The organism is Bacillus sp. EKM202B, from assembly GCF_011066025.1.
In the GTDB taxonomy this organism is placed as follows: domain Bacteria; phylum Bacillota; class Bacilli; order Bacillales; family Bacillaceae_G; genus Bacillus_A; species Bacillus_A toyonensis.
This window is the reverse complement of record NZ_JAAMNK010000010.1, coordinates 57,672-173,014: the sequence shown is the minus strand read 5'-3', so window position 1 is coordinate 173,014 and position 115,343 is coordinate 57,672. Positions and strand designations below refer to the sequence as shown.

99 protein-coding genes, 2 pseudogenes, 1 riboswitch and 2 other annotated features (2 of these 104 cut by a window edge) are annotated in these 115,343 nt (G+C 33.6%); of the genes and pseudogenes, 75 read left to right on the top strand and 26 right to left on the bottom strand.

Translation table 11 applies throughout. From position 1 onward, the window contains the following. The 4 genes from G9F74_RS14900 to G9F74_RS14885 form a co-directional block, all read left to right on the top strand. Positions 1-856: the 3' portion of a glycoside hydrolase family 25 protein gene (locus tag G9F74_RS14900; RefSeq protein WP_016108329.1), read on the top strand. Its footprint begins 143 nt before the window's first position; 856 of the gene's 999 nt are visible here — the last part of the coding sequence; its start codon lies off the left edge, out of view; its stop codon occupies positions 854-856. A gap of 198 nt (positions 857-1,054) precedes the next feature. After that, entirely contained in the window at positions 1,055-1,906 is an 852-nt protein-coding gene (locus G9F74_RS14895; RefSeq protein ID WP_016108330.1) for a peptidylprolyl isomerase PrsA, read from the top strand. A gap of 598 nt (positions 1,907-2,504) precedes the next feature. Further along, complete coding sequence (locus tag G9F74_RS14890) at positions 2,505-2,723, top strand: hypothetical protein (protein WP_000864289.1); 219 nt, start codon at positions 2,505-2,507, stop codon at positions 2,721-2,723. Positions 2,724-3,246: 523 nt separating this feature from the next. Further along, complete coding sequence (locus tag G9F74_RS14885; protein WP_033661286.1) at positions 3,247-3,594, top strand: YolD-like family protein; 348 nt, start codon at positions 3,247-3,249, stop codon at positions 3,592-3,594. A 191-nt stretch (positions 3,595-3,785) separates the two neighbouring features. On the opposite strand, the gene gerPF is transcribed toward G9F74_RS14885, so the two are convergent. Then, entirely contained in the window at positions 3,786-4,001 is a 216-nt protein-coding gene (gerPF, locus tag G9F74_RS14880) for a spore germination protein GerPF (protein ID WP_001141565.1), read from the bottom strand. Positions 4,002-4,205: 204 nt separating this feature from the next. Here gerPF and G9F74_RS14875 point away from each other — a divergent pair, with 204 nt between their 5' ends. The 4 genes from G9F74_RS14875 to G9F74_RS14860 all read left to right on the top strand — a co-directional run bounded on the left by G9F74_RS14875 (position 4,206) and on the right by G9F74_RS14860 (position 6,918). Further along, a complete protein-coding gene (locus tag G9F74_RS14875) occupies positions 4,206-4,541 on the top strand; it encodes a hypothetical protein (RefSeq protein ID WP_001066863.1) in 336 nt (111 codons plus the stop codon). Between the two features lie 361 nt (positions 4,542-4,902). Further along, entirely contained in the window at positions 4,903-5,631 is a 729-nt protein-coding gene (locus G9F74_RS14870) for an SDR family oxidoreductase (RefSeq protein WP_016108331.1), read from the top strand. A gap of 191 nt (positions 5,632-5,822) precedes the next feature. Continuing rightward, the gene (locus G9F74_RS14865; RefSeq protein WP_016108332.1) at positions 5,823-6,533 is read left to right on the top strand and encodes a DUF6944 family repetitive protein; all 711 of its coding nucleotides are present in this window, start codon (positions 5,823-5,825) and stop codon (positions 6,531-6,533) included. A 172-nt stretch (positions 6,534-6,705) separates the two neighbouring features. Further along, on the top strand, positions 6,706-6,918 hold the full coding sequence (locus G9F74_RS14860; RefSeq protein WP_000990220.1) for a YqaE/Pmp3 family membrane protein: 213 nt from the start codon (positions 6,706-6,708) through the stop codon (positions 6,916-6,918). 68 nt (positions 6,919-6,986) lie between these two features. On the opposite strand, the gene G9F74_RS14855 is transcribed toward G9F74_RS14860, so the two are convergent. Beyond that, positions 6,987-7,193, bottom strand: a complete 207-nt coding sequence (locus G9F74_RS14855; protein ID WP_000777817.1) for a KTSC domain-containing protein — start codon at positions 7,191-7,193, stop codon at positions 6,987-6,989. Between the two features lie 467 nt (positions 7,194-7,660). Between G9F74_RS14855 and G9F74_RS14850 the strand changes: the two genes are divergently transcribed. Beyond that, a complete protein-coding gene (locus G9F74_RS14850; RefSeq protein WP_016108334.1) occupies positions 7,661-10,144 on the top strand; it encodes a transglycosylase domain-containing protein in 2,484 nt (827 codons plus the stop codon). Between the two features lie 112 nt (positions 10,145-10,256). Here G9F74_RS14850 and G9F74_RS14845 read toward each other — a convergent pair whose 3' ends face one another. Next, positions 10,257-10,538, bottom strand: a complete 282-nt coding sequence (locus tag G9F74_RS14845) for a hypothetical protein (protein WP_000270098.1) — start codon at positions 10,536-10,538, stop codon at positions 10,257-10,259. A gap of 238 nt (positions 10,539-10,776) precedes the next feature. On the opposite strand from G9F74_RS14845, the gene G9F74_RS14840 reads away from it, so the two are divergent. From G9F74_RS14840 to G9F74_RS14805, 8 genes are all read left to right on the top strand, one after another. After that, a complete protein-coding gene (locus G9F74_RS14840; protein WP_016108335.1) occupies positions 10,777-11,916 on the top strand; it encodes an MFS transporter in 1,140 nt (379 codons plus the stop codon). A gap of 17 nt (positions 11,917-11,933) precedes the next feature. Beyond that, on the top strand, positions 11,934-12,224 hold the full coding sequence (locus tag G9F74_RS14835) for a HesB/YadR/YfhF family protein (RefSeq protein WP_016108336.1): 291 nt from the start codon (positions 11,934-11,936) through the stop codon (positions 12,222-12,224). Between the two features lie 390 nt (positions 12,225-12,614). Further along, on the top strand, positions 12,615-13,733 hold the full coding sequence (gene mmgD, locus G9F74_RS14830) for a citrate synthase (protein ID WP_000642649.1): 1,119 nt from the start codon (positions 12,615-12,617) through the stop codon (positions 13,731-13,733). A 98-nt stretch (positions 13,734-13,831) separates the two neighbouring features. After that, entirely contained in the window at positions 13,832-15,268 is a 1,437-nt protein-coding gene (gene prpD, locus G9F74_RS14825) for a 2-methylcitrate dehydratase (protein ID WP_016108337.1), read from the top strand. Between the two features lie 18 nt (positions 15,269-15,286). Further along, positions 15,287-16,195, top strand: a complete 909-nt coding sequence (prpB, locus tag G9F74_RS14820; protein WP_000312644.1) for a methylisocitrate lyase — start codon at positions 15,287-15,289, stop codon at positions 16,193-16,195. A gap of 155 nt (positions 16,196-16,350) precedes the next feature. Continuing rightward, on the top strand, positions 16,351-18,060 hold the full coding sequence (locus tag G9F74_RS14815; RefSeq protein WP_000415983.1) for an acyl-CoA dehydrogenase family protein: 1,710 nt from the start codon (positions 16,351-16,353) through the stop codon (positions 18,058-18,060). A gap of 16 nt (positions 18,061-18,076) precedes the next feature. Then, positions 18,077-18,967, top strand: coding sequence for an NAD(P)-dependent oxidoreductase (locus G9F74_RS14810; protein ID WP_016108338.1), 891 nt, complete (start codon positions 18,077-18,079; stop codon positions 18,965-18,967). A 22-nt stretch (positions 18,968-18,989) separates the two neighbouring features. Further along, positions 18,990-20,450: a CoA-acylating methylmalonate-semialdehyde dehydrogenase gene (locus G9F74_RS14805; RefSeq protein ID WP_016108339.1), complete on the top strand. Its 1,461-nt coding sequence runs from the start codon at positions 18,990-18,992 to the stop codon at positions 20,448-20,450. Positions 20,451-20,675: 225 nt separating this feature from the next. On the opposite strand, the gene G9F74_RS14800 is transcribed toward G9F74_RS14805, so the two are convergent. Both G9F74_RS14800 and G9F74_RS14795 read right to left on the bottom strand, forming a co-directional pair. After that, entirely contained in the window at positions 20,676-21,308 is a 633-nt protein-coding gene (locus G9F74_RS14800) for a LysE family translocator (RefSeq protein WP_016108340.1), read from the bottom strand. A gap of 149 nt (positions 21,309-21,457) precedes the next feature. Continuing rightward, a complete protein-coding gene (locus G9F74_RS14795) occupies positions 21,458-22,510 on the bottom strand; it encodes an enoyl-CoA hydratase/isomerase family protein (RefSeq protein WP_016108341.1) in 1,053 nt (350 codons plus the stop codon). 460 nt (positions 22,511-22,970) lie between these two features. Here G9F74_RS14795 and G9F74_RS14790 point away from each other — a divergent pair, with 460 nt between their 5' ends. The 4 genes from G9F74_RS14790 (at position 22,971) to G9F74_RS14775 (ending at position 27,909) form a co-directional block, all read left to right on the top strand. Continuing rightward, entirely contained in the window at positions 22,971-23,228 is a 258-nt protein-coding gene (locus G9F74_RS14790; RefSeq protein WP_002093761.1) for a hypothetical protein, read from the top strand. 182 nt (positions 23,229-23,410) lie between these two features. Beyond that, entirely contained in the window at positions 23,411-23,650 is a 240-nt protein-coding gene (locus tag G9F74_RS14785) for a DUF2584 domain-containing protein (protein WP_000667358.1), read from the top strand. 15 nt (positions 23,651-23,665) lie between these two features. After that, positions 23,666-24,823 (top strand): exonuclease SbcCD subunit D, encoded by a 1,158-nt coding sequence (locus G9F74_RS14780; RefSeq protein WP_000765125.1) that lies wholly within the window; start codon positions 23,666-23,668, stop codon positions 24,821-24,823. Further along, complete coding sequence (locus G9F74_RS14775) at positions 24,820-27,909, top strand: AAA family ATPase (protein ID WP_016108342.1); 3,090 nt, start codon at positions 24,820-24,822, stop codon at positions 27,907-27,909. The genes G9F74_RS14780 and G9F74_RS14775 overlap by 4 nt, the downstream gene beginning before the upstream one ends. A 236-nt stretch (positions 27,910-28,145) precedes the next feature. Here G9F74_RS14775 and G9F74_RS14770 read toward each other — a convergent pair whose 3' ends face one another. Further along, positions 28,146-28,319, bottom strand: a complete 174-nt coding sequence (locus G9F74_RS14770; protein WP_001142745.1) for a hypothetical protein — start codon at positions 28,317-28,319, stop codon at positions 28,146-28,148. 371 nt (positions 28,320-28,690) lie between these two features. Here G9F74_RS14770 and G9F74_RS14765 point away from each other — a divergent pair, with 371 nt between their 5' ends. Next, complete coding sequence (locus tag G9F74_RS14765; RefSeq protein WP_000214792.1) at positions 28,691-28,990, top strand: ArsR/SmtB family transcription factor; 300 nt, start codon at positions 28,691-28,693, stop codon at positions 28,988-28,990. 179 nt (positions 28,991-29,169) lie between these two features. Here the strand turns inward: G9F74_RS14765 and G9F74_RS14760 are convergent, their stop codons facing one another. Beyond that, positions 29,170-29,355, bottom strand: coding sequence for a YkvS family protein (locus tag G9F74_RS14760; protein ID WP_000646787.1), 186 nt, complete (start codon positions 29,353-29,355; stop codon positions 29,170-29,172). A 649-nt stretch (positions 29,356-30,004) separates the two neighbouring features. Between G9F74_RS14760 and G9F74_RS14755 the strand changes: the two genes are divergently transcribed. From G9F74_RS14755 to G9F74_RS14705, 11 genes are all read left to right on the top strand, one after another. Beyond that, positions 30,005-30,322: a hypothetical protein gene (locus G9F74_RS14755; protein WP_000627296.1), complete on the top strand. Its 318-nt coding sequence runs from the start codon at positions 30,005-30,007 to the stop codon at positions 30,320-30,322. Positions 30,323-31,118: 796 nt separating this feature from the next. Next, on the top strand, positions 31,119-32,321 hold the full coding sequence (locus tag G9F74_RS14750) for an L-lactate MFS transporter (protein WP_000750116.1): 1,203 nt from the start codon (positions 31,119-31,121) through the stop codon (positions 32,319-32,321). A 716-nt stretch (positions 32,322-33,037) separates the two neighbouring features. Beyond that, complete coding sequence (gene dhbA / locus G9F74_RS14745; protein WP_000991102.1) at positions 33,038-33,823, top strand: 2,3-dihydro-2,3-dihydroxybenzoate dehydrogenase; 786 nt, start codon at positions 33,038-33,040, stop codon at positions 33,821-33,823. A 26-nt stretch (positions 33,824-33,849) separates the two neighbouring features. Continuing rightward, positions 33,850-35,049, top strand: a complete 1,200-nt coding sequence (gene dhbC / locus G9F74_RS14740) for an isochorismate synthase DhbC (RefSeq protein ID WP_016108343.1) — start codon at positions 33,850-33,852, stop codon at positions 35,047-35,049. A gap of 12 nt (positions 35,050-35,061) precedes the next feature. After that, positions 35,062-36,678, top strand: coding sequence for a (2,3-dihydroxybenzoyl)adenylate synthase (locus tag G9F74_RS14735; RefSeq protein WP_000955332.1), 1,617 nt, complete (start codon positions 35,062-35,064; stop codon positions 36,676-36,678). 24 nt (positions 36,679-36,702) lie between these two features. Next, positions 36,703-37,596, top strand: coding sequence for an isochorismatase family protein (locus G9F74_RS14730; RefSeq protein WP_016108344.1), 894 nt, complete (start codon positions 36,703-36,705; stop codon positions 37,594-37,596). 33 nt (positions 37,597-37,629) lie between these two features. Next, entirely contained in the window at positions 37,630-44,787 is a 7,158-nt protein-coding gene (locus G9F74_RS14725; protein WP_016108345.1) for an amino acid adenylation domain-containing protein, read from the top strand. Then, positions 44,784-45,008: an MbtH family protein gene (locus G9F74_RS14720; protein ID WP_000184075.1), complete on the top strand. Its 225-nt coding sequence runs from the start codon at positions 44,784-44,786 to the stop codon at positions 45,006-45,008. Before G9F74_RS14725 ends, G9F74_RS14720 begins: the two co-directional genes overlap by 4 nt. Beyond that, positions 45,008-46,438 carry an MDR family MFS transporter gene (locus G9F74_RS14715; protein WP_016108347.1) on the top strand — a complete coding sequence of 477 codons (1,431 nt, stop codon included), beginning with the start codon at positions 45,008-45,010 and terminating at the stop codon, positions 46,436-46,438. Before G9F74_RS14720 ends, G9F74_RS14715 begins: the two co-directional genes overlap by 1 nt. 58 nt (positions 46,439-46,496) lie before the next feature. Beyond that, a complete protein-coding gene (gene sfp, locus G9F74_RS14710; RefSeq protein WP_000573008.1) occupies positions 46,497-47,246 on the top strand; it encodes a 4'-phosphopantetheinyl transferase Sfp in 750 nt (249 codons plus the stop codon). A 35-nt stretch (positions 47,247-47,281) separates the two neighbouring features. Continuing rightward, the gene (locus G9F74_RS14705) at positions 47,282-47,824 is read left to right on the top strand and encodes a hypothetical protein (RefSeq protein WP_000959149.1); all 543 of its coding nucleotides are present in this window, start codon (positions 47,282-47,284) and stop codon (positions 47,822-47,824) included. A 43-nt stretch (positions 47,825-47,867) separates the two neighbouring features. On the opposite strand, the gene G9F74_RS14700 is transcribed toward G9F74_RS14705, so the two are convergent. Next, positions 47,868-48,140, bottom strand: coding sequence for an HU family DNA-binding protein (locus G9F74_RS14700; RefSeq protein ID WP_001043908.1), 273 nt, complete (start codon positions 48,138-48,140; stop codon positions 47,868-47,870). Between the two features lie 204 nt (positions 48,141-48,344). Here G9F74_RS14700 and G9F74_RS14695 point away from each other — a divergent pair, with 204 nt between their 5' ends. Both G9F74_RS14695 and G9F74_RS14690 read left to right on the top strand, forming a co-directional pair. Beyond that, a complete protein-coding gene (locus tag G9F74_RS14695; RefSeq protein WP_000577310.1) occupies positions 48,345-49,112 on the top strand; it encodes a DUF3891 family protein in 768 nt (255 codons plus the stop codon). A 14-nt stretch (positions 49,113-49,126) separates the two neighbouring features. Then, positions 49,127-49,651, top strand: coding sequence for a DinB family protein (locus G9F74_RS14690; RefSeq protein ID WP_000656264.1), 525 nt, complete (start codon positions 49,127-49,129; stop codon positions 49,649-49,651). Positions 49,652-49,800: 149 nt separating this feature from the next. Here G9F74_RS14690 and G9F74_RS14685 read toward each other — a convergent pair whose 3' ends face one another. From G9F74_RS14685 to G9F74_RS14665, 5 genes are all read right to left on the bottom strand, one after another. After that, complete coding sequence (locus G9F74_RS14685) at positions 49,801-50,994, bottom strand: S8 family peptidase (protein WP_000790784.1); 1,194 nt, start codon at positions 50,992-50,994, stop codon at positions 49,801-49,803. A gap of 341 nt (positions 50,995-51,335) precedes the next feature. Then, entirely contained in the window at positions 51,336-52,346 is a 1,011-nt protein-coding gene (locus tag G9F74_RS14680) for a DUF3994 domain-containing protein (RefSeq protein WP_016108348.1), read from the bottom strand. 62 nt (positions 52,347-52,408) lie between these two features. Then, on the bottom strand, positions 52,409-53,062 hold the full coding sequence (locus G9F74_RS14675; protein ID WP_033668504.1) for a DUF7018 domain-containing (lipo)protein: 654 nt from the start codon (positions 53,060-53,062) through the stop codon (positions 52,409-52,411). 531 nt (positions 53,063-53,593) lie between these two features. Further along, the gene (locus tag G9F74_RS14670) at positions 53,594-54,961 is read right to left on the bottom strand and encodes an alanine/glycine:cation symporter family protein (RefSeq protein WP_016108350.1); all 1,368 of its coding nucleotides are present in this window, start codon (positions 54,959-54,961) and stop codon (positions 53,594-53,596) included. 107 nt (positions 54,962-55,068) lie between these two features. Beyond that, positions 55,069-55,189, bottom strand: a riboswitch (glycine riboswitch). A gap of 209 nt (positions 55,190-55,398) precedes the next feature. Beyond that, positions 55,399-55,980, bottom strand: a complete 582-nt coding sequence (locus G9F74_RS14665) for a hypothetical protein (RefSeq protein WP_000721819.1) — start codon at positions 55,978-55,980, stop codon at positions 55,399-55,401. Positions 55,981-56,322: 342 nt separating this feature from the next. Here G9F74_RS14665 and G9F74_RS14660 point away from each other — a divergent pair. The 8 genes and pseudogenes from G9F74_RS14660 (at position 56,323) to G9F74_RS14625 (ending at position 65,842) form a co-directional block, all read left to right on the top strand. Beyond that, positions 56,323-56,543, top strand: a pseudogene (locus G9F74_RS14660) (hypothetical protein). Positions 56,544-56,755: 212 nt separating this feature from the next. Next, the gene (locus G9F74_RS14655; protein WP_000925134.1) at positions 56,756-57,376 is read left to right on the top strand and encodes a DUF4937 domain-containing protein; all 621 of its coding nucleotides are present in this window, start codon (positions 56,756-56,758) and stop codon (positions 57,374-57,376) included. A 185-nt stretch (positions 57,377-57,561) separates the two neighbouring features. Continuing rightward, the gene (rluF, locus tag G9F74_RS14650) at positions 57,562-58,269 is read left to right on the top strand and encodes a 23S rRNA pseudouridine(2604) synthase RluF (protein WP_001222161.1); all 708 of its coding nucleotides are present in this window, start codon (positions 57,562-57,564) and stop codon (positions 58,267-58,269) included. Between the two features lie 121 nt (positions 58,270-58,390). Then, positions 58,391-58,614, top strand: a binding site (T-box leader). Positions 58,615-58,649: 35 nt separating this feature from the next. After that, positions 58,650-58,872 (top strand) — a binding site (T-box leader). 44 nt (positions 58,873-58,916) lie between these two features. Next, the gene (gene thrS, locus G9F74_RS14645; RefSeq protein WP_000663078.1) at positions 58,917-60,839 is read left to right on the top strand and encodes a threonine--tRNA ligase; all 1,923 of its coding nucleotides are present in this window, start codon (positions 58,917-58,919) and stop codon (positions 60,837-60,839) included. A 249-nt stretch (positions 60,840-61,088) separates the two neighbouring features. Next, positions 61,089-61,856 carry an ABC transporter ATP-binding protein gene (locus G9F74_RS14640; protein ID WP_000106414.1) on the top strand — a complete coding sequence of 256 codons (768 nt, stop codon included), beginning with the start codon at positions 61,089-61,091 and terminating at the stop codon, positions 61,854-61,856. A gap of 11 nt (positions 61,857-61,867) precedes the next feature. After that, on the top strand, positions 61,868-63,751 hold the full coding sequence (locus G9F74_RS14635; RefSeq protein WP_016108351.1) for an FtsX-like permease family protein: 1,884 nt from the start codon (positions 61,868-61,870) through the stop codon (positions 63,749-63,751). Between the two features lie 221 nt (positions 63,752-63,972). Then, positions 63,973-64,839, top strand: a complete 867-nt coding sequence (locus G9F74_RS14630; protein WP_000495108.1) for an ABC transporter permease subunit — start codon at positions 63,973-63,975, stop codon at positions 64,837-64,839. Position 64,840: 1 nt separating this feature from the next. Further along, on the top strand, positions 64,841-65,842 hold the full coding sequence (locus G9F74_RS14625) for an ABC transporter permease (RefSeq protein WP_016108352.1): 1,002 nt from the start codon (positions 64,841-64,843) through the stop codon (positions 65,840-65,842). Between the two features lie 45 nt (positions 65,843-65,887). Here G9F74_RS14625 and G9F74_RS14620 read toward each other — a convergent pair whose 3' ends face one another. Together G9F74_RS14620 and G9F74_RS14615 are read right to left on the bottom strand one after the other, a co-directional pair. Then, positions 65,888-67,588 carry a pyruvate oxidase gene (locus G9F74_RS14620; protein WP_016108353.1) on the bottom strand — a complete coding sequence of 567 codons (1,701 nt, stop codon included), beginning with the start codon at positions 67,586-67,588 and terminating at the stop codon, positions 65,888-65,890. An 81-nt stretch (positions 67,589-67,669) separates the two neighbouring features. Next, a complete protein-coding gene (locus G9F74_RS14615) occupies positions 67,670-68,407 on the bottom strand; it encodes a ZIP family metal transporter (protein WP_016108354.1) in 738 nt (245 codons plus the stop codon). 155 nt (positions 68,408-68,562) lie between these two features. Here G9F74_RS14615 and G9F74_RS14610 point away from each other — a divergent pair, with 155 nt between their 5' ends. Further along, a complete protein-coding gene (locus tag G9F74_RS14610; protein WP_016108355.1) occupies positions 68,563-69,429 on the top strand; it encodes an MBL fold metallo-hydrolase in 867 nt (288 codons plus the stop codon). Positions 69,430-69,595: 166 nt separating this feature from the next. Here G9F74_RS14610 and G9F74_RS14605 read toward each other — a convergent pair whose 3' ends face one another. Both G9F74_RS14605 and G9F74_RS14600 read right to left on the bottom strand, forming a co-directional pair. After that, entirely contained in the window at positions 69,596-70,537 is a 942-nt protein-coding gene (locus G9F74_RS14605) for a nucleoside hydrolase (protein WP_016108356.1), read from the bottom strand. Positions 70,538-70,570: 33 nt separating this feature from the next. After that, positions 70,571-71,173, bottom strand: a complete 603-nt coding sequence (locus tag G9F74_RS14600; RefSeq protein WP_016108357.1) for a DUF2441 domain-containing protein — start codon at positions 71,171-71,173, stop codon at positions 70,571-70,573. Positions 71,174-71,396: 223 nt separating this feature from the next. Here G9F74_RS14600 and G9F74_RS14595 point away from each other — a divergent pair, with 223 nt between their 5' ends. From G9F74_RS14595 to G9F74_RS14520, 16 genes and pseudogenes are all read left to right on the top strand, one after another. Further along, positions 71,397-71,879 carry a DUF2798 domain-containing protein gene (locus tag G9F74_RS14595; RefSeq protein WP_001143433.1) on the top strand — a complete coding sequence of 161 codons (483 nt, stop codon included), beginning with the start codon at positions 71,397-71,399 and terminating at the stop codon, positions 71,877-71,879. A 175-nt stretch (positions 71,880-72,054) separates the two neighbouring features. Next, entirely contained in the window at positions 72,055-72,480 is a 426-nt protein-coding gene (locus G9F74_RS14590) for a DMT family transporter (protein ID WP_165406231.1), read from the top strand. A gap of 19 nt (positions 72,481-72,499) precedes the next feature. Then, entirely contained in the window at positions 72,500-73,195 is a 696-nt protein-coding gene (locus G9F74_RS14585; protein ID WP_000431587.1) for a Crp/Fnr family transcriptional regulator, read from the top strand. A gap of 16 nt (positions 73,196-73,211) precedes the next feature. Beyond that, positions 73,212-73,699: pseudogene (locus G9F74_RS14580) on the top strand (DMT family transporter). A gap of 1,294 nt (positions 73,700-74,993) precedes the next feature. Continuing rightward, the gene (locus G9F74_RS14575; RefSeq protein WP_001097922.1) at positions 74,994-76,223 is read left to right on the top strand and encodes a helix-turn-helix domain-containing protein; all 1,230 of its coding nucleotides are present in this window, start codon (positions 74,994-74,996) and stop codon (positions 76,221-76,223) included. A 1,508-nt stretch (positions 76,224-77,731) separates the two neighbouring features. Further along, positions 77,732-79,051, top strand: a complete 1,320-nt coding sequence (gene hblC / locus G9F74_RS14570) for a hemolytic enterotoxin HBL lytic component L2 (protein ID WP_016108361.1) — start codon at positions 77,732-77,734, stop codon at positions 79,049-79,051. A gap of 61 nt (positions 79,052-79,112) precedes the next feature. After that, positions 79,113-80,333 (top strand): hemolytic enterotoxin HBL lytic component L1, encoded by a 1,221-nt coding sequence (gene hblD, locus G9F74_RS14565; protein WP_000714431.1) that lies wholly within the window; start codon positions 79,113-79,115, stop codon positions 80,331-80,333. A 36-nt stretch (positions 80,334-80,369) separates the two neighbouring features. Further along, on the top strand, positions 80,370-81,497 hold the full coding sequence (hblA, locus tag G9F74_RS14560; protein WP_016108362.1) for a hemolysin BL binding component B: 1,128 nt from the start codon (positions 80,370-80,372) through the stop codon (positions 81,495-81,497). Positions 81,498-81,822: 325 nt separating this feature from the next. Further along, positions 81,823-83,220 carry a hemolysin BL regulatory component HblB gene (hblB, locus tag G9F74_RS14555; RefSeq protein ID WP_016108363.1) on the top strand — a complete coding sequence of 466 codons (1,398 nt, stop codon included), beginning with the start codon at positions 81,823-81,825 and terminating at the stop codon, positions 83,218-83,220. A gap of 831 nt (positions 83,221-84,051) precedes the next feature. Then, entirely contained in the window at positions 84,052-85,866 is a 1,815-nt protein-coding gene (locus G9F74_RS14550; protein WP_016108364.1) for an acyltransferase family protein, read from the top strand. Positions 85,867-86,343: 477 nt separating this feature from the next. Further along, the gene (locus G9F74_RS14545; protein ID WP_016108365.1) at positions 86,344-86,751 is read left to right on the top strand and encodes a hypothetical protein; all 408 of its coding nucleotides are present in this window, start codon (positions 86,344-86,346) and stop codon (positions 86,749-86,751) included. Between the two features lie 269 nt (positions 86,752-87,020). After that, a complete protein-coding gene (locus G9F74_RS14540; RefSeq protein WP_016108366.1) occupies positions 87,021-89,426 on the top strand; it encodes a PAS domain S-box protein in 2,406 nt (801 codons plus the stop codon). Between the two features lie 266 nt (positions 89,427-89,692). After that, positions 89,693-91,909: a binary toxin-like calcium binding domain-containing protein gene (locus tag G9F74_RS14535; RefSeq protein WP_016108367.1), complete on the top strand. Its 2,217-nt coding sequence runs from the start codon at positions 89,693-89,695 to the stop codon at positions 91,907-91,909. Between the two features lie 292 nt (positions 91,910-92,201). Beyond that, the gene (locus G9F74_RS14530; RefSeq protein ID WP_000746049.1) at positions 92,202-92,915 is read left to right on the top strand and encodes a response regulator transcription factor; all 714 of its coding nucleotides are present in this window, start codon (positions 92,202-92,204) and stop codon (positions 92,913-92,915) included. Beyond that, positions 92,912-93,970, top strand: coding sequence for a sensor histidine kinase (locus tag G9F74_RS14525; RefSeq protein ID WP_016108369.1), 1,059 nt, complete (start codon positions 92,912-92,914; stop codon positions 93,968-93,970). Before G9F74_RS14530 ends, G9F74_RS14525 begins: the two co-directional genes overlap by 4 nt. Before the next feature lie 98 nt (positions 93,971-94,068). After that, positions 94,069-94,566 (top strand): DM13 domain-containing protein, encoded by a 498-nt coding sequence (locus tag G9F74_RS14520; protein ID WP_000824733.1) that lies wholly within the window; start codon positions 94,069-94,071, stop codon positions 94,564-94,566. Positions 94,567-94,995: 429 nt separating this feature from the next. Here G9F74_RS14520 and G9F74_RS14515 read toward each other — a convergent pair whose 3' ends face one another. Both G9F74_RS14515 and G9F74_RS14510 read right to left on the bottom strand, forming a co-directional pair. Then, positions 94,996-95,817 (bottom strand): class I SAM-dependent methyltransferase, encoded by an 822-nt coding sequence (locus G9F74_RS14515; protein ID WP_016108370.1) that lies wholly within the window; start codon positions 95,815-95,817, stop codon positions 94,996-94,998. A 33-nt stretch (positions 95,818-95,850) separates the two neighbouring features. Next, complete coding sequence (locus G9F74_RS14510) at positions 95,851-96,291, bottom strand: MarR family winged helix-turn-helix transcriptional regulator (protein WP_016108371.1); 441 nt, start codon at positions 96,289-96,291, stop codon at positions 95,851-95,853. Positions 96,292-96,825: 534 nt separating this feature from the next. On the opposite strand from G9F74_RS14510, the gene G9F74_RS14505 reads away from it, so the two are divergent. Together G9F74_RS14505 and G9F74_RS14500 are read left to right on the top strand one after the other, a co-directional pair. Continuing rightward, a complete protein-coding gene (locus tag G9F74_RS14505; RefSeq protein WP_001065229.1) occupies positions 96,826-97,233 on the top strand; it encodes a GNAT family N-acetyltransferase in 408 nt (135 codons plus the stop codon). 66 nt (positions 97,234-97,299) lie between these two features. Then, positions 97,300-97,953 carry an MBL fold metallo-hydrolase gene (locus tag G9F74_RS14500; protein ID WP_016108372.1) on the top strand — a complete coding sequence of 218 codons (654 nt, stop codon included), beginning with the start codon at positions 97,300-97,302 and terminating at the stop codon, positions 97,951-97,953. Between the two features lie 123 nt (positions 97,954-98,076). Here the strand turns inward: G9F74_RS14500 and G9F74_RS14495 are convergent, their stop codons facing one another. Continuing rightward, positions 98,077-98,700 (bottom strand): TetR/AcrR family transcriptional regulator, encoded by a 624-nt coding sequence (locus G9F74_RS14495; RefSeq protein WP_000436003.1) that lies wholly within the window; start codon positions 98,698-98,700, stop codon positions 98,077-98,079. Between the two features lie 121 nt (positions 98,701-98,821). Here G9F74_RS14495 and G9F74_RS14490 point away from each other — a divergent pair, with 121 nt between their 5' ends. Continuing rightward, positions 98,822-101,053, top strand: coding sequence for an MMPL family transporter (locus G9F74_RS14490; RefSeq protein WP_016108373.1), 2,232 nt, complete (start codon positions 98,822-98,824; stop codon positions 101,051-101,053). Between the two features lie 47 nt (positions 101,054-101,100). Here the strand turns inward: G9F74_RS14490 and G9F74_RS14485 are convergent, their stop codons facing one another. Beyond that, complete coding sequence (locus G9F74_RS14485) at positions 101,101-101,283, bottom strand: DUF4021 domain-containing protein (protein ID WP_016108374.1); 183 nt, start codon at positions 101,281-101,283, stop codon at positions 101,101-101,103. A 303-nt stretch (positions 101,284-101,586) separates the two neighbouring features. Here G9F74_RS14485 and catA point away from each other — a divergent pair, with 303 nt between their 5' ends. The 3 genes from catA to G9F74_RS14470 all read left to right on the top strand — a co-directional run bounded on the left by catA (position 101,587) and on the right by G9F74_RS14470 (position 104,061). Continuing rightward, positions 101,587-102,234, top strand: a complete 648-nt coding sequence (gene catA / locus G9F74_RS14480; RefSeq protein ID WP_000668560.1) for a type A chloramphenicol O-acetyltransferase — start codon at positions 101,587-101,589, stop codon at positions 102,232-102,234. A 221-nt stretch (positions 102,235-102,455) separates the two neighbouring features. After that, positions 102,456-103,400, top strand: coding sequence for a GNAT family N-acetyltransferase (locus tag G9F74_RS14475; RefSeq protein WP_131202431.1), 945 nt, complete (start codon positions 102,456-102,458; stop codon positions 103,398-103,400). A gap of 151 nt (positions 103,401-103,551) precedes the next feature. Beyond that, positions 103,552-104,061, top strand: a complete 510-nt coding sequence (locus G9F74_RS14470; protein WP_016108376.1) for a GNAT family N-acetyltransferase — start codon at positions 103,552-103,554, stop codon at positions 104,059-104,061. 42 nt (positions 104,062-104,103) lie between these two features. Here G9F74_RS14470 and G9F74_RS14465 read toward each other — a convergent pair whose 3' ends face one another. Continuing rightward, positions 104,104-104,991 (bottom strand): DMT family transporter, encoded by an 888-nt coding sequence (locus G9F74_RS14465; protein ID WP_016108377.1) that lies wholly within the window; start codon positions 104,989-104,991, stop codon positions 104,104-104,106. 171 nt (positions 104,992-105,162) lie between these two features. On the opposite strand from G9F74_RS14465, the gene G9F74_RS14460 reads away from it, so the two are divergent. The 4 genes from G9F74_RS14460 to G9F74_RS14445 all read left to right on the top strand — a co-directional run bounded on the left by G9F74_RS14460 (position 105,163) and on the right by G9F74_RS14445 (position 108,633). Beyond that, on the top strand, positions 105,163-105,723 hold the full coding sequence (locus G9F74_RS14460) for a helix-turn-helix domain-containing protein (protein ID WP_000582249.1): 561 nt from the start codon (positions 105,163-105,165) through the stop codon (positions 105,721-105,723). 33 nt (positions 105,724-105,756) lie between these two features. After that, positions 105,757-106,704, top strand: coding sequence for a hypothetical protein (locus G9F74_RS14455; RefSeq protein ID WP_016108378.1), 948 nt, complete (start codon positions 105,757-105,759; stop codon positions 106,702-106,704). A 169-nt stretch (positions 106,705-106,873) separates the two neighbouring features. After that, positions 106,874-107,023 carry an aspartyl-phosphate phosphatase Spo0E family protein gene (locus tag G9F74_RS14450; protein WP_000424361.1) on the top strand — a complete coding sequence of 50 codons (150 nt, stop codon included), beginning with the start codon at positions 106,874-106,876 and terminating at the stop codon, positions 107,021-107,023. 209 nt (positions 107,024-107,232) lie between these two features. After that, complete coding sequence (locus tag G9F74_RS14445; protein ID WP_016108379.1) at positions 107,233-108,633, top strand: protoporphyrinogen oxidase; 1,401 nt, start codon at positions 107,233-107,235, stop codon at positions 108,631-108,633. Positions 108,634-108,693: 60 nt separating this feature from the next. Here the strand turns inward: G9F74_RS14445 and G9F74_RS14440 are convergent, their stop codons facing one another. Beyond that, complete coding sequence (locus G9F74_RS14440; RefSeq protein ID WP_000275259.1) at positions 108,694-109,242, bottom strand: hypothetical protein; 549 nt, start codon at positions 109,240-109,242, stop codon at positions 108,694-108,696. Between the two features lie 338 nt (positions 109,243-109,580). Here G9F74_RS14440 and G9F74_RS14435 point away from each other — a divergent pair, with 338 nt between their 5' ends. After that, positions 109,581-110,132, top strand: a complete 552-nt coding sequence (locus G9F74_RS14435) for a GNAT family N-acetyltransferase (protein WP_000231763.1) — start codon at positions 109,581-109,583, stop codon at positions 110,130-110,132. 38 nt (positions 110,133-110,170) lie between these two features. Here the strand turns inward: G9F74_RS14435 and G9F74_RS14430 are convergent, their stop codons facing one another. Both G9F74_RS14430 and cspD read right to left on the bottom strand, forming a co-directional pair. After that, positions 110,171-110,356, bottom strand: coding sequence for a cold-shock protein (locus G9F74_RS14430; RefSeq protein ID WP_000286203.1), 186 nt, complete (start codon positions 110,354-110,356; stop codon positions 110,171-110,173). A gap of 86 nt (positions 110,357-110,442) precedes the next feature. Continuing rightward, positions 110,443-110,646: a cold-shock protein CspD gene (gene cspD, locus G9F74_RS14425; protein ID WP_000176365.1), complete on the bottom strand. Its 204-nt coding sequence runs from the start codon at positions 110,644-110,646 to the stop codon at positions 110,443-110,445. Positions 110,647-111,027: 381 nt separating this feature from the next. Here cspD and G9F74_RS14420 point away from each other — a divergent pair, with 381 nt between their 5' ends. From G9F74_RS14420 to G9F74_RS14410, 3 genes are all read left to right on the top strand, one after another. After that, positions 111,028-111,924: a CPBP family intramembrane glutamic endopeptidase gene (locus G9F74_RS14420; RefSeq protein ID WP_001180195.1), complete on the top strand. Its 897-nt coding sequence runs from the start codon at positions 111,028-111,030 to the stop codon at positions 111,922-111,924. After that, a complete protein-coding gene (locus G9F74_RS14415; RefSeq protein WP_131202430.1) occupies positions 111,924-112,583 on the top strand; it encodes a DEAD/DEAH box helicase family protein in 660 nt (219 codons plus the stop codon). The genes G9F74_RS14420 and G9F74_RS14415 overlap by 1 nt, the downstream gene beginning before the upstream one ends. Positions 112,584-112,838: 255 nt before the next feature. Next, positions 112,839-113,444, top strand: a complete 606-nt coding sequence (locus G9F74_RS14410; protein WP_000853589.1) for a PRK06770 family protein — start codon at positions 112,839-112,841, stop codon at positions 113,442-113,444. A 71-nt stretch (positions 113,445-113,515) separates the two neighbouring features. On the opposite strand, the gene G9F74_RS14405 is transcribed toward G9F74_RS14410, so the two are convergent. Then, positions 113,516-114,406 carry a LysR family transcriptional regulator gene (locus G9F74_RS14405; protein WP_176519293.1) on the bottom strand — a complete coding sequence of 297 codons (891 nt, stop codon included), beginning with the start codon at positions 114,404-114,406 and terminating at the stop codon, positions 113,516-113,518. Positions 114,407-114,511: 105 nt separating this feature from the next. Between G9F74_RS14405 and G9F74_RS14400 the strand changes: the two genes are divergently transcribed. Next, positions 114,512-115,343, top strand: the 5' portion of a protein-coding gene (locus G9F74_RS14400) for an aspartate-semialdehyde dehydrogenase (RefSeq protein ID WP_016108382.1). It continues 212 nt past the right edge of the window; only the first 832 of its 1,044 coding nucleotides appear in the window; its start codon is at positions 114,512-114,514; the stop codon falls past the right edge of the window.

Here is a 115,343-nt window from a genome sequence, read left to right as displayed (position 1 = left end):
GAAGAAGCATAGTGTTCCGTTTGGTAATTATGCATTTTGTCGTTTTATTTCTATTGCAGATGCAAAGAAAGAGGCACAAGATTTTTGGAATCGTGGCGATAAGTCTGCTGCGTTTTGGGTGGCGGATGTTGAAGTACAAACGATGATAGATATGCAAGGCGGGACACAAGTATTTATAGATGAATTACGTCGTTTAGGTGCGAAAAAAGTAGGTTTATATGTTGGGCATCACACGTATGTATCGTTTGGAGCGCGTAATATTGATGCTGATTTTGTATGGATTCCTCGTTATGGAGGGAATAAGCCGGCATATCCGTGTGATATTTGGCAATATACGGATTCGGGGAATGTTCCTGGGATCGGGAAATGTGATTTGAATCAATTAATAGGAAATAAGTCACTTTCCTGGTTTATAGATTCGAATCAAGAAAATCAATCTAATGTAGTGGATTTGCAGCAATCAAGTGGTATTGGTATTGCAGTTTCAAAATATCCTGATGGATACGGCATAAATTTATATGAAAATCCTGTGAACCCCCAGTATACAGGTGCAATCACTAAGAAAATCCCGTATTTAATTTTAAACAGTTATTGGGGAGGCGGCGATAAAGATATGATTTGCTTAGGGAATGATAAGCAGTGGGTATATTTAAAACATTTTGATGTGAGATGGTATTATGCTTCTTCAAAATATCCTGTCGGGTACGGAGTGAATTATTATGGAGAGCCTGAATGTATTAATTATAAAGGAAATATAGATGGATCAACATCTTACCGTGTGTGGGGAAGAGTAAAAAATGCGGTAGATATCGGACAAAGTAGTTGGATACCGGAAAAACATTTAATCATTAAGTAACCTTAGTCGTTAAATGTTTTTGAGGCATTCATAAAGAGTCTTCTCATTAATAAATAGTGAGAAGATTTTTCATATTTGTGTATAAAAAATATGATACATATTTGATTCAAATGAAATGAATTACATATGGAAAACACACTGTTTTCACAATAGCGGTGTATAGTTACGTTGCATAATAATAAAAGTGAGGTATTTGAATTGAAAAAGAAAAAGCTATTTTTGGGAACAATTATTTCATGCGTGGTACTCGCATTATCTGCATGTGGTTCCTCAGACAACGTAGTAACATCAAAAGTAGGAAATGTTACAGAGAAAGAGTTAAGTAAAGAATTAAAACAAAAATATGGAGAAAGTACATTATACCAAATGGTATTAAGTAAGGCGCTGCTAGATAAATATAAAGTTTCAGATGAGGAAGCAACAAAACAAGTAAAAGAAGCAAAAGATAAAATGGGTGACAACTTTAAAGAGACTTTAGAAAAAATTGGGTTAAAAAACGAAGATGAATTAAAAGAAAAAATGAAACCAGAAATTGCATTTGAAAAAGCGATTAAAGCGACTGTCACAGAAAAAGATGTAAAAGATAACTATAAACCTGAAATGAAGGTAAGTCATATTTTAGTAAAAGATGAAAAAACCGCTAAAGAAGTAAAAGAGAAAGTGAATAATGGTGAAGATTTTGCCGCTTTAGCGAAGCAGTACTCAGAAGATACTGGTTCAAAGGAACAGGGCGGGGAAATAGCTGGTTTTGGCCCTGGGCAAACTGTTAAAGAATTTGAGGAAGCTGCGTATAAATTAAATGCAGGACAAGTAAGTGAACCAGTTAAAACATCTTACGGTTACCATATTATTAAAGTGACCGATAAAAAAGAGTTGAAACCATTTGAAGAAGTGAAGGATAAGATCCGTAAAGATTTAGAACAACAAAGATTACAAGATACGACAGGTAAATGGAAACAGCAAGTAGTCAATGATTTATTAAAAGATGCTGATATTAAGGTGAATGATAAAGAATATAAAGAGACATTTAAATTTCTAGAAAAGAAATAATACGGATAGAAAAAACAGAAATGTAGCATTTTGCTAGACTTCTGTTTTTTGTTTTTTTGAAAAAAGAATGCAGACTTCTTCGGTAAACACAATCATACTAGAATGATTCGGATAAGTAAAAAAGAAAAAACAAAAAACTAAATAAAATAAAATTTCGCATCTTCATATGAAATTTTTAAAGGTAAAACTCTAGAAGTATTATGTAACTTTAATTAGAAAAGGGAACTCATATAGAGTTCCCTTTTCTAATTAGTGTGTGTGTTATAAAAAAGATAGTAAGACAATATAATATTACATTTAAATATTAAGAATTACAATGGGAAATTATGGGAAAATAAAATGGGAAATAATAATCGTTTTAAAAAATGTTGATATAGTAATGTTTTGATTATTTTATTACATATAAATTAAGTATATAAATTTTTATAGTGGATCAACATAATTTAAAGAATAGTACATATAATATTTTTGAATAAACATTTGCAATATTATAGGAAGTGAAAAGTTGAGCATTCTATTAAAAAGGATGTTCTTTTTGTTATGAATATTTCTAAATGTATTATTTACTAGATGAATAAATGAAAGTGGGGGAGAATATATGAAAGTGATTTTTCAAAGAGAAGACGGAGGGAAAGTTTTTGAATCGAATGATGAAAATATAAGTGATTTATTAGCTATATTAAAAGAAACGAAAGGGATTAAAATCGGGATGGTTGAGTATGAAGTGTTAAAATATGAAATAGAGTATTTTCGTCATCCGAAAAGAGGAGAAACGGAGAGAGAGTTACATATAACCATACATCCTAAATATATGTAATGAATGATAGCAATATCAAACTATTATGAAAGCAAAGGAGTATTTGATATTGTAATATGATATGTGCGAAAAGAGAGTGTGGAAATCGCCCTCTTTTCACAGAAAACCTATAAGGAATAAATTGAGTTACATTATAAATTTATTAAATTTTGTGAATTCTTTCATTATAATGTATGTTTGCGTTTAAGAATGGTTCATGCAAAAAAAAGAAAGCTAGTCAAGTTAAAAAAATAAACTTGAAAATATAACGTATTAGAAAAAACGATTTCACTTTATGTGAAATCGTTTTTTATTCGCTAAATGTATTTCAATGTGTAGAGAGTGAAAAGTTTGTTTTAAGGGAAAAAAATATAAATATGCCTCTTCTCAAAAGAACGTAGGTTCGTGTATAATTAGAACAAATGTTCTTTTTGGTGCAGACATTATACAATTTAGAAATAAATACGAACTTAGTAATTACTAAAAATGATGGAGTAACAGTATGTGTGAAATAGAGTGGATAAATGATCAAGGAGATAAAGAAATGAATCATGTAAAGAGGCAGAAAGAAGAAAGAGAGTGGGTTCCATTTACAGTAATGTCGGAACAATTGTTAAGTATGAGAAAGGTTATTGGTGAGAAATTAAAAGTGCAAAGGCCGATAGTAACAAATGAAGAAAAAGAAAGAATTTCTGATAAATTGCTAACGGCATTATTGTCTGAGCAAGAAATATTGGTGACATATTTTGAAGATGGCTACATACTTACAAGTTATATGACAGTCGTTCATATAGACCCGGTAAGGCAGATTATAATGTGCACAGACGCATTTTATAAAACACGTGTATTTAGTTTTATAGATGTAATTGAAATAATAGAAGCTGAACTTTAATATCTAGCTTCTATTATTTCTGATAGATGGAAGAAATAATGCGAAATAGCAGCTAGCTTCATGCTAACTGCTAAGCCCCAGGGAAAGGGAGAAAAAGATAGGGTACTCCAACATTCAATAATAGCTGTGAAACAGCCTGATTATAGTATAGACAAATCTAAAATTCCTATACAGAAAGCTGAAAAATAGGGTTAGGCTGTACCCACTTGATTTTGATCTGCAAGGTCCGAATCAAACGTATTAGTCGCACTAACACCGTTAAAAGTATTAACAACAAAACCAACGTTTGATGCGCCAGATCCATTGTAAGCTTTCGTATTTTCTTTCGGAGAAACGTTGTAGAAATCACCTAAGTTAAATGATCCGTTACTATTTTGTACAACTAAATTCCCTACAACTGAGGGCATAATTTTCACCTGCTTTATAATGAATTGTTAACATTACTATATGGGAGTAAAGTCCAAATGGTTCATGTAACAAAAATTGTGGAATAGTAAAACGTTTCAAGCGTGGCTTTCAATAAAAGTGTGTTAAACTTAATATGAGTTGGATAATAAAAAAGAAATAATTTGTATAATTAATATATACGAAAACAAAGGAGGCAAAATGTTATGAATAACGTTATAAAAAAAGTAGATTTATCAGATGCAAAATCAAGTAATCTTGTTGCGCTTATTTATAGCAATGAAGTTATATTGATTGAAAACGCATTTTGTCCAAATGAAATAAAATTAAAGTTTAATGAGATTGCAATTTTATCTGCAATTAAAACAGCTCATATTGCAAAAGTGTCCATCAGAAAAGAACTTGAAGCGCTTTTTCATGATACAGGAGTATTACTGGTGAAACAAAGTGCTGAAGTTGGTAGCAGTCAATCTATAACAATGCATTTTGAGCAATTCAAAAAATTACAATATGAAATTGAGCTTTTAAATAAAAGTATGTAATCAGGCTAGTTGAAGATTTTTTCACAAAAGTGGACTGTGTTATGTTGAAAAGTGGATTGGAAATTATTTGGATGAATCGCACTATAAACATAAATATAGTTTTATGAAAATGCAGGGTAATGAGGATTTTCAAGCTGGTAAATTAGGTACAGTTTATATGTATCAATGTAAAAATGCGGGAAAGAAAAGTTGCAATTTAAAAATTAATAATGAAATAAACAACGAATTTTTAAATATGTAAACGGGAGTAACCATTATGGTTACTCTTTTGTTTATGTGTGCAATATTAAAAATACTTCTAAAGTATGAAGTGTTTTTAATACTTTAGTAAATAGATAAATGAAGGTTAAAGGAGTAAAATATGGTAAAGGGAGGCGAGGGATTGAAGCGAAATGACATTAGGAAACTCGTAATTATTACAGGAGTGACGCAAGGATTAGGACGCGCGATGGTTGATCGATTTCATGAATTGGGATGGAACATATGTGGATGTGGACGTTCAAAAGATAAAATTGAAGAACTAAAAAAACAATACGGTAATACACATGATTTTCAAATAATTGATGTTTCAGATTCGCAGCAAGTTAGTAGTTGGGCAAATGATACCCTTACTAAATATCGGGCTCCCGACTTGTTAATAAATAATGCATCAATTGTGAATCAAAATGCACCAATTTGGAAAGTTACCGCTGGGGAATTTGAAAATGTAATGAATGTAAACGTGAATGGTGTAGTAAATGTAATAAGAGCATTTGTCCCAGCAATGGTAGATAGAAAAGAAGGAATTATTATTAATATGAGTTCTAGTTGGGGAAGAGAAGCTGAGGCAGATCTTGCACCATACTGTGCCTCGAAGTTTGCAATTGAAGGTATCACGAAATCTATGGCACTGGAATTGCCTGATGGTGTGGCTGTAGTTGCTTTAGATCCTGGCGGTGGTATTAGCACTCCAATGCTGCATTCATGTGCACCACAGTATGTTAATGAATCACCCACACCTGAAATGTGGTCACATAATGCGATTCGATATATATTGAATATAACAATAGATAAAAATGGAGATTCATTGACATGCCCAGCATGTGTTTAAAAATAAGTATCTATTACTCAATGTAATTTCAGTGATATACGTTTTGGCTAAAAAAGTACCTTTAAGGTACTTTTTGTATTAGTAACACATTATAGAATGCACAAAATTACATATGGAAAATAAAATATTTGATTAAGAGTGACTTTTGGTTATTTCGAAAGCACGAGAAAATATCAAAATAGGTGATGAAAATGAATCCAAGCAGTTTAAAAGTGACAGGAGCATGGTATCAAGTAGGAGGAAATCTTACAGCTGCTATTGGAACGACAAGAGGATTTATTGGGGAAGAGAAAATTGAATCGGACCTTGTTATTATAGGAAGCTCATTACAAGCCCTCGGGTATATTTTACAAATTATAGCGACTAATTATACCGAAGATGAAGATAAAGATGAAGAAGAAATAGAAAATCGAAATATATGTTTGCAGAATGAAAGTGAAACACTGGATAAAATGGGAATTGAGTTATTGGCATTAGGGAATATATCAAATGTAATAGGAACATATTTTAATAAAAATGAACAATTAACAGAGAATGATTATCTTATCATTGTCGGGAACAGTTTACAATCGATTGGTGCTTTTTTAGGAGTAGAAGCAGCTTTGATTGAGATGAAAGTAATACAGCGAATCATTGTACTAGGCAATTCTATGCAAAGCTTAGGGGCCGGACTACAAGCGTATCAAGGCATAATTAATTTATCGAAGGATGAAGTAGAAAACGAAGATCGTATTCTTGATAAGAAGAATGAGAGGATAATAGCACTGATTGGTATTTGGATACAGGCAATAGGAACGGTAATTTCTGCGATTGGATTAACTGCAGTAGAGAAGGAGAAAAGTTTTGAAAATAATAAGGATTTTAAAATGCTCATTGAAAGAGCGGATGTAAAATGTAATTAAATAGGTAGGAAGAGTTTGGTCTAGTAGGTTTTTTTGCATATGGATAGAATATATATTATAGAAGAAATGTTATAAATGCTTAATTGAAATTTGTGTAACTCCAAAATCAAAGAGTGTGCTTGCATATGAAAAGAAGTGTTATAAAAAATCCAAAATAAGGAGTTTTCAAGAGATGATGTACTTATTGGCAATTCTACTTCCACCTGTAGCTGTATTATTTTGCGGAAAGCCATTTCAAGCAATAATTAATTTCATATTAACTTTAATATTTTGGGTTCCAGGCGCCATACACGCGATTTTAGTCGTACATGATAAAAAGGCGGATCGGCGAGTGAGAAAACAAATTCAAGCATATGATGAAATTAATAAGAGGAATAGAAGATAATTCGTCTGTGAAAATAGTATAAAAAGAAAGGGGGATTAACCTCCTTTCTTTTTATTTGGTGTTTAAGTTTAAATTTTAGTGTAGCGGAAAGAATTTTTAATGTAAGTTTTATGGTAATAACTTTTAGATTGTGCATTTAATAAGCCATTGTAAATGCTTTCAGGTACATTAAAGAAATCATACATGCCATTTTTTAATTGGATTCGTAAAATCATAGAAAAGGGATTATAACCAACAGCAATCAAATTTTTTGATATAACAGGAGATAATTTCATAAGCATACAACTCCTTAATTTTATTTATAAATTCCTTTAGAAATGAGGATTAGGTTGTTGAAATATGAATATGTAAAGCAGCAGTAATACGGATAGTCAATATATTAAATCTTTGTTATACCTATTTATAAAGAAGTTCACACGAAGTTCATATCGATATGCTATTTTTATCTCACCTTTGATGAAATTAATAAGAAAATATTGACCATTTGAAAAAAAGGTATATTATTTATACGAGGTATTAAAATTTTATCTCTTCCATTTTATGCGTAATGGGGCAGCTTTATTTGAAGGAATAGAGGTAAAAAAATAATTTGTTTAAGAGTATCTAAAATTTATAATCTGTGAATTAGGAAAATATTGAATGCTTCCGATGAACACACTTTCTAAATGTAAAGATATTTGGGAAGGTGACCTCAATATTTTTAGTAAATCAACGGGAGAATTGAAAGGCAGGAGAAAGTAACATGTCAGAAAATTATCGTTCTCGAGAGGAGCGACGACAAGTTAAAAAGAAAAATCAGCCAGCTTCTAAAAAACAAAAACCAAAGGGTAAAACATCATTTTTCCGTAAGTTTTTAATTAGTTGTTTATTACTTGGTATTGTAGGTTTAGTGGCGGGGGTTGCTACCTTTTTTGTAATGATTAAGGATGCACCAAAACTTGAAAAAGCAAAACTTGTTAATCCGTTATCCTCAAAAATTTATGATAAAGACGGGAAGTTGGTATATGAATACGGAAAAGAAAAGCGAACAAACGTTACGTATGATCAAATTCCTAAATTAGTAGAAAATGCTTTTTTAGCTGCGGAAGATGCACGTTTTTATGAGCATAGTGGTGTGGATTTCAAAGGTACTGCTCGTGCAGTTTTAGTTAGTTTAAAAGGAGATTACGGTTCGCAAGGCGGAAGTACAATAACGCAGCAAGTTATTAAAAACTACTTCTTATCAATGGATAAAACACCAAAGCGTAAGGCGCAAGAAGTGTATTTAGCTTATAAGCTAGAACAACAGTATTCAAAACATGAAATATTAGAGATGTACTTAAACAAAATTAATTTAGGAAACCGCTCATACGGAATCGCAACAGCAGCACAAAACTACTATAAAAAAGAATTAAAAGACTTAACATTACCAGAAGTTGCGATGCTTGCAGGTTTACCGAAAGCACCAAATAATTACGACCCGTCGAAACCACAAAATATTCAAAAGGCAACAGAAAGAAGAAATGTTGTACTAAAGTTAATGAATCGACATGGTTATATTACAAAAGCAGAAATGGAAGAAGCATCGAAAGTACCAGTGGACAAAGGTGTTGAAAAGGCAGCTGAATTACAAGCGATGCCACACCCTGCATTTATGGATGCAGTTGTGAAAGAAGTTGAAAAAGAATTACCAGATGCTAATATTGGTTCTGACGGTTTAGAAATTTATACAACATTAGACCCAAAGGCACAAACATTGGCTGATAATATTTTAAGTACAAATATTATTGATTATCCAAATGAGAAATTCCAAGGGGCTTTCACATTTATGGATACGAAAACAGGTGAAGTACGTGCTATAGGCAGTGGGCGTGGTGAAAATAAGGCTGTATTTAAAGGTCATAATATGGCAACTGAATTAGATCGCTCAGCAGGTTCAACAATGAAACCGATCTTTGATTATGCTCCTGCAATTGAATATTTAAAATGGGCTACTTATCATCAAGTCGATGACTCGCCATTTAAGTATACTGGTGGTCAAGATGTCAGAAACTCAGATAGAGGGTATTTAGGACAAATTACAATGCGTGAAGCATTAAAATTATCACGTAATGTTCCAGCTATTAAAACTGCAAAAGAAGTAGGAATAAATAAATCAAAAGCTTTCTCTGAAAAGTTAGGTATTACATTTAATGCATCACCGACAGAATCAACAGCGATTGGTACAAATGAAGTATCGCCAACTGAAATGGCAGGTGCGTATGCTGCATTTGGTAATGACGGTAAATATACGAAGCCGCATTTTATTAAAAAAGTGGTTTATCCAGATGGTAAATCGAAAAGTTTTGAGCAAAAGTCAAAACGAGTGATGGAAGATTATACTGCTTATATGATTACAGATATGCTTCGTTCCGTCGTAACATCTGGTACTGGTACAGCCGCTAATATAAGTTCTTTAGATGTAGCTGGTAAAACAGGAACAACGAACTATTCTTCGGAAAAAGCCGCGCAGTATAAATTACCAGACAGTGCGACTCGTGATAGCTGGTTTGCAGGATATACACCGCAGTATACGATGGCAGTATGGACTGGTTATATGAAAGATAGTAAAGACGATTATATTAGTAGTAAAAATACGAAAATTGCACAGTTGATCTTTAAAGAAATGATGAGCGAGATGGCTACTGATAAATCACAATTTAAGATGCCAAGTAGTGTTGTGAAAGAAGGTAATGAGTTACGTATAAAGGGTGAGAAACGTGATTCTTCACCAAATACGAGCGTACCGAATACAACTGAACAGCCGAAACAAGATCAGCAACAAAAAACTGAAGAAGAGAAAAAACAAGAAGAACTTAAGAAACAGGAAGAATTAAAGAAACAAGAAGAACAAAAGAAACAAGATGATCTTAAGAAACAAGAAGAACAAAAGAAACAAGACGACCTTAAGAAGCAAGAAGAACAGAAACAAAATGAACAAAATAATGGAAATGGTCAAGGAAATACAACGCCGCCAAACAACGGAGGAGGCGGAAACACAACGCCTCCGAATAATGGAGAAGGCGGGAACACAACGCCGCCGAATAACGGAGGAGGCGGGAACACAACGCCGCCGAATAACGGAGAAGGCGGGAACACAACGCCCCCAAGTAACGGGGGAGGGCAAGGGAATCCAACCCCACCAGTGACAACTCCACCGAATAATGGGGGAAATGCAGGGGAAGTCCCTGCGAATAATGGGCAATAAGAAAAGTTAATAAAAAGCAATTAAAAAAGTCGAATTTCTTACATAAGAAATTCGACTTTTTTATGTTGAAAATGGATTGGAAGTAAATATAGGAGCTATGCAATGATGCTATTTAAATGTTAAACGTACCATAGAAATTTTGAAAATAAATGGATGGAAAATGATAAAAGACTTGAGTCGGGGGTAATGGAACATAACTGGGGTTATAAAAGGTAGTGCTACTTGGGTGTGTACCGTGATGCCAAAATGAGGGAGTAACTTGACCGGGAACTTGATATTGTTGCCAAGTTGCGGGAAGTTCAATGCCAACATCAGAGCTAGCTGTATGGACGGCGGGCACATGTATTCCGGGAGTTGAAGGAACCACGGCAGTTACTCTTGATAATACCCACATAAAAATAATCACTCCTAAGTTGAGATAATAAATTAGTATATTCTCTTAACACGTATAAAGGTACAAATACATAGGACTTTCGGTTAAAGCATACGTACAAAGTCGTACGACCAATCAATGCTGAGAGTGGACTATTTAATATGAAAAGATACGTCTTTTTGCTGAGGGAAAAGAGACAGAGAAAATGTACAATGGGGGTGTTAATCGTAAATTTCACGTGTTTATGGAGGTGTTTTTTATGGAACGATTATGGACGAAGTCATTTATTCAAATGTCTTTCGCGATATTATTTTTATTTACAGGGTTTTATTTACTTGTTCCAACGCTTCCTCTATTCATTAAAGAGATTGGTGGAAATGAATCACAAGTTGGATTGATGATGGGAATGTTTACAATAGCTGCTGTTGTAATACGACCGATTATTGGAGGTATGTTAGATCAATATGGTAGAAGGTCTTTTATTATTTTCGGACTCATCCTTTTTGGGCTAACGATGTATTCCTATAATTTAGCATCGACTATAGTCCTTTTAGCAGTTTTACGCGTTATTCACGGAGTGACATGGGCCGTTTCTACAACAGCTGTTGGAACTGCGATAACTGATATTATTCCAGATTCACGCCGTGGAGAAGGTATGGGCTGGTACGGGATGGCTATGACAATTGCAATGGCAATCGGACCGATGATTGGATTATGGGTAGTACAATATTATTCATTTCATGGTCTATTCCTTTTAGCAACTCTTTTATCTTTCATGGCAGTTATATTATCATTAATAACGAAAATGCCATTCACGCCACAAAAGGAAAAAGGGAAAATTCAACTATTTGAAAAATCCGTTTTATCAATTACGGTTGTTGTTTTCTTTTTATCATTTGCATACGGTGGCATTACAACGTTTTTACCGTTATTCGCTTCTTCAATTAATGTGAATCCTGGGACGTTCTTTCTTGTATATGCAATTGCATTAACAATTGTAAGACCGATTTCAGGTAAATTATTAGATAAATATGGAGAAGTATCCATCATACTTCCAGCACTATGTATTACTATTTTAGCTATAGTTGTATTAACGATGGCAAATGGTTTGACGGGCATCATTATTGCAGCGACATTATACGGTATGGGATTTGGCTCAGCACAGCCAGCTTTACAAGCGGCGATGCTTACAATTGTTGATCCTAGTAAAAGAGGAGTTGCTAACGCTTCATTTTTTACAGCATTTGATTTAGGTATCGGATTAGGTGCAATTTTACTTGGATTTGTGTCACAAATGTTTGGCTATCGTATTTTATTTACAGCAAGCTCTGTTTCAGCTGTAATAGCTTTACTTGTTTTTGGTATGTTTGTAAGACAAAAGTTAAGTGAAAAAGAATAAAGCCGAGAGGGATAACGTTGAATATTATCGTTGAAAACGAAGCTGTAAAATGGTTTAAAGAAGAATTACGAATCAATCGCAATGAATGTATTCGATTTGTCGTAAGATATGGTGGAAATAGCTCAATTCAGCCCGGATATTCTTTAGGGATTGTTTCTGAGAAACCAGATGGGGAAATAGTGTCAGTTAAGAAAGATGGTATTCTATTTTTTGTAGACTTTGATGATCTTTGGTACTTTCAAAACTATGATTTAGTTGTAAGTTATCGTAAAGAAACAGAAGAAATTCAATTTAATTATGTAAAATAATAACTTTATTAAAAATGAATAATTTTTATATAAGAATTATATTTAGGCGATAGTGAAATAAATATCATATAGAAACGAGCTGTACATGTGTGCAGCTCGTTTTTTTCTATTTTGTAATTAAATTCGGAAAAAAGATATGTTTGATGGGGCTATATGGTTTATCTCTATATTTTGTTTTAAAAAGAAGTCTGTCCTTTCTTTGTAAAATATGAAAATTATTTTCAAAAAACTGTATTGTTACATCGGTAAAAGTATAGGAAACTTATCATTATAAAATAAATTGAAATCTTCTAAAAACTCTGATACATTGAAATAGAAATGTAGTTCTAAAGTATTGTAAAGGCTTACAGTTATGTGCACGAAGATCTATTAGGATTGGAGGAAATAATAATGAAAGCTGAAGAAAAATTTTCCCCGGGATTAGATGGTGTAGTAGCAGCGGAGACGAAAATCTCGTTTCTTGACACAGTAAAAGGTGAAATTGTAATTCAAGGGTATGATTTAATCGAACTCTCAAAAACAAAAGAGTATTTAGACATTGTGCACCTTTTATTAGAAGAACATCTACCGAATGAGGATGAAAAAGAAACACTTGAAAAGAAATTAAAAGAAGAATATGCAGTGCCAGAAGGGGTATTCAACGTTCTAAAGGCGTTGCCTAAAGAAACGCATCCTATGGATGGCTTGCGTACAGGTGTGTCTGCATTAGCTGGTTATGATAATGATATTGAAAATCGCTCGTTAGAAGTAAACAAAGATCGAGGTTATAAGCTTTTAAGTAAAGTACCAAATATTGTAGCAAATAGCTATCATATTTTAAATAATGAGGAGCCAATTGAGCCTCTTCAGGAATTGTCATATAGTGCGAATTTCTTCTATATGTTAACTGGTAAGAAACCGACTGAACTTGAGGAGAAGATCTTTGATCGTTCCCTTGTTTTATATAGTGAACATGAAATGCCAAACTCCACATTTACAGCGCGTGTAATTGCGTCAACACAATCAGATTTATACGGTGCTCTAACTGGTGCGGTTGCATCTTTAAAGGGGAGCTTACACGGCGGTGCGAATGAAGCTGTTATGTACATGCTTTTAGAGGCTGGCAATGTTGAGAAGTTTGAAGAGTTATTACAGAAAAAACTATATAACAAAGAAAAAATTATGGGCTTTGGACACCGTGTTTATATGAAGAAAATGGATCCAAGAGCACTTATGATGAAGGAAGCTTTAAAACAGCTATGTGATGTAAAAGGCGATTATACACTATATGAAATGTGTGAAGCTGGAGAGAAAATCATGGAGAAGGAAAAAGGCATTTATCCGAATCTTGATTATTATGCAGCACCAGTATATTGGATGCTTGGTATCCCAATTCAACTGTACACACCAATCTTCTTTAGCTCTAGAACAGTAGGACTATGTGCGCACGTTATTGAGCAACATGCAAATAATCGCTTGTTCCGTCCACGTGTAAATTATGTTGGCGAGCGACATGTACTTAGTAAATAAGAACAACTGGGGAGTTGTTAGCGCCGCCCGCCAGATGGGTGTTTGACAGACACCCATCATTAATAATAACGAATTTTCGACAGAAAGGGAAGAATAGCATGATTAAAACAAATGAAATTAAACAAAAAGATGCATTATTAGAAGAAATTACGGATTATGTATTAAATAAAGAGGTTACTAGTGCAGAAGCATTTAGTACTGCTCGCTACGTATTATTAGATACACTTGGATGCGGAATTTTAGCACTGCAATATCCAGAGTGTACGAAATTATTAGGTCCAGTTGTACCAGGAACGGTTGTGCCAAACGGCACACGTGTACCAGGAACGTCTTATGTACTAGATCCAGTAAAAGGTGCATTCAATATTGGATGTATGATCCGTTGGTTAGACTATAACGATACTTGGCTTGCAGCAGAATGGGGACATCCATCTGATAACTTAGGCGGAATTTTAGCAGTTGCAGATTATATTAGCCGTGTTCGTATTTCAGAAGGAAAAGAACCATTAAAAGTACGTGAAGTACTAGAAATGATGATTAAAGCACATGAAATTCAAGGTGTACTTGCTTTAGAAAACAGCTTAAACCGCGTTGGTCTTGACCACGTATTATATGTAAAAGTAGCAACAACTGCAGTAGTTGCGAAAATGCTTGGTGGAACACGTGAAGAAATCTTTAATGCATTATCACATGCGTGGATTGATAACTCTAGTCTTCGTACATATCGACATGCTCCAAATACTGGATCACGTAAATCATGGGCAGCAGGTGATGCGACGAGTCGCGGTGTTCATCTTGCAATGACTGCTCTAAAAGGTGAAATGGGTTATCCAACAGCATTATCTGCGCCAGGATGGGGATTCCAAGATGTATTATTTAACAAACAAGAATTAAAATTAGCTAGACCACTAGAGTCTTATGTAATGGAAAATGTATTATTTAAAGTATCATATCCAGCAGAATTCCATGCACAAACAGCTGCAGAATGTGCAGTGAAATTAAATCCGGAAATTAAAGAAAGATTAGATGAAATTGATCGTATTACAATTACAACTCATGAATCAGCAATTCGTATTATCGATAAAGAAGGTCCATTAAATAACCCAGCTGATCGTGATCATTGTTTACAATACATTACGGCAATTGGTTTATTAAAAGGAGATATCGTAGCGGACGATTATGAGGATGTAGTAGCAAATGATTCACGTGTAGATGAATTACGTAATAAGATGGTTGTTGTTGAAAACAAACAGTACAGTTTAGATTATCTTGACCCGAACAAGCGCTCAATCGCCAACGCTGTTCAAGTTCATTTTAAAGATGGTACTGTAACAGAAAACGTGGAATGTGAATACCCACTTGGTCACCGTTTCCGTAGAGACGAAGCGATTCCAAAAGTTGTTCAAAAATTCACTGCAAATATGGCAGGTCATTATTCTAGTAAGCAACAAGAACAAATTCATGAAGTTTGTTTAAATGAAGAAAAACTAGAAAATATGAATGTAAACGAATTTGTAGATCTATTCTTAATTTAATAATAGGGGGAATTTAGAATGGCTTGGGTTGTGAATAAACAGTCAACACAAGAAGAGCTTGCGAATGGCTTCCGAGCTTTAGTAGAAGCAAATGAAATTTTGCAAATTCCAGGTGCTCATGATGCAATGGCCGCTCTTGTTGCAAAAAATACAGGTTTTTCAGCTCTTTATTTATCAGGAGCTGCTTACACTGCAAGTAAAGGTCTACCAGATTTAGGTATCGTGACATCTACTGAAGTAGCTGAAAGAGCAAGAGATCTAGTTAGAGCTACAGATTTACCAGTTCTTGTTGATATTGATACAGGATTTGGTGGAGTACTAAACGTAGCGAGAACAGCTGTAGAAATGGTAGAGGCAAAAGTAGCGGCTGTTCAAATTGAAGATCAACAATTACCAAAGAAATGTGGACATTTAAATGGTAAGAAACTTGTTACGACAGAAGAATTAGTTCAAAAAATTAAAGCGATTAAAGAAGTTGCGCCAAGCTTATATATTGTTGCACGCACAGATGCTCGCGGTGTAGAAGGACTAGATGCTGCGATTGAAAGAGCGAATGCATATGTTAAAGCAGGTGCAGACGCAATTTTCCCAGAAGCGCTTCAATCGGAAGAAGAATTCCGTTTATTTACTAGCAAAGTGAATGCACCTTTACTAGCAAATATGACTGAGTTTGGGAAAACACCATATTATAGTGCTGAGGAATTTGCGAATATGGGCTTCCAAATGGTGATTTATCCAGTAACGTCGCTTCGAGTTGCTGCAAAAGCATATGAGAATGTATTCACGCTAATTAAAGAGACTGGTTCTCAAAAAGATGCACTTTCAAATATGCAAACGAGAAGCGAGCTATATGAGACAATTTCATATCATGACTTTGAAGAATTAGATACTGGAATTGCAAAAACAGTATTATCAGAAGATCAATAGATAAAACAACTAGGGCGATGAGAATACATCTTTGGCAAAATGAACTGCTTGATGTGAAAATTCATCGCCTTCTGTTTTCAATAATAAGATATTCCACTCATCGTAGACGAGCATACGCAAAAAGCAATGAAGGTCGAAATGATAGGGGGATTCAGATGGAGAAAACGAAGTTACCTTGGGATGAATTTTTTTCAATCAATAAAGATGTGAACAATACTTTTTTTACACCAGAAGATTTTTCAGGGGATGAAGACTTAATCGCAAAAACGACAGAACAATTCGTTAAACAGGAAATTGTCCCACAAATTGAAAACATTGAAAAACATAACTATAAAGTTTCTCGTCAATTATTTGAGAAAGCTGGGGAACTTGGATTATTAGGCATTGAGGTACCAGAAGATTATGGCGGGTTCGAGTTAGGAAAGGCTGTCTCAGGTCTTGTAGCAGAGAAGATGGGTTACGCTGGTGCATTTAGCGTTTCTTTTAATATACACGCTGGTGTCGGTACATTGCCTTACATATATTACGGAACGAAAGAACAGAAAGAAAAATATTTACCAAAAATCGCATCGGGAGAATGGATTGGGGCTTATGCTCTAACTGAGCCAAATGCTGGTTCTGATGCATTAAGTGCAAAAACAAGCGCAGTTTTGAATGAAGAGGGTACAGCTTGGAAGTTGAATGGTGAGAAGCAGTGGATTACAAATGCTCATATGGCAGATGTATACGTTGTTTTTGCGAAGACAAATAAAGGAATGACAGCGTTTATTGTCGAAAGAACATGTGAAGGTGTATCTATTGGATTAGAAGAAAAGAAAATGGGGATTAAAGGTTCTTCTACAGCGACGCTTATTTTAGAAGATGTAGTTATCCCTGCTGAAAATGTGTTAGGGGAAGTTGGGAAAGGGCATCACGTAGCCCTTAATATTCTTAACTTCGCTAGACTAAAACTTGCTTTTGGAAATATTGGAACAGCAAAACAAGCAATTGGTTTGTCAGTTCAATATGGAAAAGAGCGAAAACAGTTCCAAACGGAATTAGTAGACTTTACGATGATACAAGAGAAAATTGCAAATATGATCATTACAACATATGGAGCAGAAAGTGCAGCTTATCGTACAGCAGGTGTAATTGATGACGCAATTCATGAGAGTGATGAGGACCTTATGAAAAAAATGTCCCAATTTGCAATTGAATGTGCACTGAATAAAGTGAACGCTTCTGAAACACTTGCTTATATCGTAGATGAAGCTGTACAAATTCATGGCGGTTACGGTTATATGCAAGAATACGAAGTAGAACGATTATATCGTGATGCTAGAATTAGTCGTATTTTTGAAGGAACAAATGAAATTAATAGATTAACAGTTGCTAAAATGTTAATGAAGCAAATCGAACAAATAGAAGATACTGAAGTAGAAATTGATATAGCAACTGTAGAAAGAAACCATCGTTACATTTTATTAGCGAAAAAATTGTTGAAACAATCTTTGAAAACGCTCTCTAAAACTCCAGGATTAAAAATTGATCAAGAGCAAGAATATTCACGTGTATTATCAAATATGTTGACGGACGTGTACGTCATGGAATCAGCATTTTTACGTACGAGTAAAGCAATTAATAAAAATGGTGAAGAAAAAGAGCGTACAAAACAAATGATAACGGATGTTATTTGTGAGGAAGGCTATCGTAAAGTAGAAGAAGCGGCGATTTCTATACTTTCAGCGGCTGTCACAGAAGAACAAGATAGACACGTAATGTTAGCTGAAATCCGTCAATTATTAGTGCCTTTATACACGAACGTATTTACGAAAAAGAGAGAAATTGCGAAAGCTATTATAAATCGTGGGAAATATATTGTGTAAATAGGAGGAAAGCGATATGAAAAAGATTGGTTTTATCGGTTTAGGTAACATGGGCCTTCCGATGTCTAAAAATTTAGTTAAATCAAGTTACACAGTATATGGTGTGGACTTAAATAAAGAGGCTGAAGCTTCCTTTGAAAAAGAAGGAGGAATTATCGGCTTATCAATCTCAAAATTAGCAGAGACATGCGATGTGATTTTTACAAGTTTACCTTCACCTCGTGCTGTTGAAGCAGTATATTTTGGGGAAGAAGGATTATTTGAAAATAGCCACTCGAATGTCGTATTAATTGATACAAGTACTGTATCTCCACAATTAAACAAACAGTTAGAGGAGTCGGCGAAAGAAAAGAAAGTAGACTTTTTAGCCGCACCAGTTAGCGGTGGGGTAATTGGTGCAGAAAATCGTACATTAACGTTTATGGTAGGTGGATCAAAAGACGTATATGATAAAACTGAATCTATCATGGAAGTGTTAGGAGCAAATATTTTCCACGTAAGCGAGCAAATTGATAGTGGTACGACTGTTAAATTAATTAACAATCTATTAATTGGTTTCTATACAGCTGGTGTGAGTGAAGCTTTAACATTAGCGAAAAAGAGTAATATGGATTTAGATAAAATGTTTGATATTTTAAATGTAAGTTACGGTCAAAGTAGAATTTATGAGCGCAATTATAAAAGTTTCATTGCAGGAGAAAACTATGAGCCAGGATTTACTGTAAATCTATTAAAAAAAGATTTAGGCTTTGCAGTTGATTTAGCTAAGGAAAGTGAACTTCACTTACCTGTAAGTGAAATGTTATTAAATGTATATGAAGAAGCGAGTGAGGCAGGATATGGTGAAAACGATATGGCTGCTTTATATAAGAAAGTTAGCGAACAATTAATTTCTAATCAAAAATAAATCATAAAAAGGAGAGAATACAATGATTACAACTGAAATTAAACGAGTAAAAAATCATATTAATGGCGAGTGGGTAGAATCTACTGGTACAGAAGTAGAAGCGGTTCCGAATCCAGCGACTGGAAAAATCATTGCTTACGTTCCACTTTCTCCAAAAGAAGACGTTGAAAAGGCTGTTGAAGCGGCAAAAGCGGCATTTGAAACATGGTCTAAAGTACCAGTTCCGAATCGTTCAAGAAATCTATATAAATATTTACAGCTATTACAAGAAAATAAAGATGAGCTTGCAAAAATCATTACGCTAGAAAATGGTAAAACGCTAACAGATGCAACAGGTGAAGTACAACGTGGTATTGAAGCGGTAGAACTTGCAACATCAGCTCCAAACTTAATGATGGGACAAGCTCTTCCTAATATCGCAAGCGGAATTGATGGATCGATCTGGCGCTATCCAATTGGAGTTGTTGCGGGTATTACACCGTTTAACTTCCCAATGATGATTCCATTATGGATGTTCCCACTTGCAATTGCTTGCGGTAATACGTTCGTATTAAAAACATCTGAGAGAACGCCACTTTTAGCAGAGCGACTTGTAGAGTTATTCTATGAAGCTGGTTTTCCAAAAGGGGTATTAAATTTAGTACAAGGCGGAAAAGATGTTGTAAATAGCATTTTAGAAAATAAAGATATTCAAGCTGTTTCGTTCGTTGGTTCTGAGCCGGTAGCTCGTTACGTATATGAAACAGGTACGAAACATGGAAAACGTGTACAAGCGTTAGCAGGTGCGAAAAATCATGCGATTGTAATGCCAGATTGCAATCTTGAAAAAACGGTACAAGGTGTAATTGGATCTGCGTTTGCAAGTAGTGGAGAGCGCTGCATGGCATGTTCAGTAGTAGCAGTAGTAGATGAAATTGCTGATGACTTTATCGACGTACTAGTAGCAGAGACGAAAAAACTAAAGGTAGGTGACGGTTTCAACGAAGATAATTACGTTGGACCATTAATCCGTGAATCGCATAAAGAGCGTGTTTTAGGCTATATTAATAGCGGTGTAGCAGATGGAGCAACTTTATTAGTAGATGGTCGTAAAATTAATGAAGAAGTTGGAGAGGGTTACTTCGTTGGAGCAACAATCTTTGATGGCGTAAACCAAGAAATGAAAATTTGGCAAGATGAAATTTTCGCTCCAGTATTAAGTATTGTGAGAGTGAAAGATTTAGAAGAAGGTATTAAATTAACAAATCAATCTAAATTTGCAAATGGCGCGGTTATTTACACTTCAAATGGTAAACATGCACAAACGTTCCGTGATAATATCGATGCTGGTATGATCGGTGTAAACGTAAACGTTCCAGCACCAATGGCATTCTTCGCATTTGCAGGAAATAAAGCTTCCTTCTTTGGTGATTTAGGTACAAATGGTACAGATGGTGTTCAATTCTATACACGTAAAAAGGTTGTAACGGAGCGCTGGTTTTAATAAAGAGTAGACTGCCAGATTAGTTGTTAAATGAAAAACACCACTATTAATAGTGGTGTTTTTCGCTTTTATCTCGCTATTTGCGAGCAGTAAAACTCCCACCTCCAAATTTGGCTGGAGCAAAGAAGTTAAGTGGAAGCCCTGCTGTCCGTAAACGCCCGATTGGTGAAGGCTAATAACCAGGGGGAGATGAACAACCCCCTCACTGATTAAAGTTTCACTCTATTAATTATTTTTTTCTAATGCTAGTTTAATACCAAATCCAATTAAAACGATTCCTGTTAGCCCTTGAATATAACGTTGCGTCTTCGGTTTCTTCATAAAAGCACTAATTTTATCAATTAAAAATATATAAAAGGTAAACCAAATGATTGTTAAAACGAGATAAGTAAGACCCATTACAAGAAGCTGAATAAATGTATTATGACTTGGATTTAAAAATTGTGGTAAAAAAGTTAAAAAGAAGACTGCAATTTTAGGGTTTAATAAATTCGTAAGAAACCCTTGGCGAAAACAAGAAGTATGTTCTTTATCATTATTTATAGATACATCATTTGTATTTACACCTTCTTTGTTTTTCACTGCTAATAGGGCTTTAATACCAATATAGATTAAATAAAGGGCCCCAACATATTTGAAAATAGAAAATAAAAGAGCTGACTTTACAATAAGTGCGGAAAGACCAATTACAGCAGCTAAAGTATGAATCAAAAGTGCAACACATGTACCGAATACTGTTTTAACACCGCCCATTTTACCAGCAACTAATGTGTTCTTCGTAGCCATCGCTGTATCAGGTCCAGGTAAAATGATTAGACAAATAGACATAATGATGAAAAGAAGATAATTTTCTATCATATTCGTCCTCCTTCTTTATTTTTAGAATATTTGATTAAAATTAGTGTAGCACAAAATTTAATTTAATAAAATTAAATTTTGTTAAAAAATATTAAATAAGAAGAGGCTATATTCGTAGTGGTGAATACACTACAAATATAGCCTCACTGTTAGGCATTAAGTAAGTTAAAGAAACGATTTACGTCGTCTTCTGAAACATCGTTTACCTGTTTATATTTATAATTCGGATTTTGGTCTTTATCAACGACAACGGAGCGTACGCCCTCGAAGAAATCTTCATGTCTCATGAAATTTTTAGCAAGTATAAGATCTGTAGCGAAACATTCTTCAACAGATTTTCCTTTGCCATCTAATAGTTGTTTTAAAGTTACTTTTAATGAAATTGGAGATTTTGATAATAATATTTGTTTCGTTTGTAAAGCGAATTCGCTATCTCCTTTTTCTAATGAGTCGATAATTTCTTCAATCGTTTCTAAGGCAAAGTGTGTATTAATTTCCTCTAATGAAGCAGCAAGTTTGCTTTCTAAGCCAGGAGTAGATGTAAAGGTTTGAAGAACTGCTTTTAAATGAGTATGTACATCTTCAGTATGCCAATTTACGTTGTCAAGTTCGGCTAGAAAAGCTGGTAATGAATCAGACGTCATAAAGTAATCAGCAGCATGAATAAATAATACGTCAGAAGCTTTTAAAATAGATGCTGTTAAAGCAACGTAATATCCTGTATATCCAGGTGCTTTGTTTAAGAAATATGCGGCGCCGACGTCTGGAAAGAAGCCGATGTTCATCTCAGGCATCGCCCATTTTGTGCGCTCCGTCACAATACGATACTTCGCACCATTTGTAAGTCCGACACCACCACCCATTACAATTCCATCTAAACAAGCGATAATCGGTTTTTTATATTGATAAATATATGTATCAATTTCATACTCTTCTTCAAAAAAACGTTCTGCATGCTGTAAAGCAACTTCGTTTGAACGTGCTTCGTAAAGAGTTTTAATGTCACCGCCTGCGCAAAAACCTTTCGTTCCGGCTCCCTTTAATACGATAATTGCAATGCGCTCATCGTTCTCCCATTCTTTAAGTTTTTGCCCAATTGGTTGTAACATATCATAAGATAAAGAGTTAAGTGCTTTTGGGCGGTTTAAAGTAATTGATGCAACGCCGTTTTCACTAACAGAAAATAAAACGTTTTCAGTCATGATTCATCCTCCCTTATATATCTTCTTATTCTTAATTCTTGATACGTATTGAAATGTCCTGTATAAATTTTGTCTAAAGTTGACGGTAAGTGTTATTTTATTCCGCTATTTGTGGATAAGAAGGCCCACACCTTGAAATTCGACGCATACGAGAAAGTTAGGTAGAAGAGAATGGCTGTTAAAAGTTTGATAGGTACGAGCGATAGGCAGTGGGAGTTTTGTTCATACCTATTAATTCATGCTTCACTTTATTCAACGCATATTTTGCCGAGTTATCTTTGCAGGATTTTGAATATTGAAGATGAATAATACATTATTAATGTAAGTGATATTATTTGAAATTATTATGGCAAAAGCGCTATTATAAATGTGTAAAATGTAAAAAATTTCTTGAAAACAGATGGTTTAAATGATAAAGAATGTTTACATGGAATTAGAAATAGAGAAAGGAGAAATCGGAATGCCAGGACCTTTATTATTGTCGGTTATTATCTTGTCATCATTAATGATAGGGATTACTCAGTTTTTTCATCATACAGATACGACAGAAGAAGTAAAGGATAAAGTTCGTCTCGTATTTCCGATTTTTATCGTATCTATTTCCTTATGTTTTCTATTAAATAAAGATGGGTATATTGTGGTGGTTTTTTCATTTTTCGTAGCGAGCGTTTTAATAACGATTTTATATTATGTAATGAAAGATTATATGCAAAAATAAAAATGTCTAAATAGACATTTTTATTTTTGTATAGCATTAAATTTCACATACCGTAATTTTAATAAAAACATAAAACATATAGCAACAGAAAAGTGTGTACTTTACCGTGTATGTACTTGTCAATCTTGCATAGCCACTATACTATTAAAATGTAGAGATTATAAGAAGGGGTTGTATCTATTATGAAATTTGAGATGCACACAAAAATAGTTTCAAATGAAAAAGAAGTAAGATTACATATGGAAGAAAACATATTTCAATTAAACTTGAATGGTTATCATTTATTTGCAGTTCAAGAAATATTACCTTTATATAAATCAAATGAAGAAAGAATTGGTAGTGCGATTATACAAAAGTTAGAGTGGGAGAACGGAAAAACTACAGTAAACTATCAACTCGTATCACTAAACTCAGTAAATTAAAAGGAGAAGGAAATTATGAAGTTATTTCATACAGCGGATTGGCATTTAGGCAAGCTTGTTCATGGCGTGTATATGACTGAAGATCAAAAGATTGTATTAGATCAGTTTGTACAAGCTATTGAAGAAGAAAAACCAGATGCCGTAATTATTGCAGGGGACTTATATGACCGAGCAATTCCACCTACGGAAGCAGTAGACTTATTAAATGATGTATTACAAAAAATAGTGATTGATTTACAAACACCAGTTATCGCAGTTGCAGGAAACCATGATAGTCCAGATCGTATACATTTCGGTAGTAGTTTAATGAAGAAACAAGGATTATTTATTGTGGGGCAATTTCAATTTCCATATGAACCCATTGTATTAAATGATGAATATGGCGAGGTTCACTTCCATCTAGTTCCCTATGCGGATCCAAGCATAGTTAGACATGTATTGAAAAACGAAGACGTCCGATCTCATGATGATGCGATGCGTATTTTTATGAATGAACTTTCTGAAACGATGGATAAAGAAGCAAGACATGTATTTGTAGGTCATGCATTTGTAACTTCTGCGGGAGAAGCGGAGGAGAATACAAGTGATGCAGAACGTCCGCTTTCAATTGGTGGTGCTGAATACGTAAATAGTCATTATTTTGATAAATTTCATTACACAGCGCTTGGACATTTACATCAAGCGCATTTCGTACGTAATGAGACAATTCGATATTCAGGTTCGCCACTTGCATATTCTATTTCTGAAGAAAAACATAAAAAAGGATATTATATCGTGGAACTGGACGAAAAGGGTGAAACAACAATTGAAAAAAGATTACTTACACCACGTCGTAAAATGCGAACAGTAGAAGCGAAAATAGATGAATTATTACAACATCCGGTAAGTGAAGATTACGTGTTTGTAAAACTATTAGATGAAAATCCTGTTTTGCAGCCAATGGAAAAAATACGCTCTGTATATCCAAATGCAATGCATGTTGAAAGGTCTATTCAAAGGCGAGAGTTCACAGAGTCAAATGAAGTAACTGTTTCAAGACATAAAACGGATGATGTATCTCTTTTAAAAGCTTTTTATAAAGAAATGAAAGGCTTAGATTTATCAGAAGAGAAAGAACGTCTATTTGTAGAAGTATTACAAACAGTGCAAGAACGGGAAGGTGAACGAGGATGAGACCGATTCAGCTAATTATGACAGCATTTGGGCCATATAAACAGACAGAAGTAATCAATTTTGATGATCTTGGAGAGCATCGTATCTTCGCCATTTCTGGAAATACGGGAGCTGGAAAAACAACGATTTTTGATGCGATTTGTTACGTATTATATGGTGAAGCTAGTGGGGAAGAACGTAGTGATACGAGCATGCTTCGAAGTCAGTTTGCTGATGATAATGTTTATACAAGTGTAGAACTAACTTTTCAGTTAAAAGGGAAGCGCTATGAAATAAAACGGCAACTTGGCCATAAAAAACAAGGGAATAAGACGATTACAGGACATGCAGTAGAATTATATGACGTTATGGATGGAGAAAAAATTCCAGCTGTTGATCGTTTTCATGTAACAGATGTAAACAAAAAAGTGGAAGATTTAATTGGGTTAAGTAAACATCAATTTAGTCAAATTGTTATGTTACCACAAGGAGAATTCCGAAAACTATTAACATCTGAGACAGAAAACAAAGAAGAGATTTTACGTCGTATTTTTAAAACAGATCGTTATAAATTAATGCGTGAATTACTTGATCAAAAACGAAAACAATGGAAAGACGTTCTGCAAGAAAAACAAAAAGAGCGAGAGTTACATTTCCGCAATGTATTTAAACTACCAATTCGAGATGGAGCATTATTAGAGACATTAGTGGAACAAGAACATGTAAATACGCATCAAGTAGTAGAGGCGTTAGAGCAAGAAACAACGGCATATAAGACAGAGGTTGCGCAATTACAACTAGAACAAGATGCTCGAACAAAGCAATTAAAAGAAGCTGAAACACGTTTTCATGCAGCAAAATCTGTAAATGAGAAATTTACAGATTTACAACAAAAGAATGAGAGATACAACACTTTACAAGAAAACCGTGCAGTCATTGAAAGGAAAGAAACATCTTTTAGACGTGCGGAACAAGCAAAGCATTTATTACCATTTGAGCAATGGCACGAGGAAGCAATGCAAAATGAACAGAAGGCTGAAAGTTTATTAAAGCAGATTATCGTAAAAAAAGAGAATATAATAACCAGTTTTACACTTGCACAGCAGAAATACGAAGTAGAAAAAAATAAAGAACTTGAACGAGAAGATGCTAAAAAACTTGTCCAAAGATTAGAAGAATTACAATCAATTATTGCATCATTAGCTGAAAAAAAGTTGAATTTACAAAACGCTGAAATTCAACTAGGAAGATTAAAAGAAAGTATGCAAAAGCTCGATCAACTACTAGAAGAGCATACAAATCAAAAACAGAGAATGTCTGGTGAATTACAGCAATTGGAACAAGCACTTGAGCAGTATGTAGCGAAAGTAGAAGAACTAACGAACATGCGAGAAGATGCAAAAGTTTTAAAGCAAGCATATGACGTTTGGCAAGAGAAACAAAAATTCGAGCAAGAAAAAGAAGCAGCATATACTAAGATGCAAGAGGCAGTTCGTGCATATGAAAATATGGAACGCCGCTGGCTAAGCGAACAAGCAGGCATATTAGCACTTCATTTACATGATGGTGAATCTTGTCCAGTTTGTGGTAGTACGAATCATCCGAAAAAAGCGACAGAGCAAAGTGATGCGATTGATGAAAAAGAGTTAAATGATTTAAGAGACAAGAAAAATGTCGCTGAAAAATTACATGTTCAAGTAGAGGAGAAATGGAATTTCTATCGACTACAATATGAACAGGTGATCGAAGAAGTCATGAAACGAGGGTATCACTCAGATGAATTAGTTGAAACGTACAGTGCACTCGTTCAAAAAGGAAAACAATTAGCGGCAGAAGTTAATACGTTAAAAGAAAGCGAAGAAACGCGTAAGCAAATTGCTGTGAATATAAAAAGTGTAGAAGAAAAAGTAGATGAACTTCAAAAACAAAAGCGTGAAGCAGAAACATTGCAGCACCGTACAGAAATGGAGTGCATGCAACTTCGTACGTCATATGAACATGATAAGCAAAATATTCCAGATAACTTACAAACAGTACAAGCTTGGAAAGCACAGTTTGACCAAGCAATGCAACAACTTAGGTTAATGGAAGACGAATGGAAGAAAGTGCAAGAAGCATATCAACATTGGCAAAATGAAAATATACGTATTCAAGCAGAACATGAAGGTGCATCTAATCAATTTGAAAGTGCAAAATTGAAGAAAGAAGAGACTCTCGCGCGCTTTATGAAAGAACTAGAGCAGAGGGGATTTATAGATCAGCTAACGTATAAAGAAGCTAAGTTAAATGATGCTGAGATGGAGATGTTACAAAAAGAAATTCAAAGTTACTATTCATCTCTTGAAGTACTTGCAAAACAAATTGAAGAGTTACATGCTGAATTAAAAGATAAAAAGTTTATAGATATTACATCGTTAGGTGAGCATATAAAAGAATTAGAAATCAATCTCGATATAAGTAAAGAAAAACGACAACGTGCGCAAAACGCTGTAACATATATTTCTGATTTACATGAAAATATTAGACGTATTGATGAACAAATTCATGAGGAAGAAAAAGCTTTCCAAGAACTAGTTGATTTATATGAAGTAATGAAAGGCGATAACGAAAGTCGCATATCATTCGAGCGTTACATCTTAATTGAGTATTTAGAACAAATTGTTCAAATTGCAAACGAACGATTACGAAAATTATCAAATGGGCAATTTTATTTAAAAAGAAGTGAGCGAGTTGAAAAAAGAAACCGTCAAAGTGGATTAGGTTTAGATGTGTACGATGCATACACCGGCCAAACACGTGATGTGAAAACATTATCTGGCGGTGAGAAGTTTAACGCATCGCTTTGCTTGGCGCTTGGAATGGCAGACGTCATTCAAGCGTATGAAGGTGGTATTTCCATTGAAACGATGTTTATCGATGAAGGTTTCGGTTCATTAGATGAGGAATCATTAACGAAAGCAGTAGACGCTTTAATTGACTTACAAAAATCAGGCCGATTTATCGGTGTTATTTCACACGTTCAAGAGTTGAAAAACGCAATGCCAGCTGTATTAGAAGTAACAAAGCAGAAGGATGGGTGTAGTCAGACTCGGTTTGTGGTGAAGTAAGTTCAATTTTAGTTCATGCTAAAAGATTTAATCACGCTTTTCTCGAATTGTTTCATAAATTTATTATGTAAGTAATAGTTTATATTTTAAAATGTTTTATTTACATTTAAATTTAAATAAAAGTATGTAAGCTGGTTCTAATCGTTATTAAATGTAGAACTTATGAAAAATCAAAGGCCGTCTCTTTTTTTAGAGACGGCCTTTGTATGTTTGTTATTCAAAATTTGATAACTCACCTATGAATTATCAGAAGAAGGCGGTGTATTTTCCAAACGATTATAAGCTTTAAAAGCTACGATTGCCGATATAACACCACCTACTAAAAATAGAGTTGATCCACCAACTAAAATGATACGACTGACATATGTCTCACGTGCTTCTTCAATTTCTTCTTGTAACATTGTAGGCATATGAAATCCTCCTTTGCCAAATTGTTTTGTAAATAGTATATACAAACGCCTAAAATGTGTTAAGATTACTGGATAGTTTTATGCGGAAGATACAAAATGCATAAAACTATCCAGCACGTAGTAGGATGCAAGTCATTAAATAAATCTTCATCATAAATTTATGCTAACTTCACATAGAGCACATATTAACATTGTATTATGTATATGTACCAAATAAATAAATGAATAAATAAAAAAAGTGAATAATTGTAAGTTCTATTTTTGAAAATTTGAGATCCTATTATTTCTATATAAAGGTCTTGAGCGGGAGTATTGAATTTTGTAGAAATGGATCTTAATAAAAAGGAATTCATATAAAAGGGGAATGTCTTATGACAACATATACGAGTGAAATGAAAAAAAGTGTAGTTTCAGAAGAGGATGTAGATATTTTAAAAATTATGGCGCATCCAATCCGATTACAAATTGTAAATGAATTAAGTACTAGAAAAACTTGTAATGTAACACAATTAACAGAATTGTTGAATATTCCACAATCGACTGTTTCGCAACATTTATCAAAAATGAAAGGTAAAGTGTTACGAGCTGAGCGAAAGGGTTTAGAAATTTATTATCACATTAATAATTTAAAAGCGAGTAAGATTGTTAATGTTTTAGGGTATATAAACTAATGAAGTATTATGATATAAAATAGCCTCTGCTGGTGAGCAGAGGCTATTTTGTGTTGTTTTATCCCGCATTAACGGGCAATGAAACTTCCACCTCAAAATTTAGCTTGAGCAAAGAAATTAGGATGGGAGATAAACTGCCCGTTAATGCCCGATTGGTGAGGGTTGATTAAAGTTTTACTTTATGTATTTGCATTTAAAATTTTATAGTTTTTATGATTTACTATCGTTCGATCAAATTCAAAAGTACCACCGCTTACATCTGTAATTTCAACTAAGACCGATTCAGTATATAGTTTTAGTACAGACCCTGTAATCTTTAAATTATTTCGTTGAAAAAGTATAGTATCCCCTACGTTTGCTTTCATAGTACCTCCTTATAAAAGACAGAAATATTTGTTTATTACATATATTAAACCACGGATAGTTATATTAGTGAATATTTAGTTTTGTTTATCAATGAAAAATTTTTTATTTAATAAAAAAGTATAGAGTGCTCCTATGGTAAAAGTTATATTTTGTTTAAGGTTATTATATGCAAAGTAAAATTTTTCAGAATTGGCGAACCAATATTTCTATGTAAATTATGTAGCTAAACAAATTAATCAAAAGAGAGATAATATGTAGCTCTAAACGTAAAGTAGATAAGCAAAGTTTTATAGGGAAGGCAGCATTGTTTTTAGGAGTACAGTAAGTGATTTCTTCAATAAGTATAAATAAGCGTTTCTCAAAAGTAATAGTATTCAGGTGAATATAGTATAAGGAATGAAAAGAAATGGAGTTATGATCTGTATAAATCTGACTAAAAATATAGAAAAACTCAAATATAAAAAGGTATTCAATTAAAAATGGAGAAGTAATATATATGAAAGGAGAGATTCATATGAGTAAAGGGAAAAAGAAAGTTAAGCAAACTAGTTTTCTGGTGAATTTTTTGAACGGCAAGGGGAGTCTCGTGAAATTTTAATAGTATTATAGTTATCCCCTTGTGAAAAAATTGGTTGGGGGAATATATAAATGATAACAGAAATGAATATTAAAGTAGTTTGTGAGGAACAGTTTTCAAATAGAGAAATAAAAATTTTAGAGACGTTTCTTTCAACTCTATCGGGGCATTCTAACGCTTTCGTTACAAAAGAGGGGATGTTTTTAAATCCTTTAAGTAAAGAGAAGAGTGTGGTCTATTATCACAATTTTGTATTTGTAAAATCACTTACAGAAGAAAAGTGTGCAGAATTAAAAGAAGTTTTAACAAGACGTATTAAAAACGCTTTCGTTATGATGGAATTTGTAGAGCCAATCGTTACATTTGAAGAAACAATTATAAACGTATAAAGAAAATCAGCCTTATGAATTGACCTAATAAAACCTTCTCTTTACTAAATAGTAAAGAGAAGGTTTTATTACAGCCCAGTTTAATTTACGAAAATACAACAACTCAATTCAAATAGTACGTGTATTAACAAAGGCTGACAATGATTTCATTTGTGTTCTACTATTTAAAGTTCAATTCAAAGATGGTTGTCAAACAGATATTCATATAGGCCGAATTTTTGAAAGTAAAGTTTTTAATAAGATAGGTATAGATGAGAAGTCATTCTGAGATTAAAGAGGACACTATAGGATTGTAACCATTACACTTTTAATGTAATGGTTTTTTTCATGCAAACAACCAGAAACTTCGAAAAGAAGTTATATATATTCGTATCCAATTAAGTAGGGAACCTTTTGTTTGCATAAGGTAATCAAAATTTGACTGGAGCAAAGAAATTAGGTGGGAGTCGGGCTGCCCGTAAACATCTGATTGGTGTGGCCTAATAATCAATGAGAGGTGAATAAAATCCTACAGATTAAAGTTTCACTAAATGAAAAAGATTTCAAAAACACTTGTAAGCCGTACTTATATAACACAATACGAACAGCCGCTACGTATTTAATAAGTAGTTCTTTGTATTTCACCCTTCGTTTTCTGTAACTGATTTCATATTTTTGACGCTTTGTATTGTAAGTGCTTACATAAGCAGAAACATCTTATACAATGAAGTTGTCAAATCAAAGAGGTGGACAAAATGAACATAAAAAAATCAAATGTAGCGAATAGCATTGAAATAGAAGGAGGAGGCGGGATAATATGAAAAAATCAACTGTTAATCCATGGCTTGTTGTCCTTGGTACAGTCATAGTACAAATGGGGCTTGGAACGATATATACTTGGAGCTTGTTCAATCAGCCTTTAGTTAGTAAATTTGGTTGGAGTCTGAATGCTGTTGCTATAACTTTCTCGATTACAAGCCTTTCTTTAGCGTTTTCAACATTGTTTGCGAGTAAATTGCAAGAAAAATGGGGACTTCGTAAACTCATTATGATAGCTGGACTAGCATTAGGACTAGGATTAATACTTAGTTCACAAGCTTCCTCATTAATATTGCTTTATGTATTAGCAGGAGTTGTCGTAGGGTATGCAGATGGTACAGCATATATCACTTCACTATCGAATTTAATTAAGTGGTTTCCAGAGCGTAAAGGTTTAATTGCTGGTATATCTGTCTCTGCATATGGTTCAGGTAGCCTAATCTTTAAATACATAAACGCACAGTTGATTGAATCAGTTGGTGTATCACAAGCGTTTATATACTGGGGTTTAATTGTTACAGCTATGATTGTGATTGGCGCTTGTTTAATCCATCAAGCTGCTGATCAAGGGGCAGTTCATGAAACAAAAACGCAGGAATATACAACGAAAGAAATGCTAGGTACAAAACAAGTATACTTATTATTTATTATGTTATTTACATCATGTATGAGTGGCTTATACTTAATTGGCATGGTAAAAGACATCGGTGTTCAACTTGTAGGGCTTAGCGCAACAACAGCAGCTAATGCAGTGGCTATGGTTGCAATCTTCAATACATTAGGTCGTATTATTCTAGGACCGTTATCAGATAAAATCGGCCGTTTAAAAATCGTTACTGGTACTTTTGTTGCTATGGCGACTTCAGTCTTGGTCCTAAGTTTCGTAGATTTAAATTATGGTATCTACTTCGTCTGTGTAGCAAGTGTAGCGTTTTGCTTTGGCGGAAATATCACTATTTTCCCAGCTATTGTTGGTGATTTCTTCGGCATGAAAAATCATAGTAAAAACTACGGAATTGTGTATCAAGGATTCGGGTTTGGAGCGCTTGCAGGTTCCTTTATCGGTGCAATTCTAGGTGGATTTAAACCAACTTTCATGGTGATCGGCGTATTATGTGTCGTGTCATTTATTATCGCAATTTTAATTCAAGCACCTAATAAGAAAAAAGAAAAAGAAGAAGAATATCGCAGTGTAGCGTAACGATTTAAACCTTCTATGGCACTACGATAAGAAAAAGCACTCTATGAAATAGGGTGCTTTTTTCTATATGAACTTTTTTAAATTATTTTTCCCTACCAAGTCCTTGTAATCGACGTAATGATACGAATAAAAGCGCGAGTAAAACATCAATTTGGATTATATTAGGATTTTATTAAGGGATGCATAATATAGGAAAATCTAAATAAATCTTAGATTATACATAGAATATTTATTGAGAAATGAAAGATGTAAAATAAAATATTTTCAGAAAAATGTTGAGAAAAGAAAAAATGAATTTTTGGTAAAGCATTGTAGGCGAAGAAATCTACAAGTTATCTTTTTGAATTTCAAAAAGATGATAAGGAATTATGGATTTATTTTGTATCCTTTATTACAGCCCGTAAAACCCCCAATGAATAAAGTTGCACTTTATTTAAAGTACTTTTTAATGCTTATAGATGTAGACTTACATAGAAACATAAAAAATATTTTGTCTGAAAAATAAAAAAAGATTGACAAGATTATTGAGAAACATTATCATTTCGATGTAAGAGTAGTAAATGAAAAACATTATCAATTAATTGCATTTTAATGAAAAGTACACTTGACCAATTAGTTTAGTAAGTGTATTATTTTTTACATTACCAATGATAATGAAAATCGTTATCATTTAATTTGTTTCATTAGATTAATTTTTATATGAAAGGATAGAGGAAATGAACGCAGGGGAATTTGATGGAAAAACCGTTTTCGTAACAGGTGCAGCGCAAGGTATAGGTAGTGTTGTAGCAAAAATGTTTTTAGAAAGAGGGGCTACAGTTATTGCGGTTGATCAAAATGAAGAAGGGTTAAATGTGTTATTAAATCATGATGCATCATATGAAACGCGTATGAAGACATTTCATTTAGATGTGAGTGATAGCAATGCTGTTGAAGAGGTAGTAAACCGAATTGAAAATGACATAGCGCCTATAGATATATTAGTAAATGTCGCAGGAGTTTTACGAATGGGAGCGATTAACTCTTTAAGTGATGAAGATTGGCATAAAACATTCTCTGTAAATACTACAGGAGTTTTCTATATATCTCGATCGGTAAGTAAACGTATGATGGTAAGAAAATCAGGGGCAATTGTTACAGTTGGCTCAAATGCAGCAAATACTCCGAGAATGGAAATGGCTGCGTATGCTGCATCAAAAGCTGCAACGACAATGTTCATGAAATGTTTAGGATTAGAGCTTGCATCATACAATATTCGCTGCAACTTAGTTTCTCCTGGTTCTACTGAAACTGAAATGCAAAGGTTACTATGGGCTGATGAGAATGGAGCTAAAAATATAATTGCTGGTTCCCAAAATACATATAGACTCGGTATACCATTACAAAAAATTGCACAACCTTCAGAAATTGCTGAAGCAGTATTGTTTTTAGCTTCTGATAAAGCGAGTCATATTACAATGCACAATTTATGTGTCGATGGCGGAGCTACATTAGGAGTTTAATAAAAAATTCAGGAGGTTTTCATACTATGAATGAACTTACAGCCGTAAAGGAACTGTCAGAAAAATTATTAGAAGATTATAAGACTGAATCTTCGTTCTTTTTCACTTCACCAACTCGAACGATATTGACAGAAGGAGAGGTTACTACAGTAAAACATCATGAAATTGAAAGTTTTCCAGAACTTGTACAAGCGGTATTAAGTAATGCAAAACAATCCGGAAATCCGAATCCTATCGTTGTTGGTGCTTTGCCTTTTGATCGTAGAAAAGAAGTTCAACTTATTGTACCGGAATATTGCAGAATTACTGAGCGTTTACAGTTGGAGACAACAAATGAGATAAAACCAAATGAGAAACTGACATTTGAAATGACACCGGTTCCAGCTTCTGAAACTTATATGAATGGTGTGAAGCAAGGGATTGAAAAAATTCAGGATGGAGATTTAAAAAAAATCGTTCTATCTAGATCGTTAGATGTTAAATCTTCAGAGAAGATTGATAAACAAAAACTACTTCGCGAATTAGCAGAGCATAATAAGCACGGTTATACATTTGCTGTGAATTTACCGAAAGATGAAAAAGAGAACAATAAGACATTAATTGGAGCAAGCCCTGAATTGCTTGTTTCACGTAGTGGTATGCAAGTCGTTTCTAATCCATTAGCTGGTTCAAGACCAAGAAGTGACGATCCAGCTGAAGATAAAAGAAGAGCAGAGGAATTACTCTCTTCACCAAAAGATTTACATGAACATGCGGTAGTAGTTGAAGCGGTTGCTGCTGCGCTTCGTCCGTATTGTCATACATTGCATGTGCCAGAAAAACCATCAGTTATTCATAGTGAAGCAATGTGGCATTTGTCTACCGAAGTGAAAGGTGAACTTAAGAATCCAAATACTTCTTCTTTACAATTAGCAATTGCTCTCCATCCTACGCCAGCAGTTTGCGGAACTCCAATGGAAGCAGCAAGAGAGGCTATTCAAAAAATTGAGCCATTTGACCGTGAATTCTTTACAGGAATGTTAGGGTGGAGCGATCTAAATGGAGATGGCGAATGGATTGTTACAATTCGTTGTGCGGAAGTGCAAGAGAATACACTTCGTTTATATGCAGGAGCTGGAGTTGTTGCTGAGTCAAAACCAGAAGATGAGCTAGCAGAAACATCAGCTAAGTTCCAAACAATGCTGAAGGCTTTAGGGTTAAGAGATAATTCGTTGAATGAAAAATAGGGGGAAGAAAGAATGTTAACAGGTTATACGGAATGGCCAAAAGAATTCGTCGATCGTTACCGAGAAGAAGGGTGTTGGCTTGGTGAAACATTTGGCGGAGTGTTAAGAGAGCGTGCTGAAAAATATGGAGATCAGATTGCAGTTGTAAGCGGTAATAAGCATATAACGTATAGTGAACTTGATAAAAAGGTAGATCGCTTAGCTTCAGGTTTACTGAATGTAGGAATAAAGAAAGAAGACCGAGTTGTAATCCAGTTACCTAATATTATAGAGTTTTTCGAAATATGTTTTGCACTATTTCGAATTGGAGCGCTTCCTGTTTTTGCGCTACCTTCACATCGAAGCAGTGAAATTAGTTATTTTTGTGAGTTTGGCGAGGCGAGCGCTTACGTTATTTCAGATAAGGCTCTCGGTTTTGATTATCGAAAACTAGCAAGAGAAGTGAAAGAGAAAGTGCCAACTTTACAACATGTAATTGTAGTGGGAGAAGAAGAAGAGTTTGTGAACATAAATGATCTGTATATGGATCCCGTCTCATTACCAGAAGTTCAGCCAAGTGATGTTGCGTTTCTTCAATTATCAGGAGGGACAACAGGACTTTCTAAATTAATTCCTAGAACACATGATGACTATATTTATAGTTTACGTGTTAGTGCTGAAATTTGTAATTTAAATGCAGAAAGTGTCTATATGGCCGTTCTTCCAGTAGCACACAATTACCCGATGAGTTCTCCAGGAACATTTGGAACTTTCTATGCGGGTGGAAAGGTAGTGTTGGCAACTGGAGGGAGTCCAGACGAGGCATTTGCTCTTATAGAAAAAGAAAAAGTGACGATTACAGCGCTCGTTCCACCATTAGCAATGATTTGGCTTGATGCTGCATCTTCCCGTAATAACGATTTATCGAGCTTGCAAGTGATTCAAGTAGGTGGTGCGAAATTTAGTGCCGAAGTTGCGAAGCGTATTCGTCCTACATTTGGATGTACGTTACAGCAAGTGTTTGGTATGGCAGAAGGGCTAGTAAATTACACAAGATTAAATGATCCGGAAGAAATCATTATTCATACACAAGGTAGACCGATGTCTACATCCGATGAAGTAAAGGTTGTTGATGAAAATGATAACGATGTAAAACCGGGTGAAGTAGGTAGTTTATTAACACGAGGTCCATATACAATTCGTGGTTATTATAAAGCGGAAGAGCATAATGCACGATCATTTACAAAGGATGGATTTTATCGCACAGGTGATCTTGTAAAAGTAAATGAACAAGGTTACATCATTGTAGAAGGAAGAGATAAAGATCAAATTAATCGTGGTGGTGAGAAAGTTGCTGCGGAAGAGGTTGAAAATCATCTATTAGCACATGATGCAGTACATGATGTAGCAATTGTATCTATGCCTGACGATTATTTAGGTGAACGCACCTGTGCTTTTGTTATAGCTCGCGGACAAGTTCCAACTGTAAGTGAATTAAAAATGTTTTTAAGAGAACGTGGTATAGCGGCTTATAAAATTCCAGATCGAATTGAATTTATTGAATCATTCCCGCAAACAGGAGTCGGAAAAGTCAGCAAAAAAGAACTACGTAAAGTCATTGCTGAAAAACTTATTACAGTAAAACAATAATAAAAACCGGAAGGAAGTGATTAGATGGCTATCCCATCTATTTCAGTATATAAAATGCCAATTGAATCAGAACTACCAAAAAATAAAGTGAATTGGACACCAGACCCGAAACGTGCAGTACTTTTAATTCATGACATGCAAAAATATTTTCTTGATGCATATAGCGATAAAGAATCACCAAAAGTAGAACTTATTTCAAATATTAAAATGATAAGAGAAAAATGTAAACAACTTGGTATACCAGTTGTTTATACAGCGCAACCTGGTGGACAAACGTTAGAACAAAGAGGTTTATTACAAGACTTTTGGGGTGACGGTATTCCTGCTGGACCAGATAAAAAGAAAATTGTTGATGAACTTACTCCTGATGAGGATGATATATTCCTAACAAAATGGAGATATAGTGCATTTAAAAAGACAAATCTATTAGAAATTTTAAATGAACAAGGAAGAAATCAACTCATTATTTGCGGTATTTATGCGCATATTGGATGCCTTTTAACAGCTTGTGAAGCATTTATGGATGGTATAGAGCCGTTCTTTGTAGCAGATGCAGTTGCTGATTTTTCACTAGAGCATCATAAACAAGCATTGGAGTATGCATCTAATAGATGCGCAGTAACGACATCAACAAACCTATTGTTAAAAGATTTACAAAGTGTAAAAGGTGATGAGAGTGAAGGAATCACTATACAGGAAGTACATGAACTAGTTGCACAACTACTTCGTGAGCCAGTAGAGAGTATTGATATTGATGAGGACTTATTAAATAGAGGGCTTGATTCGGTCAGAATTATGAGTTTAGTAGAGAAGTGGCGTCGTGAAGGGAAAGAAATCACGTTTGCAGATTTAGCAGAACGTCCAACTGTTGCAGGTTGGTACAGCTTACTATCTTCACAAACAGCACAGGTGCTGTAACAAATAGACTACATAATAAAGGGGTAGTAAAGGATGCCTAACAGTCAAAAGATTCGTCATTCGTTATCATCTGCGCAGTCTGGTATGTGGTTTGCGCAACAATTAGATCCGCTTAATCCGATATATAATACTGGGGAATATGTAGAAATAAACGGGAATATTCATCAAGACATTTTTGAATTAGCTGTACGTAAAGTTGTAATGGAAGCAGAAGCACTTCATGTTCGCTTCGAAGAGGATGAAATTGGCCCATGGCAAGTTATTGAAGAATCACAGTTTCATATGCATTTTATTGACGTTCGTAAAGAAGAAAATCCTGAAGAAGCTGCTAAAGTATGGATGAAAAATGATTTATCTATGCCAGTCGATTTGAAAAAAGATACTTTATTTACTGAAGCACTTATTCAAGTTGAAAATAATCGTTTCTTTTGGTATCAGCGCATCCATCACATTGTGATGGATGGCTATGGATTTTCACTTCTTAGCCAAAAGGTAGCGAATGAGTATACATCACTTATAGAAGAAACAAACAAGAATGAAAAGCCATTTGGTTCTCTTGCAAAAGTTGTGCAAGAAGATATTGAGTATCGTGAGTCTAAACAATTTCAGGAAGATCGTACTTTTTGGTTAGAAAAATTTGCGGATGAACCAGAAGTTGTAAGTTTGGCAGAACGAGCACCGAGAACATCAAATGGATTTTCACGAGAAACAGCTTATTTATCTAGTTCTAGCACGAAAACTTTACTAGAAGAAATCAATATTTCGTTAACAAGTTGGCCGGAATTCATTGTCGCTGTAACAAGTATTTATATGCATAAATTAACAGGTGAAAATGATATTGTTTTAGGTTTACCAATGATGGGACGTCTAGGTTCTGTATCTATTCATACACCTAGTATGGTAATGAATTTAGTTCCACTTCGTATTACAGTAACTCCAAATATAACTCTTGCGGAATTATTGCAACAAGTTTCTAAAGAAATCCGAGATGTACGTCGCCATCATAAATACCGTCATGAGGAATTAAGAAGAGACTTAAAGTTACTAGGTGAAAATCAAAGGTTGTTTGGACCGTTAGTGAATGTTATGCCATTTGATTACGGGCTTAATTTTGCTGGGAAGCGTGGTATTACGCATAACTTATCAGCAGGACCTGTCGATGATTTATCGATAAATGTATATAAACGTTTTGATCAAAAGGAGTTAATGATTCATTTTGATGCGAATCCCGAAGTATATAATGGCGCGGAGCTAGCATTGCATAAAGAAAGATTTATGAATCTATTTGAATTAGTAATAAATAATTATGAGAAAAACGAGTCTATTGGAAAAATAAACATTACTCTGCCTGAAGAAAACCATAAAGTTTTATTGGAATGGAATGAAACGCAGGAAGCTGAAGAGCTAATCAATCTACCTTTATTATTTGAAAAACAAGTACAAAAAAATCCGAATAAAATAGCGGTTACTTGTAACGGAATAAAACTTACGTATAAAGAGCTAAATGAACGAGCGAATGAACTAGCACACTATTTAGTAGAAGAAGGAATACGACCAAATCAGTTTGTAGCTTTAGTATTTCCAAGGTCAATAGAAATGGTAGTTAGTATGCTAGCAGTTCTAAAGGCTGGTGCAGCTTATTTACCAATAGATCCAGAATACCCAGCAGAAAGAGTTAATTATATAGTAAATGCTGCAAAACCAGTTTGTATCATAACACATTCATCTGTTTCATCTAAGTTAGTTATAGAAAATGATATGAAAAAAATTGTATTAAATGAAGAAGAAACGAAAATAGCGTTACATACATATTCTCGTATGAATATAGCATGTAAGAATGATGTATCACTTTTAAACCCAGCCTATACAATATATACTTCAGGCTCAACAGGAAACCCAAAAGGTGTAATTGTTCCTATGAGAGGTTTAAGTAACTTTTTAATGGCTATGCAACAAAAGTTTTCATTAAATGAAAATGATCATTTATTAGCAGTTACAACGTTTGCGTTTGATATTTCTGCTCTAGAAATTTATTTACCTCTTATTAGTGGTGCAAGTTTAACAATTGCGCAAAAAGAAGACATACAAGAGCCTTCTGCATTAACGACACTTTTACATGAAGAAAGAGTGACCGTTATGCAGGCTACACCGACGCTTTGGCAGGCGTTAGTAACTGATTACCCAGAGAAGCTACAAGGGCTAAACATGCTTGTTGGTGGTGAAGCTCTTCCAGCGTATTTAGCAAATAAATTAAAAGAATTAGGTTGCTCAATAACTAATTTATATGGACCAACTGAAACGACGATTTGGTCTACTTTCATGAACATTGATGAAAGTGAAAAGGGTATACCACCTATTGGAAAGCCAATTTGCAATACAGAAGTGTATGTATTGGATGCAGGATTACAACCTGTTCCACCTGAAGTTATCGGTGAATTATATATTGCAGGAGAAGGAATCGCAAGCGGATATTTAGGAAAACCTGCGTTAACGGCTGAACGATTTGTTGCAAATCCATATGGAGAACCAGGGAAGCTTATGTACCGCACAGGTGATCTTGTGAAATGGCGTAACGACGGTGTGCTAGAGTACATGAGTCGCGCAGATCATCAAATAAAAATTCGTGGTTTCCGAATTGAATTAGCTGAAATTGAAACGGTATTACAACGACATGAAAATGTTCAACAAGCGGTAGTAATGGTACGAGAAGATCATCCAAATGATAAACGGATTATTGCGTATATCGTTGCTGAAGAGAAGGAAACGATTCATCTTTCAGAAATTCGCTCTTATGTTTCAGAAAGTTTAGCGAGTTATATGGTACCATCAGCATTTGTTGTGCTAGAAGAATTACCATTAACACCAAATGGTAAGGTTGATAGAAAGAAATTACCTGCTCCTGATTTTAATGGAATGAACAATGAGAGAGTTGCTAGAAATCCGAAAGAAGAAATATTATGTGATTTATTTGCAGAAGTACTTGGTGTTTCTCGAATTAACATTGATGATAATTTCTTTGAAATGGGTGGACATTCACTTCTCGCATCGCGTCTAATGGTAAGAATTCGTGAAACATTAAGTGTGGAAATAGGAATTGGAAAACTATTTGAATCGCCAACTGTGGCTGAATTAGCGAAACAATTGGATCGTGCCAAAAGCGCAAGACCAGCTATTAAGAAAGTAAGTAGACCAAATGAAGTTCCACTTTCATTTGCACAGCGCAGGTTATGGTTCTTAAATTGTTTAGAAGGTCCAAGTCCTACTTATAATATTCCGCTAGTCATTCGTATGAATGGAATATTGAATCGGCAAGCATTACAAGGTGCTTTTTATGATGTAGTTGAGAAACATGAAACACTTAGAACAATTTTCCCTAACGTATTAGGTAGTTCCTATCAGAAGATTTTAAATATGGAAGACTTAAATCTAGAAATGATTATAACAAAAACATGTAAAGATGAATTAGAAAGTGTGCTTTCAGAGGCGGTAAGACATAGCTTTAATCTTGATGTTGAGCCAGCGGTTCGTTTACAACTTTTTAAAGTGAGTGACAGCGAACATGTTTTACTAATTCTTTTACATCATATTGTAGGTGATGGATGGTCATTACAACCGTTAACGAGAGATTTTACAGCGGCGTATAAAGCACGATGTCAAGGTGACAGAGTTCAGCTGGAGACACTACCAGTTCAATACGCAGATTATGCACTTTGGCAACAGCAATTGCTAGGTGATGAAACGACACCAGAAAGTCTTATTTCAACACAATTAGATTTTTGGAAAGAAGAACTTAAAGGTTTACCAGACCAAATGGAGTTGCCTACAGATTACCAGCGTCCGGTGGAAACGAGTTATCGCGGGGAAACAATTCATTTTCATATAGATGAAGGTATGCATAGTAGGTTAGTAGAGCTTGGTCGTAAAAATGGGGTTAGTTTGTTTATGGTATTGCAAGCAGGGCTTAGTGCACTATTTACAAGATTAGGTGCAGGCACTGATATACCAATTGGAAGTCCGATTGCTGGAAGAAATGACGATGCGCTATCAAATATAGTTGGTTTATTTGTGAATACATTAGTGTTACGTACAAATACATCAGGAGATCCAAGTTTTAAAGAATTATTAAATAGAGTGAAGCAGGTAAATCTGGCAGCTTATGAAAATCAAGATGTTCCATTTGAACGACTCGTTGAAGTGTTAAACCCAGTACGTACCCGAAATAGTCATCCGCTATTTCAAGTTATGTTAGCTTTCCAAAATACGCCTGAAGCGACGTTTGATGTCCCGGATTTAGAAGCGAGCCTTGAAATTCAAAGTGTTGGTTCTGCAAAATTTGATTTAACATTTGAAATTAGCGAGAGTAATGGAGTTGATGGTACTCCAAACGGCTTACACGGATTGTTAGAGTTTAGTACCGATTTATATAAACGTGAAACGGTTCAAAAAATAATAGAACGATTCATTCTATTATTAGATGATGCAGCCAAACATCCGGATCAATCAATTGGTAGATTAGAAATATTAACTTTAGCAGAGCGAAATACAGTTTTAGAAAAGTGGAATGGTGGTTTTCAAATTGTGCCTGAAATGACATTGCCACAATTATTTGAAAAGCAGGCTCATGTAAATCCAAATTCTATTGCTGTCGTCTTTGAAGATGAAAAGCTAACGTATGAAGAGTTAAATGGAAAAGCGAATAAAATAGCTCGTTCGTTAATAGCAAAAGGAATCGGCCCGGATCAACTCGTTGCTTTAGCGATGCCAAGATCTTTAAATATGGTTGTAAGTTTACTTGCTGTTCTTAAAGCAGGTGCCGGATACCTTCCGTTAGATCCGGATTATCCGTCAGATCGTATTTCATTTATGCTACACGATGCAAAACCATCATGTGTGTTAACAAATTCAAGTGTAGAAATTGAATGTGATGAGGCACTAAAGATTTTAGTTGATGATGTGAACGTAATAGAAGAAATTGAAAAATATAGTGAAGACAATATTGATGAAATGGAGCGCATGAAGCCGTTATCTCCTTCACATATTGCTTACGTTATTTATACGTCAGGCTCAACAGGTAGACCGAAAGGGGTTATGATACCTCATCAAAATGTAGTAAGACTTTTAGGAGCAACCGATCATTGGTTCCAATTTGACGCAGACGATGTGTGGACGATGTTCCATTCATACGCTTTTGATTTCTCGGTTTGGGAAATTTGGGGACCTTTATTATATGGAGGGCGTTTAGTTGTAGTACCACATACTGTAAGTCGCTCGCCGAAAGAATTTTTACAGCTTCTTGTTAAGGAAAAAGTTACTGTTTTAAACCAAACTCCATCAGCGTTCTATCAATTGATGCAAGCAGATCGTGAAAATGAAGAGCTCGGTCAAAAATTATCTTTACGATATGTTGTTTTTGGTGGAGAAGCACTTGAACTAAGTCGATTAGAAGATTGGTATAGTCGTCATCCTCATAACGCACCGAAACTTATTAATATGTACGGTATAACGGAGACGACGGTACATGTTAGTTATATTGAGTTAGATGAGAGTATCGTTTCTTTACGAGCAAATAGTTTAATCGGGTGCAGTATACCAGATCTTAAAGTATACGTATTAGATAACTATTTACAACCAGTGCCACCAGGAGTAGTTGGAGAAATGTATGTTGCAGGTGCTGGACTAGCTCGTGGATATTTAGGAAGAGCAGGATTAACGGCTGAACGTTTTATCGCAGATCTATTTGGTAAACCTGGTACAAGAATGTATCGCACAGGAGACTTAGCGCGCTGGCGTCAAGATGGGACGTTAGATTATATAGGACGTGCAGATCATCAAATTAAAATTCGTGGATTCCGAATTGAATTAGGGGAAATAGAAGCGGTCATAATGAAACACGATAAAGTTGAACAAGTGGCCGTTATTGTCCGGGAGGATCAACCAGGGGATAAACGATTAGTTGCTTATATCGTCGCATCAAATAATGAAACGATTGATACGAATGAAATGCGTCAGCATGCTAGTGGTAGTTTACCAGATTATATGGTTCCATACGCTTTTGTAGTAGTAAATGAGTTACCTTTAACTCCAAACGGTAAATTAGATAGAAAGGCATTGCCAGCTCCAGAGTTTATTGCATCATCATCTAGCCGCGGACCGAGAACACCGCAAGAAGAAATGTTATGTGACTTGTTTACAGAAGTTTTAAGTGTGTCTCAAATTGGAATTGATGATGGATTCTTTGATCTTGGTGGTCATTCACTTCTTGCAGTGCAGCTTATGAGTCGTATGAAAGAGGCACTTGGCGTTGAACTGAATATTGGAACTTTATTTGCAGCACCTACTGTTGCGGGGCTTGCTGAAAGGCTTGAGATTGGGAATGGTCAAAGTGCACTTGATGTGTTGCTTCCATTACGAGCAAGCGGGGATCAATTACCACTATTTTGTGTACATCCAGCAGGTGGATTAAGTTGGTGCTATGCAGGACTTATGAAATCTTTAGGAACAGATTATCCAATCTATGGTGTACAAGCACGTGGTATCGCTGAAAATGAAGAACTTCCAAAAAGTTTAGAGGAGATGGCGGCGGATTACTTGAAACATGTTCGTGAAGTACAGCCTCATGGACCATATCGTTTATTAGGTTGGTCGCTTGGAGGAAATGTTGTGCATGCAATGGCGGCGCAACTACAAAATGAAGGAGAAGAAGTAGAATTACTCGTTATGCTTGATTCTTATCCTGGACACTTCTTACCGAATACGGAAGCGCCTACTGAAGAGGAAGCGTTAATCGCATTACTTGCTTTAGGCGGATATGACCCAGACAACATGGATGGTAAACCACTGACTATGGAAAGTGCGATTGCAATACTTCGCAAAGATGGAAGTGCATTAGCAAGTCTTGAAGAAGAGACTATTTTAAACTTGAAAGAAACATATGTAAATTCGGTAGGGTTGTTAGGGAAGTACGTACCGAAAGTTTATAACGGGGATATTTTATTCTTTAGGTCTACTGTTATACCAGACTGGTTTGATCCCATTTCTCCAAATACATGGCTAAATTATTTAGATGGAGATATCGTGCAACATGATATTGATTGTAGACATAAAGATTTATGTCAGCCAGGGCCTCTTACAGAAATTGGGCAAGTACTAGCGAAATATTTACAGAATAAGAAAGGGGTAAATAGAGTATGACGAATCCATTTGAAAATGATAATTACACATATAAAGTATTAATGAATGAGGAGGGCCAGTATTCTCTCTGGCCTGCCTTTCTCGATGTACCAATTGGATGGAATGTCGTACATGAAGAAGCTAGCAGACAAGTTTGCTTAGAATACGTTGAAGTAAACTGGAATGATTTAGAGCCAAAAAAAAATCAAATTAGCGAAAAAATATTAGTAGGAAAACAATAATGAAAGTAAAAATAAATCCAAAAGTAGTTATAAGCATCGTGTATATAACAGCGATGTTTATGGCTGCGATGGATGCAACAATTGTGAATGTAGCATTGCAAACGATAAGCAAAGAACTGCAAGTACCCCCATCTGCAATGGGGACAGTAAATGTTGGGTATTTAGTTAGCTTAGCTGTTTTTCTTCCGATTTCCGGTTGGTTAGGCGATCGTTTTGGTACGAAAAGAGTATTTTTAACTGCCCTTTTCGTTTTTACAATTGCATCTGCATTATGTGGAATTGCGAATGATATTACTTCATTAAATATTTTTCGTATCATTCAAGGTGCAGGTGGCGGACTTTTAACACCGGTCGGGATGGCGATGTTATTCCGAACATTTTCACCAGAGGAAAGACCAAAAATTTCTCGATTTATTGTACTGCCAATTGCTGTTGCACCAGCGATTGGACCAATTATTGGTGGTTTCTTTGTAGATCAAATGTCTTGGCGCTGGGCATTTTATATTAATTTGCCGTTTGGTATTATTGCGTTGCTATTTGGACTTCTATTTTTAGCAGAGCATATTGAAAAATCAGCTGGTCGTTTTGATTCTCTCGGTTTTGTTCTTTCAGCACCAGGTTTTGCGATGCTCATCTATGCACTCAGTCAAGGGCCGTCAAAAGGATGGATTTCTCTAGAAATAATAAGTACTGGGATAGCTGGGATTGTATTCATTTCACTGTTTATAATAGTAGAATTGAAAGTAAAGCAACCGATGTTAGATTTACGCTTATTAAAAGAACCCGTTTTTAGAAAAATGAGTCTCATATCCTTGTTTTCATCAGCTGGTTTACTTGGAATGCTATTTGTTTTTCCGCTTATGTATCAAAATGTAATCGGAGTTTCTGCGCTGGAATCAGGTCTTACGACATTTCCAGAGGCGATTGGATTAATGATTTCTTCGCAAATTGTACCATGGACGTATAAGAAATTAGGTGCTCGAAAGGTAATCTCTATTGGACTAATAAGTACCGCGGTTATATTTGTATTATTAAGTTTTGTAAATCATGATACGAATCCATGGCAAATACGGGCATTATTGTTTGGCATAGGTATTTTCTTAGGGCAGTCTGTCGGTGCAGTTCAATTTTCTGCTTTTAACAATATCACACCACCTTCTATGGGTAGAGCAACTACTATATTCAATGTGCAAAATCGATTAGGATCTGCCATAGGAGTTGCTGTTTTAGCTAGTATACTGTCTGGTTTTGGAAGTAATAACGCACAATCAGATTTCTTACCATATCAAGCGGCATTAATTGGATCAGCACTATTTTTACTTATAGCATTACTATTTTCTTTACGTATTTCTGATAAAGAGGTAATGTCAAAGAAGAAAGAAAAAATGTTATCCGTATCACAAAAAGAGAAAGAACTCGTCAATGAATAGCAATATATGTATGCTACTTTAATTGAAATTTATATTAGTAGTAAAAAGGAGATTTTACATGATAGAAAGTAAAGTTGTAGATTCTATACCAACTTTGAATGAGAATGATTGTCAAATATGGTGGGCAAGAATTTCAGATTTACAATCATGGCATTACAATTTACTAAATGATGTAGAGCAAGAGAAAGCAAATTCATATCATCATTCGGCAGATCGTGCACGTTTTATAATAGGTTGCGTAATTAGTAGGTTAGTTCTTGGAAAGATACTTTCTATGTCGCCAGTTCAAGTGCCGATTGATCGATTGTGCCCAGTATGTAAGTTACAACATGGTAGGCCGCAATTACCAGAAGGTATGCCACAATTATCAGTTTCACATTCGGGTGAGTGGGTTGTCGTTGCATTTACAAAATCTGCATCTGTCGGTGTTGATGTTGAACAAATGAATCCAAATGTAGATGTGATGAAAATGGCAGAGGGCGTATTAACAGATATTGAAATAGCACAAGTTATGAAATTACCTAATGAACAGCGATTAGAAGGATTTTTAACGTATTGGACTCGAAAAGAAGCTGTGCTGAAAGCGACAGGTGAAGGACTATTGATTCCACCAGTTGAAATTACTGTATCAGCTCCAAATGATCCTCCTAAATTGTTGGTTTTTAGGGATAGACAAGAGTTAGCAGAAAATACAAGGATGGAAGATGTAAGGCCTAGTTTAGATTATATGGCTTCCATTGCAATATTTAGTAAAGAAGTAACTGAAATTACGCAGTTAGACGCGGTAGCGCTATTAAATTATAAATAAGTTTAATAAAATATTTTATAGAAGAGGTGTTCCACATGTTAGTGGCGGAAAGTAGAACAAATGAATTCACTTATAATGTACAAGCAATTAAAAATATTTTATTTTCTGGAGATACATCATCTATTCTTGCTTTAGAAAAGCTTTTGAATGATACAGTTCAATTTGATGTTCTAGAACAAGAGGTAATAGATAGGCAGTACATTCCGAAAGAAGCAAAAAATTTCTTTGATAAAAACGGAACATTTCTTTATCGTGTATCTAATGTTAGTTATAAAGGTAAGGTGTTATCTGAAAATCTAATTTTTGCGGATACTTCTTTTTTACCGGATACAATAAAAAGTGAATTAGAAAGTGGAACTATTCCTGTTGAAAACCTGATAGAAAAAATGGAAGTAAGAAGAAACGTATTATATGAAGGATATCAGCCATCTGGAAATATTATCGAATTGTTTGATGGATGTTCAGTTGCGGCGAATGTGTATCCAACTAGAAAATATCAAATTGTAAGTAACTGCAAATGTGTATTTTATATTTGTGAAGTGTATCATGCAGAAAATATAAAGGACTTGCTTAAATAAGAAATAAACAAGAAACCAGCCTATAAAATGGCTGGTTTCTTGTTTATTTAACAGCTTCTTTTAATTCTTTACCTGCTTTAAATGCTGGAACTTTACCAGCCGCAATTTGAATTTCTTCCCCAGTTTGTGGGTTACGCCCTGTACGAGCAGATCTTTCACGCACTTCAAACGTTCCAAAACCGATTAATTGAACTTTATCGCCAGATTGTAATGCGTTAGCAATTGTGTCAAATACGGATTGTACAGCTGCAGAAGCATCCTTTTGAGAAATATCAGCTGTTTGTGCCACATTTTTAATTAATTCTGTTTTATTCATGTTTTCACCTCATAAAAATTTTTTTAGAATGAATGTTTTAGTATAATGGATAGTAAAGATAAAGCTAGTTTTATGGTTGGAAAGAATACTATATAGTTATGTTAATTTCGTTGCAAGAGACTGAATCCCTGCTAATAATTGGGGATTAATTAAGAATTGATGCATACAAAAAGCAATAGTATGAGGATGAGGGGGAATATACGTATGATTTTTCGTGAAAAGAGTGAGAAAGAGAGTATATTAATTCGTCAACATGATCATGGTTTTTTGGCTGGAGAGATTGCTAGGCATATAAAAGAATGTTTTTTTGAAGATACAACATACTTAAAAGAGACAATTGATGCAATATATGAACATGATAGAGGATGGATAGAACTTGATAAAGTACCAATTTTGAATGATGCTAAAAATATTCCGTATACATTTATGGATTGTCCAAGCCCATTACGTTTTGTTTTTTATACGATTGGTTTGAATGAAATTGAAGATTCTAATCCATACGGGGCATTACTGTGTAGTAAACACTTTTTATCATTCCCATTAAATGAGGAAGATGAAGAGATGCTTTCTTTTTATAAACATGAATTAGAACGACAAAAAAGAATTTTGAAAACGTTAACAAAGGAACAGTTTGCGATGTTCGATAAACATTATAGATTATTAAAGTTTTGTGATGAACTTTCTTTATACGTATGTATGAATAAGCCTGGTGTCAAAAAGAAAGATGAAGTTGATTTATTTAAAGATGGTTTTGAAGGAACAGAAATGTTTAATAGTAAAGAGGAGAAACTTATTCAAGCTGAATGGGTGGACGAGGAAACAATTCGGATTACACCATTTCCATTTCAAACGGAATTTTATACATATGTAAAATATAAAACGATAAATAAACATGAAATTGAAGAAAAAGGGATTGTAAAAGCTGATAGAGAATCGGAAATGAAGGAGCAAAACATTCGTTTTATACAATAAGGAGGTAATATAAATTGAAAGATTATATATTAAAACAGTGTGATTACCATGCTTGGGCTAATACTAGATTATTCAATCGATTAAAAGAGTTACCAAATTATGAGACAATTTTTAATGAGCAGATACAGAGTGTATTCCCATCCATTAAGGATACTTTTGCGCATATTTATATTACAGATCAAGTGTGGTTACACATATTACATGGCAGAAGTATGAGTGAAGCAATACAAGATCGTGAAAAGTTAAAAAAACAAATCGATACAAAATCGCTAAATGAATTAGAAGAAATGTTTTTAAATATAGCTAATCAGTATAAAGAATTTCTAAGTACACAACAAGATGTACATGCTGAATTTGTTATTAAGAATCCATATGCAGGGACACTACATACTTCAATTTTAGAATTAGTGCAACACGTCGTAAATCATGGTACATATCATAGAGGAAATATAACAGCAATGATCCGTCAACTTGGTCATTCATCGACAATGATGGATTTTGTACTGTATTTACATATGATTCAGAAAAAGGGGGAGTAATATAGTTTGTAAGAAGGAGAGACTTTAATTGTAAAAGTCTCTCCTTCTATTTTATCCTGCATGAACTGCCTATAAAGTACCGATTAGTGTGGGAAAATAATCATTTGGGATGTACAAAGCCTCCAATAAATAAAGTTTCACTGTATTTCTTACGAAGCTTTATTTTCTTGTAATTGCTTAGCGTATTGTACAGCCTTATATGCATTGACTCTACCGTTTTTCCAGTACGTACCTGTACCACTAATTTTATCAGAAGTTGACTCAATAATTTGGCGGATTTGTGTATTGCTATATCCTTGATTTGCTAAAAGAGCAGCGACTCCTGCAACATGAGGTGTTGCCATAGATGTACCACTTAATGATTGATACGTGCTCCCTTTATATGTTGAATATATATTTGAACCTGGTGCTGCAACATCTACCCAGCTACCATAAGTAGAAAATGAAGATTTTCTATCTGATTGATCTGTAGAAGCAACTGCAATTACTTCGCTGTAATAAGCAGGGTAATTAGCTTTTGTATTTCCAGCATTTCCAGCAGCTGCAACTATAACAGAGCCTTTATTCCATGCATATTGAACTGCTTGTTGTAATGCAGTACCACCATTTGGAGCTCCTAAACTTAAACTAATTACTTTTGCACCCGAATCAGCAGCTTCTCGAATACCTTGCGCTACAGCATCAAGAGTCCCGCTTCCTTGATTATCTAATACGCGAACAGCGTAAATGGAAGTCTGCGGGGCAACACCAGCAATTCCGACGCTATTATTCGTAAGTGCTCCAGTAATTCCAGCGCAATGTGTACCATGACCATTACCATCATCAGATGTATTGTCGTTATCAACATAATCATGTCCGTAAATTACTTTAGAAGCTAAATCAGGGTGTGAGCCTTGAACTCCTGTATCAATGATAGCTACTTTTACACCAGGATCACTTCGTTGGCTATCCCAAGCTTGTGGAGCTTGGATCTTTTGTAATCCATATTGATTTTTAAAATATGGATCGTTTGGATTCCAAAAGGCATGAACGTAATAATTCGGCTCTGCATATTCCACATCTGGATTATTTTTATAACTCTTTATTTTTTCTTTTACAGTACCTTTTGAAAATTGAACGACTTCAAAACCTAACTTATCATCTTTAGATAAGACATTAGCTCCGACAGATTTATGAAAAGATTGCACATTATTTAAAGATGCATTTTGCTTGAACTTAACGATTAATTGGTTAGGAACGTAATCAGTAGATGATGTTTCAGCACTTGAAGTATTCGTGTTAAAGAAGAAACCACCAATAATAAATGACAAAACAGATAGGAAAACAATGAATTTGTTTTTCAAAAGATTTTTCCTCCCTTTTCTTGGATGAGTTTTTCAGCGACACTTTAATGTCGCATTCCTTTTCAACTATATAGTTAGACCATACGATTTATGACATTTATGTGAAAAACTTTTATTGGAATAAAAAGGGGGGAAGATTGATATAAATTTATTTTAAATGATATTGGTTGAGTAAGAGAACGAAAAAAGGAATGCTCATTATGCATGAATCATTCCTTTTTTCATAGATTAATTGTGATTTCCAAATGAAGTTATACCATTTATAAATAGTTGTTACGTTTTATCCATCTTGATAAAAGAAATCTAAGTGGTTAAGAGGGAGTGACTCTATTTCTTGTCTATTAGAAACTTTGTTTCACATATCTTGTTGTGTTATTTGTTTCTGTATTTAATAATTGTAAGGTCTTACCATCGAAATTCTGTACAATATAAGGTATGTCTTTCTTAGAAACAGTGACTTCTTTACCGTTGTCCATTCGCTTCGTTATATGTAATTCAAAAGTCATAGAGTTTTTATCGTAAGACCATGTTCCTTCCGTTATATTGTCCTTGTTTGGGTAAGTTCCTGCTGTATATAACTCAAAAGTATTTCCACCTTTTATGATAAATGTTACTAGGAAACCACTAGAAGTTTCAAGTCCCCAGTCAGCAATTAACTCAGTTCCGTCTGTTACTTTACTCTTAACGTTTGCTTCGTTAACACCTGAATTAGTGTCTATTCCTGTTTTCTCACTAGCAGATATTCCGCCGCCGTTCGCCTTCGTTACTTCGTTTTTCATGTTGTTATATACTTCAATCCAGTATTTGTCGCCTTCTTTAACTAACTTTTCAGCGTTTTCAATTACTTCTTTGTCAGTTTTACCACCAGTATTTTTCTCTGTGTTTTGTGAGAAAATACGTTCTACTCCCTCAAAGGCTTTTCTGTACTTAGCGGTTGCTTTCTCAATATCCTTTTGAGCATCTATATACTTGTTCGGTGGGTCGATTTCTTCAAACTTATCAATTGCTTTAAAGATGTTTTCGACACTAACTAATACGTCTTTTCGTGTCTTATTGCCTTTGCTAGCTTCCCCAACTATATTATTGTACTCTTTGAATAGTCTATCAAACTCATTTCCTAAATCAATTAAATACATAGGATAGTCGTCTGCTAATACTCTTACTTTCTTCACATCAGAAGTTGACTGCTTTGAAGTACTAGAGTCAGCTTCTTTAGAAGTCTTAACTTCAGAATCCGTCTTAGCGGTTTTAGACTCTTCTGTCTTAGCAGGTTTAGACTCTTCTATTTTTATGCAACCGTTCATTAACAACATAACTGGTATGGTTAATCCTATTAGTTTCTTTGCTTTCATGATTAAATGCCCCTTATCCTTAGTTAATAAATTAGCCGTATCTATTTACCTTGATTTCAGCCTTACTGTGTTTTTCTAGAAATACTATCTGTTGCTTCCTCAAAAAGCTTTGAACCATCTTTAGCTTTCGTTAATGACTGATTGATCTTACTTTCGTTTTGTTCTTCTATTGCATCAAAAAGCAGTGCAAATGCTTCATTATAAAGTTCCATTGATTGTTTTATATTTTCTTGTTCTACTTTTAACTCAGGCGGTGCTTGGAGGTTTCTTAACTTTGTTACATATGCTTTTGCTCCACCTATACTTAATTGTACTTCACTTTTCTTTTGACTATATGACTTAACATCTGAACTTGCTACCTTTTCTATTAATTTCAAAACATCATCAACTTTAGTAGCATTTTCTACTATTTCTGACTTGTATTTCTCAACTTCTGAACCACTTAACTTTGCAGTTGATGAACTAGAGGAAGTAGATGAGTTTGAATTGTTAGAAGAAGAACTTGGTTTACTACTTGATGAGTTACTGTTTGCATCTTTACCATTCGCTGCAGATAAGCTATCATCTTTTTTACTATCGGTTGACTTACTCTCTTTCTCCATCTTTTGCGTTTCTTCTTTCTTTGGTTCCGCTTTCTTACTATCAGTTTCAATTGTAATACAACCACTTAATAACATAACTGGTAATGCTAAACTTACTAATTTCTTTGCTTTCATGATTCTTAATACCCCTTTATTTGTAAAATTTAGTGCAAACAAGTTAACATACTTAACTAAGAAGTTTTCTCCGAATAACATCTTAGAATCGTCTATCTATAGATTACCTTTATATTACATAATCTTCAAGAGTTTTCCTTTTATAATTTTCTGGTTATTAAGTTGTGATTTATATATAATCAACTGGACTTTAAAGTTTTTTTGATAATACTGCTTAAAAAAAGAGGGGATTCTTACCGAGATATTTATGTTGAGGTTCATTGTATTTTAGTATTACTTCACTATAATTTATGTGTGATGCTAATGATTTTTAGAGTAACCAACACTGATAATTTTAAATGAAGTTTACTTAATAGAATATAATGTACTAAACATATTCTTTTATTTACTTTAGTGGAACTTTTTTAATAAAATAAAATAAAATAAAAGGCCCTACATTTTGACCAATTTCTTTTTCAAAATGTAGGGCTGTATTCTATATAAAATTAATATTTATAGTGAAATTTGAACTACAGTTATTTTAAACACAGATTAACTTGCCTGTTTTTTATGGTTTTCTTTCAATTTCTCTGCTTGTAAAAAACGATTCGTTTCAGCGACAACGATACCACTTAATCCGATTAGGCCAATTAAGTTTGGAATTGCCATAAGTCCATTTGCAATATCAGCAAATGTCCATACGATACCAAGTTTTAAATTGGCACCAATCGCAATCATCACGATAAAGATTGCTTTATAATATCGAACAGCACCTTCTCCAAATAAATAAGCGACACATTTCTCACCGTAATATGACCAGCCTAAAATAGTAGAGTAGGCGAATAAAATTATGGCAATACCAAGGATCATACTACCAGCGGTGCCGAATACAGATTGGAATGCAAGTGTTGTAGCTTCAACACCGGTTTTACCTGATTTCCATGCTCCAGTTGTAATTAATACAAGTCCTGTAATTGTACAGACGATAAATGTATCAAGAAAAGTACCCGTCATAGAAACTAAAGCTTGTTTTGCAGGTGAATCTGTTTTTGCTGCAGCGGCCGCAATAGGAGCACTACCTAAACCAGCTTCGTTCGCAAATACACCGCGCGCCATTCCGATTTGAATAGCTGATGCGACTGTTGCTCCAATAAAACCACCTGCGGCTGCTGTACCTTGAAATGCACCAGAAAAAATAAGTGAAAATGCTTTTGGAATTTGATCAAAGTGATAGAAAATAATAATAAGACCAGCAATTATATAAAAGAAAGCTTTAATAGGAACGATAAATCCCGTTACTTTCCCGATTTTTTTTACACCGCCTAAAATAACAATAGCGATTAAAAATGACATTAATATACCAGTTAAAGCAGGGGGGAAAGAGAAATTAATTCGCATTGCCTCTGCAACTGAGTTAGATTGCACCATATTACCGATCCCGAAAGAAGCAGTTGTACCGAATATAGCGAATAAAACAGCAAGCCATTTCTTACCTAAGCCACGCTCTAAATAATACATTGGTCCACCTGAATATTCACCATTTTCATTACTAACACGGTATTTCACTGCTAGAATTGCTTCGGCATACTTTGTTGCCATTCCGAATAAAGCGGTAATCCACATCCAAAAAATTGCACCAGGACCACCAATTGTAACAGCTGTTGCAACACCGGCGATATTTCCCATACCAATCGTTGCGGCCATAGCTGTCATGAGTGCTTGGAAGTGGCTAATATCTCCAGAAGATGCCGTATCTTCTGACTTTTTAAATGCTATTTTGTGAGCGTATAATAGTTTACTAAACTGTAAACCTTTCAAACGCACTGTGAGAATGATACCAGTACCAACGAGTAGCAACAAAGTTGGCAATCCCCACACGTAATGATTCATTTGTTCTAATACTTTACTTACTGTCTCCATCTTTATTCTCCTTTTTTAGAAAAAATAAAAACCACTTCAAGTAAATGAAATGGTCTCTGGAGAAACAAGGAATAGAAAAATAAACCGATACAAATCGGCATTTTCCTTCGCTTGTCTCTGTCCTTTTTACCTGAGAGATTATCCGCTAAAATAGCGGATTTGCTCCTTCGGCGCTCTTTTTCCTCCGCGCTATTAAAAGCGAGAGGGAGTCTCTCCAGAGATTCGTCCCCATGCAGTTCTACTTGTAACCAAGACCTGAGAGTTTCAAAGTTGGTATTACAACTTTTTGCCCCGTCGGTAGATCAATTGACCTTCTCCTGAATGGTTCATCCGAATTATAAAATTAATATACACATTGAATGTAAATCAATAAAAATATTATAGACAGATAAACTGTGAATTGCAATCTTTTTTTTATTTTAAAATAGTAAACAGTTTTATTTTTTAGAAATTCCTAATTTATCTTTAATTTCATTTAAAGTAGATAAAGCGATGACAATATGTTGATCGGCAAGCCCTAAAGCCTGTTTTGTATTTTCAATTATTTCATTGGCCGGAGTAGAATTATTGTATTTATCAATAATTAAATCTGCTGCATTTTTCATGTAATTTGATGCGGATTTAAACTGAGTTGTGAATTGGATTAGTTGTTTTTGTATATGTATATCCGTTATGCTTTCTTCGATTTTTATCGTGTCTATTTCGTTCATAAGTGTTTCATACTGTTTGGAAACAGCACTCATTGTAGCTAATAGTTTATTTCTATCCACTGAATCTCCGTTCGTGTTCATCTCTTCCCAGGCAGGCAACCAATCTTTTTCGATAATGTCATTATAATTAGTAGTCAATTCCTTAATTTTAGGTTGTAATTTAGTTTTGAAAGTTTTTGTATCCACTGTTTCTACAGTTGCTTTTTCATTATCATTTTTATTTTTACCATTAGTTACGTAGAAAATCGTACCGAAAATGATGAAAATAGAAATAACTACTGTCCATTTAGTAAAAAGAATTTTCTTCAATATGTAACGCCTCCAAAATTTAAAAACTTATAATTATAATATATAACAATAATGTTGTTTTGAATAGAGAAAATAAAGTTAGAAGTGATTTGAATTACATCTTTTTTATACGTAACTAATTAAAATTAGTAAAAAGATGAAAGGAATATGTAAGAAAGGGGAATTTTAGTGAAAGTGAATAAAAGAAAACTAGTTTTAAATATTGTAACGGCTATGTTATTAATTGGTGTATCTCGCATTAACGGGCAGTAAGACCCCCACTTCAAAATGCAGCGAAAGCAAAGAAGTTAGGTGGGGGATGAAGAATCCCAAAATGATTAAAGTTTCACTTTATTTGCACTCATTTATGTAGACAAAGAATCTAAAATTGAAAAATTTCCAGTACCAATGTCAGCAATCCATATTAATGATGATAATGAAGAGGTTTATACATATATAAGTGTAATGCTTATTATAAAGGCAAGTGGATGGGAGCCAGCCTAGTTAGTTTTAAAAAAGTGGAACGAAAGGTAAATGTAAAACATTATCCGAGAGAAATTACGTATTATTTATTTGAGCAATAGATATACAAGGGAGAAAAGATTTCGATGTAATTCCTATAGAGCTACATTTTTTATATTCCGAATTATTTGAAATGAAAACAGATAGATGGTTTGATAGATATAGTGCAAAAAAATGATTATTTGTACAAAAGTAGAAGTTTTTAGTTACCATAGTTTTGTTATGTAAACTTATTGTTGTAAGAGAGAGATTGTATAATAAGGGGGAAGTAGAAATGTTACTAAAAACAATATTTTGCAAAGTGGGAGAAGAGAAAAGGGAGATGTTTTCGGCTGCTCAAGAAAAATGGCGTGATTTACAACATTTAGATGGTTTTCATGGGCAATTTGGTGGATGGAATGAAGATGAGGCATGTGTATATACTTTATGGGAAGATAGAAGTGCATATCAATCATTTATGAACGGTGCTCACGATACAATTTATTTAAATAGTAATCAAAAAGATACGTTTCTTTCATGTGAAATTGAACTATTTCAAACGTTGTATGATATAAATGATAAGCCTTTGCAAAACGTTGTTACAGAAGGATCATTCGTAAGAGTTGCCATATGTGATGTAAAGGGAGAAAAAGAAAATCATTTTTTACATAAGCAAGAAACAATTTGGAATAAAGGAATGGAGAATGCAAAAGGGATGTTAGGTGGAGTAGTTGCGAAGTCTTTAAAAAATGAAACTCGTTACATAGTATTAACTTATTGGGAAGATGAAATGGCGCATCAATATTATGTGGAAGAGGGTTTTCCCATGTTGTATAAACTGGCTAACATTCATGAAGATATAGAAGAGATAAGAAGTAAACAAGCTGTATGTAAGGAAGAATGGCTTGTATATTAAGTGCAGAAAAAGTGTATAAATGAATGTATAATAAAGATAATTTCTTGTAAACAAGAAATTAATAGAAGACGTCATATACCCTTTCATGTTAATATATTTAAGTTAAAATAGGAGGCTTACCCTTTTGTATTGTACGGTAGAAGCAGTGTGAGCTTGAAATTTTTTATGAAAAGGATGTGCCTAACTTGCGTATCAATAAATTTATTAGTGAAGCTGGAAAAGCGTCTCGACGCGGAGCAGATAAATTAATTAATGAGAGAAGAGTAATTATTAACGGTAAGGTTGCAAAAATTGGTGACCAAGTAAATCCAGGTGATGATGTACGAGTGAATGGAGAGCAACTTCGTATTGCTCGAGACCATGTGTATATCGCTTTAAATAAACCAGTAGGTATTACATGTACAAGTGAAAAAGCAGTAAAAGGTAATATTATTGATTTAGTGAATCACCCTTTACGTATTAGTCATATTGGACGTCTCGATAAAGACTCAGACGGTTTAATTTTGTTAACGAATGATGGCGATATCGTTAATGAGATTTTACGTGCTGAAAACAAGCATGAGAAAGAATATATCGTTTCAGTGGATAAGCCAATTACACCTGATTTCTTAGAGAAAATGGCAGCGGGAGTTAAAATTTTAGGTACAAAAACACTTCCTTGTGAGGTTACACAGTTATCAAAATATGAGTTCCAAATTATTTTAACACAAGGGCTGAATCGTCAAATTCGCCGTATGTGTGAAGCTTTAGGTTATCAAGTATATACGTTAAAACGTACGAGAATTATGAATATAGAATTGAATAATTTACCAGTTGGGCAGTGGAGAGATTTATCGAAAAAAGAGAAAAGACGTCTATTTTCAGATTTAAATTACGAACCACAAGATTGGTAAAATTGTGAAGTGAAACCAAAAAAATTTGGTTTCACTTTTTTAAATTAAATAAATAATTTTTTTAAACACTTGCAAAAATAAAATGAATAAGATATATTAAATAACAATAAATGGATGTTTTATAAAAGCAAAGAAAAGGACACGAGTTATTTTACCCGGTTATACAGAGAAGGAAGGAAAGCTGAGAACTTCCTAACGCAGAAAAATAACTTACCACCTTAGAGCTGCACTGGGGAAATGAAGTATCTAGTGCCGTGTATGCGACGTTATCGCAAAAGAAGCCATTATGTTTTTTGTGATGGGAATCTGGGTGGAACCACGGATATAAGCATATTCGTCCCTATTTTAGGGATGAATATGCTTTTTTGCATTCAATTTCATAATAAGCGAAGAAAAGGACACGAGTTATTTTACCCGGTTATACAGAGAAGGAAGGAAAGCTGAGAACTTCCTAACGCAGAAAAATAACTTACCACCTTAGAGCTGCACTGGGGAAATGAAGTATCTAGTGCCGTGTAAACGACGTTACCGTAAAAGAAGCCATTGTAGGTTTACAATGGGAATCTGGGTGGAACCACGGGTAAAAGCACGCTCGTCCCTATTTTAGGGATGAGTGTGCTTTTTATTATGAAATGGAGAGATGAAAAATGAAAGAACAGATGATTGAAATTAAATTTCCAGATGGTAGTGTTAAAGAATTTGTAAAAGGAATTACTTTAGAAGAAATTGCTGGATCAATTAGTAGTAGCTTGAAAAGGAAAGCAGTCGCGGGGAAAGTAAATGATCAGTTATATGATTTACGCCGAAATATTGAAGAAAATGCGGAAGTAGAAATCATTACTATAGATTCAAATGATGGAGTAGAAATTGCAAGACACTCTGCGGCACATATTTTAGCGCAAGCTGTAAAAAGATTATATGGTGATATAAATCTTGGGGTAGGGCCTGTTATTGAAAATGGATTTTATTATGATATGGATCTTCCAAGTAGTGTAAACGTAGAAGATTTACCAAAAATCGAGAAAGAAATGAGAAATATTATAAAAGAAAATATAAGTATAGAACGAGTTGAGGTTTCTCGAGAAGAAGCAGCAAAACTGTTTCAAGAAATGAACGATCGCTTGAAATTAGAACTTTTAGAAGCAATTCCTAGTGGGGAAAGTGTAACACTATATAAACAAGGTGAATTTGTAGATTTATGTAGGGGGCCACATGTACCATCTACAGGTTATTTGAAAGCATTTCAATTAACTCACGTTTCCGGTGCATATTGGCGAGGTGATAGTAATAACCAAGTGCTTCAGCGTATATATGGTGTTGCATTCTCTTCTCAAAAAGAGTTAGAAGAGTATTTACATTTTGTTGAAGAAGCAGCAAAAAGAAACCACCGTAAGTTAGGTAATGAACTTGAGTTATTTATGTTTTCTGAAGAGGCTCCGGGAATGCCATTTTATTTACCGAAAGGCCAAATTATTCGGAATGAATTAGAAGCATTTTTAAGAGAAATTCAAAAAGAATACAATTATCAAGAAGTACGCACTCCGTTTATGATGAACCAAGAAGTATGGGAGAGATCAGGGCACTGGGGCCATTATAAAGATAATATGTATTTCTCAGAAGTAGACAACAAAAGTTTTGCATTAAAGCCAATGAACTGTCCAGGACACATGCTTATGTTCAAAAATAAATTGCATTCTTATCGTGAATTACCAATTCGCATGTGTGAGTTCGGTCAAGTGCATCGCCATGAATTTAGCGGAGCGTTAAACGGATTATTAAGAGTACGTACTTTCTGCCAAGATGATGCTCATTTATTTGTAACACCAGAACAAATTGAGGATGAAATTAAATCCGTAATGGGGCAAATTGATTACGTATATAAAACTTTTGGATTCGAATATGAAGTGGAGCTGTCTACTCGTCCAGAAGATTCAATGGGTGACGATAAATTGTGGGAGCAAGCAGAAGCCGCATTAGAAAATGTATTACAGTCATTGAATTATAAATATAGACTAAATGAAGGTGACGGCGCATTTTATGGACCGAAGATTGATTTCCATATTAAAGATGCCTTAAATAGAAGTCACCAGTGCGGAACAATTCAGCTTGATTTCCAAATGCCAGAGAAATTCGATTTAAATTATATAGATGTGAAGAATGAAAAGAAAAGACCAGTTGTTATTCACCGAGCAGTTTTAGGTTCGTTAGACCGCTTTTTAGCAATATTAATTGAACACTTTGGAGGCGCGTTCCCGGCATGGGTAGCACCAGTTCAAGTGAAAGTAATTCCAGTTTCAAATGCAGTTCATGTACAATATGCAAATGAGGTTGCAGATAAATTAGCACAAGCTGGAGTTCGTATTGAACGAGATGTGCGAGACGAAAAGTTAGGATATAAAATAAGAGAAGCACAAATGCAAAAAATTCCTTATGTTCTTGTTATTGGGGATAAGGAAATGGAAAACGGATCTGTAAATGTACGTAAATATGGGGAAGAAAAGTCAGAAGTTGTTGCGCTAGATGTATTTGCGGCAAGTATGGAAGAGGAAATAAAGAATAGAAAATATTGATTAAAAAGAAAACACACCATTAGAATTTGGTGTGTTTTCTTGTTTACCTTACAAAAATGTAAGGTAAATGTAAGAGAAATCGAATGAACGAGTTTTAGAAAAGTGAGAATATGAAGGAGGAAAAAGGTTCATGTTACTTGTGCATCTCTTTCTGTTTGAAAAGCTAAAAAATAGTAAGATTTTACATGAGTGAAAAATAAGAATTATATGAAAAAAATAATACTATACAAAAGGGATGGAGTGAAAGAAATGTCAACAAATGTAGTTACTGTAGAAAGTGTAGAAAAAACGTATGGGAAAAGAAATGAGAATCAGTCAAAAGCATTAAGAGGCGTATCATTACATATTAAGGAAGGGGAATTCGTCGGGATCATGGGTCCTTCTGGATCTGGAAAAACGACTTTACTTAATGTGATTAGTACACTGGATCAAGCGACAGGTGGTAGTGTGACGATAGCTGGTACAAATATTACTTCTATGAAGGGGAATGCATTATCAGATTTTCGTTCTCAAAAATTAGGATTCATTTTTCAAGATTTTAACTTACTAGAAAACTTATCAATTTATGAAAATATTGCTTTGCCTCTTTCTTTGCAAGGTGTACCGTCAAGTGAGATTACAGGAAAAGTAAATGAGGTTGCGAAGAAATTAGGAATTACTGAAATTTTAACAAAATATCCGACTGCTGTTTCTGGTGGGCAAAAACAAAGAACAGCGGCAGCACGAGCTTTAGTACATAATCCGGCAATCGTATTAGCAGATGAACCAACAGGAGCACTTGATAGTAAAAATGCAAAAAGTTTATTAGAAGCAATGCAAGATTTACATGAAAATCACAATGTAAGTATTTTGATGGTTACACATGATGCGTTTAGTGCAAGTTACTGTGAGCGTATTTTATTCATTCAAGATGGTCTTCTTTATAAAGAATTAAATCGTCAAGGCACTCGAGAGAATTTCTATCAAGACATTTTAGGTGTGCTCGCTCATATGGGCTCAGCTGCTGAGTCTAAGTAGGGGGCGAAACAATGTTATTTAAATTATCACGTCATAGTATGAAAAAGATGTTAAAAGATTATATGGTTTTACTGATTGGTCTCGTTATTAGTATTAGTATTTTCTATATGTTCCAAACGATGGCGATGAACAGTGAATTTACAAAAGATAATAGTCTCATTAGTAGTATTAGACTCGTCTTCTGGGTAGGTGCAATATTACTTTCTTTCATAACTGTATTTTATATTATATATGCCAATTCTTTTTTACTTACATTAAGAAGAAAAGAACTTGGTATGTATATGATGCTTGGAGCGAAAAAGAAAAAAGTAGCACAGTTATTATTTATTGAAACATTCGGTATGGGTATTGTCAGTATTATTATCGGTATTTTAGTAGGAATGTTACTTGCAAGTGTAGCAGGAAATTTTTTAATGAATGGCATGGAAATTTCAGCAAAAGGTAGTTACGCATCTGTATACACACCAGCTATTTTAGTTACATCTATTTTCTTCTTAATACTATTTTTCATTACGGGTATAATGAATAGCATTCGATTGTTACGTAAAACAGAACTAGAGTTAATTCGTGAAGATGAAACACTAGATGAAGTAAAGAAAAGTAAAACTCGCATTATTATAATGACAGTACTGGGTGTATTACTAGTAAGTACAGGGTATTATTTTATGGTAAATATAAGAACATATGCTGAACTTGGTTTTATAATAGCGACGATTGTTACAACACTTGGAACGTACTTTATTTTTAGTTCATTGCTCCCATTTTTTGTGATGAAAATTAAGGGAAATAAAAAACGAAATGAAATGGGCTTAAATAGTTTTACATATGCACAGTTACGCTTTCGAGTAAATAGTTTATCGAGAGTATTAGGAACTGTAGCGATGTTAATTGCATTAGGTGCAGGGGCAATGACAGCAGGTATGGCATTTCAAAAAAATGTAGGCATTATGACAGATTTCTCACGTGTATATGATGTCGTAATTCATGATCCAAATGATCAAGATACAGCAGCATTAAAGGAAATGGAAATAGTTGAAGAAAGCAAGTATAAGTATAAAGTAGATGGAGAAGCGGTGTATTACTTACGTGACGATTTAACTGCGAAACCGCCACTTATTTCCGACCGCTTTAATATGGAAACTTTAAAAGAGCCTGCGCGTAAACGGGTGGCTGAACCTTTAACTGAACCTGTATATTCTGCTTTGGAAGCTCCCGAAGCAGTGAATAAACTTCCTCGTATGCCAAAAGATTGGGAAGATGCGGTTGTAAGAGAAATACAAATTACACATAATCAATTTAACGGAAAGCCTGTAAGAATTGCTGATGAAGAGCATTATAAAGGAATTCAAGGAACAGAACATACTGTAACATTAGCAAAAGTAGATGATATGAAAAAATATAAACCATTATTGATCGAAATAGACAAGAGACAAAAAGAACAAATTGAAAAAACAACAGGTACAAAAGTAGACATATTTACGAAAATGACAATTTATCAGTTAACGAACAGTCTCATGAGTGGAACAATGTTTATGGGGTTTTTCCTCGGAATTGCCTTTCTAGCAATGATGGCAAGTTCCCTTATGTTCAAAATATTAACGGGTGCTTCTCGTGATGTACGACGTTATGAAATGTTACGAAAAATAGGCGTTAGACGTAGTATGCTGACAAAAAGTATTTATAAAGAAATTTCATATTTATTTATCTTCCCAGCGATCATTGGAATTTCCCACGTTTTAGTAGGGCTTAACTTATTCAGCTTTATTTTAGTTGACCCGTTTGTAAAAGTGTGGGTGCCGATAGGAATATTCTTAGTCATTTATTTTATCTATTACTGGATAACTGTTCAATTGTATAAAGGTATGGTAATGCCGAAAGAAGAGGTAGCGAAATAGTTTATGAAAAAAGTCCTTGTTTTGAAAACAAGGGCTTTTTTGAGCTTGTAATGAATCAAGAAGGGAAATGTTGGATAATAGTCGAAAGATATAATACAACTTCCAAAAAATGACGGGGATTGCTATGTTTTTTAGAAAGAGGAGTTAATTTGTTAAAAGGTATAGGTACTATACATAGGTTTTATTTCTAAATATTCATTTAAATAGAAAGGATAATAGTTATGTTCACTCGAATTGGTAAGTGGTGTGGAGTTACATGTTTACAATTATTTGCGGCACTTATTTGTATCCTTTTTTTAGGGGCACTTCCGCGTTTATTTAAAGGACTGCAAATTGATTTAATCGGTTTTTGGGACACAGTTCTGTTTCTCGGGGAGAAGTTACTAAAACCGGGTGAAATTACGTATGGATTTCGGAACTCAAGAAAGTTATTTCCACAAATATGGATTCATTATGTAGAGACAATGTTTGTATTTATTTCGGCATTTATACTTTCTTTACTCATTGCGTATGTTATCGTTGTGTGGGTATTGCAGCGCTCTCAATCAAAGCAACGTATATGGAATGGAGTTTTCGTCGCACTTGAAAGTATCCCGGACATTTTATTAATTTTATTATCGCAACTTCTAGTAGTAATTATCTTTCAAAAAACAGGATTTATGCCAGTGAAACATGCGGGATTTGGTGAGGATAGAGCTCGTATGTTACCAATAATATGTCTTGCTATACCTACAACGTTATTATTTATGAAGCTACTATTATTACGTTTTAGAGAAGAATTAGAGAAAGATTATAGCATATTTGCAAAGAGTAAAGGACTGAGTTTAAGACATGTTTTGACGCACCATATTTCAAGAAATGTCTTGTTAACAACAGTCTATTATGCAAAAACAAATATTTTATTTATGTTATCAAATTTATATATTATTGAATGGCTATTTAATACGTACGGCATGTTTGTTTTTGTAAAAGAAAATTCCAAATTAGAAATATTTACAGTGAGTTTAGTTATATTATACGTACCGCTTTTTATACTATTTCGTTTATTACATACGCTTTTAAAAAATGTTATAAAGGAGCGTGTGTAACATGTGGCAAGTTGTAAAAAGAGATGTGAGATTTTGGCTAGGTGTTACTTTTTTGAGTGTATTAATGATTGTTAGTATTGGAAATACGGTGTTTTTTGACGGAAATATTCGTGAATTAACAATGATGTATAACGAAAAAGGAGAATTAGAGGCTGCTCCGTTTTCACCATCGAGTAAATTTTGGTTTGGAAGCGATGAGAAAGGACGCGACCTTTTTCAGTTAATAATAGAAGGAGCGAAATGGACAGTTGGTGCTAGTATCGTTATCGCAATTTTACGTGTAGTAATTGGCGGAACTATTGGTTTATTGCTTGGTATGTACAGTAAACGCTCATTTTCAGTTATCTCATCTTTTTTTGATCCGTTTAGTATTGTACCGATGATTATGATTTCCTATTTTATGTTAAATGAAGTTTTAATGTTTGAAAGTGGAGAGGAGGCTGCTCCGTTTCATTTACGGGTTACGTTTCAAATTATAGTTCTTGCGTGCCTTGCTGTACCAACTGTTATGTTGTATACGGCGCAAGAAGTAAAGCGTATTAAGAATGAAGAATTTATGTTGGCTGCTACTGTGCTCGGAGGGAGTAAGTGGCAGCGGTTGAAACGCCATGTATGGCCACATATGTTACCATCATTTCTTTTATTAGTAGCCCAGCAATTTGTAAGCACCCTATTACTTCTCTTACATCTTGGTTTGTTAGAACTGTTTTTCGGCGGAACAATAATCTTTGGTATAGAGGCGGATAGTGTAACAAAAGAATGGACAGGATTAATTGGTCAAAACTTCCGTCATTTAACTACTCATACTTGGATCGTGGTCATACCAATTCTTTTTTATAGTATGACAATCTTATCTGGAAATTTGATTAGTAATAGTATGCAAGATGCAATTAAATTAGGAAATGTGAGAAGGCCAAAGGGGGAAAAGAAAAAAGGGAAAGTAGAGAAACAAATACAAGCGACTATGAATGATTTTTCATTCTATAGAGAGGTACAAAAATAAAAAAAGATAGCTGAAGACAAATCGTTTTCAGCTATCTTTTTTCGTTTAAAGTGGAGGTAAATCAATTTTACCTTCTTCAAATAATTCTTTTATCATATGTTTCGTATAACCAGCTGCTTGACCAAATGTGATTTTTGCTGGCATTGGTGCTTCGTTTACATCTACAACTACATCAATAATACACGGCCTGTTTTGTTTTACTGCACTTTCGAAAGCAGGTAGTAGTTCATCTAATTTCTCAATACGGTAGCCAATACCGCCGCACGCCTCTGCATATTTTGCGAAATCTGGATTCGTTAAATCGGTGCCGAATTCGATATTACCCATAACTTCTTGTTCGAATTTAATCATGGCAATTTTATTATTGTTCAATACGACGACAACGATTGGTAGTTTATATTTTACAGCTGTTACAAAATCGTTCATAGTCATTCCAAATCCGCCGTCACCACAAACTGCAAATACTTGTTTATTCGGGAACGCAATTTTTCCAGCAAGTGCACCAGGTAAACCGCAGCCAAGTGTTGCGAGCCAGCTTGAAATGATAAATTGCTGGTTCGTCATACGGAAGTGCCTTGCTGTCCAGACCGTTACATTTCCGACATCAACTGAAAGAATGGCGTCATCTTCTGCTACTTGCTGCAATGCATGCATAACGCGTTGTGGTTTAATTGGAGTAGAGGAATCTTCTTCCTGACCGTGTAATTTTTCTTCCCACTTTTTCATCATTTCTTGATGATGCTCTAAGAAGGAATGGTCCTCGTGTTTTTCTACATTTTCAATTAACCATTTTAATGTTTTATCAGCATCACCGGCTAAGCCGATATCTGTCACATAACGCTTCCCGATTTGGGCAGGATCTGTATCGATATGAATTGTTTTTGCCTTTTCAGGTAAGAAACCAGTGAACGGATAAGAAGTACCCACCATAATTAAAGTATCCGCGTGTTTCATTGCTTCATAAGATGGTTTCGTTCCAATTAATCCTAATCCACCGATGCAAAGTGGGTGTTCATCAGGAACAATTCCTTTAGCTGGCAATGTAAGTACGATTGGAGCGCCGATATATTCTGCGAATGCAAGTAAAGATTCTCTTGCATGTTTTGCGCCTTTACCTGCTAAAATAACAGGTTTTGTCGCTTCATTTATTGCGAGTTTCGCTGCATCTAAATCTTCTTTTTGCGGAAAAAGTTCAGGCAATGTAAAAGAAGTGTTTGTAACACGAGCTCCATTTTTCACTTCGAATTTCGGAACGTCATCCGGAATAGTGAGAACAGATACACCTTTTTTCGTATAGGCCATACGAATCGCTTGATTCACTACAGCAGGTAGTTGCTCCGCTGACATAATGCGCTGGTTATAAACTGCAACATCATCAAACAATCTTTCTAAGTTTACTTCTTGGAAAAAATCCGTTCCGAGTAAATCGGTTTCTACCTGTCCTGAAATTGCTAGCACAGGAGCCTTATCGAGTTTTGCATCATATAAACCGTTTAATAAATGAATAGCTCCAGGTCCTGCGATTGCCATACAAACACCGAGTTTCCCTGTTAATTTCGCATAAGCGGCCGCTGCTAATGCGCCAGCTTCTTCGTGGCGAACTTGGATGAATTTAATTTTATCTTGTTTTTTTCTTAAAGCTTCAATGATAGAATTGATAGAGTCTCCAGGCATACCGTATATATGTTCTACTCCCCAGTCAATTAATAAATCAACTAATGCTTCACCAGCTGTTTTCCCAAACATAATTGTTCCTCCTCATAATAGGTAGATAACATTATGTTTTGGAGAAAAAGGAAAAATATACAAATAATAAATTTTTTAGCTTTAATGATGACCAGCGAATAAAGTAAACACTGTTATTAGTAAAAAACCACTAGTTGCCCACATGAGAAATGTAAGGAAAGAGAGCTGTTTCTTAGCTTTCCAAAGCATTTCATGAATTGTGACATAACCAAGTGAACCGATAGCGCTTCCCATAATGAGACCTTGTAAATGAAGAGCTTTTCCTTCCATTAAAATGCCAAACACCGTACCGGTACCGAGAATAAGAGAAAGTAATAAAGTTGTTAATAGAAATGAAATATATTTATGTTTTGTAAAAAGAAAGGGGATAATTAAAGCTAATCCTTCTGGAATATGGTGAACGACGATTGCTATTAAAAAGGGAATGGCTGAGTCAGCATGATTAATAAAAGCTGTGCCTAACGCAAATCCACTCGGTATATTATGAATAAATATAGCGAAAGAGAGAAACAGGAATGTTTGCCATGCTTGTTGATCTTTTTTATGTATCATTGGATGGTGACAATAGTTATCTAATAAGCTCATAACTAAAATACCGATAGCTATACCAAGTATAGGACCAATCATTTCATAGCTTGAAAATGTTTCAGGAATAATTTCAAGGGATAAAAGGCCAAGCAAAATACCACCACATAATGCATATAAACGATGCATCTTTTCTTCAATTAGTTGACGTGTTGCAACTCCAACAGCACCTCCTAATAGTAATCCACCGAACGAAAAAAATGTTACAATCATTGGAATCCATAAACGCTCCATAATATCACACTCCGATTGTAGTCCCTTATTTTTAACTTACGAAAAGTTAAGTTGGATTAGTCCAAGTAATTGTGTTTGAGTATAGAGAAAAAACTAGCAATTCGTTATAATTTATATATTAAATTTAAGTGGGAATATGAAAAGGGGAATTGATTATGCAGCAAATTAAAAAAATAGGAAACTCATTTTGGTATATGACACCTGTTTCTGAAACAGATAGACCTATATTAGGAATGGTCGTTGGAAAAGAAAAAACTTTAATGATTGATGCAGGGAATTCAGAAGAACATGCACACCTGTTTTTAGAAATGCTAAAAGAACAGAATGTATCAAGTCCTGATTTCGTAGCATTAACACATTGGCATTGGGATCATATTTTTGGATTACCTGTACTACAAGAGGCATTGTCTATTGCACATTCTGAAACGAAAAAAGAGATGAGTAAACTTGTTTCTTATGAATGGACAGATGAAGCGTTGGACACACGTGTAAAAGAGGGTATTGAAATTGAATTTTGTGCGGATTGTATCAAAAAAGAGTTTAATGAAAAAGCGAGAAATATTAAAATTATTCCTCCAACTTTAACATTCCAGAATCAACTTGAAATAGATCTTGGTGAAGTGACATGTGTGCTAAAGCATGTGGGCGGAGATCATTCACATGACTCTGTTGTTATGTATATAAAAGAAGAGAAGATATTGTTTTTAGGAGACTGTATATATGCAGATATTTTTTCTTCGAAGTGGAACTATACGACGAAACGAACGTTTACATTAATAGAAGAATTAGAGAAATTTGATGCTGAAACTTATATTCTTTCTCATGGAGAAGCTATAGATCGGGCTGAATTTTTACAAGAAATTCATTTGCTAAAAACAGTAGGAACTTATACAGAAGCTCATAAAGGCGATGAAGAGAAGATAAAGGAAGCGTATAAACAAGAGCTAGATAGAGAATTAAATGAAGATGAGTTAGAAACAATAACGTATTTTGTAAATGGTTATGAAATGGTTAACCTGTAAAACGCAACTTTAATCAAATAGCCTTAAACTGTACAAAAAGAGTATTGAAGTTTACTTCAATACTCTTTTTAATAAGTAAATATTAAGCCGCAACCAATTTGAATTTTTTTGCAGGCTCATCATCTGAAGCTATACGACTTTATTTATTTTTCGTATAGATAGAATTTCAAGTGGAAGCTTTCTTTGCTAAGTCAGTTATATAGTTGAAAAAACCATTGTGGTTTACATTATAAACGACATTTACAGGTCGCCCATCATCAGTTTCCACTGTACGCCCTTGGCTAGGTCCGTATGTATGAACAATACTTTTAATCGTTTGTACCTTTGCAAGGTCAGCTTTCCCAACAAACGCAGCGGTTAATACATCCCACAAATAGTAAGTAGAGTTCGTTGAAAAGTGAACGAGAGGAGGAACCATCGCATAGCATTGACCAAGGAAATCCATACCAATATACTTTCGTTCTTTTGCCCATTGTTCACGTATGTCTATAGTTAACGGAACTTGGTTTGTACTTTCTAGTGTCACTAAGTCGATTTTAATTTTTGCATCCCATACACGAGCTACTGCTTCAGGGTCCCAAAACGAATTCCACTCAGCCGTTCCATTGTGTTCCGGCTCATGTACATTGCCTGCAGTCCGAAATGTACCGCCCATCCAAACGAGACGTTCAATTTTATCTTCGATTATAGGAGCCTCATATAATGCACGGGCTAGGTCAGTTAGCGGCCCTGTAAATAATAAAGTTGTTTTTCCTTCCGTTTGTAGAAGAGTTTCTATTAAATGATGATGCGCAGGTTTGGCTGCTGCAGGTGTTGCAACTTTTCCATACTCATTTAAAATGGGTAAAGCATCTACATAAAATGCATGCATTCGCCAGTCTTTCGGAAATGGATTTTTTCCACGAGAGTTTGACGCTGCTACTTCGATATTACCTTTGCCGAAGCGATCAATAATTTTACGACTTGCAGACATTGCGGGTTCTAAATAACAATCTGCAGGGATAACTGAAACACCTGTAAGTTCGACATTACCCATCTGGAGTAATAAAAATAGTGAAATTAGATCATCTACACCACCATCATGATTGAAGTACACCTTTTTCATCATTGTAATCTCCATTCTCTAATATTTAGCCAAGAATTAAATTTTAATTTTGGAAAAATCATCGATAATTTCCACCACCTGAATTTTCCCATTAATCAGTAGCTCAGGTAATTCGCTTTTGCTATTTCCTTTCCAATAGTCTCTAGCCTGTTCAATTTTTCTGGAGAAAGAAATACCATCTTCTTTTGGTAAAAGATTTCCGTCGCTTTCAAAAGAATTCCCACTCACTAGTAGCTTAACAATCTGTAAAACATCTCGGTTGTAAGAATCAAATAACGCTTTCCATTTCAAAGCATCTTCATAGCTTTTAGAAGCATATAAGCAAGACAACCTTGAAGGGTATTCAGGATATTCTTGCAGCCTAACCATTTCGACAATCGTTTCCCTAACAGCTCTAATTGTTTGATCCGTATAATTCATAACTACTTGAGCATTTTCATTATTTATATGTAGTTCGTTATTTATATAATTGCTTTTTAAAATTTGAATAGAATCTTCGCCAGTAGCATTTAATTGTTCTCTTTCAAAAAAGAAGTGATATAAAGTATTAGTTTGATTTTTATCAAAATGAATGATTTGTCCGGTATTCATTTTTTTCTTTGTAACGATGTGATATGCGTAAAATTCTGCTTCATTCATAGTTATCCTCCTAGTAGTAATATATTTCAATGTTAAATTTAGTAATTCAACATTGAAATATATAAAACCTTTATAAGCATACAGTTATAGAATGGGAAGATTTGAGTGAAGAGTGAAAGAAATACACGTAACCGCTTTCGAAATGTTCACAAAATGTTCACTTACGAAGGAGTTTCCAATATCGATATAATGGCAAAGACTCAAAGAGAAGGGATGATGAAAGTTGCCAACAACAAGAAAGGAAAGCCTCCAATTCGGTATGATGATGTGCCTAGGGATGGTTATCGTAATGACGTTTTACAATTTATTATTGAACGGAGCAGGAGGGCCAATTCATATTAAGGAGATCGCATTAGAACTACTAATTGGATTTATGATTGCGTTATTAATTGAGATATGTATCGTTGGACCTTGTGCGAAAAAAATTGTATTCGCGATACCGTTTAATAAATCGAAGAAAATAAATATTATAGTAGCGATGGCTACAGCTATGGTAATCGGAATGGTTTTCTTTATGTCATTTTACGGAATGGCTATGATGTATTTACATGGTGGACTACAAGGGGAATCATTTGTTTCAAGTTATTTTTCAATTTTTATTAAAAATTTCATTATGGCTTATCCATTACAATTAATTATTATGGGGCCGCTTGTGCGTTTCTTATTTGCAAAGTTTGTTATGAAGAAGACTGTTAATGTAGCGTAGTTATAATATGTAAAAAATTATATATTAATAAAAATATAAAAACACATCTCAAATTTTTGAGATGTGTTTTTTGTTCATTTCTAATTATTTTCATAGTGATGTGACATTTGTCCTTTTGCCTTTTAGGGTCATAGCTTTTAATTAAGTTAGAAATAAAAAATTAGGAGATGATTTTTTGAAAGGCATTGTATTTGCTGTTTTTGCTGGTGTATGTATAACACTTCAAGGAACCTTTAATGCGAAACTTAGTTCACATATCGGCATATGGTTAACGAGTATTATAACGCATTTAATTGGGTTCCTTATTGCAATAACTATATTTTTGTTAAAGAAAGAAGAGAAAGTAATGGATTTAAAGGGTGTGAAAAAAACATATTTAGTAGCCGGTGCATTTGGTGGATTCATTATTTGTGCAGAAACTATGGCGATATATTCAATGGGGGTTACATTGACAGCTGGCACACTTATGGTTGCTCAATTGTTAACAGCAACTTTCATTGAAATAAAAGGACTGTTCCATATAAAAAAGATACAGATGGAGAGATATCATATTGTGGGAACAATAGTAATGATTATAGGGATTGTAATATTTAATATGTGAATAGAAGGAGGAAATGAGAATGGAGAATAGATCAGATTTAATTATTCATTATTTGAAAACTAATAAAATATTTGAGATTTTTTCAGAAATAGATACAGCTTATTTTCAAATAAATCATTTTGAAAAAGGCAAGTTTATTTGCAATATAGATGACGAAATGGATCGTTTATATTTTGTAGTGAAAGGTAAAGTAAAAGTTTATACGATTACACCAGAAGGAAAGAAACTAATTCTTCGCTTTATCAATCCATTGGCGGTTGTTGGTGATCTTGAATTGATACAAAAAAGCAAGACTCATAATGTCGTTGAAGCTTGTTCAGATGTTGTAGCTATCTCCATTTCTAATACGGTTATTAGAAACAAGTTATTACATGATCCTATATTTATGAACTTCTTGCTTGAAAACATTGCGAACACGTTAAAAATATCGACCCGTTTTACAGCTCTAAATTTACTTTATCCAGTAGAAGTGCGTGTAGCTAGTTATTTACTATCAATTTCAACCGATAGTAACGGAAATATGTATAAAGAGGATTTAGATGCAACTTCCATATCAAGTATTGCTGATTTTATAGGAGTAAGTTATAGGCACGTAATTCGGGTGTTACAAAAATTAAATAAAGAAAAATTAATTGAAAAGAAAAATGGAGTTATCGTAATTAAAGATTTTTCTAGAATGAAGGAAGTTGCTAAAGATAATATATATGAGCAATGAAAGGGAGAGGAATATTTTGATTGGATTTAGTTTAGCTATATTTGCTGGAGTATTAATTAGCTTACAATCTGTTTTTAACACAAAGGTCAATGAATGTGTAGGACAGTGGTTAACAACTGCATGTGTTCTTGGAATAGGTCTCATAAGTTCTGGTCTATTTTATATCATAACAGAGAAAAGTATTAGCATTAATTTTTACACTACAAATTATTTGTTTTATATAAGTGGATTTTTTGGCATTGGATTAATTATTTGTATAATGGGTGCAATAAAGAGTTTAGGTCCAGCGTATACGGTGTTAATTAGTCTTATTACACAATTAGTCTTATTACACAATTAGTTGTTGCATTATGTATTGATACATTCGGATTGTTTGGAATGGAGAGCGTTCCAATACAAATAAATAAATTAGTTGGAATAGGTGTATTAATTGTAGGGGTAGGAATTTTTAAAAATCTATTTTCGAATAAGAAAGCTATTCATATAAACAAGGATAGGGTCTAAAGAATTTAAAGAAAAAAGGTGTTAATGATTAGAATAATTACACTTAGCTCGAATGGCTGAGGAACAATTAACTGGCCAATATAGATTAGACTAAGTTAAAGAAATGAAAAAAGAAACTATATATAAAACGGGTTCTTTTTTACATAAATTTCAAGATTTTTGATGGTGAACTAGAAAAATGGCTTCTCAAATTCTTTTAAAATGATCCTTTAAAGTGGAGTTAATACCATAGGTATCATTAGAGAAAAAACCTCATATGAGTAGTCAGAGGGTGTTTAAATAGCATTTTGTTTTTATTTATAGTATTTAATAAACTATAATATAACTTCATTTAAAGGTATTTTGATTCTTAATTAAAAATAAAGTGGAAAATTAAGAATATGTTGATGTGGTGCGGTATGAAAGCTAGGTAGCATAAAGATTAATAATACAAAGATGAACAACATATAAATAAAGTTTATTCATATGTTCTATCTCCCCTGCAATTCCTAGTATTTTTGAAATCTATATATTTCTTCCTCATTTGTGGAAAATAAAACTAATGTTGGGACCAGTAATATTGTGGGGATTAGATAAAAATAGTTGTCCCTATATCGCCAGAATTTTAAATATTCCATTCGTTTTTTATGTTTTCTTTTTTTATTTTTGTACTGATGATAAGATTCTTCTCTCAATTAGATCTTTAAATAACGTAGATCTATTTGGTGCTTGAATTTCTTCCAACGTGTACTTTCCGAAGCATAGTGGTTCATAAATAGTCTTATCATTGTCCTCTGTTGTTAATTTCCCGACTTTTTGTTATCTTTGTCTAAAATTTGAAACACAGTAGGTTTTCAGTTTTACATTTAAATTAGCATTATCTATTTTTGGAATTCAATTTGTACAAGTAATTGAATTGAAATTTTGATTGTTGGTTTTTGTGGTGGTACAGTATCTCTTGTTACTTTCGCTGTATTTTGAATCTTTTTTCCAGCTTGGTCCTCGCATGGAGTACCACTGTATTTTGTATGTTCTTCACTGTTTTCTCAAGTGTAATGATTAGATCTTGTAGAATTAAGAAATGACCTTCATTCATTTCATTTTCTTATCTACTCTGATATTTAGATGCTAATTACAATTAAATAATATATGATTTTCATAAAAAAGATATAGTAATATTTTGTCGTGAATTGTACTAATTTGATATTTTATAGTATTATTTGTCGTGAATTATACCTAGCAGAATATATATTATGAAACTATAAAAGGAACAATGAGGAAATTTATCAAATAATTTACTTAAAAGGAGAATGTAATGAATACTTCTATCGATATACAACACTTGTGTGATCTTGCACATAAAGCATTTAATGCCCCTGTACATATTTTATCTACAGACAAAAAAATTTTATATCATTCTACATCTGATGATGTTTATAGTCCTTTTTATTCTTCAAAAGAAGAACATCTTAGTGATATTTATCAAGAAAACGATCCCTTTAACTTACCACTTTTCAGATGTAACAGCTATCTTGAAAATTTTGTTCTAATACATATAGAAAATCATGATCACATTAAAGGGACTATTATTATCGGTCCCACTATACATCCAAAAGGTTCAGATGATATGACCATAAAACTTCAAAAAGAATTTAAATCAAATGATAAAATTCAAGAAAGACTAGCCTATTATCAGTGTTTATCTGAGATTGAAAAAACTACATTAATTGATATGGGAATTTTATTACATTACATGATTTTCAATGAAAAGTTAGATGTGGGTATTGTTTTAGAAAAAAATAAAGTACTAGAGGAAGTTCCTAATAAAATTGTGAAACCTGATTTATATATTTTAAAACGCCGACAAAACAAACCTAAAACTCACAACATGGCATTAGTAAATGATTTCTTTTTGACTATCAAAGAAGGAAATAAAAAAAAGTTAATACAGTATATGTATGCAGTTTCACAAGAGGATGTTGAACTGATGTTAATAGAGGATCCGCTCAGGAACCAAAAAAACCTTGGAATTATTGCGATTACCTTAGCTACTCGATATGCGATAGAAGGAAACCTGCCACCAGATATTGCTTTTGCTCATAGTATTTTATATATACAAACTCTGGAACAATTAGATAACGTAGAATCTGCAAAGCGATTGTCAGGAGACGCTTTACGTACCTTTGCAGATCGTGTGAAAGAATTCAATGCACAAAAGTATTCATACGCGGTTACTACATGTATGAAACATATTAATAAAAATGTTTACGATGGAATAACTCTCAATGAACTTGCTAATCATTTGGAAATTACCCCTACTTATCTGTCTAAACTATTTAAAAAAGAAATGGGAATTACTTTAAGCGAATATATTCAAAGGGAACGAGTGGAAGAAGCAAAAAAATTATTAACTCTAACTACTTATTCGCTATCAGATATCTGTGCTTGGCTTAACTTTAATGACCAAAGTTATTTTACGAGGGTTTTCAAAAAAATTACTAGCATGACCCCTAGACAGTACCGTGAAAAATATACAATAATATAGGCTTGTTATCTGGTCTCAATGTAAAAACTTAAAAATAGGTGTAAGTAATCTCTAAAACTTGAAAATACTGAGCTTATTACTCTAGAAAAAGTGTGTGATTTGTTTAGATAAGGAACTTGTATTCAAATAGACGTATGATCAACCTGATATTATCTTGTTAGCGGAACAGTTTCAATTTTCAGGAGTTGGCAAAAATAATGGAGAAACGAAGCTTATCTATTTTTTAAATAATAATTAGGCGCTGGATTTATCAGTATAGTTCTGAATTAGACAAACGAGTCTGACGTCAGCTCAAACAAATAGCTTTTGAAGAGTCCATGAAACATATATCCAAGCAAAAGCACAATGGAAATGTTTATACCATATTGTTAACTTGAAACACTATTTTTCTAAAGAAAACAAAAAAACAGAAGGCTGCAAAGGATTTTTAAGAAAGCTTTGCAGCTATTTTATATTTTAAAATCTATGGTTATAACGATGGGTAAGTTTATAGATTAATATCTCCATTTTAAATATTTATTAATGTTGATATTAGGGTATATTTCGTAAAAATTAATAATGTAACATATATCACATGATATATCTATGTTTTATGCAATTATACATAACTAAATAAAGGTAAAAAAGTATAAAAAAACCTATTAAATTATTCTATAAGTATTTTTTCTAAAATATAATTTCTTGGTTAAGCTAAAATAGTTATTTTGTAACCTTATATATATTAATTTGTAATCATTACAATTACAGAGGTGAAATTTTTAATTAATTATATTTGTATAATGTTTTTGGCTCGTGTTTTTACTTAACAGTTAAATTATTGAGTACAATCGACAAAATTTTGCTATTTACGCATTAAAAATTTAATGTTTTAATGAACAACATAACTGGTATGACCAGAGAGAAAGGAGAAGATGACGCTAATAGGAGTATAGCGAAGTTGTAAGTAACATTATGTCGAAAATATTTTTCTTAATAATCAGTTAATTAACGAGAGACCTAGAATCTCAAAATGATCAAGTTTGTAATAAAAGTGTTCTAAGTTTTTGCATAACAAAAGTGAATTTATTCCGCAATAAAAGTATAAGCAATGTACAGTATAAGTTCATCTTTTGTAGTCTTGTAAGGCTCTTGCTGACAAAACTAAGAGACATATTATGTAATTGATATTAAACAAGGTCAAAACAGGATTAACTGTCAGCATTGGTTTATCTATCCTCGCGGTTCTGTAAGTTAAACCGCAACTCTATGGGAGAATTAATATTTTACTACCCATTGGGTGTCTAATTCAAATATAGCTGATGAATTTTTATTGTTTATTTTTGAAAAATAGAGTATCTAAATGAGAGATGAGTAAAATTCTTACATCCTATTAGAAGTAAAAAATAAGGATAACACCCTATCTGAAAGACTTCTCTTTCCTCATCCGTGTACAAAGAGAGAGCCTAGTGCTAGGTCGTACAAGTTATATGAATCAATTTATAGAAAAAAATGGTAAAGGAGTGTACGGAATGAAGAATAAAATAATGACAGGATTTTTAATAACATCCATTGTAACTGGAGCGACTATTCCTATCAATACTCTCGCAACACCAATCGTTCAAGCAGAAACTCAACAGGAAAACATGGATATTTCTTCATCATTACGAAAATTAGGTGCGCAATCTAAATTAATCCAAACGTATATTGATCAATCTTTAATGAGTCCTAATGTACAGCTAGAGGAAGTCCCAGCTTTAAATACAAATCAATTCCTAATCAAACAAGATATGAAGGAATGGTCATCGGAACTCTATCCACAGTTAATTCTATTAAATTCAAAAAGCAAAGGATTTGTAACAAAATTTAATAGCTATTATCCGACATTAAAATCGTATGTAGACAATAAAGAAGATAGAGAAGGTTTTGTGGATAGACTTGAAGTACTTCAAGAAATGGCTATGACGAATCAAGAAAATGCGCAACGACAAATTAATGAGTTAACTGATCTTAAATTACAGCTTGATAAAAAATTAAAAGATTTCGATACTAATGTGGCAACTGCGCAAGGCATATTAGGTACAGATGGAACAGGAAAAATAGATCAGTTAAAAAATGAAATATTAAATACCAAAAAAGCAATTCAAAATGATTTACAACAAATTGCATTAATACCAGGAGCTTTAAATGAGCAGGGATTTGCTATATTCAAAGAAGTTTATAGTCTTTCAAAAGAAATTATTGAACCGGCTGCTCAAGCAGGGATGGCAGCGTATAACAAAGGAAAAGAAATTAACAACTCTATTCTAGAAGCTGAGAAAAAAGCAGCGCAAGAAGCGACAGAGCAAGGTAAAACAGCTCTAGAAATTGAATCGGCAAAAAAAGCAGCTCGTGAAGCAATTGAGAAAAGCAAACAAGGTGAAATAGCTGCAGCTGCAGCCGCAAAAACGCAAGAATATGACCTGATGAAAGCCATTGATACTGAAAAAATTAAGAAAACATTTGGTGTCTTCGCAGAAGTAAATAAACTAACAGCAGAGCAGCGAGCATATTTAGATGACTTAGAGAAACAAAACCAAAAAATATATGATTTAACAACGAAACTATCAATAGCAGATTTACAAAAATCAATGCTTCTTCTTTCACAAAATGATTTGCATACGTTTGCAAATCAAGTAGAAGTAGAACTTGACCTACTAAAGCGCTATAAAGAAGATTTAGATTTAATAAAAAATAACATTACAAAATTATCTACTAATGTTGATGCAACTAACGAGCAGTCTCAAAAAGATACATTAAGACAATTAAAAAATGTAATAAGTTACCTTGAAGAACAGGTATACAAATTTTGATATTACGTTTTTGAAAAAACTATAAAGATTATAAGAATCTAGCGAAAGAAGGAGAAAAGTGATGAAAAAATTCCCATTCAAAGTGCTAACTTTAGCCACTCTGGCAACGGTTATAACTGCTACTACTGGTAACACTATTCATGCATTTGCACAAGAAACGACCGCTCAAGAACAAAAAGTAGGCAATTATGCTTTAGGTCCTGAGGGACTGAAGAAAGCATTGGCTGAAACAGGTTCTCATATTCTTGTAATGGATTTGTACGCAAAAACAATGATTAAGCAACCGAATGTAAATTTATCTAATATCGATTTAGGATCAGAAGGAGGAGAGTTGCTCAAAAATATTCACCTTAATCAAGAACTGTCACGAATAAATGCGAATTATTGGTTAGATACAGCGAAGCCACAGATTCAAAAAACAGCTCGTAATATTGTAAATTACGATGAACAATTTCAAAATTATTACGACACATTAGTAGATACTGTACAAAAGAAAGATAAGGCAGGTCTAAAAGAGGGCATAAATGATTTAATTACAACAATTAATACAAATTCAAAAGAGGTAACAGATGTAATTAAGATGCTACAAGACTTCAAAGGGAAACTATATCAAAATTCTACAGATTTTAAAAATAATGTTGGTGGTCCAGATGGGAAAGGTGGATTAACTGCAATATTAGCAGGTCAACAAGCAACGATTCCACAACTTCAAGCTGAAATTGAGCAACTTCGTTCTACTCAGAAAAAACATTTTGATGATGTATTAGCATGGTCAATTGGTGGTGGATTGGGAGCAGCTATTTTAGTTATTGCAGCTATTGGAGGAGCAGTTGTAATTGTTGTAACTGGTGGTACAGCAACACCGGCTGTTGTTGGTGGACTTTCAGCTCTTGGAGCAGCTGGTATCGGTCTAGGAACTGCGGCTGGTGTCACGGCATCTAAGCATATGGACTCCTATAACGAAATTTCTAACAAAATCGGGGAATTAAGTATGAAAGCAGATCGTGCTAATCAAGCAGTTCTTTCGCTTACTAACGCGAAAGAAACATTGGCATATCTATACCAGACTGTAGATCAAGCGATATTGTCTCTAACAAATATTCAAAAGCAATGGAATACAATGGGCGCAAATTATACAGATTTACTGGATAATATCGATTCTATGCAAGACCACAAATTCTCTTTAATACCGGATGATTTAAAAGCTGCTAAAGAAAGTTGGAATGATATTCATAAAGATGCAGAATTCATTTCAAAAGACATCGCTTTTAAACAGGAATAGAACTGAAAATGAAAACTTATATTGGAGGAATATAAAATGATGAAAAATATCCCGTACAAACTAATCGTCGCATCGGCTCTTTTAACTATGACAGCAACTTCTGTAGTCTCACCAGAAGCAACTTTTGCAAGTGAAATTGAACAAACGAACAATGGAGATACGGCTCTTTCTGCAAATGAAGCGAGAATGAAAGAGACCTTGCAAAAGGCTGGATTATTTGCAAAATCTATGAATGCCTATTCTTATATGCTAATTAAGAATCCTGATGTAAATTTTGAAGGAATTACTATTAATGGATATGTAGATTTACCTGGTAGAATCGTACAAGATCAAAAGAATGCAAGAGCACATGCTGTTACTTGGGACACGAAAGTAAAAAAACAGCTTTTAGATACATTGACTGGTATTGTTGAATATGATACAACGTTCGACAATTATTATGAAACATTGGTTGAGGCGATTAATACAGGGGATGGAGAAACTTTAAAAGAAGGAATTACAGATTTACGAGGTGAAATTCAACAAAACCAAAAGTACGCACAACAATTAATAGAAGAATTAACTAAATTAAGAGACTCTATTGGACAAGATGTTAGAGCATTTGGAGGCAATAAAGATCTTTTGCAGTCGATTCTAAAAAACCAAGGTGCAGATGTTGATGCAGATCAAAAGCGTCTAGAAGAAGTATTAGGATCAGTAAACTATTATAAACAATTAGAATCTGATGGGTTTAATGTAATGAAGGGTGCTATTTTGGGTCTACCAATAATTGGCGGTATTATAGTGGGAGTAGCAAGAGACAACTTAGGTAAGTTAGAGCCTTTATTAGCAGAATTACGTCAGACCGTGGATTATAAAGTAACATTAAATCGTGTAGTTGGAGTTGCTTATAGTAATATTAATGAAATGCACAAGGCACTTGATGATGCTATTAACGCTCTTACTTATATGTCAACGCAGTGGCATGATTTAGATTCTCAATATTCGGGCGTTCTAGGGCATATTGAGAATGCAGCTCAAAAAGCGGATCAAAATAAATTTAAATTCTTAAAACCTAATTTAAATGCAGCGAAAGATAGTTGGAAAACATTACGAACAGATGCTGTTACATTAAAAGAAGGAATAAAGGAATTAAAAGTGGAAACAGTTACTCCACAAAAATAGGGAAATATTTATTCTGTTGCAAAGTGCCCCATAACATAGAGAGTCTATGATTACACTGATAAACAGTAAAGCGGTAATTAATAAATCCTTATATATTAAAAAGGCGGAGTCTCATTAAAGACTTCGCCTTTCACTTATATGTAAGTTGTATCCAAATAAAAAGATAGCCATGTAGTTTACTTGTTTTTAAAAATTTGTAACAGAATCGATCAATAGGAGACAGGTTATATAGATTTGCTTAATAATATCGAATCTATGCAACAACAGCGTCTTTTAATAAGAATAGGACTTGAAATCATACTCTATACAGGAGGAATAAGAAAAGATGAAAAAAAAACCTTATAAAATACTGGCTGTATCAGCATTTTTAATTATGACAACTACCTATGCAGTCACACCAGTAGCAACCTTTGCAATTGAAACTGAACAAACGAACACTGGAGATAGGTCTCTTTCAGCAAATGAAGAAAAGATGAAAAAAACTGTACAAGATGCTGGGTTATTTGCAAAGGCTATGAATGAATATTCTTATTTACTAATTAATAATCCGGATGTGAGTTTTGAAGGAATTTCTATTAATGGGTATGCAGATTTACCTAGTAAAATTGTACAGGATCAAAAGAATGCAAGAGCACATGCTGTTACATGGAATACAAAAGTAAAAAAACAGCTTTTAGATACATTGACCGGCATTATTGAATACGATACAAAGTTTGAAAATTATTATGAAACATTAGTAGAGGCGATCAATAATGGAAATGGGGATACTTTAAAAAAGGGGATTACAGATTTAAGGGTGGGGATTCAACGAAACCAAAAGTCCGCAAAAGCGTTAATAGAAGAATTAACTAAATTTAAAAACGCTATTGGAGAAGATGTTAGAGTATTTGGAAGCCATAAAGAGACCTTGCAATCGATTTTAAAAAACCAAGGAGCTGATGTAGAGACTGATCAAAAGCGTTTAGATGAAGTTTTAGGACAAGTAAACTATTATAAGAAATTAGAATCTGATGGGTTAATAATGGTGAAAGTCCCTTTTATCCCCACGCTTATTTCTGGTGGCATAATGATAGGTACTGCTAGAGATAATTTAGGTCGATTAGAGCCTGCTTTAGCAGAATTACGTAAAACTGTAGATTATAAAATTACATTAAATCGTGTAGTCGGAGTTGCTTTTCATAATATTAGTGATATGCATAGTACGATTGATAGTGCTATTACTGCTCTTACTTATATGTCCACACAATGGGATGATTTAGACTCTCAATATTCGGGCGTAATGGGGCATATTGATAAAGTTGATGAAAAAGCTGATCAAAATAGATATAAATTTTTAAAGCCTAACTTGAATTCAGCTAAAGACAGTTGGAAAACATTAAGAGCAGATGTTGTCACATTACTAGAAGGCATAAAAATTGCAGAGAAGAAAGAACAAGATTTTATGAATCTACTTCGTCCATCAAATGTTTTTTACTTTTATAAAAAAATCCATAACGCATACACTTTTGAAATAAAGACTGGAACAAATGCACCAAATGCGTCTTATAAAGTTATGAATTTAACTAAAAACACTGTTCATCATATGTGGAGTGGAGGTGCTAATACAAGCATGTGGGCTGACTGGCTTTCATTCAATCCAAATGATGAATTTGCGGTGGTAGCAGTAGTGGATGGAAAAGAATATGTTGTATATAAAGACAAAGTAGAAAATATAATGAACTGAACCCGAAAAAATGTATTAATTGGAGATGGTACACTAAACTAGACACCAAGTTAATTGAAAAATTGACCGGCATATGGCTCCTTATTTCCTAGAACACCTAGCTAAAGCAAAGGAATTCGTACATAGATTAGTTGACATTTATGTAGGTTTCATCCATTTTCAAAGATAGTTTTTCTTTTTTGTTTTATTTTTCAAAAATCACGAATGAAATTTCCGCATTTACGAACTCAGCACATAATGGTTGTTAGATGAATTGACATACCACGTCCCTTTAGAATTTCAGGCATATTATGATAACTTAAAGAAAAAAATAATAGTAGCAAATGGCTACTATTATTTTTCTTTAAAATATCACATCTATCATGTTCCTTATTTGCTTTCCCAGAATTTATTCTAGTTAAAAAAACCTTGCACCAGAACACATATTGTTCTGATGCAAGGTTCGCTGCAATATAAAATACACGACAGTAAGGGCAAGACATAAAATGTGATTTCAAATGAAACATATGTATATGTGAAGTAAGGTAAAAGAGGGGCTGCTCATAACCAGTAGCCCTTCTTTATAACGTTATTTTGCAGGGAAATGTTCAAATATACGTTATATATCATATTCCTCTTTTTCGGAAGAGCAACAAGAACATCTAGCTTAAAAATTTTCACAACAGAGCCAGATAACGTGTTAAAGTATTAATTACTGTGCATGTAAAGATAAAAAAAAGAGCCTTACAAAAAGATGTTTGCAATAGTTTAGCTTATACGATTTTAGGGGATTAATAGTACTTTGTGCCGTTATTATTAACCTAATTTCCAAGAAAAAGAGGTGAATGTAGGATGACTAAACCTTTTAAAAAAAATAGTCGTTATATGGTTGGATTGGACAGTCTAAGGGGCCTAGCTATACTAGGTGTTATTTTGTATCATATTAATTTTAATTGGATGCCTGGAGGATTTTTAGGAGTTACTGTATTTTTTGTACTTTCAGGTTATTTAATTACAGATATTCTAGCCATAGAGTGGAAGAGAAATAAGAGAATTGATTTAAAAAAATTCTGGCTTAGTAGGGCAAGGAGATTGCTTCCAGGAATGCTTGTTATGCTTGTTATAACGTTGGCATGGATTACAGTTTTTCATAGCTCTTTACTTGAAAAAATGCGCGGAGATTCATTAGCGGCATTATTTTATGTTAGTAACTGGTGGTATATTTATCATAAATTATCGTACTTTGATAATTTTAACCAGCTTTCTCCATTGAATCATTTTTGGTCGTTAGCAGTTGAGGAACAATTCTACGTTGTTTGGCCGTTTATCATTAGTTTAGGGCTTTACTACATAAAAAAACAATCCCGTATGATTTTATTAATTTGTCTGGGAGCCGTTGCTTCAGCTTTAGCGATGGCAATTTTGTATGAACCTGGAGCTGATCCGAGCAGAATATATTATGGTACAGATACGAGGGCCTTTTCCTTACTTATCGGAGCGGTACTTGCCTTAGTTTGGCCAAGCAATAGGCTTGCAAATAAAATTATCCCAAAGGCGCGTTTCATTCTTGATGTAGTGGGGGGCATTGCCCTTATTATTATTTTGGTTATGTTTTGGAAGACCAATCAATATGATCCATTTCTATACAAGGGAGGAATGGTTTTCTTATCAATTGCAACAGCATTGTTAGTCGCAAATCTAGCTCATCCAGCTAGTCGTATTGCTCAATTTTTACGATTTAGACCTTTACGTTGGATAGGGATAAGATCGTATGGCATATACCTCTGGCATTATCCAATTCTTACATTGACGACTCCAAAGGTAAATGCTGGGGATTTTTTATTAATAAGAGCAATCCTTCAATTTCTTTTGATTATATTGATTGCGCAAATTTCATGGAAGTTTATTGAAAAACCAATCCGACAAGGTGCGCTCCGGAACATTCAGTTTAAGAATTTAAGAATTCAAAATGTCACTTTAGGTGTTAAGTTAGCTTTAATTTGTACATTATTCGTTTCGTCGATAGCGGTCGTAGGGTTATCAAAAGCTAGTAAGGCTAAGGAGAACTCTCAACAAGATAAGGTGAAAGCAGCACAAACACAACTGGCGCCACATCCAGTTGCAGTTTGGGAAAATCCAAATCAAGAGACGCCTCAAAAACAAGGGGAATCAAGAGAAGTAAATTCTGCACAACCTAAAAATTCACTCACAGTTACTGCGATAGGCGATTCCGTTATGATTGATATTACTCCGTATTTAAAAAATACTTTTCCTGATATTAGGATTGATGCCCAAATTGGTCGCCAGCTGTCAAAAGCGATTCCGGTAGTTGAACAGTTAAAATATGAAGGTAATTTAGGAAATTATGTCATTATTGGATTAGGTACAAATGGAGCCTTTACTACTGAGCAACTTGTTTCATTAATAAAAGTAATTGGAAACGAACGTAAAATCATATTTATTAATACGAGAGTACCACGTCCGTGGGAATCAATCGTGAATGAGAGACTGAAAGTAACGGTATCTGAATATCCGAATGTAACTCTAGTTGATTGGTATGCAGCAAGTGCTGGAAAGAAAGACTACTTTGCACCTGACGGTGTGCATTTAACCAAAGTAGGTGCAGAAGCATACGCAGCACTTGTAGCCAAAGCGGTGAAGCAATAATTAAATATGTTTTATTAACTTCTGTTGGGTAAGGAAATCGTTCTGAGTATGAGGTGCCACTCTGAGGTTTAATTACAATTCAAAAAAGAATATTATTCATGTTCTTCTAATCTAAGATTTAGAGTGGCCTGACTCACTTCTGTAATTTGACATGAAATATATGCAAACCTGAAAAGAAAGAAAAGGAACTAGAAGAGGCTACAAAGAATACAAAATATGAAGTTGAAATATTAGGAAGAGACTCCGCAGGTAGAAGCACTGCAAATACATTAAAAGAACGACTTGCAATGAAAAAAATTAATTCAAATCCACAAAGAATAGTTCTAACGAGAATACCAATGACAGATTCTTGTTGACCCAAAGAAGGTGGCTAGGAATGGAACTCTTGTAGCAATTCATTATTTTAAAAATAATAGAACAGGCGAATTTAATGATTTTAAATTTAAAAATTAATTTTTTGTTGATAGGAGCTTGTATGTGAAGGTAATGTGTATAAAAAATTCAGGAGATACATTTTCAGAGGTTTTATTAGATCAAGGATATAATCGAGACTATATTATAAATTTAGAAACCGATAAGGAATATGTGGTTTATGGTATTAGTTCATTGAATGGAGCATTAGACTATCTAATCTTGGGTGAAAATGAAAACTTGCCTTCATGGTACCCAGCAGAATTGTTTGAAGTATCGAACCCTTTACAACCTTTAGAATGGTATTTTGCGGATCATAAACATAGTAAAGCGACAACGATACAATATATATGGGGTTATAAAGAATTAGCTTTAAATGATAGACATGCTCTTGGTTTAATAGAAAGGGAGAATAAAGATATTGCAATATTTTTAAAGCGAAAAGCCGAAATTGAGGAATTAGAAGAATCGTAATAGTGAAGGAATTGATTAATTTATAAAAAACGTAGGAATTAAATATTCCTACGTTTTTTTGTACATAACATTTAAATAAACACCTTATTTTTGGGGGATTTACAGGTTCAAATGGAAGATGCCCTGATTTTCGATTTGAATCAATATGATACTATTTACATGTATTGTCATGTACGGAATTATATTTTTTGCACCTGAACTGTGTATATTATTTGTAGGATTTTCTGTTTTTGTGTCGAATATATCTTTAATGCAAGGAGGGACATTACATGATTATTAAAGACTATTTCATCAATCTTTCTATTTTTTCTTTATTAGTTAGCGCAGCGATATTTATTCAAGTTTTTTTGGTTCATTCCAGGCGATATTTCGAAAAATTCTATGGAGGGATTATTGCAGTTACTTTGATGCTCTTTTCTTTTCCATACATGGGATTTTCCTACGATCTTCGAGTTGTTCCTCTTATTTTATCTTTTATTTACTTTGGTCGCATTGCTGGTTGGATTACGTTAATTAGCATTATTATAATGCGTATCTTTTATATTGGAGGTTACTGGGAACCTCCTGTGATTGCTTATTTAGGTTTGGGTATCCTATTTGTTACTTTTAAAACATATTTTAAAAACCCTCATCCGTTTAAAAGTGCATTTTTATATTTTTCTGTTTTTGTCGGAATAAAGTGGTTAGTTGGTGTATTATTTAATACTACATTACTTTACACAGGAGGCTTATTATATATAGCATTAGGACTTTTAATTGGGCTATTTCTTATGGAAGCCTACCAGAGATTGTATTATTTAACACAGGACTTATCTAAAATGAATCGAGAATTAAAAAAATCCAAGCAAGAACTTACAGATACCGTACATGAGCTTCAAGGAGGGATTTTTAAATTTAAAAAAGTGGGTAAGCACTTTATACACACTTTATGTGATGGACAGTTTTATTATCAAAAAGGATTTTACTCTGAACAGGTGGTAGGGAAAAGCTTACGGACTATTGATGCCTCTATTGTTCCACCACATTTAGTTTCACAATTGATGAAGTATTATCTTCAGGCATGGGAAGGGAAAGAAATTATATTCGAATTACCCTGGCCAGATGATAAAACCATTATTCTTATTGCACTTAGGCCGATTAAACGAAATGGACAAGTTATTGAAGTTGTTGGTTCTACAGTCGATATAACCGAAAGGAAAAAGGTAGAATCAGAATTAAGAGCTACCAAAGAATTACTAGAATCATTTATAAAGCATAATGTAGATGCTATTACCATTTCTGATCGAGAAGGGCATATTTTACAAGCAAATAAAGCTTATGAAAAGATATTTGGATGGTCATTAGAAGAAATCATAGGTAAGAGATTACCCTGTGTACCAGATTTCTTAATGGAAGAATCACTCAAAAATATTCAGAAAATTCTAACAGGAGAATCCGTAGTTACTAGATTAGAAACTGTTAGACGACGTAACGATGGAAGTCTTCTTGATGTCAGTCTGACAGTTTCTCCTATATTAGACGTAAGAGGAAATGTGATAGCTTTATCTGCAATATGTAGAGACATCTCTGAAAGAAAACAAGCAGAAAGAGAGCGACATCGATTACATCAACAATTAAAAGATAGTGAAATGAAGTACCGTGCACTAATCGAACAAGCAACTGATGCAGTATATGTAGTAGAGCTGAATGAAAATTATGTTCCCAGTCGATTCATTGAGGTAAACCCTGTTGGTTGTAAAAGATTTGGATATAGTAGAGAAGAGCTGCTCTCGTTACCATTTCCAAATGTAGTACCACAAGATTCTAAAATGATTGTAAGGTTGTTAGAAAAAATTAGAGAGGGACAAACTTCCTTCACTTTACAAGATGAATACGCTTTTCCAACAGGAAAAATAATAACAACTGAGTTTAGTGTCCGTGTTTTTAACTTAAATGGTAAAAAGGTTTTCCTGAGTATTTCTCGTGATATCACTGAACGGCTAAAAACAGAAGAATTACTACGGAAATCTGAAAAACTTGCTGTCGTAGGACAATTAGCGACTGCAATGGCTCATGAAATTAATAATCCATTAACCGCAATGAAAGGGTTTATGCAATTACTAAAATCAACGGAAACTGAGAATAATCAGGGGTATATAAATATAGTATCATCAGAGATTGAGCGTATAGAAAGTATTACTAATGAATTTATGGCGGTAGCCAAACCACAGGTGGTAAAGATACAACCTAATGATATTAGTGTGCTAATGGATCAAGTTTTAATGCTACTGCAACCTCAAGCAATGATGAATAATATAAAAATTAGAATTGATTTTACACCTGGTATTCCATTGATTCCATGTGAAGGAAATCAATTAAAACAAGTATTTGTTAATATTATAAAAAATGCAATTGAATCCATGCCAACAGGAGGAGAAATTTTGATTCAATTTGATAAACTTGATAATAATCAAATAAGGATTCGCTTTATCGATCAAGGATGTGGGATTCCAAAAGAACGTATACCATATTTAGGAGAACCTTTTTACAGTATTAAGGAAGAGGGAATCGGCTTAGGATTAATGGTATGTTATAAAATTATTGAAACACACCAGGGGAAGGTATTTATTGAGAGTGAAGTGAATAAGGGAACTATAGTTGAAGTCACTCTTCCAATTTGCACACTTCAAAATTAATACATTCTTTTACTGAAATTTTATAAATTAGTAAGCAGTTAGCTTTGGCTAGCTGTTTTTTTGTATATATTGTAATCGATTCTTCATATTACGGCTTTTTAATGTTTCATATATAGATTTTAAAAACTTTGTAAGTGTTTTGTAACATTTACGAGAGACTTTTTTAACAGTTATGAGAGAGAAAAGAAAGATTTGTTATATATGATGAAATTAATCTTACTAGTAGGTGTTCTAATTGACCTAGAAACCAAGGAGGAAAAATAACAATGAAACAATTGAAGCCAGCAATTAGTGTATTAGGTAGTGTATCGATGGCACTGACTTTAGCATCTCCTGCTTTTGCAGATGTAAAACAACCGAATCCAGGAGGTACAGTTGAAATATTCAAAGAGAATGCAAATGTAAAAAAAGAAGATAAGAATTTCACGCTCGGATCTGATGGGGAAATAGGTTCACTCATTACACAAAACATTGAAATGGCAAACAACGATTGGGATAAAGATGGTATTTCTAACGACTTAGAGATGAATGGATATAAAATTGAATTCAATTCACAAACTGGAAAAAATGAAGCGAAAGCATGGGATCCCGAGAAGGATAAAGGGAAACCAAAATTTATATCGAATCCTATGAATGCAAATACGGATGGTGATCCTTTTACTGATATGTATGAGGTTGAGAATTATAACAACGATTCTGATACTAATTTCAATCCGATAGTTGCCAACATGCCGAATTTGCAAATTGGTGTCAAACGAATTGAAGTAATTCCTATTGCAACCATTACGGATAATAATGGCGGATCAGTTAGCAGAGGATGGGAAAAAAGTGTATCTACACAACATTCATTTAATGTAGGTTTAAGTGGTTCAGGTGGTGTAGAAGGCTCAGCAGCCGGTCCTGTTCCTTCCGGAAGTGTTTCAGCAAATGTGGGATACGGATATTCAAAAACAACTACGGAAACGGAGAGTTATACAAATAATTTTGATTGGTCTACTGCAACAACTGTGGATACAGCGAACGCAGCAAAATTACGGGTACATTTGGAATATAAGAATGTAGGAACAGCATCCGCTGAAAATGTTTCGCCTCATTTTAATATTCGTTTAGGAAACAAAATTATTAATACTGTAAAGGCAACACAAGATCGTTATAAAGCAAACTATTTAAGTACAGAAAAAGGTGGACGGAATAAAACAGAAGTAGTAATTGACAGTTTAGAAGGACAAGCAGATGCGAATATTGTCTTATCTTTGGATGAATTGAAAGCTGTTGAACAAGGGGAACTTCTTTCGATTGAAGTTTTACCTACAAGTACAATGGATTTATCTATTGAAAAAGGTGAAGAAATTATGCATTTGGGGGATTCAGGGAGATATGAGTCTAGAGTAAATGCAGCTACTGAACAATTAGAAACAGATATAGGAAATATACCAAAGTTTAGGGTATATACTCCTAAAGACAAATCCCTTGCTGATAAGCCAGTTTTATCCTATAACGAAGTTTTTCAACATGTAAATATAGATAAGAAAAAAGTAAATCATATTGTAAACAAGGCTAAAAGTACTAATAACGTATCAGTAGTTTCAGCTAATAATGGAACTGATGCATTGAACGATTTAAAAGCTGGACAGGGAGATCGCGGTTATTTACATAAAGACTCTGTACATGGTGCTTTTGCAAAACTACAGCAACCAACATTAGTAGAAGGTAGTTATGATTCTGTGATGCAAAAGATTAGGGCAACAATTTTACCTGGTTTATTTGGTGTGAGTAAAGAGATTCCTACTACTTATAGTAAGAAATGGAATGCTCCGTCACAAACAGTAACACTAGTTAAACGTGAGAATGGATTTACATATGAGTCTAGAGAAAATATACACCCTATTAAATCTGAAATTGCTGCGCACAGAAAAGTTACATTTGAAATCAATGACGCACACAATCTAACCCCTACACAAAAGATTGATACTGAAATTAAAGCTAATAAAGAATTTGAAGATTATGTAGTAGATAATTCAGGTGAATTTGTTACAGAAGGGGTTCCTTATACCGTAGCTTCATATGGAAATACAGCTTATTGGGGAAGTCATCATGCCGGGAATAAATGGGAGTATCTTTGGGCTGAAAAATCTAGCGATGAAAAAGTGAATGTAATTATTGAAAGAGTAGGTCAACCTAAACCTGGAAAACCAATTAAAAAGGATGAAGAGGTATTAATTAAATTTCGAAATCCTATTTATTCAGATTATGCATATTTAAAACTTCAAGATAGTTATATCCATTTAGATCAAAAACAGAATGCAAGTACTTTTAAATTTAATCATGCATATCCAAAGAATTTCACTGGATACCATAAGCAATGGAACATACTATCTAATGGTAACAAGTTAAAGGTAGGATATTTAATCGATTATATGAAATATGGTAATGGAGAGAATGGGACTGATACTATAGCATGGAATCTATCAAGAGTTCAGTAATAGGTAACAGTTCTGCTGCTAAGTTTGAAAAGAGAACCAGAAATGAATTGAATCCGAAAAGTTAGATACAATAATTTAGGTTACTAATAAGGAATGAGTTCGATGTTGAATCGGACTCATTCCTTTTAATTTATATAATTTAGTAACTACTATTTTAAATACCTATCTAGTCATATAAGTAATCAAATGTTAAGATTACTATCTGTATTACAAAATTTATTTTCTGAATTTTCATTGGATAATAGAAACAATAAATTTTGTGTTATTGGTGAAAAAGAAGTGAGGATAGTATATGAAGAAAAGAATTTTAATTGTAGAAGATGAAGAAAATATTCGAGAAGTATGCAAACGGTATTTAGAAAGAGAAGAATATGAAGTTTATACCGCTGTAAATGGTAAAGAAGGTTGGGATTTATTTCTTACACATCAACCAGATTTAATTATATTAGATTTGATGATGCCAAAAAAAGATGGATGGGAATTATGCGAGGAAATTCGTCAACAGTCAAATGTCCCTATTATTATGTTAACTGCTAAGGGAGAGGAAAGGGATCGAATTTTAGGCTTAACAATGGGGGCAGATGATTATTTAACAAAGCCATTTTCCCCTCGTGAATTAGTATTAAGGGTTCAAATTATACTAAGAAGAGGAAGCCATGTACCAATACAAGCGAAAGAATCTCTATTGGAAGTGATAGAGTTTCCAGATTTAAAAATATATCCAAAGACAAGATATGTACTTGTTTGTGATAAGGAAGTGGAGTTAACGGTGAAAGAGTTTGAGGTACTTTATCTCATGGCAAAGCATCCAAAACAAGTATTTTCTCGCTCGCAGCTTCTTGAATTAATTTGGGATTTTGGACATGAAGGAGCATCAAACACAGTTACCGTGTTAGTGAGTCGTTTACGTGAAAAGCTCGAAAAGCATACGATAAAGAATCGTTGGATTCATACGGTTTGGGGTATAGGATATCGCTTTGAGCCAAATGGAGGAAATGAAACATGAGATTACGTATTCAATTGTTACTCATGAATCTATTAAGTACTAGTATTATGGTAATTGCTATATGGTATAGTGAGACGAAAATGTTACTTGAACCGGAACAAACGCGGTTATTAACAGTAATTGCATTTGTGGCATTCATTATTTCAACGTTTATTTATTGGTTAATGACACGTCCTATCATGAAATCTATACAAAATTTAATAAAATTGACGAAACAATTTAGTGATAGACACTTTGAAACGATGTATATAATTGGGCAAGAACCACGTGAGTTTAAAGAATTGGCAACAGCTTTTCAACAGATGGCAAAAAAATTAGAAGAAGGGTTTACTAAGTTAGAGGAACAGGAAAACTCTCGTAAGGAGCTAATTACCAATATCTCACACGACTTACGAACACCTATGGCGAGCATGCAAATGATGATAGAAGCATTACAAGATAACCTGATTGAAGATCCTGAAATAAAAAAGCAATACTTGGCAACGGTTTTAAAAGAAATAGAAAGATTAAATGGATTAATTAACGACTTATTTGATCTTTCAAAGTTAGAGTTTGAGCAAGTAGATTTTCACCCAAGTTTCACACATTTAGATAAAGTTCTATTAGATGTATTAGAGTCACATTCTGTCTTATTAGGAGACAAACAAATCCATGTGCAATTGGATGTCCCTGATACATTACCTCGACTTTTGATTATGCCTTGTAAAATTGAAAGGGTCATAGGTAATTTATTACATAATGCAATTCGATATTCTCCTATCTTTGGAACAATTGAATTGACTGTAGTGGAAAATAAATCAACTCAACAGGTCCAATTCACTATGCGGGATGAAGGAATGGGAATTTCTCCAAATGATCAATTACGTGTATTTGAACGTTTTTTTAGAACAGATCGATCAAGAAGTTCACAATCTGGAGGTTCCGGACTTGGATTAGCTATTGCAAAATCATTAATTGAAATGCACAAAGGGGAAATTGGTGTAAGGAATCGCGCAGATGGTAAGCAGGGAAGTGAATTTTGGTTCACTCTTCCCATCACATCAGTAAAAAAATAAGATGGCTGAAAGACTTTTGTAACATTTACGTTAGAAAAATGAAAGACCTTCTTGTTAACATACTACTACACAGTATGTTACAGGAGGTTTTTTACTATATGAAAAGAAAATATGTATGGCTTATAGGTGGTTTAATAATTGTATTGGGGATTTTATGGTCATTGTTCCGACCAGAGAAATTATTTATTGATAAGCACGTAAATGAATCATTGCCACAAGCAGAGATACAATCAACTGAAGTAAGGCAACAAAGTGATCGAGTAATAAGGGAAGGTCAGTTTCAAAACGGTGTCCATGAAACAACTGGAACGGCAAAAATTCACCAATTAGCGGATGGAAAACGTGTTTTACGACTTTCTAATTTTGCAACATCAAATGGGCCAGATGTACGAGTTGTATTAGTTCCTACAAATCGTTTGAAAAATAATGAAGACGTAAAAAACTATCAGTATATTGAATTAGGAAAATTAAAGGGAAATAAAGGAGACCAAAACTACGAAATTCCTGAAGGGATAGATGTAAGTGAATATGGTTCGGTTTCTGTTTGGTGTAAAAGATTTAATGAAAACTTTGGTGCGGTTTATTTTAATAATTAAATATGAATTTAAAATTCCCTCTTACAGGCGAAATTCATATGGGTTATGGTAAAAGCTGCAGCGGACTTAGTTGCTATGAAGGGCACTCATAAGAGTGTCTTTTTCATATTTCTCAATTTTTGTATATTTTAGTGCAATTGGACGTTTACGAAGAGATTTTATTCGTGCATAAATAATTTTAAGAGTATGCCAGGAAATCTTTGATTTATCAAGAAAAATTAAATTTAAAATGTATTATATACAAAAGCCACTTGAGGGGTGTTAAGATGCCAAATTTCTCATTTTGAGGTAGTTGCTTTTCATAGCTAGATGACTATGTATCGGTACCCCATAAGAAAAAGGCAGAAACATATCAAATATGTTCCTGCCTTTTTCTTATGTTTAACATGTATAACCTAAATATAAATGTATTGAGGTCTTCTTTATTTATTATTTTTTAAACCGCAAATGAACAAACTTCAACATCTTTATTGCGTTTACAATTCGCATCATAATACGTGTACTACCATCCCAATCTTTATTTGTAGGTATACCTTTAAAGAAAGGGGAGCAGCTTAATATTTTTATGTTTGAAGACCATTTTTCTATTGATTTTAGATTGTTTACATAAAAATACATCATCGCGCCGTTATTGCCAGATTTTTTTACAGTTGCATTCGAAAGGTTCAGTGCGAATTTTGATTCAGCATCAAAATATAGCTCTCCTCCAGGAAAACGTTTTGACATAGCAACTATGATCTCTTTTAAATCTTCTTCTTTAAAGTAATAAAATACACCTGCTGATATAAAAAGAATACCGTCGTTTGGATCATATCTTATATCGTCAAACCAAGAGGTATCAAAAAATGATTTAGTGATGCTAATATTCCTAGGTGTATCGTCAATTAAAGTCTTGCGAAAAGAGATTGCATCGGGTAAATCAAGGTTATACCAATGTATTGTACCGTTATCAATTCTTGAAAAAGTAGTATCTAGTCCTGAACCGATATTTACTATAGTGGCGTTCGGGTGTTTTGCTATAAATTGTTTTATCGCATCATCAATTTTTCGTGCACGAGTAATGTATGTGATACATCCGTATTCGCCAAATGTATTTGCTATTGTTGAGAAGTCAAAATCGCATTCTTTAATTATTCGAATAGCCTCTGTATCATCTAAAATATCCTTATTCTTCTCACTGCCATATGCTCTTCCCCATAGGGGAATAAGCATCGTACCTTGTACGGATTGTAAATCTAATTCTTTAACCATGAAACATCCTCCGTTTAATCATAAACAATATATTTAGTCGTTATGTAACATTTTTGAGAGCATTGTATTTGTTTTATATAGTCCGTAAGTTAAATCCCGCCTATCTTCTTCAGATAACTTTTCGAGGTTTACTGTGAAATTTTTATAAATTTGTTTCCATCTCTCATAATGTACCTTTTCAGCCTTTTCTGTCAGAGAAATTAATACAGCTCTTTTGTCTACCGTATCTTGTTTTTTTACAATATAGCCGTTTAGTTTTAAATTACGTACAGTTACACTTAATTGTTGCTTAGGAATGTTTAAATAATTAGCAATCATCTTTGAATTTACAGGTACTTTTTGCTGGGCGAGATACTCCACTACGTGTTGTTCTAAATGTGTAAATTCAGAGGATTTTTCTGATAGTAATTTGAAAGTACCTGACATATTTAATAATAAATTCATGTATTCGTTTAATAATTCTTTATGGGACATTATTTTCGCTTCCTTTTTGGATTTAGTCATTATTTTATTACTAATTTAGCTATAAATCAAATGTTTAAACTTATTATAGTAAATTAACATTTACTAATTTGTTATTTTGAGATTATGTGGACTAAAGCAGAGGAGGAGGAGAATTGATTTTAGAAAAGGCGAATATGGCTAAAATTAAAATATTACTAAATATACGTAAGTAATGAATGCAATGTCTTTTTCAGTTATTATGTTGTAAATAATTTTATGATAAAATCTTTTACATAATGAAATAAAGGGGTAGTATTCTATGGGTTATTTCTCAAATGGTTTATTAGTTTTGTTTGTTCTTATCCTCTGTAGCTGTATGATTTTTGGTTGATAATATAATAATAGATTTTTATAAAAGAAGTTAACTGAGGTGAGGTTAACTTCTTTTTATTTTATGTTGAGTAGGAATTTTATTATTTTTATGGAAGTTTATTTAAATTAATTTCATATTAATAAGGGGAATTTTATAAAATACAAACAAACGAAGGAATAAGGAGTATTTACATGAATAATAGAATAAATTACACAATTAAACACCCAACAGATTTCAATGGATTATTAAGCTTATATGAATCTTTAGAATGGAATTCTCTTAATTTAACGCTGAATGAATTGGAACAAATGTGTAAACAAAGTTGGTATGTAATTTATGCTTTTGATGATAAAGAGTTAGTTGGGATGGGGCGTATTATATCAGATGGTGTAATAACAGGCGTTATTTGCGGTGTATGTGTATTGCCAAAATATCAGTCCATTGGCATTGGAAAAGAAATAGTGGAACGATTAATCCAGCACTGTGAACAAAACAAAGTTATTCCCCAACTTATGTGTGTGGAAAAATTGCAATCTTACTATGAATCTATAGGGTTTGAGGTATTCTCTGTTGGGATGACAAAACACCTTAAAAGATAGCGGCGCTTTATATTTTCAGTTTACTCGTACATATTTTCAAACTTCAGTATAAAGGAGAATTGCTGTATGGAGATTGCTAAAGGAGTAGAAATGTTACAACTTGAATTTCAAGGATTTATTATTCACCCAATTCTTTTATGGGATGATGAAATGGCAGTATTAATAGATACTGGCTTCCCTGGACAAATTGAAGATATACAAGTAGAGATGGAGAGAGTTGGCGTATCGTTTGATAAATTAAAAGCCGTGATTTTAACGCATCAGGATATAGATCATATAGGTAGTCTTCCAAAGTTGTTGCAGAATTACGGAAGTAATATTAAAGTTTATGCGCACGAGCTAGATAAGCCATATATTGAAGGAGATTTACCTTTATTGAAAGGTGGAAATGTGGAGAATCCACCAAAAGGAAAAGTGAGTGATACTGTGATTGATGGACAAGAACTTCCGTATTGCGGTGGCATACTAATTCTCCATACGCCAGGACACACGCCGGGTCATATTAGTTTATATTTGAAACAAAGTAAAACTCTTATCGCTGGGGATTCAATGTATAGTGTAAATGGAATGTTAGGAGGAATTCATGCTCCAACTACTTTGGATGTTCAGGAAGCACAACAGTCTTTGAAGAAGTATTTAAATCTAGATATTGAATCCGTAGTTTGTTACCATGGGGGATTAAGTAAAGGGAATATAAATGCACAAATTCAAAATTTGTAAATAAAAATTTTGAATTTGTGCTAAAGAATAATCTAATTGTAAGTATATAAATAAAACACGTAATTGATAAAAGAGCATGTTTGAGAAAAATTCAAATATGCCCTTTTATTAAAGGGAATTTATTTAATACGAATGACCTAACCCGTTCCAATAAAAAGAAACGATTTCTTGTGCTAACTCATCTATATTTGCAAGAATAGGATTGTGATTTTCATCCTTAAAATTCCCAATTGATAATAAAGATACGAAAGCATGGGCAGCAAATTTAGGATTGCCTTTACTTATTTCTCCAAGTTGCATCGCGTTATGAAGTGCTTTTTCCAACACTTCATACATGTTATCTTCGGCATTTTTTAATTCTTTCAACTGCTCTTCAGATAAAGAGTGTTTTGCATCTTTCATAAAGTTCTTCATGTCAATATCCATCGTTGCGTGTAAGTATACTGTAGCGAAGTCTAACAACCTTTCTTCCAAAGTTTTATTCGTGGAAAGTATTTGATCCATATTCTCTCTTATACGTATCATCATTTGAATCATAGTAGCGGTAAATAAATCAGCTTTTGTAGAATAGTAATAGTAGACGGTTGCTTTCGTAACACCGCATTCTTTCGCGACCTCATCCATGGAAACGACTTGATAATTTTGAGTAAGAAATAATCGAGTTGCAACTTCTAAAATTATTTCTTTTGTAGATTTTGTATTTTTATTTTGACGAGGTCTTCCGAGAGGACGTTGTTTTTGTTCCAAATACATTCGCTCCTGACATTTATTATTGAGATAATTATAACATAATTTTTAATCTTTCTTGATTAATTAACTGACCAGTATATATAATTAATATTGGAGGAAAAAAGGAAGGTGGGTTTTTATGAAAAAGCACCCGTTACATATGTTAGGGAGGATTGTAGCAGGGAAGAATACGCAATGGATAACTTTATCAGTTTGGATTCTTATTACATTAGTACTTTCATTTACGTTGCCACAAGTAAATAGTACGAAAGAACCAAATCCGAAAAATTTACCTGAAACAGCTATGTCACAGCAAGCGGAAGAACTTATGAAAAAAGAGTTTCCTAATAATGCAGGAAATCCGTTGTTAGTAGTATGGCATAGAGATGGTGGATTACAGTCAAAAGACTATAAACTCATACAGGACGTTTATAAAGAGTTAAAAGCTAGCCCTTTAAAAGAACAATCAACGTTACCACCATTTGATACAATTCCAGAGCAAGTATTATCAAAAAGTGCATCAAAAGATGGTACATCATTTGTCACACCGATATTCTTTAATAAATCAGCTGGTACGGATATATTAAAAGGAAATCTTGAAGATGTAAGAATACTAGTGAATAGTAAGGTGGATGTTGATCCATTTAAACAAAAAATAACGGACTCTGGTTTACATGTTCGATTATCTGGCCCTGTAGGTATTCAAACAGATGCTGTTAGTTTATTTAGTCAAGCTGATGTGAAATTATTAGTCGCTACTGTACTATTAGTATTGGTCTTATTAATTTTACTTTACCGTTCACCAATTTTAGCAATTTTACCTATACTTGTTGTTGGCTTTGCATACGGTATTATTAGTCCTACACTTGGTTTTTTAGCTGATCATGGGTGGATTAAAGTAGATGCCCAAGCGATATCAATCATGACCGTATTATTGTTTGGCGCGGGTACAGACTATTGTCTATTTTTAATTTCAAGATATAGAGAGTACTTGTTAGAAGAAGAAAGTAAATATAAAGCGCTGCAACTTGCGATTAAAGCATCTGGTGGGGCAATTATAATGAGTGCATTAACTGTCGTACTTGGATTAGGAACATTATTACTTGCTCATTACGGCGCCTTTCATCGATTTGCAGTACCATTCAGTGTTGCTGTATTCATAATGGGGGTTGCTGCTTTAACAATTCTTCCTGCATTTTTATTAATTTTCGGCAGAGCTGCATTCTTTCCGTTTATACCAAGAACAATTGCGATGAATGAGGAATTTGCAAGAAAGAAACAGAAAGTAATAAAAGTTAAAAAATCAAAAGGCTCTTTTAGTAATAAAATTGGAGATATTGTAGTACGAAGACCATGGACAATAATTATGCTAACTGTGTTTGTATTAGGTGGATTAGCTTCATTCGTACCACGTATTCAATACACATATGACCTTTTAGAATCGTTTCCGAAGGATATGCCTTCACGTGAAGGGTTTACGTTAATTAGTGATCATTTTTCAGCTGGGGAACTAGCGCCAGTAAAAGTTGTTGTTAATACGAAAGGAAAAGAGCTTCCAATTAAGCAAGAGATTGAGAAATTTTCTTTTGTAAATACAGTGAAAGAGCCAAAAGAGGGAAAAGAAAATAAACAAATACAAATGTATGAAATTTCTTTAGCGGAAAATCCGTACTCTATTGAAGCGCTAGATCAAATCCCTAAATTGAAAAATAGTGTAGAAAAAGTATTAAAAGATGTGGGGATTAATGATGTTGAAGATCAATTGTGGATTGGTGGAGAAACAGCGTCACTATATGACACAAAACAAATTACGGAACGTGATGAAGCAGTTATTATTCCAGTAATGATTAGTATTATAGCTTTACTATTACTTGTCTACTTACGATCAATTGTAGCGATGATTTATTTAATAGTAACAGTTGTTTTATCATTCTTCTCTGCATTAGGAGCAGGATGGATATTACTTCACTTTGGTATGGGAGCGCCGGCAATACAAGGGGCGATACCGCTATACGCATTCGTATTTTTAGTTGCTTTAGGTGAAGATTATAATATCTTTATGGTTTCAGAAATATGGAAGAACAGAAAGACTCAAAATCACTTGGATGCAGTAAAAAATGGTGTTATACAAACAGGAAGTGTCATTACATCCGCAGGTTTAATTTTAGCAGGAACTTTTGCGGTGTTAGGTACGTTACCAATTCAAGTTTTAGTTCAATTTGGTATTGTGACCGCAATTGGAGTTTTACTTGATACGTTTATCGTAAGACCGTTACTTGTACCGGCAATTACAGTTGTGTTAGGCCGATTTGCTTTTTGGCCAGGTAAACTTTCAAGAAAGAGTGAAGAAATACAAAAGGTGGATGCATAGTTAAAAAAGCCGAGGATATTTTCCTTGGCTTTTTTCAATGTAGTTCATTAATTTTTTGAAGTCAAATCATCAGCTGCAGCGTGATCAGCATCTTCAATTGTTGTTTCGGGCATTCCGTATAAGCCGTTCATTGCTTGTTCTTCGCTAGTTAGATTTGCAGTATTATTATTGTGAATAGATGTAGTGTTTTCGATAACATTTAATTTTTTATTTTCATTTTTATCATGCATGTTTGAATCCTCCAAACGTCATTTAATTTATCCCGCATTAACGGGCAGTAAGACCTCCACCTCAAAATTCGGCAAAAACAAAGAAGGTTAGGTGGGGGATCAACTGCCCCCCACTGATTAAAGTTTCACATTATTAATAGTATGTGAATGGATTGCAAGAAATATGTGAATGGATTTTTGTAAATGTTATATAATTAAATAAAAACGTGAGTATAAATGTAAACTATAAGGAGTGAACAAGTGTGGTGAAAACAAGGAAATTAGCCTTCTAAAATAAAAATGAAATTTTAGGAGGCTAATGAAATGAAGTTTCATGTAATTGACAGAGAAAATTGGAATAGAGAGCAGTATTTTGAACATTATTTAAAATTAAAGTGTTCGTTTAGTATGACAGCAAATGTTGATATTACGATGATGCTAGAGAAAATACATCAAAAGGAAATAAAATTTTATCCGACTTTTATTTATATAATTTCTAGAATGATAAATAAACATAAAGAATTTCGGACATGTTTTAATGATGAAGGAGTTTTAGGGTATTGGGAGGAAATGATACCTAGTTATACAATCTTTCATAAAGGTGATAAATCTTTTTCAAGTATATGGACGGATTATTCTAGTGATTTCCACATTTTCTATAAAAACTATGAAGAGGATATGAAATGTTTTGCTAATGTTCATGGTCTCTTCCCGAAAGAAAATATTCCGCCAAATGTTTATCCGATTTCTGGGATACCTTGGACTAGTTTTACAGGATTTAATTTAAATATTAATAATGATGGTGATTTTCTATTACCAATTATAACTTGCGGAAAATATTTCAATGATGGAAGCAAGGTAATGCTACCTTTTTCATTGCAAGTACATCATGCGGTTTGTGATGGATATCATGCGAGTCGTTTTATAGAGGATTTACAGGAACTAGTTAATACATGTAACGAGTGGCTTTAAGTAATATCAAATTTTTAATTATATAAAATTGAAAATGAATAGGCGTAAAATAAAAAGAAGAGAACATGTGTATATTACATGTTCTCTTCCTTTTATTCATTCATACTAAGTAACAGTGGAAAATATAGGTTGATTTGTAGTTTAATAGTAGAGAGAGTGATTGATTTTAATTTTCTTTATTTTATAACTATATAGATTACAAAAGTTATGAGATTGTAACGATGAAGGGGAACATAAAAATGACAATAATATCTATAGAAAAAGCTACAATTTTAGATGCTGAAAAGTTAACAGAAATAATGAAAAGAACATTTGACGAAGAAGCGAAGCGGTGGTTATGCGGCCAAGATGATGTAATTGATTATAACATTCAACCGCCAGGATATTCTTCAGTTGAAATGATGAAATATTCAATTGAAGAATTGGATTCTTACAAAGTGATAATGGATGAAAAAATAATCGGGGGAATTATAGTTACGATCTCTGGTAAATCGTACGGAAGAATCGATCGTATTTTTGTAGAGCCTTTTCTTCAAGGAAAAGGAATTGGATCAAGGATTATTAAGTTAATAGAAGAAAAATTTCCGAACATAAGGATTTGGGATCTTGAAACATCTAGTAGACAAGTTAATAATCATCATTTTTATAAAAAAATAGGCTATGAAATCATTTTTAAATCTGAAGATGAGTATTGCTATGTAAAAAGAAAAAATGTAGGTGCAGGTGAAGAGAACCTAATTAAAAATAAAGATATGAAAAATGGTCAATACGAAAACTGTAATTTAGTTCATACAGAATATTATCAAGTAAATTTAAAAAATAGTGCATTTGTTGGTAGTAATATAATGCATATGAATATGAGTAATTGTAATGTAAGTCAATCAAAGTTTAGGAATATAAACTTTAGAAGGTCTTCATATGCAGATTTAAATCTTTCTAGTAGTACATTTAATTTGGTGACATTAGGTGGAGTGCAATTCAAAAATACAAGTCTTGGAGATGAGAAGGAACCTCTTTCATTTGAAAACTGTGATTTGGAAGGTAGTACAATGCATAATAGTAACCTGAAAAATATTGAAATAGTAAATTGTGATGTAACTGGTATGGAAATAAATGGTATTCCAATAGAGAATTTGCTTGAGCTATATAATAAGGTGAAAATTTAAAGTATAGGGTTATTAGGGTAAGGTGTTTGGAAACTAAGTGTTATACCAAAATAATTATGTAGAAATAACATAAAGAAATACAGGTGGGGAATGATTTAATATAGGTTTCTAGAATGATAATATATTGTTATTTATATGGAGGGGGAGGAATATGGAAATCAACATACGAGCAGTAGAAATACAAGATGCTAGAGCAATTCATCGTATATGTATACAGGATGAGATTTTACCTTATATGGTTTTCTTACCTAGCATGCGTGTAGACGCTATGGAAAATAGAATTCGAAACTTAGCACCAAATCAATTTGAATTTGTTGCAGAGTATGACGGGGAAGTAGTAGGTTTTATTGGCTTAACACAAAGTCCAGGACGAAGATCTCATTCAGGCGATTTATTTATTGGGGTAGACAGTGAATATCATAATAAAGGTATTGGCAAAGCACTTCTTACAAAAATGCTTGATTTAGCTGATAATTGGTTAATGTTAGAGAGAGTAGAACTTGGTGTATTAGAAACAAATCCGAAAGCAAAAGATCTATATGAAAAATTTGGGTTTGTAGTAGAAGGGGTAAAGGTAGGGAATTTAAAGGCTCACGGAAAGTTTATAAATGAAATTATGATGAGTCGTTTTAGACCTGATGGTTTAATTGTACATAATTAATATGTAAAAGCATGACAAATCAATGTCATGCTTTTTTAATTGTCATGTGTGATTCGCTAGTTTCGGTTGTAATAAAAATAATGTTAATCCAATGAAAATAATTGAAATTCCTAGTGCTTGTTGTAAAGTAATGGTTTCACTCAAAATAAAGTATGCTAGAACACAAGTACCAATTGTTTCACCTAAAATACTCATTGAAATAACAGTAGCGCTCATCCATTTTAATAACCAATTGAATATCGTTTGTCCTAAAATCGTTGCAATGAAAGCTAGTCCAATAAAGGACAACCAAGTTTGTGTAGCGTAATGAATGAAAGATTGTTGCTGCATATAAGCAAATATACCGAGAAAGCATGCGCTACTTCCATAACTAATTACCGAATATGGTATAAGAGATAAATCTTTACGAATGTGTTGACTAATGAAAAAGTAAGCTGTAATAATGCCGGCCGCCATAAATGCTAAAATATCTCCGTATAAAGCGTCGCCACTAATTTGGAAATCTTGCCAACCGATGACGATACTTCCTGAAATGGCAATGAGGCAACCGATAACCGCTCCTTTCGTAAATCTCTCTTTAAATAAAAAGTAACCACCAATCATTGAAAATAAAGGTTGGAACGTTACGATAACTGTAGAACTTGCTACGGAAGTATATTGTAAGGATTCAAACCATAGTACATAATGTGCAGCTAAAAATAGCCCGGATAGAAATCCGAATCCCCATTGTTTTTTTGCTAATGTTTTTAGTTCGTTTCGATTCCTTTTATTAAATAGTAATAACGGTAACAGAATTACTGTAGCAAATAATAATCGATAAAAAGCAATAATTGCCGCAGGAGCATCTGCCAATTTCACAAAAATTGCTGAAGTTGATAAGGCGAATACACCGAAAAATAAGATGAAATATGAAAAAATAGATGATTTCAAAGTCTGTCCCTCCGATAGAATGTTTATTATAATATACTTAATGCGATATAATACACAAAGGTAAGTATATAAGTCTCGGAGACGATAGAAAAGGATTATTTGCCCTTGTTTAGTAAGTCAGCACAAAGGGAATGAAACATACATTATGATGGACGAAAGGGAGTAGTTATTTTGATTCACTATCGACTTGGACAAACTGTTTTAAGTTATCGTAAGAAAAATAATATGACAATTCGTGAGTTTGCTGAGTATGCAGGGATCAGCACGTCACTGATTAGCCAAATTGAAAGAGGACATGCTAATCCTTCTTTAAATGTATTGGAATTAATTGCGAAAGCATTAAATGTGCCGCTATTTACACTTTTTATTAATGATATTGATACAGACTCACTCATTTCTAAGAAAAAAGATCGAAAAAAAGTATATCGGGAAAATAATGATCACATTGTATATGATGTATTAACACCTGATTTTATGAAAGCACGTATTGAAATGTTAATGATGGATTTAAATAAAAAAGCAAACACAACGGAAAGTCACTATTCACATGAAGATAAGGAAGAGATTGCGGTTGTCATGAAAGGGGAAGTTTATGTGGAATTAGAAGGAAAAGAATATTTTTTAGAAGAAGGTGATGTTGTACGTATCCCACCAAACGTGAAGCATCGATTTTTGAATAAAAGTGATGAATCGAATCACATTTTATTTGTATTAACGCCATCTTTAGGATGAATATAAAGTGAGTTTTATTATGGGGGATAGAAAATGGAAAATAAAAGTGTGTTAAAAGGCGGCCTTTCAATTATTTCTCAATGCAAAAAACAAACAAAGGATATTTGGCATGCACATTACGGGGCAGCTGCAATTGCTAGTTATTTTTTCATGAAGGATAATAATATTGAAGAAGAGATAGCTCGTAATATGCATTCTCATACAAAAATGATGCTGAACAAGAAAAACTTAGATGAAATCATCGATAGTAAAGAAGAAATTGATTTTCAAAGTGCTGAAAAAAAGATAATAAAATCATTGGAATATACAATTGATGAACTTCATTGGGTCGGGCATAACGTCATTTATGCGGCATTAAGTTTATTAGCTATGAAAGAGCTACAAAAATGGGGAAATAATCAAGCGATAGAAGGGATAACTGATCTTATATTATCATTTCAAAAAACAATTCCTGGTAGATCGTGGATTGGTTTTACGACGAAAGAAGTTAAACAATTAAGTATATATGACGAGATACAAAGTGAATTAAGAAATCCAAAACAATTATCTAAGTTTATTTTAAATGAACTATCGGAGTTTAAGGTTATTTATAGAGCAGAATCACATCATGATTTAATTGGCCATATGCTTACTTTTTCCCACGCAATTAATATAATGTATGATTTAGGACATAAAGATGTATTTCAACGAGGGATACGTCCGCTTTTAAAACTAGTATACGTACTGCGTGCTAGTAAAAAACTTATGCTGAATACTGAAATAAATCTACATTCTCCTATAGATCATTTGCCTTTAATTGAATCTAAACGTGCTCACGTATTACCAACTGAAAATCAATTTTGGCTAAAGGACTATAGTGAATTTGATTGGGATTTTGGACATGTTTTCAAATTCTCTAATAGTTATTTTGATCATATAAAGAGAGCTCCGGAATATAAAGGTATAACCTTAGAACAATTCCGGTATGTTATTCATTCGTAATGAATTTTAATAATCTGTAAAAAGGGAGGATATAAGTTTCTTTTTTTGTTAGTAGTATATTGTTTTTTCAAATATGTAAGATTTTACATACGTATTTTACTTTTACTAATTATGTAAGTAGGCTATACTAAATAATATACATTTTATGTTTGGAGAGAAGTAAATCGACATGGAACTAGTAAAATTGGAAAAGGTAATTGAAATAAAAAAAGAAGAACTTTTATATTTAGTATCGGATTATGGAATTCAACATGAAAAAGTACTGGCATTAAGTCAAGAAATAGACAAACTGATCAATTACTTTATGTTTTTAAAATAGAGAGAACTATGACGTGATTTGTAAATGTTATAGTTCTTTTATATATATTCATTTACAATGATGGTTATGTACGGATTAAATGTATATAAATGTATTCGTATATAGTGTCAAATTTTTTACAGAATGCGCAAGCCGCTAGTCGAATGTAAGGAGTATTGGGTATAATAATAAAAGAATGATTAATTGTATCGGTTAGGAGCGCAGCACATATGAAAACAGTTGTTGTTATCGGTGGAGGTATAACGGGACTTTCTACTATGTTTTATTTAGAAAAATTAAAAAAGGATTATAATATCGATTTACATTTAATCCTTGTCGAGAAAGAAGAGTCTTTAGGTGGTAAAATCCATAGTGTTGAAGAACAGGATTTTATTATGGAATCAGGAGCGGATTCTATCGTTGCTCGCAATGAACATGTTATGCCGCTTGTAAAAGATTTAAACTTAGAAGAAGAAATGGTATATAACGAAACGGGTATTTCATACATATATTCTGATAATATTTTACACCCAATTCCTTCTGACAGTATATTTGGTATTCCGATGAGTGTCGAGTCGTTGTTTAGCAGTACGCTAGTCTCAACGAAAGGGAAAATTGTTGCTTTAAAAGATTTTATAACGAAAAATAAGGAGTTTACGAAAGATACATCACTTGCTCTATTTTTAGAAAGCTTTTTAGGAAAAGAGTTAGTGGAAAGACAAATTGCGCCGGTACTTTCAGGCGTGTATTCTGGTAAATTGAATGAGCTTACAATGGCATCAACATTACCGTATTTACTTGATTATAAAAATAAATATGGAAGTATTATGAAAGGATTTGAAGAGAATAAAAAGCAATTTCAATCAGCAGGAAATAAAAAGTTTGTATCATTTAAAGGTGGACTATCTACGATAATTAATCGCTTAGAAGACAAGTTAACTGAAACTGTCATAAAAAAAGGTGCTGTAACGACGGCTGTAAGTAAACGAGGAGATCAATATGAAATTTCTATTGCAAATCAGGAATCAATCCAAGCTGATTATGTTGTTTTAGCAGCTCCGCATGATATAGCACAAACTTTATTACAATCTAATGAGTTAAACGAGCATTTTAATAAATTTAAAAATTCATCACTTATTAGTATTTATTTAGGTTTTGACATTCCAGATGAACAACTACCGGCGGACGGTACAGGGTTTATCGTAACAGAAAACAGTGATTTACATTGTGATGCTTGTACATGGACAAGCCGGAAGTGGAAACATACATCGGGTACACAAAAGCTTTTAGTAAGAATGTTTTATAAGAGTACCAATCCGATATATGAAACGATCAAAAATTATAGTGAAGAAGAATTAGTACGAGTCGCTTTATATGATATTGAAAAGAGTCTTGGAATTAAAGGTGAACCAGAAGTAGTTGAAGTTACAAATTGGAAAGATTTAATGCCGAAATATCATTTAGAACATAATCAAGCGGTTCAAGCATTAAATGAAAAATTGACTGCTCTATATCCTAATGTATATTTAGCTGGCGCTTCATATTACGGTGTTGGAATTGGTGCATGTATTGGAAACGGGAAGAATACGGCCAAAGAAATAATGACTACATTAAGTGAAGAGTTAAAATAATAATATAGAATACATATGTAAAAACTGTCCATTCAGTCTACTGGAGGGACAGTTTTTTATTTATTTCACTTGAATGGAAACTTTTTTAGTTCTTCCATTATTCTCTTTTATTGTTAATGTAATATTTCCAGACTCTTTAAATGAGTATGGTGAGAGTTGATAAATTTCTTTTATGTTGTGTTTTTCTTTTAGTTTATTTGTGGATATTGATACTATACTTGCTCTCCAAAATTCTTGTTTGCCTGAAGGATAATCTATGAATATTTCTGGATTTTTAAACTGTAATGTTTCCCAAGAGGCGAAATACAGTTCAACTTCTACATCTTTTTTCGGTAAGTTCGCTGAGAAATAACCGAACTCGCCCACATTACCGAAAACGGTGTAGTTTTGGTTATGTAATTTAATATCTAAATAACTAGGTTGATATGTTGCTGCGTGATAGATTCCATATGAAAGAGAGAGTGTGGCAGCGATTAATATACCAATTGAAAATGTCTTAAAGCTATTTCCTTTAAAGTTAGTCATCATGGATGAGTTTGGTGTGAATTTTTTTGCGAATAAAAAAATAAGCAAAATGAGTAAGAGGGCTAAGCTGATGAATATATACATAGAATTTTTACACCTCCATAATAGAATGGAATATTTTCTATATTTTAACATCAATGTATGAATTAGTCTGTTGTTTTAGAATGGAAATTATTCTTATAATGAGCGAACGGATGTATCTGGAGGGATATTGGTATTATGTAAAGCGAAATAAGCAAAATATAAATTACATTATATGACCAAGGCGGTAATCAACAAGTAAGAAGGTATACTCTTACTTGTTATAGAATAAAAAGGAAAAGAGTCATTAGAAATATTTGATTAGTGGGACATTGAGGACTTGCCTAATTATGAATATTTTTTCTGCTATAATAAATTAGTAGAGAGAAAGGAGTGATCCTGTGGTATTTCCTATATTAGAAACAGAGCGCTTGCGTTTAGTTGAAATAGAACAATCTTATTGTCAAAAAATATATGAAATCTTTTCATTGGATGAAGTTACATGTTATTACGGTATGAATTCTTTTACGGAATTTGGCCAAGCTTCACGTATGATTGAATCTTTTTCGAAAAATTACTTTGAGAAAAAGGCAATACGATGGGGGATTGTGTTAAAAGAAACAAACACTTTAATTGGGACAATTGGGTTGAATAATTTACAATTATGGAGTAAACGATCTGAAATAGGGTATGATTTGCATCCGCGTTATTGGGGGCAGGGATATGCTTCGGAAGCAGCCGGGGAAATCATTCATTATGGATTTCAAGATTTAGGTTTATATAGAATTGGAGCTATTACATATCCTGAAAACGTTACTTCTTGTAAAATGCTATCTAAAATAGGTTTTCAAAAGGAAGGTTTGTTACGCGGCTATATTCATCAAGGAAATAAACAACACGATGCATTGTTATATTCTATAGTGCGAACAGATGTAGAGGAATTAAATATTTAATAAAAAACCCCTCTTATTAAAAGAGGGGTTAAGTAAAATTAACCTAACTTAGGTAATAAACGTTCTCCGCTTTTCATGCTACTTTTACATAAAGGGCATTTAGGTTCTTCTTCAAATGAAAAGTTCTTTCTCATCCATCCTAAACAATCCTCTGATTCACATTCCCAAACAGGTGTTTGTTCTGGTGGTACTTCTGCTACATCGTTCTTTCGATTGCGATACATGTAACCACTCCTTTTATGTAAAAAATTTTAGTTATATATTAAAAAGGTTGTTAACCGAGCTGGTAACAACCTTTTTATTGTTTGAATTATAGCTTTACAACGTTTTTAGCTTGAGGTCCACGGTTACCGTCTTCAACTTCGAAGCTAACTTCTTGACCTTCGTCAAGAGACTTGAAGCCGTCGCCAGTGATAGCTGAGAAGTGAACGAATACGTCGTTACCGTCTGCAACTTCGATGAAACCGAAACCTTTTTCGCTGTTAAACCATTTTACTTTACCTGTTAATGTCATGGTAATGCCTCCTAAAATTTAAAAAGATTACAATATGATCGGCCTTATTTGAATGAAAATAAAAGTTCACATATTATCAAAAACCCATAAGGAGTACGAAATGGTCCTGATTGATACTTGATAATATGCAAAGAAAATATATTGTTAAATTGACCTTAATTACTATCTTACAACAAATGGTGTGAAATAGCAAGTGCTGGTAATACCAGTGAGTAATTTGGGCGATAATGGTAAAACGCACAAAGACATCTCTTTTATTTATATATTATTCCTAATCTGAATGTATTCCAAACAGAAATCATTTATATAAAAAAGTATGTTTAAAGGAAACGGTATATTTTTTAAGAATAAAGATGATTACAATAATTAGGAGGATGAATATTGCAAAATAAACAATTTAAAATAATCGAAGCAGCAAAAGAAGGAAGAAGGAAAGTTCACCCTGTCTTTGCTGTTATACTTGCAATTGTATTTTTAACTTTAGGTGAATTGTTTATGTTATTTATGCTGTTTTTACCGAAAACAGAAACAACTTTTATGAAGGCAATTTATAGCAATATTGAGATGATATTAACGTTTGGCGGGGCTATATTTTTTGTGTTTTTATGGATTAAATTTGTAGAGAAAAGGTCGTTTTCATCTATTGGTTTTTGGAATGAGCAATGGATGAGAAAGTATTTGAGAGGGGCACTAATAGGGTGTATTTTCATTTCGATACCAGTAATTTTACTCATATTAACAGGAAATGTAAAACTACAAATGCAAGAAATTACGATGACAGTTATATTTGGTATTGTAGGATCTTTAGTCGCATTTTTAATACAAGGGGCCACTGAAGAAATTGTTGTAAGAGGTTGGTTATTCCCAGTTCTTTCTGTTAGAAGCCGTATATGGATTGGAATTGTTGTGACGTCCTTTTTATTTGGTTTTCTTCATTTGCTTAATCCAGGAATTACAATTCTTTCAATATCGAATATAATATTAGTTGGCGTATTTGCAGCTTTTTACGTTTTAAAGGACAGTAGTCTTTGGGGGATTTGTGCATGGCATTCCATTTGGAATTGGGCACAATATAACGTTTATGGCTTTGCCGTTAGTGGAATGACGATATATTCAACACCACTATTTAAACCTGTAAAAAATGGCAATGAAGTCCTTCATGGAGGCTCATTTGGGATTGAAGGTAGTATTATTACAACAATAATGCTTTCTATCGCTTCAATTGTTTTATGGAGACAGTTATGGGGGAGAAGAGCGAAACAACGAGATTTTAGTTAATGAAAGTGGGAGAAACTATGGGGATTATAGCGTTTGAGGGAGCGAGTGCTGTTGGGAAAAGTACAACATGCCGTGAACTAGAAAACAATTATGGAGTCTTCATTATACCTGAAGTGAATTTTTTATTTGAAAGACCAAAAAATGAACATAGAACATGGTATTTTGAAAAACAAGTAGAGCGCTGGAATATGGCAGTGCAAAAATCGCAGCAATATGAATTAGTAATACTTGATGGGGATATATATCAGCCACTTAGTTATAATTGGTGTTTTCATTTTGATATATTTAATCAGCCTTTATCTTTAATAGAAAACTTTTATAAAGAAAAGATGATAAATAGGGAAATTGGTTTTCCAGATCAATATTTTTATTTGTACACGAATGATGAAGAACTTAGAAAACGAAAAGAATTTGATGAGACGAGAAGCAGAAGAAACTTTGAAAAACATTTACATATATCAAAATCGTTGCAGTGTTATTATGAAAATTTAAATACCGTCACAGACGGGTACTGTAAATTGATTGAAGCAAAAAGTATAAAGTCGAATGAATTAGAAATTGTGAAAAGTTTAAACAGCTTAAACGTATGTGAAGATAGACGTTTTGATGTTTCGAGGTTAGATGCTATTACGGAGTGGTTAAAAGAAAATCGTGCATAAAGTAAAAACAACGAGTGTTGTAGAAGGCGCTCGTTGTTTTTTGTTTCCATATAAATATAAAGGGAAATTTTGTAGAATATTTTTGGGTTTTGACGGAATAATCTTTCAATTTTACAAAAAAAGAAATACAATATAAGGAAATATATATAAATAATATGGTAGGGGATGGGATGAACTATTTTGAATGAAGGAACTGTTTTATATAAGAAATAATGAGGTAGTAAGAACAGAGATATTTGGGAGGAAATAAGCGAGATGAAAACACTATTTAAAATAATCGGTATTATAGCTGGTATGGCAGTAATCGGAGTAGGTTTAACATATGGTATGCTTTATTATTTGAATAATAGTAAACCAGTTGCGAAAAAGTCAACGCCAGCAGCTCCGGCAGTAGAAGTGCTAGCTGATAGTAATGTAAAAGCCGAAGATGCGAAGCTTTTAGAAAATGGCAATCATTCATTACCTAATAGTGGTTTTAATAAAAATTTTAAATGGACAGATGAGAACATACAGACAGCGTTACATGAAATGGCACACCAAAAAACGAAAGCTGAACAAAAATGGGGCTATATTTTTATCACACAAGAACGTATTGAAAGTTTACTTGAAATTATAAATAGTAATGATGTTGCACAAAAAAATACATATGTGGATATTTTAGAACGATGGAAACAAGGGAAATATGAAAAGGTTGATGTGGATCATAATAAAATTTGGAAATTGCAAAGTGGGAATTTAGGAGAAGGAAAAGGAATAATGTCGCAAGCTGAACAAAAAGAATTAATTAATCAAGTGTTTATGCAAAAAGGTACATATTCAGGTAGTAAATTAATTGCAGGTGGGGGACAGGCTAATAAATAATATACTTATCAATGAAAAAGAGTAAGTGCTTTTTAGGCAGTTACTCTTTTTTTGTGCACATTTTTAATAATTTAGCCTCGCTCTAGTAAGGAAAGAAACGACTGTAGTACCGGGGAAATCCATCTAGATTTATGATAGATTACATGACTTTGAATAACGGCTGGAGTTTCGATAGGTTGAAAACGTATTTGTTCCTTTTGACAATTCTCTTGTACAACGATGTAAGGAAGAATTGAAATTCCTAATTCACACATAACAGCTTGTTTAATGACTTCAACATTAGAAGTTTCAAATGTTTTTTCTAGAATATTTTCGCTTTGACGCAAAAAACGATCGACCATTGGTCGATAACCGCAGCTTTGTTCTGTAAAAATAAACTGAGTATCCTGTAATAAACGAAATGGATTTTCCTGTACGGGGGAATGAATAGGTAAAATCCATCCGAATGTTTCATTACAAAAAGTACGTATAATAAAATCGTTATGTGCTATACTTTCACCAATTAAGAAGATAACATCTGTTTCTCCTTCATGTAGCTTTTTCAGTGCATGTTCATTTGTAGTAGTCTCAAGAACGATATTTACTTTCGGATTTTGCTGTTTGTAAGTACGTAATAATTGTGGTAAACGGTACACTGCTAACGATTCGTTAGATGTAATACTTAACGTCCCTTCCAAATAATCATTATTTTGAGGGATTTCTTGTGCTTTTTCATAAATAGCAAGTAATTCTAATGCATAAGGATGAAATTGATGACCTGCTTTTGTAAGAAGTACTTTTTTCCCTAATCGATCGAAAAGAGGGATATGTAAGTCGTTTTCTAATGCTTTTATATGCCCTGTAACAGTAGATTGCGCATAACCTAATGCAAGAGCAGCTTTAGAAAAACCGCCATGCTTAACAATGGCACAAAATGTTTTAACATGTCTCATTTCCATAAGTGACCCCTCTTTTAATATCATGATTTGTGAATGATTATATCATGTATTTCAATTTTTCAAATGATTAAATTTCTTTTAATATTATGTTGTGGGGAAATTCATGTAAGCAGTATTGGAGGAGAAAAAATGAGTAAAAAGAGCTATCATGTAGCTGTTGTTGGAGCTACAGGTGCAGTAGGTCAGAAAATTATTGAACTGTTAGAACAAGAAACAAAGTTTAATATAGCTGAAGTTACATTCCTTTCGTCAAAACGATCTGCTGGTAAGAAAGTACAATTTAAAGGGCGAGAGATTACAATACAAGAGGCAAAAACAACTAGTTTTGAAAGTGTAGATATTGCCTTTTTCAGTGCTGGAGGAGAAGTGTCTAGACAATTTGTAAATCACGCAGTTTCTAGTGGCGCAATCGTAATTGATAACACAAGTGAGTACCGAATGGTGCACGATGTACCGCTCGTTGTTCCAGAGGTTAATTCACACACTTTAAAGGAGCATAACGGTATTATTGCAGTTCCGAATTGTTCAGCATTACAGATGGTAACAGCTCTTCAGCCAATCCGAAAATCATTCGGTTTAGAACGAATTATCGTTTCCACTTATCAAGCTGTATCAGGTTCTGGAATTCATGCGATTCATGAATTAAAAGAACAAGCTAAGTCGATGCTTACAGGTGAAGAAGTGAAGAGTGCTATATTACCAGTGAAAAAAGATAAAAAGCATTATCCAATTGCGTTTAATGTACTGCCTCAAGTAGATATATTCACTGATAATGATTTCACTTTTGAAGAAGTAAAGATGATTCAAGAGACGAAGAAAATTTTAGAAGACCCAAACCTGAAAATGGCAGCTACTTGTGTACGTGTTCCAGTTGTATCAGGTCATTCAGAATCAGTTTATATAGAACTTGAAAAAGAAACAACTGTTACAGAAATTAAAGAAGTACTGCTCGATGCACCAG

Bases quoted from the DNA above. Each gene is read 5' to 3' on its own strand.
- G9F74_RS14890 (WP_000864289.1), top strand. From the start codon at position 2,505: ATGAAAGTGATTTTTCAAAGAGAAGACGGAGGGAAAGTTTTTGAATCG.
- G9F74_RS14885 (WP_033661286.1), top strand. From the start codon at position 3,247: ATGAATCATGTAAAGAGGCAGAAAGAAGAAAGAGAGTGGGTTCCATTT.
- gerPF (WP_001141565.1), bottom strand. From the start codon at position 4,001: ATGCCCTCAGTTGTAGGGAATTTAGTTGTACAAAATAGTAACGGATCA.
- G9F74_RS14875 (WP_001066863.1), top strand. From the start codon at position 4,206: ATGAATAACGTTATAAAAAAAGTAGATTTATCAGATGCAAAATCAAGT.
- G9F74_RS14870 (WP_016108331.1), top strand. From the start codon at position 4,903: ATGGTAAAGGGAGGCGAGGGATTGAAGCGAAATGACATTAGGAAACTC.
- G9F74_RS14865 (WP_016108332.1), top strand. From the start codon at position 5,823: ATGAATCCAAGCAGTTTAAAAGTGACAGGAGCATGGTATCAAGTAGGA.
- G9F74_RS14860 (WP_000990220.1), top strand. From the start codon at position 6,706: ATGATGTACTTATTGGCAATTCTACTTCCACCTGTAGCTGTATTATTT.
- G9F74_RS14855 (WP_000777817.1), bottom strand. From the start codon at position 7,193: ATGAAATTATCTCCTGTTATATCAAAAAATTTGATTGCTGTTGGTTAT.
- G9F74_RS14850 (WP_016108334.1), top strand. From the start codon at position 7,661: ATGTCAGAAAATTATCGTTCTCGAGAGGAGCGACGACAAGTTAAAAAG.
- G9F74_RS14845 (WP_000270098.1), bottom strand. From the start codon at position 10,538: ATGTGGGTATTATCAAGAGTAACTGCCGTGGTTCCTTCAACTCCCGGA.
- G9F74_RS14840 (WP_016108335.1), top strand. From the start codon at position 10,777: ATGGAACGATTATGGACGAAGTCATTTATTCAAATGTCTTTCGCGATA.
- mmgD (WP_000642649.1), top strand. From the start codon at position 12,615: ATGAAAGCTGAAGAAAAATTTTCCCCGGGATTAGATGGTGTAGTAGCA.
- prpD (WP_016108337.1), top strand. From the start codon at position 13,832: ATGATTAAAACAAATGAAATTAAACAAAAAGATGCATTATTAGAAGAA.
- prpB (WP_000312644.1), top strand. From the start codon at position 15,287: ATGGCTTGGGTTGTGAATAAACAGTCAACACAAGAAGAGCTTGCGAAT.
- G9F74_RS14815 (WP_000415983.1), top strand. From the start codon at position 16,351: ATGGAGAAAACGAAGTTACCTTGGGATGAATTTTTTTCAATCAATAAA.
- G9F74_RS14810 (WP_016108338.1), top strand. From the start codon at position 18,077: ATGAAAAAGATTGGTTTTATCGGTTTAGGTAACATGGGCCTTCCGATG.
- G9F74_RS14805 (WP_016108339.1), top strand. From the start codon at position 18,990: ATGATTACAACTGAAATTAAACGAGTAAAAAATCATATTAATGGCGAG.
- G9F74_RS14800 (WP_016108340.1), bottom strand. From the start codon at position 21,308: ATGATAGAAAATTATCTTCTTTTCATCATTATGTCTATTTGTCTAATC.
- G9F74_RS14795 (WP_016108341.1), bottom strand. From the start codon at position 22,510: ATGACTGAAAACGTTTTATTTTCTGTTAGTGAAAACGGCGTTGCATCA.
- G9F74_RS14790 (WP_002093761.1), top strand. From the start codon at position 22,971: ATGCCAGGACCTTTATTATTGTCGGTTATTATCTTGTCATCATTAATG.
- G9F74_RS14785 (WP_000667358.1), top strand. From the start codon at position 23,411: ATGAAATTTGAGATGCACACAAAAATAGTTTCAAATGAAAAAGAAGTA.
- G9F74_RS14780 (WP_000765125.1), top strand. From the start codon at position 23,666: ATGAAGTTATTTCATACAGCGGATTGGCATTTAGGCAAGCTTGTTCAT.
- G9F74_RS14775 (WP_016108342.1), top strand. From the start codon at position 24,820: ATGAGACCGATTCAGCTAATTATGACAGCATTTGGGCCATATAAACAG.
- G9F74_RS14770 (WP_001142745.1), bottom strand. From the start codon at position 28,319: ATGCCTACAATGTTACAAGAAGAAATTGAAGAAGCACGTGAGACATAT.
- G9F74_RS14765 (WP_000214792.1), top strand. From the start codon at position 28,691: ATGACAACATATACGAGTGAAATGAAAAAAAGTGTAGTTTCAGAAGAG.
- G9F74_RS14760 (WP_000646787.1), bottom strand. From the start codon at position 29,355: ATGAAAGCAAACGTAGGGGATACTATACTTTTTCAACGAAATAATTTA.
- G9F74_RS14755 (WP_000627296.1), top strand. From the start codon at position 30,005: ATGATAACAGAAATGAATATTAAAGTAGTTTGTGAGGAACAGTTTTCA.
- G9F74_RS14750 (WP_000750116.1), top strand. From the start codon at position 31,119: ATGAAAAAATCAACTGTTAATCCATGGCTTGTTGTCCTTGGTACAGTC.
- dhbA (WP_000991102.1), top strand. From the start codon at position 33,038: ATGAACGCAGGGGAATTTGATGGAAAAACCGTTTTCGTAACAGGTGCA.
- dhbC (WP_016108343.1), top strand. From the start codon at position 33,850: ATGAATGAACTTACAGCCGTAAAGGAACTGTCAGAAAAATTATTAGAA.
- G9F74_RS14735 (WP_000955332.1), top strand. From the start codon at position 35,062: ATGTTAACAGGTTATACGGAATGGCCAAAAGAATTCGTCGATCGTTAC.
- G9F74_RS14730 (WP_016108344.1), top strand. From the start codon at position 36,703: ATGGCTATCCCATCTATTTCAGTATATAAAATGCCAATTGAATCAGAA.
- G9F74_RS14725 (WP_016108345.1), top strand. From the start codon at position 37,630: ATGCCTAACAGTCAAAAGATTCGTCATTCGTTATCATCTGCGCAGTCT.
- G9F74_RS14720 (WP_000184075.1), top strand. From the start codon at position 44,784: ATGACGAATCCATTTGAAAATGATAATTACACATATAAAGTATTAATG.
- G9F74_RS14715 (WP_016108347.1), top strand. From the start codon at position 45,008: ATGAAAGTAAAAATAAATCCAAAAGTAGTTATAAGCATCGTGTATATA.
- sfp (WP_000573008.1), top strand. From the start codon at position 46,497: ATGATAGAAAGTAAAGTTGTAGATTCTATACCAACTTTGAATGAGAAT.
- G9F74_RS14705 (WP_000959149.1), top strand. From the start codon at position 47,282: ATGTTAGTGGCGGAAAGTAGAACAAATGAATTCACTTATAATGTACAA.
- G9F74_RS14700 (WP_001043908.1), bottom strand. From the start codon at position 48,140: ATGAATAAAACAGAATTAATTAAAAATGTGGCACAAACAGCTGATATT.
- G9F74_RS14695 (WP_000577310.1), top strand. From the start codon at position 48,345: ATGATTTTTCGTGAAAAGAGTGAGAAAGAGAGTATATTAATTCGTCAA.
- G9F74_RS14680 (WP_016108348.1), bottom strand. From the start codon at position 52,346: ATGAAAGCAAAGAAACTAATAGGATTAACCATACCAGTTATGTTGTTA.
- G9F74_RS14675 (WP_033668504.1), bottom strand. From the start codon at position 53,062: ATGAAAGCAAAGAAATTAGTAAGTTTAGCATTACCAGTTATGTTATTA.
- G9F74_RS14670 (WP_016108350.1), bottom strand. From the start codon at position 54,961: ATGGAGACAGTAAGTAAAGTATTAGAACAAATGAATCATTACGTGTGG.
- G9F74_RS14655 (WP_000925134.1), top strand. From the start codon at position 56,756: ATGTTACTAAAAACAATATTTTGCAAAGTGGGAGAAGAGAAAAGGGAG.
- thrS (WP_000663078.1), top strand. From the start codon at position 58,917: ATGAAAGAACAGATGATTGAAATTAAATTTCCAGATGGTAGTGTTAAA.
- G9F74_RS14640 (WP_000106414.1), top strand. From the start codon at position 61,089: ATGTCAACAAATGTAGTTACTGTAGAAAGTGTAGAAAAAACGTATGGG.
- G9F74_RS14635 (WP_016108351.1), top strand. From the start codon at position 61,868: ATGTTATTTAAATTATCACGTCATAGTATGAAAAAGATGTTAAAAGAT.
- G9F74_RS14630 (WP_000495108.1), top strand. From the start codon at position 63,973: ATGTTCACTCGAATTGGTAAGTGGTGTGGAGTTACATGTTTACAATTA.
- G9F74_RS14625 (WP_016108352.1), top strand. From the start codon at position 64,841: ATGTGGCAAGTTGTAAAAAGAGATGTGAGATTTTGGCTAGGTGTTACT.
- G9F74_RS14620 (WP_016108353.1), bottom strand. From the start codon at position 67,588: ATGTTTGGGAAAACAGCTGGTGAAGCATTAGTTGATTTATTAATTGAC.
- G9F74_RS14615 (WP_016108354.1), bottom strand. From the start codon at position 68,407: ATGGAGCGTTTATGGATTCCAATGATTGTAACATTTTTTTCGTTCGGT.
- G9F74_RS14610 (WP_016108355.1), top strand. From the start codon at position 68,563: ATGCAGCAAATTAAAAAAATAGGAAACTCATTTTGGTATATGACACCT.
- G9F74_RS14605 (WP_016108356.1), bottom strand. From the start codon at position 70,537: ATGATGAAAAAGGTGTACTTCAATCATGATGGTGGTGTAGATGATCTA.
- G9F74_RS14600 (WP_016108357.1), bottom strand. From the start codon at position 71,173: ATGAATGAAGCAGAATTTTACGCATATCACATCGTTACAAAGAAAAAA.
- G9F74_RS14585 (WP_000431587.1), top strand. From the start codon at position 72,500: ATGGAGAATAGATCAGATTTAATTATTCATTATTTGAAAACTAATAAA.
- G9F74_RS14575 (WP_001097922.1), top strand. From the start codon at position 74,994: ATGAATACTTCTATCGATATACAACACTTGTGTGATCTTGCACATAAA.
- hblC (WP_016108361.1), top strand. From the start codon at position 77,732: ATGAAGAATAAAATAATGACAGGATTTTTAATAACATCCATTGTAACT.
- hblD (WP_000714431.1), top strand. From the start codon at position 79,113: ATGAAAAAATTCCCATTCAAAGTGCTAACTTTAGCCACTCTGGCAACG.
- hblA (WP_016108362.1), top strand. From the start codon at position 80,370: ATGATGAAAAATATCCCGTACAAACTAATCGTCGCATCGGCTCTTTTA.
- hblB (WP_016108363.1), top strand. From the start codon at position 81,823: ATGAAAAAAAAACCTTATAAAATACTGGCTGTATCAGCATTTTTAATT.
- G9F74_RS14550 (WP_016108364.1), top strand. From the start codon at position 84,052: ATGACTAAACCTTTTAAAAAAAATAGTCGTTATATGGTTGGATTGGAC.
- G9F74_RS14540 (WP_016108366.1), top strand. From the start codon at position 87,021: ATGATTATTAAAGACTATTTCATCAATCTTTCTATTTTTTCTTTATTA.
- G9F74_RS14535 (WP_016108367.1), top strand. From the start codon at position 89,693: ATGAAACAATTGAAGCCAGCAATTAGTGTATTAGGTAGTGTATCGATG.
- G9F74_RS14530 (WP_000746049.1), top strand. From the start codon at position 92,202: ATGAAGAAAAGAATTTTAATTGTAGAAGATGAAGAAAATATTCGAGAA.
- G9F74_RS14525 (WP_016108369.1), top strand. From the start codon at position 92,912: ATGAGATTACGTATTCAATTGTTACTCATGAATCTATTAAGTACTAGT.
- G9F74_RS14520 (WP_000824733.1), top strand. From the start codon at position 94,069: ATGAAAAGAAAATATGTATGGCTTATAGGTGGTTTAATAATTGTATTG.
- G9F74_RS14515 (WP_016108370.1), bottom strand. From the start codon at position 95,817: ATGGTTAAAGAATTAGATTTACAATCCGTACAAGGTACGATGCTTATT.
- G9F74_RS14510 (WP_016108371.1), bottom strand. From the start codon at position 96,291: ATGTCCCATAAAGAATTATTAAACGAATACATGAATTTATTATTAAAT.
- G9F74_RS14505 (WP_001065229.1), top strand. From the start codon at position 96,826: ATGAATAATAGAATAAATTACACAATTAAACACCCAACAGATTTCAAT.
- G9F74_RS14500 (WP_016108372.1), top strand. From the start codon at position 97,300: ATGGAGATTGCTAAAGGAGTAGAAATGTTACAACTTGAATTTCAAGGA.
- G9F74_RS14490 (WP_016108373.1), top strand. From the start codon at position 98,822: ATGAAAAAGCACCCGTTACATATGTTAGGGAGGATTGTAGCAGGGAAG.
- G9F74_RS14485 (WP_016108374.1), bottom strand. From the start codon at position 101,283: ATGCATGATAAAAATGAAAATAAAAAATTAAATGTTATCGAAAACACT.
- catA (WP_000668560.1), top strand. From the start codon at position 101,587: ATGAAGTTTCATGTAATTGACAGAGAAAATTGGAATAGAGAGCAGTAT.
- G9F74_RS14475 (WP_131202431.1), top strand. From the start codon at position 102,456: ATGAAGGGGAACATAAAAATGACAATAATATCTATAGAAAAAGCTACA.
- G9F74_RS14470 (WP_016108376.1), top strand. From the start codon at position 103,552: ATGGAAATCAACATACGAGCAGTAGAAATACAAGATGCTAGAGCAATT.
- G9F74_RS14455 (WP_016108378.1), top strand. From the start codon at position 105,757: ATGGAAAATAAAAGTGTGTTAAAAGGCGGCCTTTCAATTATTTCTCAA.
- G9F74_RS14450 (WP_000424361.1), top strand. From the start codon at position 106,874: ATGGAACTAGTAAAATTGGAAAAGGTAATTGAAATAAAAAAAGAAGAA.
- G9F74_RS14445 (WP_016108379.1), top strand. From the start codon at position 107,233: ATGAAAACAGTTGTTGTTATCGGTGGAGGTATAACGGGACTTTCTACT.
- G9F74_RS14440 (WP_000275259.1), bottom strand. From the start codon at position 109,242: ATGTATATATTCATCAGCTTAGCCCTCTTACTCATTTTGCTTATTTTT.
- G9F74_RS14430 (WP_000286203.1), bottom strand. From the start codon at position 110,356: ATGTATCGCAATCGAAAGAACGATGTAGCAGAAGTACCACCAGAACAA.
- cspD (WP_000176365.1), bottom strand. From the start codon at position 110,646: ATGACATTAACAGGTAAAGTAAAATGGTTTAACAGCGAAAAAGGTTTC.
- G9F74_RS14415 (WP_131202430.1), top strand. From the start codon at position 111,924: ATGAAAGTGGGAGAAACTATGGGGATTATAGCGTTTGAGGGAGCGAGT.
- G9F74_RS14410 (WP_000853589.1), top strand. From the start codon at position 112,839: ATGAAAACACTATTTAAAATAATCGGTATTATAGCTGGTATGGCAGTA.
- G9F74_RS14405 (WP_176519293.1), bottom strand. From the start codon at position 114,406: ATGATATTAAAAGAGGGGTCACTTATGGAAATGAGACATGTTAAAACA.